This window comes from Bradyrhizobium sp. DN3 (genome assembly GCF_041357655.1).
Classification (GTDB): domain Bacteria; phylum Pseudomonadota; class Alphaproteobacteria; order Rhizobiales; family Xanthobacteraceae; genus Bradyrhizobium.
In genome coordinates this window covers 1-113117 of the sequence record NZ_JAULLN010000011.1, presented here as the reverse complement: position 1 = coordinate 113117, position 113117 = coordinate 1, and the positions used below count along the sequence as shown (strand labels likewise).

The window sequence follows — 113117 nt, the reverse complement described above, 5'->3', positions numbered from 1 at the left end:
CACGCGACGCCGCGCTCCGCGGTCGGCTTCCTGCTCCACGCCGGCACCATGGATCTCGCCACGGTCGGTCCGCGCCGCAATCTGACCATGCCGGGCCTGTCGGCCACGGTCGGCGAGCAGATTGCGGCCTTGAAGCGCGTTGCGGGCGAGAAGGTCGCCGCGCGCATCAAGCGCGAGCCGGATCCCTTCATCGTCGGCATCGTCGGCGGCTGGCCGCGCAATTTCGACGCGAAGCGGTCGCGCGAGCTCGGCTTCACCACCGCCGAGAAGAATTTCGACGACATCATCCGCATTCACATCGAAGACGAGCTCGGCGGCAATTTCGTCGCCTGATCGCGCACTGAGCGGGTCACATGATGGCGAGCGTTGCTTGCATCGGCGAATGCATGGTCGAGCTCCGGCAGGCCCAGGGCGGACATTCCAGCGGATCGTCCGCGGCGCAAGGGCAGGGCGGCGGCCTGTACTCGCGCGGCTTCGGCGGCGACACCCTCAACACCGCGGTGTACCTGGCGCGGCTCGAGGTCAAGGTCGACTATCTCACCGCACTCGGTGATGACGCCCTGAGTGATGAGATGATCGCGGCCTGGAATGCCGAGGGCGTCGGCACGAGGCGCGTCGTGCGGCTGCCGGGCAAGCTGCCCGGCCTCTACATGATCCAGCTCGATGCAAAGGGCGAGCGCCAGTTCTTCCACTGGCGCGACAGCGCGGCGGCGCGGCAGCTGATGAGCCTGCCGGAGACCGACGAGCTCCTCAACTCGCTGATGAGCTACGACATCGTCTATCTCTCCGCGATCACGCTCTCGATCTACGACGCGCCCGGGCGCGAGCGCCTGTTCGCGGCGATCAAGCGCGCGCGCCTGCTCGGCACCCGCTTCGTGTTCGACACCAATTTTCGCGCGCGCGGCTGGTCGGACCGCGATGTCGCGCGCGAGGTGTTTGCCGCCGCCTTCGCGGCTGCCGACATCGTGCTGACGTCGACCGAGGACCTGCTTGCGCTCTATCCCGGCGAGAGCCACGAGCAGCTGATGGCCCGCATCCCGTCTCCCGAGCTGGTGTTCCGGCTCGCCGAGCCGGTGAGCCTGTTGCGCGTTCCGGGGGCTACCCACGAGGTCCGCGCCGAGCCCATGACCAAGCCGGTGGTGGACACCACAGCCGCCGGCGACAGTTTTGCCGCGGCCTATATCGCCGCGCGGCTCGCCGGCTCCGAGCCGGTCGAGGCCGCCCAGGCCGGGCATCGTCTCGCCAGCCTCGTGATCTGCTATCCCGGCGCCATCATTCCGGGCTATGCCATGCCGCCGAAGAAGCGGCATCGGCCGGCGGCCTCACGCCAGGCGACCAAGTGAAGAAGCGACAACAACGATGACCACGAGTGCCCAACAGAATCACCTCGTCGCGCTGTTCAAGGCGGCGACCGTCATTCCCGTCCTCACCATCGAGCGTATCCAGGATGCGGTGCCGCTGGCACGTGCGCTGGTCGCCGGCGGCGTCCGCACCCTGGAGGTGACCCTGCGCACCCCCGTTGCGATCGAGGCGGCGAGGGCGATGATGGCCGAAGTGCCCGAGGCGGTCGTCGGCATCGGCACGATTCTCAGTCCGGCCGACTTCACCCGCGTCGAGAAGCTTGGCGTCAAGTTCGGCATCAGCCCGGGCCTGACCCCCGATCTCCTCAAGGCCGCCGCCGACAGCGCCTTGCCGTTCGCGCCGGGCATTGCGACCGCCTCCGAGCTGATGATGGCGTTGGCGCAGGGGTTCGACGTCGCCAAATTCTTCCCGGCCGAGCAGGCCGGCGGCATCAAGGGCCTGCGCGCCCTCGGCGGCCCGTTCCCGAACGTGCGGTTCTGCCCAACCGGCGGGGTCGGCGAGGCCAATGCGGCGAGCTGGCTCGCCGAGCCCAACGTGGTCGCAGTCGGCGGTTCCTGGCTCTGCCCGACAGCCGAGATCAGGGCCGGGAACTGGGCCGGCATAACTGCCATCTGCCAGCGCACCCTCAAGGCCCTGAAAGCCGCGTGAAGTCTTGCCATCCCTGGGCTAAGACTTAACTCAGGAAGAGAGACCCCAGGGAGAAATGACCATGACCGCCAGCATCGTCGGATGGGCGCATACGCCGTTCGGCAAGTTCGACACCGAAACCGTCGAAAGCCTCGTCACCCGCGTGGCCAACGAGGCGATGGCGGATGCCGGCATTTCGGCCAGTGATGTCGACGAGATCGTGCTCGGCCATTTCAACGCCGGCTTCTCGCCGCAGGATTTTACCGCCTCGCTGGTGCTCCAGGCCGACCCGAAGCTGCGCTTCAAGCCGGCGACCCGGGTCGAGAACGCCTGCGCCACCGGCTCGGCGGCCGTGCATCAGGGCCTGCGCGCGATTGCCGCAGGCGCGGCCAAGATCGTCCTGGTCGTCGGCGTCGAGCAGATGACGCGCACGCCGGGGCCGGAGATCGGCAAGAACCTGCTCAAGGCGTCTTACCTGCCCGAGGACGGTGACACCGTCGGCGGCTTCGCCGGCGTGTTCGGCAAGATCGCCAGCTCCTATTTCCAGAAATACGGCGACCAGTCCGATGCGCTGGCGCTGATCGCGGCCAAGAACCACAAGAACGGCGTCGCCAATCCCTTCGCCCAGATGCGCAAGGATTTTGGCTTCGACTTCTGCCGGGCCGAGAGCGAGAAGAACCCGTATGTCGCCGGTCCCTTGAAGCGGACCGACTGCTCGCTGGTCTCCGACGGTGCCGCCGCGCTGGTGCTGGCCGACGCCGAGACCGCCAAGGGCATGAGCAAGTCGATCGGCTTCCGCGCCACCGCCCACGCCCAGGACTTCCTGCCGATGAGCAAGCGCGACATCCTCCAGTTCGAGGGCTGCACCGTCGCCTGGCAGCGCGCGCTGGAGCAGGCCGGCGTGACGCTCTCCGATCTCTCCTTCGTCGAGACCCATGACTGCTTCACCGTCGCCGAGCTGATCGAGTATGAAGCCATGGGCCTGACGCCGAGGGGGCAGGGGGCCCGCGCCATCAAGGAGGGCTGGACGCTCAAGGACGGCAAGCTGCCGGTCAATCCGTCCGGCGGCCTCAAGGCCAAGGGCCATCCGATCGGCGCCACCGGCGTCTCCATGCATGTGATGACCGCGATGCAGCTCGCCGGACAGGCGCCCGAGGGCATGCAGCTCAAGAACGCAAAACTCGGCGGCATCTTCAACATGGGCGGTGCGGCGGTCGCCAATTACGTTTCCGTGCTGGAGCCGTTGAAGTAAGCTCGGTCCTGTAGGGTGGGCAAAGGCGCCATGCGCTGTGCCCACCTTCTTTCTTGCGCTAGATCATGGTGAGCACGCTTCGCTTTGCCCACCCTAGGGCTCCTGATTGGTTTGCGGGAAAAGCATCATGAGCAAGGACTACGAAACTTCACTGTCGATGGATGCCCTCAACGATCGCATCGCGATCCTCGAGGACAACATCCGCCAGCTCATCGAGCAGGCCGCTGCCGCCTCGGGTGAGCAGAACGAGTCGCGGATCGCCGACCGCATCAATCAGCAGAACGACGAGCTCGACCGTCTCATCAAGATCCGCGAATCCCGCCAGAAGAAATAGCGGGCGATATCGCCGCGCGATGCATGCCGCCATACGCCGGTCGCCCTTGCGCGACCGGCGGCACTGCCGTTAGCTGGACCGAAATCGCGAGGGCGCTTGAGCCCTGCGCAATCGGGAGCGAACGATGGGGCCGCTGAAGGGCATCAAGGTCATCGACATGACCACCGTGCTGATGGGGCCTTATGCGACCCAGATGCTCGGCGATTACGGCGCCGACGTCATCAAGGTGGAATCGCTCGACGGCGACGTCACCCGGCTGATTGGCCCGACGCGGCACGCCGGCATGGGCCCGGTATTCCTTAACACCAACCGTAGCAAGCGCTCGATCTGTCTCGACCTAAAGACGCCTGCCGGTCGCGATGCCGTGCTGCGGTTGCTGAAGAATGCGGACGTGCTCGTCTACAACGTCCGCCCCCAGGCGATGGCGCGGCTTCAGCTTGGCTACGATGTCGTTTCCGAGATCAATCCACGTCTGGTCTATGCCGGCGTGTTCGGTTTCGGCCAGGACGGGCCCTATGCCGCAAAGCCCGCCTATGACGATCTGATCCAAGGGGCGACCGCGCTGCCGGCGCTGATGGCGCAGACCGGCGATGGTGTGCCGCGCTATGTGCCGAACGCGCTGGTCGACCGCATCGTCGGTCTCACCGCGGTCGGCGCGATCTGCGCCAGCCTCGTGCATCGCGACCGCACGGGCCGCGGCCAGCGCGTCGACATCCCGATGTTTGAGACCATGGCCGGCTTCGTCATGGGCGATCACATGGGCGGGCTCACCTATGAGCCGCCGCTCGACAAGGGCGGCTACGCCCGCCACCTCTCGCGCGACCGCAGGCCCTACAAGACCTCAGACGGCCATCTCAGCGTCATCGTCTACAACGACAAGCAATGGGAGAATTTTTTCGAGGCCACGGGGCGCGATGATCTGCGCGCCGATCCCAAATTCGCAACCTTCGCCGGCCGCGCCGCCAATATCGACGTCGTCTATGCCGAGCTCGCGCGCATTTTTGAGACGCGCACCACCGCCGAGTGGATCGAGCTTTTGACCAAGGCCGACGTGCCGGTCATGCCGATGCACGACCTCGCCTCGATCCTGCACGATCCGCATCTGGAGGCGACGAATTTCTTCCCCGTCGTGGAGCATCCGACGGAAGGCCCGATCCGCAGCATGAAAGTGACGGCGAGCTGGTCGGAGACGGAAGCCGCGCCGGATCGGCTCGCGCCGCGGCTCAACGAGCATGGCGCGGAGATCCTGCGCGAGATCGGCTATTCCGCCGACGAGATCGCAACCATGATCCGCGACGGCGTGACGCGACCCGCGCCGGAGTAGGAGGCATTATGAGCTTCATCACCGGCGTCGGCCTCACGCCTTACGGCAAGCACGAAGGCTCATCCTCGCTCGACCTGATGAGCGAGGCCGCGCAAGCCGCGCTCGACGATGCCGGGCTGAAGCGCACTGAAATCGACGGCATCCTCTGCGGCTACTCCACCGTCTCGCCGCACATCATGCTGGCGACCGTCTTCGCCGAGCACTTTGGCATCCGCCCTGCTTACGCCCATGCCGTCCAGGTCGGCGGCGCCACGGGCCTCGCGATGACGATGCTCGCCCATCATCTCGTCGAGGCAGGCGTCTCGCGCCACGTGCTCGTCGTTGCCGGCGAGAACCGGCTGACGGGCCAGAGCCGCGATGCCTCGATCCAGGCGCTGGCGCAGGTCGGCCATCCCGACTACGAGGTTCCGCTCGGCCCGACCATTCCCGCCTATTACGGCCTTGTCGCCACCCGCTACATGCACGAATACGGCGTGACCGAAGAGGACCTTGCCGAGTTCGCGGTGCTGATGCGCAAGCACGCCTGCACTCATCCCGGCGCGCAATTCCACGATCCCATCACGGTCACCGACGTCATGGCCTCCAAGCCGGTGGCGATGCCGCTGAAGCTGCTGGATTGCTGCCCAGTGTCCGACGGCGGTGCTGCGTTCATCGTCAGCCGCGAACGGACCGGGGAGGCGGGCGTGCGCATTCGTGGCTGCGCGCAGGCCCATACCCATCAGCATGTCACGGCCGCACCCCGCCTCAGCGAACTCGGCGCCGAAATCTCGATCGCGCGCGCCAAGGAGGCCGCGGGCCTTGAAATCTCCGACGTGCGCTATGCCGCCATCTACGACAGCTTCACGATCACGCTCGCGATGCTGCTGGAGGACCTCGGTCTCGCCGGCCGCGGCGAGGCGGCAGCCCGCGTACGATCAGGCCATTTCAACCGTGACGGCGCGATGCCGCTGAACACCCATGGCGGCCTGCTCAGCTATGGCCATTGCGGCGTCGCCGGCGCCATGGCGCATCTGGTCGAGGCGCATTTGCAGATGACGGGACGGGCGGCGAATCGGCAGGTGCGCGATGCCTCGGTCGCGCTCCTGCACGGGGATGGCGGCGTGCTGTCGTCCCATGTCAGCATGTTCCTGGAGCGGGTGCGATGAGCGAGCGTCTGGCCGACTGGACCAAGGGCGAGCAGGCCATCACCTACCAGACCTGCGCCGCATGCGGCCATGTGCAGTATTTCCACCGCGCCTTCTGCGCCGCTTGCGGCGTGTCCGATCCGCACGAAGCGCGCGCCAGCGGCAAAGGCAGGGTGTATGCGACCTCGCTGGTCTGCCGCGCCGCGACGCCCGAGACGCGCGCCCACGTGCCCTACAACATCCTGCTGGTCGATTGCGCCGAGGGTTTTCGCATGATGGCACATGGCGAGAACGGGCTTGCCATCGGCGATTCGGTTACCGCGAGCTTCAAACCCTTTGCCGGCAAGCTCGTGCCGTTCTTCACCAAAGAGAAATAGCTGCCAAGCAAGGGCGAAGAGAGGGATTCGTCATTCGGGGGCGGTCCAAAGGACCGAGCCTGGAACGGGATTCTGGGCCTGGCCTGTGCGAGGGCCACCCCGGAATGACGAAAACTCTGAAACGCTTAACTCAACGCCCGTAGAACAAGATGCTGGCGATGACGAGCATCGCTGTCACCGCCAGCATATGCGCGAGCGCTCCCGAGGCCGCCCCCTTGGTGGCTTCCTTCATGCCTTGTTCTCCCTAGACTTGGGCGTGACTCATCGTTGCGTGGTGAGCGCAAAGACGGCCAATTGTTTTACTCGGAACACCCCACTAACGACTACCCACCGCAATTTGTCCCCACGCGGCGAATATCGACTGTGTCAGGGTCGATCAGCAATGCGGCGGCAATTTGACTCGATGATGTTGCTCCTGCGTCGGCGCAAGAATAGAGTTTCGGGGAACTCTCACCGGCAACGACAAAAAGCATCAAAAGCCCAAGAAAACTTTAGAGACAAACTTAAGGGAAAACTTCAGGAAAATCATGGCCCGCATTCAGTACAGCGACCCGTCCAAGGCCTCCGACCGCACCCGCGAAATCCTCGACAAGAACCGCAACGCCAATATTTTTCGCATGATGGCGCACTCGCCGAGCTATTTCGAGCAGTACTGCCGCCTTGGCGGCGCCATCCGCCACAAGGGCGAGCTCGATCCGGTGGTACGCGAGCTTGCGATCACGCGCACCGGCATCCTATGTGAGGCACCTTACGAGATCGTCGCGCACAAGCGCATCGGCAAGAATGTCGGTGTCACCGACGAGCAGAACGAGGCGATCGCAAACTGGCAGGCGGCTAGCTGCTTCAACGAGGTGCAGCGCGCCGCTCTGGCCTTCACCGACGAGATCGTGAAACTGAACAAGCCGACGGATGCGACCTTCAAAGCGATCGCATCGAAGCTGACGCCGGCCGCGCTGGTCGAGCTCCAGCTCTCGGTCGGCTTCTACGTCATGACCTCGAAATTCTTGGAGACGTTCGAGATCGACCTGCAGCCGGTGACGGAAGTAGTGGGCTGATCCGATTAGAAGCGGCGAGGGATGCCGATGACGATCGATGAATATGCGGCCTGGGCCGCGACCATTGCGAAAGTCGAAGAGCATCCGTCCAACGAGCGGCTGTCCTATCTCGGTCTCGGCCTTGCCGGCGAAGCCGGCGAGGTCGCCGATCACATCAAGAAGCTGCTCCGCGACGGCTGGCTGGATCAGGCGGGTCTCGTCAATGAGCTCGGCGACGTCGTCTACTACTGGGCGTGCCTGTGCGCGGCCACCGGCCAGCAGCCGTCCGAAGTGCTCAAGACCAGCGCAGCCAGGATCAACCGGCGGCTGAGCGAGGCCGCGAGCCGCTGACGCGGGATGCGACCCGGAGGCCCCGGTCACCTCTCCCCGTCGGGGAGAGGCGAAGAGCTCGGCCACCACTCACGTCGACGTCAGAATATCCACCTTGGCATTGGCGACGATCAGGCGGTCGGCCAATAGCTGCGCCAGATTGCGCATGATGCGCTCGCTGGCGCGGGGATGCTGCTCGCGGAAGCGCTCGAAATCCTTCAAAGGCACTTCGAAAACGGTCGCTGCCATGTCGGCGAATACGTCGGCAGAGCGCGTTGCCTCCAGCAGCGCCATCTCGCCAAAGGCCATGCCGGCAGTGAGTGTTGCCAGCCTGACGCCATCGGGCAGCGTGACGTGGACCGCGCCGCTGCGCAGGAAGAACACGGCATCGGCAAGGTCGCCGGTCGTGACGATCTTTGCGCCGGACGGATAACTCCTGACGGTGCAGATTGCGGCGAGGTCGGACAGCTCGTTCTCGCTCAGCCCTGCGAGCAGCGGCTGCTCGGCAAGCTCGGTGGTCTCGTGGAAGTCGATCGAGCCGCCATAGCGGTAGACGATCTGGTCTTCGGCCCATTCGATCGCGGTGTCGAGCAGGTAGAAGTCGCGGACGTTCTTCAGCTCCGCCGTCCATTCCCGCAAGCTGTCCCATTCCTTGGAGGCGCGCCTGACTCCCGACAGCACCACCGTGACGTTGAGTGCGGCGAGCTCTTCGAAGGCTTCGGCGACGAGGCGCGCACCGGCGCGCGTGGTGGAGGTGACGCGGTGCAGATCGAAGATCACGAATTGCGGCCGCGGCCGTCCCGCGAGCCGGCGCGAGACGTAGTCGACGGCCGACAGCGACAGCGTACCGACCAGCTCGATGACCCGCACCTCCTGCTCATGCGCGGCCAGAATCTCGCGCTCCTGTGGCCGGCGCACGCGCCGCGACGGGCTCTTGCCGATGTCGTAGTCGGCGATGACGGCATTGCGCGCGTCGTCGCTGCGGTTGAGCATGTGCAGATCGTAATGCGAGGACAGCGCCTCGCAGACCTTGATGCCGCGCACGCTGTTGCCGTGCTTGTCGAGCTTGGGCGAATAGCTGCCGAGCCCGAGCCGGGCAGGGAGTGCGGCGAGGATGCCGCCGCCGACGCCGCTCTTGGCGGGGATGCCGATCCGGTAGATCCATTCGCCGGCATAATCGTACATGCCCGACGATGTCATCACCGAGAGCGTGCGCGAGATCGCGTACGGCGTCAGCACCTGTTCGCCCGTCAGCGGATTGATGCCACGATTGGCGAGCGTCGCCGCCATCACCGCGATGTCGCGCGCCGTGACCAGCACGGCGCATTGCCGGAAATAGACGTCGAGCACGGCCGCGACGTTGTCGGAGATCACGGCGTTGGTCTTGAGGAGATAGCCGATGGCCCGGTTGCGGTCGCCGGTCTGGCTTTCCGAAGCATGAACCGCCTCATCGACTGCGAGATCGCGTCCGGCGAAACGGCTGAGCGCAAGACGGATCTGCTCGAAAGCGTCCGCGCCCTTGCTGTCGTAGATCAGCCCGGTGCAGGCGATCGCGCCGGCATTGACCATCGGGTTGAACGGATGGTTTTCGGAATTGAGCCGGATCGAGTTGAAGGGGTCGCCGGAAGGTTCGACGCCGATCGCGCTCTCGACCTTGCCTGCTCCCAAAAGGTCCAGCGCCAGCGCGAACACGAACGGCTTGGACATCGACTGGATGGTGAAGGGCACCCGGCTGTCGCCGACTTCGTAGACATGCCCGTCCAGCGTCGCGAGGCTGATGCCGAAATGGGCAGGGTCGGCCTTGCCCAGCTCGGGGATGTAGTCGGCAACGCTGCCTGAGGTCTCGGCTGAGAATTCGTTGAGGCAATTGTCCAGAAACCGCAGCAAGGGCGGTTTCGAGCGGGTCCAGGCGGAGGCGGCGGGCGATAGCGGCTTCATCGCCTCACTTGTGCAACGCAATCAGGGTGCGCGCAACCCGTCCGGCACGATGGTCTGCCGGCGGACCAGGACAAGGGCGAGCAAAGCCGTGGGCACGAGGATCGCGAGGCCAAGCAGCGTCACCTGCATCTGCGACAGCGGCATGATCCCGCCGCCGGGCGTCGCGACCACGAAGCCGCCGATCACCAGCAGCACACGGATCGGCCATTCCAGCGCGCCAGCGCCGCGCAAGTTGCCGACGAAGGGCTGGTAGCCCTGGATGCCGCCGCAGATGAACAGCGTGCCGAACGCGGCGAGCCCCATCAAGCCAAGGCCGGCAAGGTATGGGCTCGGCCCCTGCAGCACCAGCGCCGGATTGAGCACGAAGAAGAATGGGATGAAATAGATGATGCTGCCGACCCACATCGATTCCCACCCGGTCTTCATCGCCGGCGAGCCGGCGATGCCGGCGGCCGCGAAGGAGGCGATGGCGACCGGTGGCGTGATCGACGACAGCATGCCCCAGTAGAAGATGAACATGTGCACAGCCATGCGATTGAGCCCGAGCTTCTCCAGCGCGGGCGCGACCAGGATGGCGAGGAAGATGTAGCAGGCCGTCGTCGTCAGGCCGAGTCCGAGGATCAGGCTGGTGAGCGCGCACATGCCGAGCAGCAGGAAGGCATTGTCGCCGGCAATGTGCAGGAGATCGTTGGCAAGGCTCGACACCACGCCGGTCATCGAGAATGCGCCGATCAGCAGGCCGCAGCCGGCGAGGATGCCGACCAGCTCGACGAAGGTGCGGCCGTTGACCTCCAGGAACTTGCCGATGGTCGCAAACGTCCAGCGCGTGTCCTTAGAGAAGAACTGGTTGAGGACCAGCAGCAGTGCCGTGGCGTAGAACGGCGCGTGGCTCTCGCGCTTGAAGTAGAGCAGCATCACGATCAGGAGCGCGATGACGAAGACGTAGTACCAGCCGTCCTTGATCGTATCCATGATGCGGGGCAGCTCGGCGCGTGGAATGCCCTTCAGCCCGTGGCGCGCGGCGTAGGCATCGACCTGCATGAACAGGCCGACGTAATAGAGGGCCGCCGGAATGATCGCGGCGAGCGCGACATCGGCGTAACTGACATTGAGGAATTGCGCGATCACGAAAGCAGTGGCGCCCATCACCGGCGGCGCTAGCACCGCGCCGGTCGAGGCGCAGGCCTCGATCGCGCCGGCATAGGATGCGCGAAAACCGCTCTTCTTCATGACAGGAATGGTCATGGTGCCGGCGGTGAGCACGTTGGAGATGATCGAGCCCGACATCATGCCGAGCAGGCCGCTGGCAAAGATGCAGACCTTCGCCGCGCCGCCGCGGAAGGTGCCGCACAATGCGAAGGCGAGGTTGATGAAGAACTTTCCGGCTCCCGTCATCATCAGCGCGGTGCCGAACACCAGGAAGCCGATCACGGTGTCGGCAAAGGCCTGGATGGGAATGCCGAGCAGGCTCTCGCCGGAGAGCACGTGATAGGCGGTCGCCTGCTCCAGGGTCGATTGCGTGCCGCGGAACGGCCCGAGCCAGCTGGATTCGGCGAACAGCGGATAGACGGTGAAGGGCAAGACGCTCAGCAGCAGGCTCCAGCCGCCGGTGCGGCGCAGCGCTTCCATCAGCATCACCCACATTACGAGGCCCGCCGCGATCACGCTGTTGGGCGCGCCGCCGAACTCCCAGCCGGCCTCCGCCGCCTTGCGCACGTTCGACATCAGCATCAGCGCCGCCGCGAAGGTTGCGACGAACAAGACGAGGTCGTACCAGGGAATGCGGTCGAGCGGCGCGCGTTCAGTCCCTGGGAAGATCAGGAAGGTGAACGGCAGCATCAACGCGATCAGGAGGTAGAAATACTCGGTGTTGAGCTGAGTGTAGCCGATGAAGAATCGCAGCGAGAATTGCTGGTTGATGCAGAGCAGGATGGTGGCCGCCGTCGCAACCACCAGCGTCCAGCGCCAGGCGCCGCGCAGCGTGCGCACGCGCGTGACCTCCGCCTCCTGCATGTTGGCGGCGGCGCCGTGCGGATCGTCGAACACGATCCGCTTGGCCTCGTCCTGCGGGCCGGTGGAGACTGAAGTAGACATCATCGACCCCGCGCGTGGGCTGGCAATTGCTAACTAAGCCAATGGCCGTTGGTTGAATCGATAGGGCCGCGCGCTCATCAACCTCTCCCGCTTGCGGGAGAGGTCGGCGCGCAGCGCCGGGTGAGGGCTTCCGCCTCTGGGGGAATCCCACCGTGGAGACACCCTCTCCCCAACCCTCTCCCGCAAGCGGGAGAGGGAGCGCACTTCCCGCTGGGCAACGATCAAACCCAACAGCATCGCGCTCTATTCCTCAAATCCATTCGGCATGTCGGCCTTGGCGAGCGCCGCCGCGCGGGCCTTCATCCAGCCGTCGAGGAATGCCTTGTCATCCGATGGCGGATTTGACTTGCCGTACAACGCCCACGCCGCGCCAAGCACCTCTTGCCGCTTGATCAGCTTGTTGTTGTGCGCCTCCTGCGCATCGCTCCATTGTCCGGCCTCTTTCAGCGCCTTCACCGCGCCGGGGTGCACCGGCACCACCCAGTTCTTGGTCTGCCGGTCGGCGGCAAGACCGCCGGCGCCGGGTGCGGAGTCCTTGTAGGCGTCGTAGTTGACGATCATCGCCTTGGTGATCGCATAGACCTGATCGGCTGGCTGCGAGGCGTAGGCGACAAAGATCGGGTAGGGGTAGTTGCCGAGCTCAACCGGCTTCTCCGGCGAGATGCCGGCGCCGCAAGTCGCAAGCTGCGGGAAGAAGAACGAGCCGACCTTCTGCATCCGCGCCCAGCCTTCCTTGTCCTTGGCGGGGAGCGGCGGCCAGATCAGCCCGCGCGGCGAGGTCTCGGCCTCCTTGGCGGGGCCGGTGATGGTGGTGCCGAATGCGGCATCGACGTCGTTGTTGATCAGGCCCTTCCACATCGCGCCGTAGCTTGCGAACTCGACGGCCTTGACGTCCTTCTGCGTCAGCCCTGCGAAGGCGAGCACCGCGAGCGAATTCTGGTTCAGCGCGGGCGAGCCGACGACGAAGCCGACGCGCTTGCCTCTGAGGTCCTTCAGCTCCTTCACGCCGGTGTCGGCGGCGACGCCGAGCGAGCCGCAATTGCAGTCGACCGTCGAGAGCAGGATCTGGAGCGGCTGCGGCCCCCATTCCTTCGATCCGAACTCGAACACGCCCTCCTGCGCGAAATAGGTCCCCGAGCCCATCGCCGAGGAGGCCGCGCGTTTGGCGCGCAGCGGGGCGAGGCGGGCGACGTCGTTGCCTGCGGGGAGCACGCGCACGTCGGTGCCGTATTTGTCCTTCATCATCTTGCCGACGCCGACCGCGATGTTGAAGCCGGCGGTGCCGGTGTCATAGGCGGTGAACGTCAATGTCGCCGGCAGCTTGATATCCTCGGCGAACGCATAGCGTGTAGACGCAAAAGAAATGCCTGCCACCAAGGCAGGCGCAAGCATGAGCAGCCCACGAAGCATGTTTTCCCTCCATCATCTTCGCTTAAGCGCGAAGACCTTCTTGCTTGAATCGGATCATGTCACCGGGCATCCGCGATGGCAACGCCGGAGCGCGAATGCAGAAACCAGGCTGACAGAATGTCGCGGAATCCAGGGATTATGCAGTCAGTTTGCGACGATCGCGATCGCTTGTCCCTCGGCAACGACGTCGTCGAGTTTCACCAGAAGCGACGTGATCGTGCCGCTCGCGGGCGACTGCACGGGTATCTCCATCTTCATGGCTTCGACGACCACAACGTCATCGCCATCTGCGACGGTTCCTCCAACTTGCACGGGAGTTGCGCAGATGCGCCCCGCGACCTCCGTGACGATCTTAATTTCTGGCATGCCATCCCTTTTTGTTGTCGTCGCAAGATGCCTGAGGTAGCGTCGTCTGCAAGTGGAATTTAATTCCGCAGAGCGAAACAAACTGGTAGGGAACATGGGACGACGATCGGAGCGGTTGAGTAGGCAAGGTGTGCTCGCTGGCGATGCCGGTGAGGGTGATGTCATCCAGGTGGTGTCGCGCGCGTTCGACGTGTTGCGATGCTTCGAGGGCCACGAGGCGCGGCTCGGCAATCTCGAGATTTCAAATCGCTGCGGTCTGCCGCGCTCGACGGTGTCGCGGCTCACGCACACGCTGACCCGCATGGGCCAGCTCGTCTACCTGCCGCGCGATCAGAAATATCGCATCGGCCCCAGCGCGGTGGCGATGAGCGCTTCGATGATGAAGGGCGCGCAGCTGCGCAGCATGATCCGCCAGCGACTTCAGGAAGTCGCCGAGCAGCTTCCGGGCACGGTCGGCTTCGTCGTTCCCGATCGCTTCCATCTCGTCTATCTCCAGTTTGCGCGCTCGGCGAGCGCGCTCGGCCTGCACGAGGGCACCGGCAGCCGCATCTCGATGGCTTCGACCGCGGCAGGCGCGGCCTACACCGCTGCGCTGTCGCCCGAGGTCGGCGACGCCTTCATTGCGGACATGGAGCGGGAAGCGCCCGAGGCTGCAAAGATCCTCAGGCCCCGCATCGAGGCCAACCGGCAGTCGCTGCGCGAACGCGGTTATGTCGTGGCCTGCGGCCTGTGGAGTCCGCACATCAACGGCCTCGCGGTGCCGATCTGGTCGCCGCAATATCAGACCTTCGTCGTCATCACGATCGGCCTGCTGGCTGCGATGTATGACGAGCAGCGGCTGCATGACGAAGTCGCCCCGTTGATGCTCACGCTCGGCCGCTCGCTCGGCAGCCTGATGGAAGGCGCGGAGGGCGATGCCTTCAACAACCGTCTCTCGCGTAAGCCGGTCGCAATGGCCGTGCGCAACAATAACAAGCCGATCAACTCGGAGGGAGTGAATGAACTGGAAGCCGGAACTCGACGAGCTCGCCCGGCGCGAAGCCTTCGCGCGGGAGATGGGCGGCGTTGACAAGGTCAAGCGACAGCATGACCAGGGCCGGCTGACTGTTCGGGAGCGCATCGACGGACTGATCGACAAGGGCAGCTTTCACGAGATCGGTGCCGTCTCCGGCATCGGTGAGTACGATTCGAGCGGCGAGCTGCAGAAAGTGACGCCGGCGAACTGCGTGTTCGGCCGTGCGCGCATCGACGGCCGCACCGTGGTCGTGGTCGGCGATGATTTCACGGTGCGCGGCGGCTCGGCGGACGCGTCGATCTCGGCCAAGCCGCTGATGGCGGAGGAGATGGCGCGCGACTTCCGCCTGCCCATCGTCCGCATCGTCGAGGGCTCCGGCGGCGGCGGCTCGGTCAAGACCATCGAGACCAAGGGCGCGGCCAATCTGCCGGGCGGCATCGGCGGCACGCGCTGGTATCGCTTCACGACGGAGAACCTGTCGCGCGTGCCGGTGGTCGCGCTCGGCCTTGGTTCGGTGGCGGGCCTCGGTGCTGCGCGCCTTGCCGCCAGCCACTATTCCATCATGACCCGGAAGTCCGCGATGTTCGTTGCGGGCCCACCGGTGGTGAAGGCGCTGGGGCAGGACCTCTCGAAGGAGGAGCTCGGCGGCGCCGACATCCAGACCCGCGCCGGCGCGATCGATCATGCGGTCGAGACCGAGGAGGAGGCGTTTGCCTGCGCGCGGCGCTTCCTGTCGTATTTGCCGTCCTCGGTGTACGAGCTGCCGCCGACCTTGCCCTGCACCGACAATCCGGAGCGCACCGAGGAAGCGCTGCTGAGCGCGGTGCCGCGCAACCGCAAGCAGGTCTATAAGATGCGCCCGATCATCGACGCCGTCGTCGACAAGGGCTCGTTCTTCGAGGTCGCCAAGAATTTCGGCAAGCCAATCATCGTCGGCCTCGCGCGGCTCGAGGGCAGGGCGGTGCTGCTGCTCGCCAGCGACAGTTTTCACTATGGCGGCTCCTGGACCGCAGATGCGTGCCAGAAGGTGGTGCGCTGGGTCGACTTCGCCGAGACCTTCCACCTGCCGATCGTCTATCTCATGGACTGCCCCGGCTTCATGATCGGCCTTGATGCCGAGAAGGCGGCCACCATCCGTCACGGCGTCCGCGCCATGGCCGCGGTGAACCAGACCACCGTGCCCTGGTGCACGGTGATTCTGCGCAACGCCTTCGGCGTCGCCGGCGTCGTGCATCAGCCCGCCGACCGCTTCTCGATCCGCTACGCCTGGCCGTCCGCCTATTGGGGTTCGCTCCCGCTTGAGGGCGGCATCGAAGCCGCCTACCGCGCCGATATCGATGCGGCCGAGGACAAGGCCGCGAAGCTGAAGGAGATCGAAGCGCGCCTCAACAAGCTGCGCTCGCCGTTCCGCTCGGCCGAAAAGTTCTGGGTCGAGGAGATCATCGATCCCAGAAAGACGCGATCATTGCTGTGCGAGTTCGCCCGGCTGGCCGAGCCGCTGCGCAAGCCCGGGCCGCCGGAGAATTTTTCGATCAGGCCGTAGCGCTCAAGCCGTGATTGCAGCCGGCAACGCGAGGAACCTTTCCCGGCGTGCCGCATTCGTCGCGCATGAGGAGCTTGTATTTCGGCATCGGCGCTCTCGCCGGCGCGCTGGTCCTCCTCACGATTTGGCTGGGCCAGCACGAACGGCAAGCGTCAATCGATCGTCTCGAGCGATGGGAAATTCCCCATGCGCCTGCGCGCTAGCTGGGGACGCTTGACCGCGGTTTGCAGCGACATAGCCGTGGCTGATGCACATGTGTGGTCAAGTCTCAGTTTCGATGACACGCCGTTCGTTCTCTGCGAGTTAATCATTCCGGCCGCTACGTCTGGTTTACAACGATTGCGGAGGCCAGCCCGCAAATGCAACCACTTTCAGCCGCTCTTTAGGCCGATTTCAGCCAAACTGTTATTGGTTGCTCGCTGCGGGGCAGGGATCTCACAATTTGGAGCCCTGCAATGTTCAGGTCAGTTCTTTCTGCGTGCCTTTTAGTTGCCTTTAGCTCCGTTGCCTCCGAAGCCCGGCCCTATCGCATTCATCAAGTACCTGAATGCAACGTCACGATGCCCTGCGACTTCTCGTATTCGCAAACCCGCCGCGAGCGGACGTCCAGAGTCTCACTACAAGCCTATCGCTCAACGCAACTGACAGTGACCGACGCAGGCAGCGCCACGGCGACGAGTGTCTCCGGCACGCGCATCATTGGAGGGCGGCCGGCTGGTTGCCCCTCATCCTTCTGCGGCTGCGGCGCGGCTCTGCGCGTGTTCGGGCGTGTGGTGCCGGAATTGAATCTCGCCGCGAACTGGCTGCGCTTTCCGCGCACGTCACCGGCACCGGGAATGGTCGCGGCCCGGCGCGGGCATGTCTTCGTCCTGGAGCAGCACCTCGGAGGCGACATGTGGATGGCGTACGACGCCAATTCGGGCGGTCACACAACGCGAATGCATGCGCGCTCGCTGCGGGGCTACACGGTCGTCAACCCGCGCGGCTGAGAAAATGGCGGGATTGCCCGGCATCAACTAGAGCCGTCACACCTTGCCGAAATTCGTTTGCGGATTGAGCGCGCGTTCCCACGAACGCGCGCAGTGAATTCATGAGGCGTGACCTCAAAACAATAACGCGCTACGCTCCTCCGGCAAGAACAAGAGGACGCGCCAATCGTGCATGACTTCATTATCGTGGGCGGCGGCTCGGCAGGGTCCGTGCTGGCCCACCGGCTCTCCGCAAAGAGCGCCAACAAGGTCCTGCTGTGCGAAGCCGGACAGGACACGCCACCGGGCAACGAGCCGGCCGAGATCAGGGACAGCTATCCGGGCACGGCCTATTTCGATCCGCGCTTCCACTGGACCGAGCTCAAGGTCACGACGCAAGTTGTCAGCCACAACAATCCGAACGAGGGGCGTCCTCCTTTACGCAAATACGAGCAGGCGCGGGTGCTCGGCGGCGGCTCGTCGATCAACGGCCAGATGGCCAATCGCGGCGCGCCGACCGACTACGACGAATGGCAGGCGCGGGGCGCCGAGGGCTGGAGCTGGAACGACGTGCTGCCCTTCTTCAAGAAGGTCGAGCGCGACCTCGATTTCGACGGGCCGTACCACGGCAAGGACGGCAGGATCCCGGTCCGCCGCATCCCGCGGAAGCACTGGACGCGGCATTCACAGGCCTTCGCCGCGGCCTTCCAGCAGGCCGGCCATCAGTTCGTGCCCGACCAGAACGGCGAGTTCGTCGACGGCTACTTCCCGGTGACGCATTCCAACCAGGCCGAGCAGCGCGTCTCGGCCGCCATGGGCTATCTCGACCGCGACACCCGCAAGCGCGCCAACCTCACGATCTCCACCAACACGCAGGTTCGGGAGCTGCTGTTCGAGGGCACGCAATGCGTCGGCGTGAAGGCTATGGTCGACGGGCGGGAGCAGGAATTCCGCGGACGCGAGATCATTCTCTCCAGCGGCGCCATCCATTCGCCGGCGCATCTGTTGCGCGCCGGCATCGGCCCGGTCGGTCACCTCAAGGATCTGGGCATTCCCGTGCTGATGGGCTTGCCGGGCGTCGGCCAGCGCCTGATGGATCATCCCTCGATCTCGCTGTCGTCCTTCGTCCGCCGCGGCGCGCGCATGAACGAGCACACCCGGCGCCACATGCAGCTGGGCCTGCGTTATTCGTCGGGGCTGCCGGGTGTGCCGAAGGGCGACATGTTCGTCGTCGTCATCAGCAAATCGGCCTGGCACGCGGTCGGTGCGCAGATCGGCTCGCTCCTGACCTTCGTCAACAAGACCTATTCCGAGACCGGACAGGTCAAGCTTGCCTCGCGCGATCCCTCGGCAGAACCGATCGTCGAGTTCAATTTGCTGTCCGACCGGCGCGACCTCGATCGCCTGATGAGCGGCTTCCGCAAGATGGCGGCGGTGCAGATGAGCGAGGTCGTCAGGAAGGTGACGGACAAGCCGTTCCCGGCCGCTTATACCGATCGCGTCCGCAAGATCGGCGTGGTCAACACCAAAAACAAAATCCTCACCACGATCGCCGCGGCCCTGATGGACGGGCCGGCGGCGCTGCGCCACTACATGATCGACAATTTCGTGGTCGAAGGCTTCACCTTCGATCAGGTCATGAATGACGATGAGGCGCTGGAAGCCTTCGTGCGCAAGGCGACCATCGGCGTGTGGCATGCCTCGTGCTCATGCCGCATGGGCCGGCACGACGATCCGATGGCGGTGGTCGACAACCAGGGCCGCGTCAAGGGCGTGCAGGGCCTGCGGGTCGTCGACGCCTCGATCTTCCCGGTGGTGCCCTGCGCCAACACCAACTTCCCGGTCCTGATGTCGGCGGAAAAGATCGCTGCCGCGATCCAGTGAGCTGCAAGCGTTCTCCGGGGTTATCCGCGGCCGGCTTGCCGGAGCAGCCGCGGGCCCTCCGTGTCTCAGGGCGGATGCGCCAAGCCAGGCCAGGATGCCGTCATCCTGGCCTGCGGCCGCTTGCGATCCACCTCAATCGACAGGAATTGGTGCAGCCTGGCGCCGGCCTGGAAGCTGCCATCCGACCGTCCGGATGCTCCTGCCTGCGATCTCTATGATCGCGTTTATCCGGCGTTAATGATGCTTTCTCAATATGAGACATCTCAATTTGTCGCAGTCCATGTTTGTGGATTGCCCGTAAGTGTTGATTAAGAGGCCAAATCCATATTCCGGCCTGCGATGCGCAGGTGGTCGGCGGCAGGAATGCTGCGGCCTCATGCATCGTGAGATTTCAGGGAAGTATTCTTGCCGTCACGACGGCAATCAGGATGAAGGTCATGCTCCGCCGGGTAGTGCTCCGTTTCGCCAGAGATCGGAAGGCCAACGTCGCCATTATCTTCGCGCTCATGATGGTTCCGACCGTCTTTCTCCTGGGCATGACGCTCGACTACACGCTCGCCTTGCGCAAGCGCGAGCAATTGAACGCAGCCGCCGACGCCGCCGCGATCGCGGCCGTGAGGCCGGCGATGCTGACGCAGACCGACACGGCCGTCGTCAAGTCGACCGCGGAAGCCGTCTTCGCAGCGAAGGCGAATCTTCCCGGCCTGTCGGCGGTGCCGACGCCGACGGTCACGGTCACCGATTCCGGTCTCGCGCGGACCATCACGGTTTCCTACACCGCGGAGTCCATCAATAATTTCCCCGGCGTTCTCGGCAAGCAGACCTGGCAGGTCGCCGGATCCGCGACGGCGAAGGCGTCCAGCGCGCCCAACATGAACTTCTATTTGCTGCTCGACGATTCCCCGTCGATGGCGATCGCTGCGACGCAGACCGACATCAACAACATGATCACGGCCACGAGCAGTCAGCCTTCATACGCGAGAAACTGCGCGTTCGCCTGCCACGAAGCCCATCCCAATAACCAGAATCCGAGTTCGACCAACAAGGATAATCTCACCGTCGCACGCAATAACAACATCACGTTGCGAATCGATCTCGTGACCAATGCCGTCAAGCAATTGCTCGTGGGGCCCTGGTCGTGCCCGCAGTCGGGTGTGTCGGGCGGCGTCATGCAGTGCATGGCGGCGCTCAACAACACCACCTACAAGGCCGCCATCTACACCTTCGACTACAATTTCAACGCGATCCAGACGCTGACGACCCCCACGACCGCGGGCACGAAGATCGGCAACATTCAACTCATGACGGTGGATCACCAGAACTGCGTCATTTACGGCAATTGCTCCACCGACTACGGCTCGGACATCTCAGGTGGGCTGACAGGCGTCAACGGCGTCATGCCCGCGCCTGGCAGCGGCACCAACCAGTCCGGCGATACGCCGCAGGAAGTCGTGTTCCTCGTGACCGACGGCGTCGAAGACAAGCTGATCCTGAAGACTGCAAGCTGCGATCCGAATGCCACCTATCCGCTTCCAACCGTCGGCACCACGCAAGTGCGCTGCCAGCAGCCGCTCAATACCGCGGCATGCACGACGATCAAGAACCGAGGCATTCGCATCGCGGTGCTCTATACCGAGTATCTGCAATTGCCGACCGACGGCTGGTACAACACGCGCATCGCGCAATTCAACAATCCGTCCTCGTCCACGGGCACGATCGCGCAACGGCTGGAATCATGCGCCTCGCCCGGTCTGTATGCCAGTGTTCAGACCGGCGGCGACATTTCCGCGGCTCTGACGAACCTTTTCCTCAAGGTCGCGTCCAGCACAGCCAGCCTCGTGCAGTAGAGAAGAAGCGCCATGATCGGCCCCGCCGCAACAACCAAGAGACGCCGCAATCGCTTAGCTGCTTTCGCGCGGGACAGCAGGGGCGCCACGGCCGTCGAGTTCGCGCTCGTGGCCGTGCCGTTCCTTGCCCTCATCATCGCGCTCATTCAGACGTTCCTCGTTTTCTTCGCCCAGCAGATGCTCGAATCCGTCGTGCGCCAGTCGGCGCGCCTCGTCATGACCGGACAGGTTCAGTCCGCGCAGATGACGCAGGCGGTTTTCAAGCAGAAAGTCTGCGATCAGATCGTGATCCTGTTCAATTGCAGCGGTCTGATGGTTGACATGCAGGTGGCGACCTCGTGGACGTCCGCGAACACGGCGATGCCCACCCTGACCTTCGACGGCTCTGGCAAGGTCACCAATACCTGGCAGTACGATCCGGGCGACGCCGGCGACATCGTCGTTCTCCGCGTCATGTATGTGTGGCCGGTCGTGCTCGGGCCGCTCGGTTTCAATCTCTCGAACCTCAGCAACGGCAACCGGCTGATCATGTCGTCCGCCGCGTTCCAGAACGAGCCAGGAGCTTCCTGATGATCTCCGCCCTGTCGTCTCGCGCTCGGCACCTGTTGAGCGATGTCCGCGCCGTTGCAGCGACGGAGTTCGCCATGGTGGCGCCGTTCATGCTGGTGCTCTATGTCGGCGGTGTCGAGCTCGGCAACGGCCTCGCCATGAACGTCAAGGTCAGCGCGACCGCGCACAGTGTCGCCGACATGATCACGCAGAATACGGCAGTTACCTCGTCTCAAATGGACGGCATTCTCGCGGCGGCGACCGCCATCATGGCCCCATATCCGACCAAGAACGGCTCGACCTCCTTGATGACGATCACAGTCTCGGAAGTCTCGACCGACAGCGCGGGGAAGGCGACGGTGCAGTGGAGCAAGTCGACGAGCTCCTCGGGAGCGAGAGCCGTCGGTCAGCAGCTGACCTTGTCATCCTTTACCGCGCCGAGCGGTACCAGCAACGCCAATATTTCGCTCATTCTGAGCGAGGTGTCCTACGACTATGCGCCCAACCTCGGCTTCACCATCGCCGGCACCGTGAAGCTGTCCGACAGCTACTATCTGTTCCCGCGTTGTTCGACCAACAGCCCGGCCACCTCGAGCTTTCCCTATTACGACGTGAAATATCCGGCGACGTCGACCTGCACCTGCGTCCAGCATTTGCAGCAGAAGACCTGTTGATCACCGGTCACAGCCGCAGCACCTTGCCGGGATTCATGATGTTTTGCGGATCGAGCGCGCGCTTGATCGTGCGCATGATGTCGAGCTCGGTCTTCGAACGGTAATGACTGAGCTCGTCGAGCTTGTCGATGCCGATGCCGTGCTCCGCCGAGATCGAGCCGCCCATGGAGGTGATGAGATCGTTCACGGCGCGCGTGATGGCGCCCTTGTATTGGGTCAGCGTCTGCTGATCCATGCCCTTGGGCCCCATGAACGAAAAATGCAGATTGCCGTCGCCGATGTGCCCCAGCGGATAGGGGCGAATGGTCGGGAGAATGCCGAGTACGGCCTTGAGCCCCTTGTCGATGAACTCCGGAATCCTGGAGATCGCCACTGAGACGTCGTAGCTGAGCCCAGGTCCCTCGGCCCGTGAGGCCTCGGCAACACCCTCGCGGATGCGCCACATATTACGCGATTGACTGACCGTCTGCGCGATCGCCGCATCGAGCACGTGGCCGGCCTCGAGCTGATCGGCCAGAAACTGCTCCATCTTCTCGGACATGCCCTCAATCCCGTCCCGGCGTGGGCGCGCGGACGACCATTCGAGCAGGAGGTACCATGGGGTATCCGCCTTGAGCGGATCCTGGGTGCCGGGAATGTGGCGCAGCACCATGTCGATGGCGCTGCGGCTCATCAGCTCGCAAGAGCCGACATTGTCCTCGGACGCTGCGTGCGCTTCGGATAGGATCTCCAGGGCTGCGCGCGGATCGCGGATCGCCAGCCACGCGGTGCAGACGTCCTTCGGCGCTGGCCATAGCTTGAGGACGGCCTTGGTGATGATGCCCAGCGTGCCTTCGGCGCCCATGAACAGATGCTTGAGGTCGTAGCCCGTGTTGTCCTTCTTGAGCGCACGCAGTCCGTCCCAGACATCGCCATTGGGCAGGACGACTTCGAGCCCCAAGACGAGATTGCGGGCATTGCCATAGCGCAGCACCTGCACGCCGCCGGCGTTCGTCGACAGATTGCCGCCGATCATGCACGAGCCCTGGGCGCCAAGACTGAGGGGCAGGAACCTGTCGTGACTGGCCGCGGTCTCCTGCAGCGTCTGCAGCACGCAGCCGGCCTCGACCGTCATCGAATAGCCGACGGAATCGACCTCCAGAATGCGGTTCATGCGGCCGAGCGACAACACGATGCCGGTGTGCGCTGGCCAGGGCGTTGCCCCACCCATCAGGCCGGTGTTGCCGCCCTGCGGCACGATCGCGACGCCGTGCTCATGGCAAAGCCGGACCACTTTGGACACTTCCTCGGTGCTACCTGGACGAACGACGGCGCCAGCACCCCCGACCAGCAATCCGCGCCAATCCGTCACGAACGGCTGCTTGCTATGCTCGTCCTCGATAAAACCCTTCTCGCCCACGATCGCGCGCAACGCATCGCTGATCTCGGTGGTCAAAGGAGCGGTCGGGATAGCGGGTAGGGACGACGGGAAGGCAGCCGGCATTTGTTTCCTCTGGCGCATCTTGGTGTGCACTGCGCACGTGGCGTGCGTCGGGACATTGTCCACGTTTGCGCCGAGGAGTCTAGCGACGTACCCTGATGTCAGCCGGGCAGGGGGGGGCCTAGTGGATGATCTGGTTCAGGAAGCCCTTCGCCCGGTCCGTGCGCGGAGCCCGAAAGAACGTTTCCGGATTTGCCTCCTCAACGATGCTTCCACGATCCATGAAGACCACCCGATCGGCGACCTCGCGGGCGAATCCCATCTCGTGCGTCACGCACACCATCGTCATGCCCTCTCGCGCCAGCTCGACCATGGCGTCCAGCACTTCCTTGACCATCTCAGGGTCGAGAGCGGATGTCGGTTCGTCGAACAGCATGATCTTGGGCTGCATGCACAGCGCCCGCGCGATCGCGACGCGTTGCTGCTGACCACCCGACAATTGTGCGGGATACTTGTCTGCCTGATCCTGAATGCGGACTTTCCGCAGCAAGCCGAGTGCGCGATCGCGCGCTTCCGCTTGCGACAGGCCGCGAACCTTCATCGGAGCCAGCATGCAGTTCTCGGCCACTGTGAGATGCGGGAAGAGGTTGAAGCTCTGAAACACCATGCCGACTTCGCAGCGCACACTGTTGATGTCGGCGACGCGATTGCTCAACGCGACGCCGTCGACGATGATCCGGCCTTCGTCGTGCTTCTCGATATGGTTGATGCACCGGATGAGTGTCGACTTGCCGGAGCCGGAAGGTCCGCACAGAACGATTTTCTCGCCCCTGCCGACCTCGAGATTGACGTCGTTCAGCGCAGTGAACGCGCCGAACCGCTTCACGACATTCTCGACGACGACGATTGCGCCGGGCTGCGTGGCATCGCTCAAGTTCTCCCGAGGCATGTTTCTCTCCCAAATTCGAGGCGTTATCGCGATGTGGCGAGTGCGTATCGTTTGCGAAGGGCAGCGACACACTGGGAAGCTGCAGAACTGATGGCGAGGTACGCCACTGCTACGACCAGGTACATTTCGACGAGGCGGCCGTTGAGCTGCGCAAGCTTGGAAGCGGCGCCCAGAAGATCCGTCAGCGAAAGCACGTAAACCAGAGAAGTGTCCTGAAACAGGATGATGGTCTGGCTCAGGATGATCGGACTGGCCACGCGCACGACCTGCGGGAGGACGACATGGCGGTAGGTATCATAGGTGGACAATGCGAGTGCCTGGCAGGCCTCGAACTGGCCCTTGTTCACGGCCCGCAGCCCGACACGGATGATCTCGGAGTAGTAGGCCGCCTCAAACAAGCCAAAGGTGATAAAGGCCGTATAGGTGGCGCCGATCGGGATCGGGCGGCCGTTGCCGCTGAGATGCCCAAGCACGATTGGCACCAGGAAGAAAAACCAAAACAGAACGAGGATCAGCGGGATCGACCGGATGACCGCAACGTAGCCGCGGATGATCTGGGCGAACACCGGAATCTCGAAATGCTGTACGAGTGCAAGGCAGGTCCCGAGAACCATGCCGATGGCGAATGCGGCGGCCGTGAGCGCAAGCGAGAAGAGCAGGCCCGACCAGAGATAGGGCCAGGATTGCGCTAGAATCGAGAAATCGAGGGTGTTCATTTCACGACCTCCATGGCACCGGGCAGAGCGCCGCTTTGCTGCATCTCGTCGGCCAGATCCTGGCCAGCAGTGAGCTTGACGGGAGCGCTCCCCGGAATGCGGACTGCTTTGTCGATGAACGTCATGGCCTGATACGCAACGAGCGCCAGACAAAGGTAGATGATCGTCGCCGCGCCAAATGCCGAGAATGTCTGGAACGTGGCCTCGCTGATCTGGCGCGCCTGCGCGGTGAGCTCCATCAAGCCGATCGTGAGTGCGACCGAGGTGTTCTTGTATATGCCCATCACCTCGCTGGTGAGGCTCGGCACGATGAGGCGCAGAGCCTGCGGCACGACAACATATCGATAGGTGAGGTAACCACTGAGGCCGAGAGCATTGGCCGCCTCGATCTGTCCCTTTGGGAGCGCTTCGATACCCGCCCGGACCTGCTCGGCTATTCGGGAAGCCGTGTAGAGTCCAAGGCAAAGGAGTGCCGGGAAGAACGATGCCCAGGGCGGCGGAATCTGCTTGATGGCATCGCCCAGCGCGGTGGGCACGACCTCCGGGAAGACGAAGTACCAGAGGAACATCTGCACCAGGACCGGGATGTTTCTGAATATCTCGACATAAAGCCGGGCCAGGATCGAAAAGAAGCGATTCTGGACTGTGCGGCCCACGCCGACGACCACACCGATGCCGAAGGCGATCCACCAGCCGAAGAAGGCAAGAGCCAGCGTCCAAACGAGACCCGACAGAAGCCAGTCGATATAGCGCTGGCCGTCCGCCGTCTGTTCAAAAAGCACTCCGAACATCGCGAGCCCTCAGGTTTCAAGTGCGAACGAGGATTTCCTTGCGAGGCGGTCAGCTCCGTCAATCAGTCAACGGCATCGCTGGGATGCGCGATCCGCGCCATCAATTCGTCCGTGAGCGGGAATGCGAGGTTCTCACCCTTGGGCGGGATCGGCTTGGTGAACCATTTCGCGTAGGTCTTCTCGAATTGGCCGGATGCCATTTGTTTGGAGAGAACGTCGTCGACGAGGCCCTTGAAGCCGGCATCACCCTTCGCGAACATCAGTCCATAATAGATCTTTGCGTAACCCTCGGGAAGGAACAAGAGCGCATCCGGATTCGGCGCGGCAGCCTTGAGCCCGGCAAGGAGGATATCGTCCTCCATGAAGGCGGCCGCACGGCCGGTGTTCAACATCAGGAAGGATTCAGCATGGTCCTTGGCCTGGACGATGTTGAGGCCGAGGTGCTCCTTGGCGTTGACGCTCTGCGCGAAACCCACCGCGTTGGAGCCTTGCGTGACGACAATCGTCTTGCCTTTCAGGTCGCCGGCGGCCTTTACGCCACTGGCGGCCTTGACGAGCCATCGCGGCTGACTGACGAACGTCGCGACGGAAAACGAGACCTGTTCCTGCCGCTTCTTGTCGTTCGCAGTGCCGCCGCATTCAATGTCGACCGTCCCGCTCTGGATCAGCGGAATCCGGTTCGAGGAGTTCACCGGCGTGTAATTGACCTTGAGGTTGGGCAACTTCAGCTCCTCCTTGATGCGATCGGCGATCGCCGCGCAGAGATCGAGCGAGAAGCCGATGGGCTTCTGATCGGGCCCGAGGTACGAGAACGGTATCGAAGCCTCACGGTGGCCAATCGTGATTGCACCGCTGGATTTGATCTTATCAAGCGTCGGGCTGTCGGCTGCTGCGGAGGGGCTTGGGCTGACGGCCAGAAGTCCTGAAACCAGGAGTCCTGAAACCAGGAGTCCTGAAACCAGGAGTCCTGAAACCAGGAGTCCTGGGAGAAGTCCGAGCGCCTGAACAAGCTTCTTCATGGTCTTTGCCTTTCCCTCGTTTGTCGAATTCAAGCTGCGGCGGAAGGGCGTCCGAGCCCTCGCCGACGGATGACGTCGATCAGGCGATCGATGTCGTTGGCGGTGTTGAACATGCCGAGCGAGACGCGAATGCCATCTCGTTCGGGCGACACGCGCACATCGTTCTCCTCGAAATGGCCGAGCCAGTCCGATGGGGGCAGGGCGATGACGTAGATATGCGGAGCGCGATGCTTTCGCTCGCGCGGGCCAACGAGGCGGATGTCCAGCTCGTCGAGGCGCGCGATGAGGTGATCGCCGAGATCAAAGCAGTGGTTCTGGATGTTTTGCACCCCGATCTGCTCGATCATGTCGAGGGAAGCACCCAACGCATGGACCGCGGGCAGATTGAAGTTGCCTAGCTCGAATCGCCCAGCGGCGGGCGATGGCGCCATCTTGTCCGGGCGCGCGATGAGATCATCAGGAATCTCGGCGAGGCTCGCAGCAGCCAGATAGGCCGGCTCCAGCTCTTTGAGCGCCTTGTCCCAATAGAGAAGCCCGAGCCCTTGCGGAACCAGCAGTCCCTTGTGGCTTCCGGAGCCGATGAAGCTCGCGCCAATCGCCTTCGCGTCGACAGGCACGACGCCGATCGACTGCATCACGTCCACGACGAAGTAGAGTTTGTTCCTGGCGCACATCGCGCCGACGCTCTCGATGTCGAAGCGGTGACCGGCGTGGAAGGTGACATGCGACATCGAAATCGCGCGCGTGTTTTCGTCGATGAAAGGTGCAAAGCTGTCGGCATCGACGATATCGGTCATCGGGATGAAGCGGACCTCGACGCCCTTCCGTTGCAGATGCAGGAACGCGTAGGCGTTGTTCGGATGATCGCCGTGGATCATCAGGACATTGTCGCCGGCCCGGAGCGGCAGTGCGTTTGCCGCGATGTTCATGCTTTCCGACGTGTTTTTTGTGAAGGCGATTTCATCCGCGGCCACGCCGAGAAAGTGAGCGACCTTGGCGCGGGTCTGCTCCACCCGGTCGAGCCAGACGCTCTTCGGGCCGGCCGTCTCGAAACCCTCGCGAAGGAAGAGCTCGATCGCGGCCTTCACCGGGCGCGCAAGCGGCGTTTGAAACCCGGAGTCCAGATAGACCATCCGTTCGACCGCGGGGAATTCCCTCCTCACGGCGTCCACGTCGTAGTGACGAGACATACGCATCTCCTGTTGGGCGCGCCGTCGGGACTTGGCTCTCGGCCAAGCGGCGGAGCGAGATTCTGGGAACGGTGAGACTGCGTTGCACAATTTCTGGTCAATCACCGGCAACGCCAAGAATATGAGCTTTCAGGATTTCGACAAACGAAATTGTCGATTTTCAGTATGTTTTATTCCGAAAAATGATAATAATTGGCGTAGACCTTGATTTTGCTGCCGATTTGGCCGGAGGGAAAATGACGAAACGCAGCGAGAAGGACGGGCCATTGGATCGTGTCTTCGCGATCGTTCGGCACGTTGCCGACCAACGCAAAGCCGTCTCAGCGGCAGAGATCGCAAAGGCTCTCTCGCTGCCTCTTCCAACGGCGCACAGGTTGATCGGAAATCTCGAGGACCGCGGACTTCTTCAGAAGGCGTTGGGGACCAAGCGTTACGTTGTGGGAAACCAGCTCGTCACACTGTCCGCCACTGTTATCGGAGCGGCCTTCCGCATAGCGCGGCGGCATGCGGTGCTTCGGGCGGTTGCGGGAGAAATCGGCGAACAATGCGAGATCGGCGTCGTACGCGACAATGTCGTTGCCTATGTCGACAGCGTTCGCGTTTCGGAGCCGCAAGGCCTTCAGTTCAATCCGGGAGAGGCGGCGCCGTTACACTGCACGTCGACCGGAAAAATCTACATGAGCAGACTGCCCGAGCGGACCCGGGCGAAGTTGTGCCGCGCACTACCTCTGACCAAATTCACGGAAACGACGATCGTCGACGTCCACGGGCTGATGAACGTCCTGGAGGACACGCGGCAACGAGGCTGGGCCAAAACCAACGAAGAGTATGTGAAGGGAGTTGTGGGGTGTGCCGTCCCCATTCTGTCACCGGATCGAGAATTGATAGCTTGCTTGGGTGTCTCTGTGCCGGTGGCGCGCGTGAGCTTCGTCGAACTGGACCGGTTCATACCGCCGCTCCAAAAGGCTGCCGCTCTGCTGTCGGAGACCATTCTGCAAGTTGATTGATGCGCCGATCCCGGCAACGTTCAGGCAATCTTTGCAACATTTCTAAACATCTTCGTCAACATCCCGCGGCTGTTCAGGCATAGGACGCGCTCAGACTTTACGGATCAGGATTGGCAGAATGCTATTGAAGTTTCCGGCGGCGCGCATGGGCATTGGCGCGGCCTGCCTCGTGCTGATCGGCATCAGCCCATTGTGCGCAGAGCCGGTGTTCGACAGTTTGGCCGGCGCATGGTCGGGCATCGGCACCATGAAGCCGTCGGACGGTCCCCGTGAGAAGGTTCGCTGCAAAGTGGCGTACAACGTTACCAAGCCGGGACGGTCGCTGACACTTGATCTGCGCTGCGCAAGCGATGCGTACAGGATGGTCCTGTCCGCGAACATCGAGCAGAGCGGGACGGAGCTTTCCGGCAACTGGTTCGAGAGCGAATACCGACAGGGCGGCAAGGTCTATGGCACGAACAAGGACGGCCTGATCGAGGCGCGAATTGAGGGAAACACGGTGGCTGCGCTGGTGACGATCCAGACCAGGAGCAATCATCAATCCTTTCTGATGGAAGCACCGGGCTCCTGGATGTCGGAGGTCTCGATCGAATTGAACAAGGAAGCGAAGTGACTTTAATTCGGAATAATCGCATAATAGCCCTGTTTTGCCCGACGTGTCAAACGGCGTTACAGACGCACTGGGCTAAGTCATTGATCCGGCTGCTGCGGGCTACTGTGCATGGGGTTGTTTTCGCACTTTTTGTTTGAGCGCTCGCCGGGAGGCTTCTCACGCGCTCTCCGTCTCCCGGTCCACGTCGTGCACCACGAGACCCATGCCCTCGTCCGGCATCCTGATCCAGTCGCGGCGCTTCGGCGTGCGCTTGGTGTCCTCGTAACCGCTTGTCCAATGCTCGCGCATCGGGGCTGGCCGCGGAGTAGGGCGGCCATCGCTCTGCATCATCAAGCTGTAACAAAGCCGTAATTGAGTAGCCGCGCGGGGGTCCGGAAGATGCCGTCAGCCATCTTCCGGGTACGGGGCGTTGTTGACGGTTGGGATTGGCCATGGCTGAGCCGGCAAAGCTAGTCAGCGCGATAACGAATGCCGAACCCGCCATTGCCGGCTTGGTGTGGGCTTTCCGTCTGCACAGCGACGGCAGCACTGAGGCGCTGCCGATCGACCAGCCGATCGAGTTCAGCCATGACGGCCGGCTCTGGCTGCATTTCAACCTGACGGATGCGCGCGTGCGGCCGTGGATTGCGGTATCGCAATTGCCGCCGCTCGCGCGCGAGCTGCTGCTGTCGAACGACACGTTCCAGCAGCTTCACGTCATCGATCACTGCGTCTACGGTGTGTTCTCCGACCTCGTGCGCGAGATCGACAGCGCGACAGAAGAGACCGCGTTCCTGCGCTTCGCCATGACCGAGCATCTCCTGGTCAGCGGACGCCATCAGGCGCTGTGCTCGGCGGACGCAACGCGCCGCGTGCTCGAAGGCGGCTACCGGGTCGACAACGTCGCCCATCTTCTGGAAAAGATCGTCGACGAGGTCGCCGACACGCTTGACAGGATGGCCGATAAGCTCGGACAGGAGATCGACGACATCGAGGAGCGGATCCTCGCCGACGATAGCAAGCCGGAGATGCGCCGCAAGCTCGGTCGGCTGCGCCGGACCTGCGTGAGGCTGCATCGTCAGCTCACGGGTCTTCGCGTGCTGTTCCACCGCCTCGACCAGAAGAACACCGACCATCTCTCGCCGGCCTTGCGCATCCACGCCGGCAAGCTGGCGCAGCGGCTGGATGGGCTCGATCACGACATCGTCGAACTGCGCGAGCGCAGCCGCCTGCTCGAGGAGGAGTTGCGCTTCAAGAACGAGGAGGAGAGCAACCGCCACCTCCACACGCTGTCGATCGTGACCTCGCTGCTGCTGCCGCCGACGCTGATCACCGGCATCTTCGGCATGAACACCAAGGGCCTGCCGCTCACCGAGGTCGAGACCGGATTCCTCTGGGCGGCCGTTTTGATGGCTTCTTCAGTTGGTGCGGCCTATTTCTTCATGCGGCGGACGGGCATATTCAAGTAGCCTCTGTCAGCCGGAATCAGCCGTGATCGTGACTGCCCATAGCTCTCTGTTGCGAGGCGCGGCCGCCATTATGCTGGCCTGCACGGCGATAAGCACGAATGCGCTCGCCGGCGCCAAGGACGAGAGCGCGGCCGAGTGGCTGTTTCCAAAATGGTTCAACGAATGGCATGACGGCCTTGCCAACAAGGGCCTGAACTTCGGCGCCACCTATATCGCCGACAATATCGCCAACGTCTCCGGCGGCGTGAAGCGCGGCGCCATCCATTTCGGCCGTCTCGATCTGTCGGTCGATGCCGATCTCGACAAGCTCGTCGGCTGGACCGGCGGCCGCTTCTACGCCAATGCCTTCGTAATCTACGGCCGCGGGCTGTCGCGCAACTACGTGATGAATCTCGCCACCATCAGCGAGATCGAGGCGCTGCCGGACCAGCGGCTCTACAATGCGTATTTCGAGCAGAGCTTCTTCAATGATCGCCTGAACATCAGGGCCGGCCAGCAGGCCGCGGACGTCGAGTTCTTCGACAGTCAGACCGATGACCTCTTCATCAACGGCACCTTCGGCTGGCCGGCGATCAAGGCATCCAACCTTCCGGCCGGCGGCCCGGCGCCACCGATCGCGGTGCCCGGCATTCGTATCAAGGCGGCGCTGACGGACAAGATCACGGCCTACGGCGCGGTCTTCAATGGTGATCCCTCAGGGCCGGGCGATGCCGATCCGCAATTGCGCGACCACCATGGCCTCGCGTTTCGTGTCAACGATCCGCCCTGGGTGATCGGGCAGGTCCGCTTCACCTACGACATCGATGTCGGTGGCCGTCCGCTCGCGGGCAATTTCACACCGGGCGCCTGGAAGCATTATGGCTCGTTCGACAGCCAGCGTTTTACCGCCGAGGGCGTCTCGATCGCCGATCCCAGCGGCAGCGGCATTGCTGCAAAACTTCGCGGCAACTACGGAATCTTCGCGGTGATCGAGCAGGTGCTTTATCGTCCGCCCGAGGTGAGGGACAACAGCACCTCAGCCTCGCTCCCTGGCATCACGGCGTTCGGCCGTATCGCCTACAGCCCGCCGGACCGTAATCTGATCGACCTGTATATGGATGGCGGCATCGGCTTCGTCGGCTTCACGCCTGGTCGCCCGCTCGACCGATTCGGCGTGGCGATGGCCTACATGCGGATTTCGAACACCGCCCGCAATCTCGATCTCGACACGCAGGCCTTCACGGGCATCCAGAGTCCGGTGCGCAGCAACGAGACCCTGATCGAGATGATCTACGAGGCGCACGTCGAGCCGGGCTGGCTGATCGCGCCCTATTTCCAGTACGTGTTCCGCCCCTCTGGCGGCGTCCCGAACCCGAACGATCCGACCGGCGTCTCGCGGATCGGTGACGCCGCAGTGTTCGGCGTCACCACCACGATCAGGTACTAGGCCATCGCCGCTTGCGGCTTCGGCTTGGGTTGCCGCGACAGCGCCAGCACGATCAGCGAGGCGAACACGCACAGTGCGCCGGCGATGAAGAAGGCCGGCAAATAGCTCTGATAGACCGTGCGCGACAGGCCGGCGCCGAAGGCGGCGGTGCCGGCACCGAGCTGATGGCCGGCAAAGATCCAGCCGAACACCAGATTGGCGCGCTCGGGTCCGAATTTTTGCGCGGTGAGCCGCACGGTCGGCGGCACCGTGGCGATCCAGTCGAGTCCATAGAACATCGCGAACACCGACAGGCCGTAGAACGAGAAATCGCTGAAGGGCAGGAAGATCAGCGAGAGCCCGCGCAGGCCGTAGTACCAGAACAAGAGCCAGCGGTTGTCGTAGCGGTCCGACAGCCAGCCCGACATGATGGTGCCGAAGAAATCGAAGATGCCCATCGCAGCTAACAGGCTCGCCGCCTGCACCTGTGGGATGCCGAAATCGAGGCACATCGGGATCAGGTGCACCTGGACGAGACCATTGGTTGAGGCGCCGCAAACGAAGAAGGTCGCAAACAGGATCCAGAACGCAGTCGACTTCGAGGCATCGCGCAGCGTGTCGAGCGCAACGCCGGTGATCGTGCCATGGCTCACGGGCGGAGCGGGCAGGGGCTCGGTGCCTTCGTCGCCGAACGGGCGCAAGCCGACATCGCTCGGCCGGTCGCGCATCGCGAGCAGGACCGCCAGGGCCGAGACGCCGAGCATGATGCAGACGAAGCCGAGCGCGAGACGCCAGCCGAAGCGCTCGGTGAGGCTTGCGAGCAGCGGCAGGAACACGAGCTGGCCCGTGGCGACGCTCGCCGTCATGATGCCGACGACGAGGCCGCGTCTTGCGGCGAACCAGCGCGTGGCAATGGTTGCGCCCAGCACCAAGGCAGTCATGCCCGTGCCGATCCCGATCACCACGCCCCACAGCGCCACGAGTTGCCAGACCTCGGTCATGCCGAGCGAGAGCACGAGCGCCGACACGACGATCAGCTGCGCGGCCAGCGTGACGTTGCGCAGGCCGTAGCGGTTGAGCAGAGCGGCCGCGAACGGTGCCATCAGGCCGAACAGGATGAAGCGGATCGACAGCGCGGAGGAAATCTCCGCCGTGCTCCAGCCGAACTCCTTTTGCAGGGGAACGATGAACACGCCGGGCGCGCCGACCGTGCCGGCGCTGATCAGTGCGGCGAGGAAGGTCACGCCGACCATCACCCAGCCGTAGTGGATGTTGCGGCGGGAAAGTGCTGCCGCGAGCCAGTTCGAGATCATTGGGCCTCAACGTTGATGGGCAGGTCGCAACAGACCTGTGTCAGCTTGCAGGATGGCACGGGACGCCTCCGTCGCAAATGACGGAGTTCCCTCGTTTTCGGACGTTCTCGCGTCAGTGCGCCAGTCGCTCCACCGCAATCGCCGTGGCTTCGCCGCCGCCGATGCAGAGCGCGGCGACGCCGCGCCTGAGGTTCTGCGCCTCCAGCGCATGCAGCAGCGTCACGATCAGCCGCGCGCCGGTCGCGCCGATGGGATGGCCGAGCGCGCAGGCGCCGCCGTTGATGTTGAGCTTGTCGCGGGGAATGCCGAGATCGCGCTGCGCCGCCATCGCCACCACGGCGAAGGCCTCATTGATCTCAAACAGATCGACATCGCCTGCGCTCCAGCCGACCTTGTCGAGCAGCTTGCGGATCGCCGGGATCGGTGCCGTGGTGAACCATTGCGGCTCCTGGCTGTGGGTGGCGTGGCCCTTGATTTCGGCCAGAACCGGCAGGCCGCTCCGATCGGCGAGCGAGCGCTTGGTCAGCACCAGCGCGGCAGCGCCGTCGGCATTGGCGGAGGAGGCGGCCGGCGTGATGGTGCCGTTGGCGCGGAACGCCGGCTTCAAGCCGGGGATTTTTGCGGGATCGACCTTCAGCGGATGCTCGTCATTGGTGATGACGCGGGGACCCGCTTTCTCGGTGAGCGTAATCGGTGCGATCTCGGCCTTGAACGCGCCACCCTCGACGGCCTTGCGCGCGCGGCTGAGTGTCTCCATCGCGTAGGCGTCCTGGTCCTTGCGGGTGAACTGGTAGGCTTCCGCGGTGGCCTCGCCGAAATCACCCATGGAGCGGCCGGTCTCGTAAGCGTCCTCCAGTCCGTCCATCATCATATGGTCGATGATGCGGTCATGGCCGGCGCGGTAGCCGCCGCGCGCCTTGGCCAAAAGATACGGCGCGTTGCTCATGCTCTCCATGCCGCCGGAAACGACGATGTCGGCCGACCCGGCGCGGATGATGTCGTGCGCCAGCATGGTCGCTTTTATGCCGGAGCCGCAGACCTTGTTCACGGTGGTGGCGCCAGTGGCATCGGGCAGTCCGGCCGCGCGTGCGGCCTGGCGTGCCGGTGCCTGGCCCTGACCGGCCGGCAGCACGCAGCCCATGAAGACCTCGTCGACCTTTTCGGGCGCGAGTTTTGCGCGCTCCAGCGCCGCGCCGATCACGTGCGATCCGAGCTTGTGCGCGGGGAGCGGCGACAATTCGCCCATGAAGCGGCCGAGCGGGGTGCGGGCGGCGGAGACGATGACGACGGGATCGGCGGCTTCGGCCATGACAAACTCCCTGTGCTGAAAGTAGGATTATGATCATCATATGATGCGGCGCAAAAAATGCAACCCGCGCGAGGGATGAGAAAATGTCGTGGTTCGGATGAGATTTGGTCGTTCGATTGGGTGAGGCAGGATGTGGTTGTGACGGAGTTGCGGTTGTAGGCGGTGACCGCCTCACACTCCGCTGTCATTGCCCGCGAAAGCGGGCAATCCAGTATTCCAGAGGCCCGTGTTGGCGAACTCGCTCTTGCAACTGGCGCCGCGGTGTACTGGATGCCCCGGTCAAGCCGGGCATGACGCCTTTAGCTTGGCGAGAGCTTCTTCAGCACAGTGGCGGCAGACCTACCGCTTCCTGTTCACGAACGCCTGCATCAGCCGCGTCGGCTCGTCCGTCAGGAACGACTCGCCGAACACTTTCACGCTCAAATTCACCGACTCCGTCAGCGGCAACTCCTCCCATTGCCGCAGCAGTGCCTTCTGCGAGCGCAGCGCCTCGGCGCCGCATTCGAGCAACGCCTTCACGACGTGCTCGACCTCGGCATCCAGCCCGCCTTCCGGCGCGACCTTGTCGACCAAGCCCCAGGCCAGCGCCGTCAGCGCGTCGATGTTCTCCGCCGTCATCACCAGCCAGCGCGCGCGGGCCCAGCCGATCAGGCGCGGCAGCAGCGCGGCATGGATCACCGAGGGGATGCCGACGCGCACCTCCGGCATGCCGAAATGCGCATCATGCGCGGCGATGCGGAAGTCGCAGGCGGCGGCGACCTCGAGCCCGCCGCCGAGGCACCAGCCGGGCATGCGCGCGATCACCGGAGCCGGGAAGGCGCGCACGGCCTCACAAAGATCGCGCAGGCGGCTGATGAAGGCTTCGGCCGACTTCTGGTCGAGCTTCGCCATCTCCTTGATGTCGGCGCCGCCGATCATGCTCTTCTCGCTCTGGCCGCGCAGCACCACGACGCGGATGTCGCGGTCGGTGGCAAGCCGCTGCAAACCTTCGCGCACGGCGTCGGTCACGGGCGAGCCGAGAATGTTGAGCGGGCCGGCATTGCAGATCGCGACATGAGCGACGCCGCGCGCGTCACGCGTCACGCCGCAGTGGTGGTTGAGCATTTCCATCATGCATCCCGAAGGTTTCGTGGACAGGCGCAAGGCGCCGGGTCGAAGCCACTTCCGGGCCGAAACGCCCGGCTTGTCAAGCGGGCGGGGAACGGAGTTGCCAGTGGGAAGTCCGTGGCATAGCATGATATATGTCATATAACGAGGCCGTCATGACTGAACCCGATCAATTCGACCTGTTTTCGCCCGACCAGCGGCGCGAGCGCGTGATGGATTGGCAGGCGCCTGCGCCGGTTGCGAAAGTGGTGATGGGCCTGTCGGGCATGGACGCCATGCTGGGCATTCGCGACGGCCGCCTGCCGCCGCCGCCCTTCGCAAAACTGATCGGCTTCACGATGGCCGTGGTCGAGCCGGGCCGGATCGTCATGGAACTGGAGCCGCGTGAAGATCTCGAAAATACCATCGGCCTCCTGCACGGCGCGACCGCCGCGGGGTTGTTGGATACGGCCATGGGGTGCGCGATCTCGACCCGGCTGGAGGTCGGGCAGGGCTCCGTGACCCTCGATCTGAAGCTGACCTTCCTGCGTCCGCTCTCGGTCCGTTCGGGCCTGATCTCGGCCGAAGGCAAGGTGATCAAGCTGGGGCGCCAGACGAGCTATACCGAAGGCTTCGTTCGCGACGGGAAGGGCGCGCTGGCGGTGCATGCAACTGCAACCTTTTCTATGATCGGCAACAATCTAACTGCGAATTAATGCGCCGTTCGCGGCATTTGCGTGTTATGAGATGATCTCCGACATTCAATGAGATGCGCATGCGCTATTCCCGGGAACACAAGCAGGAAACCCACGATCGCATCGTGAAGAAGGCCTCCGTGCGGCTGCGCGAAAAGGGCGCCCACGGCATCGGCGTCGCCGACCTCATGAAGGAGGCGGGCCTGACCCACGGCGGCTTCTACGCGCATTTCGATTCCCGCGAGGCGCTGGTGATCGAGGCCTTCGCCTACGCCATGGATCGCTCGATGGACCATTGGCGCAAGCTCACCGGCGAGGCCGCTCCTGAAAAGCGGTTGGCGCTGATCGCCGAGAGCTATCTCTCCGCGCTGCATCGTGACAATCCAGGTCATGGCTGCTCGATCCCCTCGCTCGGCGCCGAGATCGCCCGCGAGAGCCCGAAGACGCGCAAGGCCTTCGCCGGCAAGCTCGACGAGATGATCGAGATGATGACCGACTATATCCCGAACATGCCGCGCAAGGCCGCGCGCAAGCAGGCGATTGCGACGCTCGCGACGATGGCCGGCACCATGCTGCTGGCGCGCATCGCGGGGTCAAGCGAGCTGTCGGACGAGGTGCTGAAGGCGGGCCGGGACAGCGCGCTCGACGGCGCGAAGCGCGAGCCGAAGGTGTCGGCGGTGAAGAAGACAAAGAACTAAGTGCCGTAGGGTGGGCAAAGGCGCATTTGCGCCGTGCCCACCATCTCTCCACGATTGCAGCAGAAGTGGTGGGCACGCCACGAGCCGCGCATTTGCGCGTCTCGTCACTTTGCCCACCTTACGAAATCATCAACTCACCGTCCCGCAAACAACGCCCGCTCGCGCTCAACGATCTCGCTGATGTAATCCGCCACGGCCCTGATCCGCGCGAGGTCCTTGCTGTCGGCGTGCATCAGCATCCAGAACGTGCGCGTGATCGAGATCTCCTCCGGCAGCACCGGAACGAGCTGCGGATAGTCGGTCGCCATGAAGTGCGGCAGCACCGCGATGCCGAAACCCGAGAGCGTGGCATTGAGCTGCGCGATCAGATTGGCACTGCGGAAACGTGCGGAAATCTTCGGCGACACCTGCGGCAGATAGTCGAGCTCCGGCGTGAACAGCAATTCCTCGATGTAACCGACGAAGCGGTGCTGCGGTAGGTCCTGCCGCGAGGCGATCTCCGGGAAGCGGTCGAGATAGGCAGGCGCGGCATAGAGCCCGAGGCGGTAGTCGAGCAGCTTGCGGCCGACGATGCGGCCTTCCTTGGGCATGGTCAGGCTGATGGCGATGTCGGCCTCGCGCTTGGAGAGGCTGAACAGCCGCGCCGTGGCCACAAGTTGCAGGTCGAGATCGGGGTAGCGGTCGGCAAAGGGGGCGAGCCGCGGCGCCAGGAAGGCGGTGCCGAAACCGTCGGGTGCGCCGATCCGCACCGTGCCGGTCAGCCGTGCCACGGAGCCACCGACCTGCTCCTGGTTGGCGACGATGGTGGATTCCATGGCTTCCGCGCTGTCGGCGACGCGCTGGCCGGCCTCGGTGAGGAGGTAGCCGGTCTTGCGCCGGTCAAACAGCTTGGCCGAGAGGTGCTTCTCCAGCCGATCGACGCGGCGGATCACCGTCGCATGGTCGACCCCGAGCTGTTTTGCCGCAGCCGACACCGAGCCGCCCCGCACGATGGCCAGCACGAAGCGAAAGTCGTCCCAGTCGATAGCGCCTTGATCCAGCATTTTCGCACATCTATGGTGCATTATCTCAGACTTGAATCCTATAAAATGCAGGTCGATAGGATTTGTCAAAGCGATCAGCTGAGCCTGAAGGAGATCATTCCATGCGTTCAATCGGACATTTCATCGGTGGCAAGGAGGTCAAGGGCACCTCAGGCCGCACCGCCGACGTTTTCGAGCCGATGACCGGTGACGTCCAGGCCAAGGTCGCGCTGGCGTCCAAGGCCGAGGTTCGCGCCGCCGTCGAGAACGCCCGCGCCGCACAGCCGGAGTGGGCCGCGACCAACCCGCAGCGCCGCGCCCGCGTCATGATGAAGTTTCTGGAGCTGGTGCAACGCGACTACGACCAACTCGCCGAGCTGCTGGCGCGCGAGCATGGCAAGACCGTTCCTGACGCCAAGGGCGACATCCAGCGCGGCCTTGAGGTCGCCGAGTTCGCCTGCGGCATTCCGCACCTGATGAAGGGCGAATACACCGAGGGCGCCGGCCCCGGCATCGACATCTATTCCATGCGCCAGCCGCTCGGTGTCGTCGCCGGCATCACGCCGTTCAATTTCCCGGCGATGATTCCGATGTGGAAATTTGCACCTGCGATCGCCTGCGGCAACGCCTTCATCCTCAAGCCGTCGGAGCGCGATCCCGGCGTGCCGATGAAGCTCGCCGAGCTGATGATGGAGGCGGGCCTGCCGGCCGGCATCCTCAACGTCGTCAACGGCGACAAGGAAGCGGTCGACGCGATCCTCGACGACCCCGATATCAAGGCGATCGGCTTCGTCGGCTCCACGCCGATTGCGCAGTATATCTACGAGCGCGCAGCGCAGACCGGCAAGCGCTGCCAGTGCTTCGGCGGCGCCAAGAACCACGCCATCGTGATGCCCGATGCCGACATGGACCAGACGGTCGATGCCTTGATCGGCGCCGGCTACGGCTCCGCCGGCGAGCGCTGCATGGCTATTTCCGTCGCCGTTCCCGTCGGCAAGACCGCCGCCGACCGTCTGATGGAAAAGCTGATCCCGCGCGTCGAGAGCCTCAAGATCGGCACCTCGATCGACCCGTCGGCCGACTACGGTCCGCTGGTCACGCGCGAGGCGGTCGAGAAGGTCAAGAGCTACATCGACATCGGCATCAAAGAAGGCGCGACGCTCGCCGTCGACGGCCGCGGCTTCAAGATGCAGGGCTACGAGAAGGGCTTCTATCTCGGCGGTTCGCTGTTCGACAACGTCACCAAGGACATGCGGATCTACAAGGAAGAGATCTTTGGCCCGGTGCTCTCCGTCGTGCGTGCGCACGACTACAAGGAAGCGCTGGCGTTGCCGTCAGATCATGATTACGGCAACGGCGTGGCCATCTTCACCCGCGACGGCGACGCCGCACGCGACTTCGCGGCCAAGGTGAACGTCGGCATGGTCGGCATCAACGTGCCGATCCCGGTGCCGATCGCCTATTACACCTTCGGCGGCTGGAAGAAGTCGGGCTTCGGCGATCTCAACCAACACGGTCCGGATTCGGTTCGATTCTACACCAAGACCAAGACGGTAACCTCGCGCTGGCCGTCCGGCGTCAAGGAAGGTGCGGAGTTCTCGATCCCGCTGATGAAGTAGGGCTGTAGCCCAGTCGTCATTGCGAGGAGCCCGCGACAAAATTGCGAAGCAATTTTGCGCTGGTGCGACGAAGCAATCCAGACTGTCTCTGCCGAGGGATGCTGGACTGCTTCGCTGCGCTCGCAATGACGGTGGAGTGAAAGGTTAGGCGGCAGCATGCAGTTCGCTCTGAACGAGGATCAGGTCGCAATTCGCGACATGGCTTTGGCGTTTGCAGCGGAAAAGATTGCGCCGCACGCGTTACGCTGGGACGAGGAGAAGCATTTTCCGGTCGACGTGATGCGCGAAGCCGCCACGCTCGGCATGGGCGGCATCTATATCCGCGACGATGTCGGCGGCTCCGCCATGACGCGGTTCGACGCGGCGCTGATCTTCGAGGCGCTTGCGACGGGCTGCCCGACCACCTCGGCCTTCATCTCCATCCACAACATGGCGTCCTGGATGATCGATGCCTTCGGCAGCGATACCCAGCGCCACACATGGCTGCCAAAGCTCTGCACCATGGAGCTGATCGCGAGCTACTGCCTGACGGAGCCGGGCGCCGGCTCGGACGCGGCAGCGCTGCGCACCCGCGCGGTGCGCGATGGCGACCATTATGTGCTCAACGGCCAGAAGCAGTTCATCTCGGGCGCCGGCGGCACCGACCTCCTGGTCGCGATGGTCAGGACCGGTGGCGATGGTCCCGGCGGCATTTCGACCCTCGTCGTCGACGGCAAGACGCCGGGCGTCTCGTTCGGTGCCAATGAGCGCAAGATGGGCTGGAACGCGCAGCCGACCCGCGCCGTGATGTTCGAGAACGCCCGCGTGCCGGTCGCCAACCGCCTCAGTGAAGAGGGCGCTGGCTTCAAGATCGCGATGGCCGGCCTCGATGGCGGCCGCCTCAACATCACCGCGTGCTCGCTCGGTGGTGCGCAAGTCGCGCTCGACAAGGCGCTCGCCTACATGAAGGAGCGCAAGGCCTTTGGAAAGCGCCTCGACGAATTCCAGGCGCTGCAATTCCGTCTCGCCGACATGGCGATCGAGCTCGAGGCCGCGCGCACCTTCTTGTGGCGTGCAGCGGCAGCGCTCGACCGCAAGGACCCCGATGCCACCATGCTGTGTGCCATGGCCAAGCGGTTTGGCACTGACGTCGGCTTCGAGGTCGCCAACCATGCGCTGCAGCTTCACGGCGGCTACGGCTACCTCAGCGAATACGGCATCGAGAAGATCGTGCGCGATTTGCGCGTGCACCAGATCCTCGAAGGCACCAATGAAATCATGCGGCTCATCGTGGCGCGCAAACTGATCGAGGGCGCGCGATGAGCGGCGTGGAAGAGGGCGACCTGATCGCCCGTGTCGAGGGCGCAGCCGGCGTGATCCGCCTCAACCGTCCGAAGGCGCTCAACGCCGTGACGCTGGAGATGTTTCGCGACATCGACAAGGCGCTCGACCGCTTCGAGGCCGATCCGGGCATCGCCGTGATCCTGCTGGAAGGTGCCGGCGAGCGTGGCCTATGCGCCGGCGGCGACATTCGCACGCTCTGGGAAAGCTCCAAGGTCAATGGGGATCTCGGCAAGATCCTGTGGCGCGAGGAATACATCCTCAACGCCCGGATCAAGAAATTCCCGAAGCCGTATGTGGCGTTCATGGACGGCATCGTGATGGGTGGTGGCGTCGGTTTGTCAGCCCATGCCAGCCACCGCGTCGTCACCGATCGCACCAAGCTGGCGATGCCCGAGGTTGGGCTCGGCTTCTTCCCGGATGTTGGCGGCACCTTTTTGTTGTCGCATTCGCCGGGCGAGATCGGCACCTATTTCGGGCTGACCGGCCAGACCATGAACGGGCCGGATGCGATCCATGCGAAGTTCGCCGACTGGGTCGTGCCGGCCGTGAGGCTGCCGGAGCTGCGCGAAGCCCTGACGAAGCTGCGCTCGGGCGCGACCGCCGCCGACGTTAGCAAGCTCATCAACGGTTTTGCGACCAGTGAAACCGCAGGACCAGTCGCCGCAAAAGAGCCGACTATCGACGCATTGTTTGGCTTCGACCGCATGGAAGATATCTTCGCAGCGCTCAAGCGCGACGGCTCCGAATTCGCTCTGACGACACTGAAGACGCTCAATGAAAAATCGCCGCGCGGCATGGTGGTGACGCTGAACCTGCTGCGGCTCGCACGCAAATCATCGAGCCTGGAAGAGTGCCTGGTGCGCGAATATCGCGCCGCGCTGGAGGTCTTCCGCAGCGATGATTTCCGCGAGGGGGTGCGCGCCGCGGTGATCGACAAGGACCGCAATCCGTCGTGGTCGCCGCCGCGCATCGAGGACGTGACGCCGCAGATGGTGGCGCCATATTTCGCCGAAATCGGCACCGACGAGCTGAAGTTCAACTAGTATGTGGATGCAGCCAAGGACTCGGATCACCTCTCCCGTAGGGAGAGGTCGGATCGCATCAAGAGATGCGATCCGGGTGAGGGGCTACAGTGTCACTGGGTGCGGCGGCCCCTCACCCGGATTGCTCTGGACGATGCTGCGCATCGCCAGGCGCAATCCGTCCCCGTTGGGGAGAGGTGACCCCAATGCCGCCAATTGTGCCTAATTTCTTCGATCTATAATCAGCGAGACATCTCAAGCGGAGGAAACGACAATGGCCACGATCGCATTCATCGGTCTCGGCAACATGGGCGGCCCGATGGCCGCCAACCTGGTCAAGGCCAGCCACAAGGTCGTCGCCTTCGACCTCGTCGAGGCCTCGCGCGCGCAAGCCAAGGCCGATGGCGCCAGCATTGCCGACAGCGCTGCGGGTGCTGTGAAGGGCGCGGACGTCGTCGTCACCATGCTGCCGGCCGGCAAGCATGTGCTGTCCGTCTGGAACGAGGTCGTTCCTGCCATGACCAAAGGCGCGCTGATCATCGACAGCTCGACCATCGACGTCGAGAGCGCACGGCAGGCGCATGCGCTGGCCGCCAAGCACGGCGTGCTCTCGGTCGACGCGCCGGTCTCCGGCGGCACGGGTGGCGCCAAGGGGGCGACGCTCACCTTCATGTGCGGCGGCGAGGAGAGTGCGTTCGCGGCGGCAAAGCCCGTGCTGGAGAAGATGGGCAAGAAGATCGTGCATTGCGGCGGCGCCGGCGCAGGGCAGGCCGCAAAGATCTGCAACAACATGATCCTCGGCATTTCCATGATCGCGGTCAGCGAGGCCTTTGCATTGGCTGAGAAGCTCGGGCTCTCGCATCAGGCGCTGTTCGACGTCGCCTCGACCTCGTCGGGCCAGTGCTGGTCGCTGACGACCTATTGCCCGGTGCCGGGCCCGGTGCCGACCTCGCCGGCCAACAACGATTACAAGCCGGGATTTGCCTCGGCGCTGATGGTGAAGGACCTGACGCTGGCGCAGGACGCCGCGAAGGCTGCGGGTGCGGCGACGCCGCTCGGCAAGCATGCGCAGGAGATCTATCAGTCTTTCGACGCAGCCGGGCACGGCGGGGTGGATTTTTCCGGAATTATCAAGCACGTTCGCAGCCTCGCTGGAAAATAGCGAGGCTTTGCTCGTAGCCCGGATGGAGCGAAGCGCAATCCGGGACAGCACTTTCAATTGGCGCGACCGTCCCCCGATTGCGCTTCGCTCCATCCGGGCTACAGTCGAAGGTCAATTCGACGGGCCCGGATCATGACGACATTTCAGGAAGCGCGCGCGTTTCTGCTCAAGCACCGCACGGATTACGAGACAGCGGTCAAGGGCTTCCGCTGGCCCGATCCGGTTCCATTCAACTGGGCGCTCGACTGGTTCGATGCCGACCTCGCGACGAATGCGGAGAGCAGGGACAGGCCTGCGCTCTGGATCGTCGATGCCGCGCAGGACCGGCAGATCAAGCTCTCTTTCGCGACTCTCTCGAAGCGCTCGAACCAGGTCGCCAACTTCCTCCGCGCGCAGGGCTTGAAGCGCGGCGATCATCTCTTGCTGCTGCTCGGCAATGTGGTTCCGCTGTGGGAGACGATGCTGGCGGCGATGAAGCTCGGCGTCGTCGTGATTCCCGCGACCACGCTGCTCACCGCAGAAGAACTGCGCGATCGGCTCGATCGCGGCAAGGCGAAGGCGGTGGTGGCCACCGAAGATCAGGTCGCGAAGTTCGCAAGCCTCGGTACCGAGAGTATCGTCCGCATCGTGGTCGGCACGACGTCCGATGGCTGGCTGGCCTATGACGAGGCGGCGACCGCTTCGGAGAGTTTTGCGCCTGACGGTCCGACCAAGGCCGACGACCCGATGCTGCTCTATTTCACCTCGGGCACGACCGCAAAACCAAAACTGGTGCGGCACAGTCAGCGCAGCTATCCGGTCGGCCATCTCTCCACCATGTACTGGATCGGGCTGCAGCCCGGCGACGTCCATCTCAACATCTCATCGCCCGGTTGGGCCAAGCATGCCTGGAGCTGTTTTTTCGCGCCGTGGAATGCGGGCGCGACCGTGTTCGTGGTCAACCAGCCGCGCTTCGACGCCAAGGGACTGCTCGCCACTATCGGCCGCTGTGGCGTCACCACGCTATGTGCGCCGCCGACGGTGTGGCGGCTGTTCATCCAGGAGAATCTCGCCTCGTTCAAGGTGTCGCTTCGCGAGGTCTGCGGCGCCGGCGAGCCGCTCAATCCTGAAGTGATCGACCAGGTACAGGCGGCCTGGGGGCTGACCATCCGCGACGGCTACGGCCAGACTGAAACGACTGCACTCGCCGGCAATTCGCCGGGCCAGCCTATCAAGATCGGCTCGATGGGCCGGCCGCTGCCGGGCTATCGCGTGCAGATCAGCGATGCCGACGGCAATCCGGCGAAGGAAGGCGAGGTGACCCTGGTGCTCGGCGCGAACCGTCCCGCCGGATTGATGCAGGGCTATCAGGGGGATGACGGCAAGCTCTCCGGTGCCGAAGGCGAGCTCTACCGCAGCGGCGACGTCGTGTTCGCGGATCAGGATGGCTATCTCACCTTCGTCGGCCGCTCCGACGACGTGTTCAAATCGTCCGACTACCGAATCAGCCCGTTCGAGCTGGAGAGCGTGCTGCTCGAGCATGAGCTCGTCGCCGAGGCCGCCGTGGTGCCGAGCCCGGATCCGATCCGGCTCGCGGTCCCCAAGGCCTTCGTACTGCTGGCGTCGGGCGCAGAGCGCTCGCCCGAGACCGCGCTGTCGATCTTCAAGCACCTGCACACGCGTCTCGCGCCATTCAAGCGCATCCGCCGCCTCGAAATCGTCACCGAGCTGCCGAAGACGATCTCTGGAAAAATCCGCCGCGTGCAGCTACGCAGGCTGGAGCGCGACGACGATCGCACCGATCCCCTGCGCGGCCCGGAATTCCGCGAGGAGGATTTTCCGGAGCTGTCGAAAACACGGAGTGAGACCTAAGTGAACGAAGTCTGGAAGAAGCCGCCGATTACGCTCGACGCCTATCAGTCCATGGTCGGTAAGGAGATCGGCGTGTCGTCGTGGCACCTGATCGATCAGCCCCGCATCGACACCTACGCCGACGTGATCGAGGATCACCAGTTCATCCATGTCGACCCTGAAAGGGCGAGGAAGGAAACCGCGTTCGGCACCACCATCGCGCACGGTTTTCTCACGATGTCGCTGATGTCGATCATGTCCTATGAGGTGATGCCGGTGATCGCGGGCACCACGATGGGCGTGAACTACGGCTTCGACAAGCTGCGCTTCATTTCGCCGGTCCGCTCCGGCAAGCGCGTCCGCGGCCGTTTCGTGCTGGCGGAAGCCAAGCTACGCAAGCCGAACGAATTGCAGTCCCGCACCAACGTCACGGTGGAGATCGAAGGCGAGGACAAGCCCGCGCTGGTTGCGGACTGGCTCGGGTTGATCTACTTCGAGTAAGCCCAAGCCGTCATGGCCGGGCTTGACCCGGCCATCCATCGCTGCTCAAAAAGGAAACCCAGAGAGCGGGGTTTCACCCTCTCCCCTTGTGGGAGAGGGTGCCTCGCGGAACGCGAGGCGGGTGAGGGGTCTCTCTCCGCGAGCGCATCTGTAGAGAGAGACCCCTCATCCGGCGCTTCGCGCCACCTTCTCCCACAAGGGGAGAAGGGAAGAAGAATAGAGACCCTTACTCATGGCAATCAGGTTCGACGGACGCGTCGCCATCGTCACCGGCGCGGGCAATGGTCTGGGTCGCGCGCATGCGTTGGGATTGGCGAGCCGCGGCGCCAAGGTCGTGGTCAACGATTTCGGCGGCGCGCGTGATGGCACCGGCGGCTCGCTGTCGCCGGCCGAGGCCGTGGTCGAGGAGATCCGCAAAGCCGGCGGCACCGCGGTGGCCGACGGCGCCGACGTCTCCAACTTCGAGCAGGTCACCGCCATGGTCGAGCGCGCCACCAAGGAGTGGGGCAGCGTCGATCTCTTGTGCGCCAATGCCGGCATCCTGCGCGACAAGTCGTTTGGCAAGATGGAAGCGGCCGATTTCCAGAAGGTGCTCGACGTGCATCTCGTCGGCACCTTCTATTGCTGCAAGGCGGCCTGGGCCGGCATGCGCGACCGCAATTACGGCCGCATCGTGCTGACGACGTCATCCTCCGGCCTCTACGGCAATTTCGGCCAGGCCAATTACGGCGCGGCGAAATCAGGCATGGTCGGCCTGATGAACGTGCTCGCCGAGGAGGGCCGCAAGAACGACATTCGCGTCAACATCATCTCGCCGACGGCGGCGACCCGCATGACCGAAGAGCTGCTGCCGCCGCAGGCGCTGCAACTGATGAAGCCGAACGCGATCACGCCCGCAGTCGAATACATGCTGAGCGAGGATGCGCCCACCCGTACCATCATGGGTGCCGGCGCCGGCTCCTTCGCCGTGATCAAGATCTTGGAGAGCGAAGGCATCAACCTGCCGGAGCCCGAATGGACGCCGGACGCGGTCGCCGCGCATTTTGCCGAGATCAGCGACATGTCGAAGGCCAAGGCGCTGACGGGGGCGTTCGAGCAGACGCAGAAGTACGTGGCGCAGGCCGCGGCGCGGGCGGGGGTAAAGCTCTGACAGCCGTCGCCGTCATCGGCGCCGGCCCCGCCGGGCTGATGGCGGCGGAGGTGCTGGCGCAGGGCGGCGCCCGCGTCACCGTGTACGACGCGATGCCGTCAGCCGGCCGCAAGTTTCTGATGGCGGGCCGAGGCGGGCTCAATCTCACCCACAGCGAGCCGCTGCCGCAGTTCATGGCGCGCTACCGCGCGGCGGCGCCGAAGTTGAAGGCTGCCATCGACGCGTTTCCGCCCGACGCGCTGCGCGCCTGGAGCGAGGCACTGGGCGAGCCGACTTTCGTCGGCAGCAGCGGCCGAGTGTTTCCGAAGGCGTTCAAGGCCTCGCCCTTGCTGCGCGCTTGGCTTCGGCGGCTCGATGCTACCGGGGTGCGGTTCGCCTTTCGTCATCGCTGGACCGGTTGGGATGACGAGGGGCGGCTCCGGTTTCAAACGCGCCATGGAACGGCTGTCATCGCTGCCAAAGCGACAGTGCTGGCGCTCGGCGGCGCAAGCTGGCCGCGGCTTGGCTCCGATGGCGGCTGGACGACCATTCTGGCGGACAAAGGCATCGCGATATCGCCGCTACGGCCTGCCAATTGCGGCTTCATCGTCGCCTGGTCCGACGTCTTTCGGTCCCGCTTCGAAGGGCAGCCGCTCAAAGGGATTGCGCTAAACTTCGGCCCGCACAGCCTGCGCGGCGAGGCAATCATCACGCGGGCCGGCATCGAAGGCGGGGCGATCTATGCGCTGTCGGCCGAATTGCGCGAGGCGATCGCGGCGAACGGCGAGGCGGTGCTGCGCGTCGCCTTGCGCCCGGATGTCGATGAGGCCGAACTCGTCAAGCGCCTGGCTGCCTCGCGCGGCAAACAGTCGTTCTCCAACTTCCTGCGCAAGGCGGCGCAGCTCTCGCCCATCGCCGTTGGGTTGTTGCAGGAGGCCGCAGTTGGCGCCGGCCAATCGCTGTCGGCCATGCCGCCCCAACGATTGGCCGAGCTCATCAACGCCGTGCCGATCGGGCTCACCGGCGTATCGCCAATCGCGCGTGCGATCTCGAGTGCTGGCGGCATCTCGTTCGATGAACTCGATGCCGATTTCATGATCCGCAAGCTGCCTGGCGTATTTGCCGCCGGCGAGATGCTGGACTGGGAAGCGCCGACCGGCGGCTATCTCCTGCAGGCCTCGTTTGCGACCGGCGGGGCAGGGGGCAGGGGCGTGCTGAAATGGCTCGCTAGCTCACCATCGTCATTGCGAGCGTAGCGAAGCAATCCAGAATCCGTCCGCGGAGGTCGTCTGGATTGCTTCGTCGCAAGAGCTCCTCGCAATGACGGCTGTGGGAGCAGCGCGCCCCTACCGCAGCTTCCCCCGTGCCGCGACCGGCAGCGTGCCGATGATCTCCTCGCCGCGCACCATCACGACCTCGTCCATCATGTTGACGACGACGCAGACATGGTTCGGCACGATGCGGACGACGTCGCCGACATTGGGGCGCGTGTTGCTGCGGGAGAGGTCGAGGAAGCCGTGCTCCTCGGCAAAGCGCGCGATCTTCGCCTCGGGATGCTCCAGGATCAGGCCGTGGCCGTCGAGCCCGCCGGTGTCCGAGGTCAGCGTCTTCGAGCCGGCATCGAGGATGCCGCGCTCGGGCGCGGCGCGGCTCACCACCGTCGAATAGATGTGCAGAGCGCAATCGTCCCAGCTGGCGACGCCGGCGGCGACCTGCATGCGGTCGTTGTAGATATAGGTGCCGAAGCGGTGTTCGGTGCCGCCCTTGAGCTTGCCGAGGTTCTTCAGGTTCGGCGTGCCGCCGGTCGAGACGATTTTCGCTTCGAGCCCATGCGCGCGCACGCCGGCCAGCGCCTCGTCGTAAAACTTCTGTGCGTCAGCCCAGCCCGTTTCGGTCGGGTAGAGCATGAAGCCGGCGAATTGCAGCCCCTTGGATGCCGCGATCTCGCGCGCCAGCGCAACCGCTTCGGCGGGCGTCTCGACGCCGGCGCGCTTGCGGCCGGTGTCGCATTCGACCACGACCGAGAGCGGACGGCCTGACGCCGCAGCCGCTTTCGGCAGACCGGCGACGACGGTCGAATTGTCGGCGGCGACCGTCATGTTCGCCTTCGCCTGGAGCGCGCCGAGCCGCGCCATCTTCTCTTCGCCCAGCAGATTGTAGCTGATCAGGATGTCGTCGATGCCGGCATTGGCCATGATCTCGGCCTCGCCGAGCTTCTGGCAGGTGATGCCTTTCGCCCCCGCCGCGACCTGCATTTTCGCGATGGTCGGATTCTTGTGCGTCTTGATGTGGGGACGGTTGGCGACGCCGGCCTCATCGCAGGCCTTCTGGATGCGCGCGATGTTGCGCTCGACCCTGTCCATGTCGATGACGGCGCAGGGCGTGCCGTATTCACGGGCGATTTTTGCGGCGAGGGGAGTGGTCATGGGTCAAGCCTGCTCTATTTCTTCACGCAGCATTTCAAGTTCAAGCCAGCGCTCTTCGGCGACGGACAATTCGTCATGCGCCTTGGCGATGGCGGCGGAGGTGTCGTCGAATTTTTTGCGATCTTTCGCATAGAGATTGGGATCGTCGAGGACCCGTTGCAGCCTTGCGATATCGGCCTGCAACGTCTCCATCTTCTTCGGCAGCGTCTCCAGGGCGTGCTTCTCGTTGAAGCTCAGGCGCCGCTTTGGTGCAGGAGCGGGAGCAGCTGCGCGCTCCTCTTTCTTCTCTGCCGGTGCTTGCGCCTTCGCCGCGTCGCGCTTCAGGTCCGCGCCGCGTTGCACCAGCATGTCGCTGTAACCGCCGGCATATTCGATCCATTTGCCGTTGCCCTCAGGCGCGATCACGGAGGTGACGACGCGGTCGAGGAAGTCGCGGTCATGGCTGATCAGGATCACCGTGCCCTCGTAATCGCCCAGCATCTCCTCGAGCACGTCGAGCGTATCGAGGTCGAGATCGTTGGTCGGTTCGTCCAGCACAAGGAGGTTCGAGGGCTTTGCCAGCGCGCGGGCCAGCATCAGCCGGCCGCGCTCACCGCCAGAGAGCACCTCCAGCGGCGTGCCGCGCTGCTCCTGCGCGAACAGGAAGTCCTTCATGTAGCCAACGACATGCTTCGGCTTGCCGCCGACCATGATTTGGTCGCCGCGACCGCCGGTGAGCGCTTCGGCTAGCGTCGATTTGGGATCGAGGCTCTCGCGGTGCTGGTCGAGCGTGGCCATTTCCAGATTGGCCCCAAGCCGCACGGTGCCGGTATCAGGCTGCGCGCCGCCGGTCAGCAGATTGACCAGCGTGGTCTTGCCGGCGCCGTTGGGGCCGATGATGCCGAGCCGGTCGCCGCGCTGGATGCGAGTCGAAAAATTCTCGACGATCTTTCGCTCGCCATAAGCCTTGGTGATGCCCTTGGCCTCGATCACCAGCTTGCCGGATTGCTCCGCTTCCGCGGCCGCGAGATTGGCGCTGCCGGCGGTGCCGCGATAATTGCGGCGTTGGTCGCGCAGCGCATGCAGATTGGCGAGCCGCTTGACGTTGCGCTTGCGCCGGCCGGAGACGCCGTGGCGCAGCCAGTGCTCCTCGTCGACGATCTTGCGGTCGAGCTTGTGCTGGTCGCGCTCTTCTTCGGCCAGCACCTCGTCGCGCCAGCTCTCGAACGAGGCAAAGCCGCGGTCGATCTGCTTGATCTTGCCGCGGTCGAGCCAGGCGGTGGAGCGCGACAGATTGGTGAGGAAGCGGCGGTCGTGGCTGATCAGCACCAGCGCGCTGCGCCGGCTGTCCAGCTCCTTTTCAAGCCACTCGATGGTGGAGAGATCGAGATGGTTGGTCGGCTCGTCCAGCAGCAGGATGTCGGGCGAGGGCGCCAGCACGCGGGCGAGCGCCGCGCGGCGGGCCTCGCCGCCGGAGAGATTATGCGGGTTCTCCTCGCCGGTGAGGCCAAGCTGCTCCAAGAGATAACGCGCCTGGTGCTGGTCGTCGCCGGGCGCAAGCCCCGCCTCGACATAGGCGAGCGTGGTCTTGAGTTCGCCGAAATCCGGCTCCTGCGGCAGATAGCGAACTGTGGCGCCGGGCTGCACGAAACGCGTGCCGCCATCGGGCTCGATGAGGCCGGCGGCGATCTTGAGTAACGTCGATTTGCCGGACCCGTTGCGGCCGATCAGACAGACGCGCTCGCTTGGTGCGACATTGAGTTCGACGCCGCTCAGCAGCGGCGTACCGCCAAAGGTCAGCCTGATGTCTTTCAGTTGGATCAGCGGCGGCGCCATGATCAGCCCTGACTGGTGACGGTCTGGTCAGCGCGGCGGCGCTGGATCCGGCGCAGCGTCTGGTCGAGCGCCGAGAGGAATGCGGAACGGTCGCGCGGCGCGAACGAGCGCGGGCCGCCGGTGACTTCGCCGGCCGAACGCAGATCCGTCATCAGGTTGCGCACCGCCAGCGTCATCCCGATCGACTCTTCCGTGAACGGCTTTCCGTTCGGCGCGATCACGTCGGCGCCCGCTTTCACGCAGCGGCTCGCCAGCGGAATGTCTGATGTCACGACGACATCGCCGGGCCTGGCGCGTTCCGCGATCCAGTCGTCGGCCGCGTCCATGCCGGCGCCGGCAGCAATGCGCTCGATCAGGGGATCGTGGGGCACTCGAATAAAGTTGCCGGCGACGACGCTCACGGGCACGCCGTGGCGGAGCGCGACGCGGTAGATTTCGTCCTTCACCGGACAGGCGTCGGCGTCGACATAGATGCGGGTGGGGGTGTCAGTCATTGGCCGCGTGGTACCCCATTCGGGCCGCAAAGGCGAGGGGATTGACCGCTGTTCCCTGGGGCCTACGATCGCTCCGAAACAATGAGAACACAGGGAAGGCGACCCATGCCGAACCGGCTCGAAACCTATCGCGTCGAGGCCTACAACACCGCAAAACAGTCCGAGAATAAGATGCATGACGACACGGTGGCGCGCCGTTTCGGCTTCGAGGGCGGGCTGGTGCCGGGCGTCGATGTGTTCGCCTACATGATGCACGTGCCGTTGGCGCGCTGGGGTCGCGATTTCTTGTCGCGCGGGCTGGTCGAGGCGCGGTTCATCAAACCGGTCTATGACGGCGAGAGCGCCGATGTCGACGCCACCGAGCACAATGGCCTGCTCACGATCGAAGTATTCAGCCGCACCGAGCTGTGCGCGACCGGAACGGCCTCGCTGCCGGCGGCCCCGCCTGCGGTGTCGTTGAGCGACTATGTCGCGGTCCCCGCGGTTGCCGAGCGCAAGCCGGTCAGCCCGGCGACGTTCGAGACCGGCAAGTGGTTCGGCACGACGCCGCGCCGCTGGGCGGGACAGGATGCGGCCGACTATCTCGCCGACATCAGGGAGACCGATCCGATCTTTGCGCGCGAGGGCCTCGGCCATCCCGGCCTGATCCAGCGGGTGATGAACCGCGTGCTGGTTGACAACACCATCCTCGGCCCGTGGATCCACGTCGGCAGCCGCATGCAGCTCTTGTCAGCCGCACGCATCGGTGACGAGATCACCGCGCGGGCAAAAGTCGCCGCGAACTACGAGAAGAAAGGCCACCGCTTCGTCGAGCTCGACGCGCTCGTCGTTGCCAACGGCACCACGCCGCTGGCGCATTGCCAGCACACCGCGATCTACCAGCCACGTGAGCAGGCGGCGGCGTAATGGAGAAGGCAAGCCTGTCACCACAAAACGCGGTGTCATGCCCCGGCTTGACCGGGGCATCCAGTACGCCGCGGCCCATCCGTGAATAACCGCCGCCTCGGAGTACTGGATCGCCCGATCAAGTCGGGCGACGACAGTTGTGCGTGTGGCGGCGGCGAGTGATCGTCTGCGAAAGAGGCCCTTACGCCGCCTTGGCCTTCGCCTCCTGGATCGCGCGCCATACCCGCTCCGGGGTCAGCGGCATGTCGATGTGCTTGATGCCGTAGTCGGAGAGCGCGTCCAGCACCGCATTCACCACCGTCGACAGGCTGCCGGCGCAGCCGGCTTCGCCGCAGCCCTTGCTGCCGAGCGGATTGGTCGTCGCCGGCACCGGGTGATCGCCGACCGTCATGTTGGGCACGTCCTCGGCGCGGGGCAGGGCATAGTCCATCAGCGAGCCCGTGATCGGCTGGCCGCTCTCGTCGTAGCGGACGTGCTCCATCAGCGCTTGGCCGATGCCCTGGACGACGCCGCCATGGAGCTGGCCCGCGACCAGCATCGGATTGATCACCGTGCCGAAATCGTTGACCGCGCTGTAGCGCACGATCTGCACCACGCCGGTCTCCGGATCGATCTCGACCTCGGCGACATGGCAGCCGTTCGGGAAGGCCGAGGGCACCGGCTCGCTGGTGTGGTCGACGTCGAGGCTGTCGGGCACGCCCTCCGGCGTCTTGCCGTCATGCAGCTTCTTGGCGAGCTCCATGATGTCGATGCTGCGGTCGGTGCCGGCGATGGTGAAGCGGCCGTCGGCGAACTCGATGTCGGCTTCGGATGCTTCCAGCATGTGCGCGGCGGCGTGCTTGCCCTTTTCGATCACGAGCTTGGCGGCGCCCACGATCGCCATGCCGCTCGCGGTGATCGAACGCGAGCCGCCGGTGCCGCTGCCGGTGTGGACGATGTCGCTGTCGCCCTGAACCAGCTTGACGCGCTCGAAGGGAACGCCGAGCTGCTCGCACAAAACCTGCGCGAACGGGGTGGCATGGCCCTGGCCGTAATCGAGCGTCCCGGTGATGAGCTGCACGCTGCCGTCAGCATCGAACACGATCTTGCCGAGCTCCGGGCTCGGCGGCGCGGTGACCTCGAGATAGGAGCCGACTGCGATGCCGCGCAGCTTGCCGGCCTTTTTGCTCTCCTTTTTGCGCTTGGAGAAATTCTCGTGGTCGGAGATCTCGAGCGCCTTGTTGAACACGGCCTGGAAGTCGCCGCTGTCATAGGTCACGCCGGAGGAGGCTGGGAACGGCATCTGGGTCGGCTTGATGAAGTTGCGCTTGCGCAAGGTCAGCCGGTTGATGCCCATCTCGTCGGCGGCGCGGTCGATCAGCCGCTCCATGTAGTAGTTCGCCTCGGGACGACCGGCGCCGCGATAGGCGCCCATCAGCGTGGTGTTGGTCAGCACCGTCTTGATGTCGACCGCCATCAGCGGCGTGCGGTAGACGCTGGAAAAGTTCTTGCCGGTGTTCAGCGAGAGCGGCCCCGGCGCAACGCCGGTGATGTAAGCGCCGAGATTGCCGTAGCCGGACAGCTTCGCCGCGAGGAAATGCCCCTCGGCGTCGAGCGCGAGCTCGGCGTGGATCTTTTGTGCACGGCCGTGGCTGTCGGAGAGGAAGCTGGTGGAGCGCTCGTCCAGCCATTTCACCGGCCGACCCAGAGCCTTCGCCCCGTACAGGATGCACATGTATTCGGGATAGTTGATGTTCTTCATGCCGAAGGAGCCGCCGACATTGGCGGTGAGGATGCGCACCTTCTCGTTCGGCACTTTGAGGTTCTTGGCGAGGTTGGCGCGGTTGCCGGCGACGCCCTGCGTCGGCACCTGAAGCGTGTAGCGCTCGGTCTTCTTGTCATAGGAGGCAAGGCCCACGCGCGGCTCCATCGAGACCACGGCGACGCGGGTGTTCTCGATGTCGATCTTGGTGACATGGGCGGCGCTGGCAAAGACTGCGTTCACCTTCTCCATGTCGCCATAGTGGTAGTCGAGCGCCACGTTATCAGGGATATGGTCATAGAGCTGCGGCGCGCCGGGCTTGGCCGCTTCCTCGGGGTCGGTCACCGCCGGCAGTGGCTCGACGTCGACCTCGACCGTTTCGGCCGCATCGCGCGCCTGGGCCAGCGTCTCTGCCACCACGAAGGCGACGGGATCGCCGACGAAGCGGACCTTGTCGGTCGCCAGCGGCTGGCGGTTGGTCTGGAGCAGGGGCGAGCCGTCGCGGCTCTTCAGCGGCAGGCCGCAGGTGAAAGGGCCGTAGCCGGCGGCATCGAGATCCCTACCGGTCCACACCCCCAGCACGCCCGGCATCGCCTTGGCGGCGTCAATGCCGATGCCGCGGATGATGCCGTGGGCGTGAGTGGAACGGACGATCACGGCATAGGCCTGGCCGGGCAGGTTGAAATCGTCGGTGTAGCGGCCCTTGCCGCGCACCAGCGTGTCGTCCTCCTTGCGGCGGACGGGCTGCCCGACGCCATATTTTTGCAGTGCAATAGCGTTTTCGAGCGTGGACGATTTGGTGTGTTCTTGCATGGGAAAGACCTGAAAAGCCGGTATTTGCGCATTTTCGCGGCAGCGGGGGACCGGACCCCCTCAGATAACCCACGACCCCGTTCACGACAACGCACGAATGGACATGGTCCCATGTGATGCGATGTTGCGCAGACCTGCCGCGCTGCTAATGTTTCAGGCGAAAAAAGCAATTCCAGATCGGCCCATCGGGCCGCGGAAAGACAGTTTGTATGAATGACCACACGCGGCTCCGCGATGGCCACGGGCTGCCCGGTGAGCTGGAGGGGGCGATGGCGGCGGTGGCATTGGCCACTGGACCGGTCGTCGCCGCTCAGTCGGGAACCGGCGTCTACGCGGCGCTGGACCTCGGCACCAACAATTGCCGGCTCCTGATCGCCTGTCCGACCCACGACGGCTTTCGCGTGGTTGATTCCTTCTCGCGCATCATCCGGCTCGGCGAGGGCGTCTCGGCGACGGGCTGCATCAGCGATGCCGCGATCGAGCGCGCCATCGCCGCGCTCAGCATCTGCCGTGACAAGATCAATCTGCGCAAGGCGCGGCGGCTGCGGCTGATCGCGACCGAAGCCTGCCGCGCGGCCTCGAATGCGGAAGGTTTCCGCAGCCGCGTCGCGGCCGAGACCGGGATCGAGCTCGAGGTGATCGACCGCGAGACCGAGGCGGCGCTCGCCGTGCTCGGCTGTTCGCCGCTGGTCGATCCCAGGGGGCGCGGCGCGATCCTGTTCGACATCGGCGGCGGCTCGACCGAGCTGGTGCGGATCGAGCGCAACCCCACAAATCCGGAGCAGCGGATCCGGGCCTGGATGTCGATCCCGTTCGGCGTGGTCACGCTTGCCGAGCAGTTCGGCGGCCGCGACGTCACGCCGGAAATCTATGCCGCGATGGAGCGCGAGGTCGCCAATCACGTCGCGCCGTTCGCGGCAGAGCACGGCCGCGATCTCACCGACATGCATCTGCTCGGCACCTCCGGCACGGTGACGACGCTTGCCGGCATCCATCTCAACCTCGCGCGCTATGATCGCCGCCGCATCGACAGCATCTGGATGAACGATGCTGACATCACCGCGACCACCAACAAGCTGCTCGGCATGAGCTACGAGGAGCGCGCCGGCAACAATTGCATCAGCGTCGAGCGCGCCGACCTCGTGCTGGCCGGCTGCGCCATCCTCGATGCGATCAGGCACGCCTTCCCGCTGCCGCGCCTGCGCGTCGCCGATCGCGGCCTGCGCGAGGGCATGCTGGTCGAGATGATGCGCGAGGACGGCGCGCTCAGGAGCTGGTGAGATGGCGAAAGACACCACCGGCCGCTTGCACGTCCAGGTCAAGACCGGCGGCAAGCGCAAGCTCTCGTCCAAGCTGTGGCTGGAGCGGCAGCTCAACGATCCCTATGTCGCCAAGGCCAAGGCGGCGGGCTATCGCTCGCGCGCGGCGTTCAAGCTCCTGGAGATGGACGACAAGTTTCGTCTTCTGAAGCCCGGCATGGCCGTGGTCGATCTCGGCGCGGCGCCCGGCGGCTGGAGCCAGATCGCGGCCAAGCGCGTCGGCTCTACCGAAGGCAAGGGCAAGGTCGTCGCGATCGACCTGCTGGAGATGCCCGAAATTCCCGGCGTCGATTTCGCGCAGCTCGACTTCATGGACAATGACGCCCCCGAGAAGCTCACCGCGATGCTGGGCGGCGGCGCCGATGTCGTGATGTCCGACATGGCCGCCAACACCACCGGCCACCGCAAGACCGATCAGCTCCGCATCGTCGGCCTGGTCGAGACCGCGGCCGCGTTCGCCTGCGACGTGCTCAAGCCCGGCGGCACGTTTCTCGCCAAGACGTTCCAGAGCGGCGCCGACGCCGAGCTGCTGGCCCAGCTCAAGCGCGATTTTGCCACCGTGCGCCACGTCAAGCCCGCGGCGAGCCGGCAGGATTCCTCGGAACGCTACGTGCTCGCGACGGGATTTCGGGGCGGGGCGAAGGCGTAGCAACCAACTCCGTCATTGCGAGGAGCCCTTGCGACGAAGCAATCCAGAGTATTTCCGCGGAGAGACTCTGGATTGCTTCGCTTCGCTCGCAATGACGAGAAGAGAGACTACCCAACCTCTGATCCCGCACGTCCTGCGTATCCTCCGTCGCCACCTTGACCGCCGCCTTGGCTGCGCCTTTGCCCGCACCCTTGCGGCTCGCGATCTCCACCGCCTTGCGGAGATCTCGTAGCCGGCATCAACGGGCATCTGCCAGAAGAACCCAGCTCGATACGCCGAAGTCAGCGCCACTACGACGAAGGCCGCCGCGAACACGGTGGCCGCAAAAAAGAGCCCCGCCAGAGGCGGGGCTTTGGGGGCATCTTACCGGTTGGGTTGATTCTGAGCCGGCTGACCCGACGCCGAAGGCGGCGGGGCATTATTCTGGTTGGTTTGCCCAGACGGCGTGTTGCTGGGCTGGTTGGTGGACTGACTGTTGCTTTGGACCGGCGCTTGTCCGGTGGTCTGACCAGCAGGCGGTTGTGTGCCTGCCTGGCCCGACGGCGCCGGTTGGTTCTGCTGAGCCTGGCCGGTTGTGGACGGTTGGTTCTGCTGAGCCTGGCCCGTTGTGGATGGCTGGTTCTGCCCAGCCTGGCCGGTGGTCTGGTTCTGCTGTGCCGGCGCATTGGTCTGGTTTTGCTGCGCCGGCGCGTTGGTCTGACCGGTGCTTTGCCCGGTCGTGTTCTGCTGCGTCGACTGGCCAGTCGCCCCCTGACCAGTGGTCGTCGATTGGCCCTGCGTGGCGCGGATCTGGTTGGAGACGCCTAGTGCAGCGACCGTCCGGGTATCGATCGAGCCGGTGGTCTGGAAACCTTCCCGTCTCTGGAAGGTGATCAGCGCTTCGCGCGTAGCGGGCCCGAGGATGCCGTCTGCTTGGCCAGACATCAGGCCGCGTTCAATCAGCACCCGTTGAACAATGCGGATCTCGTCGGGGCTGAGATCCAGCGCGGCGATGTTGCCACCGCCACCGCTCACGCTGCCGCGCCGGGCAAAGTGCGTTCTTGGGCCGGCGGGAATGGCGTCGACGATCCTGTGGCTTCGGTCGACGACGATGATCTCGTCATCCACGACGAAGAAGCTGTCGTCCCGATAGGCCGGATAGATGTCGATCAGCACCGGGAATGTCGAGATGGCGACCACGGAGATGTTCCGCGGCACCACCACGCCAGTATTGATCCGGAAGTTGATGGAATTGAAGTTGACCCGCACGCGATCCACATTGCGTGAGCTCAACACCGATTGCTGCAGCGTTGTCTGCTGCTGTGCGCTCACTTGCACGCGGCCGGACAAGCTCTGGGTAGTCCCACCCTGGGCCTGCGCCTGGGTGTTGACCTGTCCTTGAGTGTTGGCGCCGGTCGTCGTGCCCTGCTGGGCACTCGGGGCTTGCGCGTTGTTGGTGTTCGCGCCAGTCGTTGGCGCGCTCTGGCCCTGCGCGTTCTGGCCCTGGGCGTTGCCCTTGGCGCCAGTCGTCGTGCTCTGACCCTGCACATTCTTGCCTTGGGCATTGTCCTTGGTGTTCGCGCCGGTCGTTGTCTTGCTCTGACCCTGCGCGTTCTTGCCTTGGACATTGTCCTTGGTGTTAGCGCCTGTGGTCGCGCTCTTACCCTGTCCTGCGCCTTGCGACTGACGCGTAGCGTCGCGGTCGCTGCGGCTCTGACCGGTGGTTTGGTCCTTCATTCCGCTCTTGTCGCGCTCGGACCTGGACTGACGCGCTTGGTCGGGGCCGCCTCGGCTCTGACCAACGGTTTGGTCCTTGCCACGCTTCTCGCCTTCAGATTGGGACTGACGCGCGTTGTCGCGGGCGCCGCGGCCCTGATCGACGGCCTGACGTTCGCCCCTATCGGCCTTGCCACTAGCACGCATTCCCTCGCTACGCTCAGAACGCGACGGCGCCGCAGCGGGACCCTCGGCCCGACCACCTGCGCGGCCCTGGGTCATTCCTTCGCGGTGAGAGGCGCCGCCTGCACCTTGCGACATTCCGCCGCCCGATCGGCCGGATTCCGCGCCGGCGGCCGCGCCTCCGCTCATCCCGCCGCCGGCGCCTTCACGCATGCCTTGAGCCGATGCCAGGCTGACGCCGGCGAGCAGCACTGCTGTGGTCAATAGGAACCTGTTCTTTCTCGTGTTCACCTGAACCTCCTCCATTTGCTTTGCAGCATCCGTTGATGGGGAACCTTCGAAGCTCAGGGCTCGAGACAAGCCGAGCCCTCATTCGAGTTTTCCGATGCCTGTGAACGATGCGCCGATGCCATCGTTCCTATCAGGCGGGAGAGTCGCGCGGTTCCGTCGCGGTGCTATCGCGCGCGCGGGACTCTCTCGATCGAAGCGATAAAGACATCGATCAAAAATCCACTTTGCAGGCTCAGCGCCTCGCGCCGGCCCTTCTCTTGCCGCGTCGCTTCACCAGTAAGGGTGCCAGCGATGGTGATAGAAGTGCCGCCGCGGGAACGGTCCGCCGTAATAGGCGAAGGCCGGGCGCACGACACGGTGATAGCGGTAGCCGTAGTAGGCGGGGGCGTAACTGGTGCTGTAGTAAGTCCTGGTGTAGCCACCCCACGGATAGTAACCGCCGTAATACGCCGGTGCGTAGTAGTCGTCATAATAGCCCGGATACCCGTAGTAGCCGTAGCCCGGACCGTAGGCGTAAGCGGACGAGGCGAGGCCGCCGATCAGGGCACCTGCGAGCAATCCGCCTGCCAGCGCCGGCCCAAAACCACCGTGCCAGCGAGCCTCCGCCGGCGTCGGTGCCGCCACCGCGCTCACGCCGAGCGCGCCGACGGTTGCCAGGACAAGTGCGGTCTTTTTCATGCGCGTCCCTCCTTACGTTGGTGTTTCGACATCGTGCCAACATTGCCGAAGGGCAAAAGTTGCAAGCGCGCGCCAGCGAGGAACAGGAGTCACGAAAATAAACGAGCGTTCATCTCGGTGAACGCGCGCCCGCTGATGGGCCGCCTCGGAGCGATCTCGTTGGCTGGAGAGATCCACACGCCCGCTGTCCGCGGGCGTTCGTTCGACCTCGCGCCACAGGGGGTAAGCGCGGGAGTAGGAAAGCCGCTCGGCGACATCGCCTCGGACTATCCCTTTCGCGCGGTCCACGGGGGTCAGGTCAAAGCTAATTTCGGAAAGATGTAAATGATCGGCTGCTGTGCATGTGGACTTTTGTCCGGGGGAGAGCCGGCATCCTGCTTTCCGTTACCCCAGCCGCTGATCCCGCACGTCCTGCGTATCCTCCGTCGCCACCTTGACGGCAGCCTTGGCTGCGCCTTTGCCCGCCCCCTTGCGGCTCGCGATCTCCACTGCCTTGCGGCCGGAGATCTCGTAGCCGGCATCAACGGGCATCTGCCAGAAGAACCAGCTCGATGCCGCCGAGGTCAGTGCGACCACGACGAAGGCGGGCGCGAACACGGTGGCGTTGAGCTCGCTGACATGGCTGAACCACATCGTCGTCTCGACGCAGGCTGCGCCGACGGCGACGCCGGCTGAGACCGCGAGCTGCTGGTTGACGCTGACCAGCGTGGTGGCGCGGCTCATCTGCGCGGTCTCGACGTCGGCATAGGCGACCGTGTTGATCGCGGTGAACTCCAGCGAACGGAAGAAGCCACCCACCACCAGGATCACCATGATGATGAGCAGCGGTGTCGTCACCGTGAACAGCGCGCAGACGCCGAGGAAGAACGCGCTGACGACCGCGTTCACCGTCATCAGATTGCGGAAGCCGAAGGTGCGGATGAGGCGCGCCGCCAGCGTCTTCATACCCATGGCGCCGAGCGAGGAGGCAAACGTGACGAGGCCGGAATGAAACGGCGACAGGCCGAAACCGATCTGCATCAACAGCGGCAGCAAGAAAGGCAGTGCGCCGATGCCGAGGCGGAACAGGAAGCCGCCGAAAATGGCCGCGCGCAGCGTCGGCAGCTTCAGAAGCGAAAAGTCCAGCACCGGCGATCCCGTCCGCCGCGCGTGCAGGACATACAGTGTCATCGAGATCGCGCCGCCCACGACCAAGGCCGCTGCCGTGCTCCAGGGCAGCAGGTTGAGCCCGGCGACGGAGAGGCCAAACGCGATGCCGGCAAGCCCGATGCCCGCCAGCACCATGCCGTAGAGATCGAACGGCTCCTGCGTCTCGCTCTTGATGGGGTCGATGAAGCGCAGCGCCATGAAGATGCCGAGCAGCCCGATCGGGATGTTGATCAGGAAGATCCAGTGCCAGGAGGCGTAGGTGGTGATGAAGCCGCCGAGCGGCGGCCCGATCACGGGGCCGATCAGGGCAGGGACCGTCACCCAGGCCATCGCATTGACCAGCGCGCTCTTGTCGACCGAGCGCAGCAGCACGAGACGCCCGACCGGGGTCATCATCGCCCCGCCCATGCCTTGCAGGATGCGCGCGAACACGAAGTCGGTGACCGAGGTCGAAAGCGCGCAACCGACCGAGCCGACCATGAACACGCCGACCGCGATCGCGAACACCATGCGCGCGCCGAAGCGGTCGGCGGTCCAGCCGCTCGCCGGGATGAACACCGCCAGCGACAGCAGGTAGGAGGTGATCGCGAGCTTCAGCGTCAGGGGGCTGGTGCCGATGTCGGCCGCGATCGCCGGCAGCGAGGTCGCGATCACCGTCGAGTCCATGTTCTCCATGAAGAGCGCGGTGGCCACGATCAGCGGAATGACGCGTTGCTTGTCGACCATGACGGATTGGTAATGAAAATCGGAAGGAGGGGCGGACTTGCGGCTTATCACCGCCTCCTGCCGGGGACCATTGCGGATCAACGCATAGCACCTAAGTCCCGCGTAACAACGGTGTGACCCTCTCCCTCGTCATTCCGGGGTGCGCCGCTTGGCGCGGGCTATGGTGCGCAATTGCGCACCTGAGAATCCATTGGGCCGTAGGAATCGCTGGGGAATGGCTTCCGGGCTCGCGACTTCGTCGCGCCCCGGAATGACGATGGGTGGGGGCGCCGCGGGGCTGTCCCAGCCGAATTTGCCTAAAAAGCCTGTGCATGGCTGGCCGGCGGTCCGAATTGCTTTGATTCGTCACGCAGCCGTGCTATCGACCCGCGTCAACCCCACCGATGGGCTCCGATTCTCCGGCGTTGCCGCAAGGTACGCCGAGGGCGGCGCTCATCCATAAGCATTTGCGGCAGGGCCGCAGGAAGGAGTTGGCAGATGGCCACGGTGCAACTTCAAGGCATTCGCGAAGCCTTCACGTTCGACGACGTGCTGCTGAAGCCGGGCCTGTCCGAGGTCATGCCGGGCGAGGTCGACATCCGGTCCCGCGTCACCCGCGCCATTCCGCTCAACATCCCGATCATGGCCTCCGCCATGGACACTGTCACCGAGGCGCGCATGGCGATCGCCATGGCGCAGGCCGGCGGCCTCGGCGTCATCCACCGCAATTTCGATCCCGAAGGGCAGGCCGCCCAGGTGCGGCAGGTCAAGCGCTACGAATCGGGCATGGTGGTGAACCCGCTCACGATCAGCCCCGAGGCGACGCTCGATGACGCGCTGAAGCTGATGAGCGATCACGGCATCTCCGGCATTCCCGTCGTCACCGGCGCCGGCAAGTCCACGCCCGGCAAGCTGGTCGGCATTCTCACCAACCGTGACGTGCGGTTTGCGACGAACCGGCAGCAGAAAATCTCCGAGCTGATGACGCACGAAAATCTCGTCACGGTGCGCGAGAACGTCAGCCAGGACGAGGCGCGGCGGATGCTGCACCAGCATCGCATCGAGAAGCTGCTCGTGGTCGACGAGCAATATCGCTGCGTCGGCCTCATCACCGTGAAGGACATGGAGAAGGCGGTCGCCCATCCGCTCGCCTGCAAGGATGCGCAGGGCCGCCTGCGCGTCGCTGCCGCCACCACCGTCGGCGACACCGGCTTCGAGCGCACCGAGCGGCTGATCGATGCCGGTGTCGACCTCGTCGTCGTCGATACCGCACACGGCCATTCCCGCCACGTGCTGCACGCCGTGAACCGCATCAAGCGTCTCTCCAATTCCGTGCAAGTCGTTGCCGGCAACGTTGCCACCACCGAAGGCGCGCAGGCACTGATCGACGCGGGTGCGGATTGCATCAAGGTCGGCATCGGCCCGGGCTCGATCTGCACCACCCGCATCGTCGCCGGCGTCGGCGTGCCGCAGCTCACCGCGATCATGGATGCGGTGGAAGCTGCGAAGAAGTCCGACATTCCCGTCATCGCCGACGGCGGCATCAAGTTCTCCGGCGATCTCGCCAAGGCGCTAGCCGCCGGCGCCGACATCGCCATGGTCGGCTCGCTGCTGGCCGGCACCGACGAGACGCCGGGCGAAGTGTTTTTGTGGCAGGGCCGCTCCTACAAGGCCTATCGCGGCATGGGCTCGGTCGGCGCGATGGCCCGCGGCTCGGCCGATCGCTACTTCCAGCAGGACATCAAGGACGCGCTCAAGCTCGTGCCTGAGGGCATCGAGGGCCAGGTGCCGTACAAGGGCCCGGTCGGCAACGTCATGCACCAGCTCGCCGGCGGCTTGCGCGCCGCGATGGGCTATGTCGGTGCGCGTGACATGAAGGATCTGCACCAGAAGGCCCAGTTCGTCCGCATCACCGGAGCAGGCCTGCGCGAAAGTCACGTCCACGACGTCACCATCACGCGCGAGAGCCCGAACTATCCGGGCGGGGGTTAGTCGCTCGCTCGTACCAAAATGACGGCGTCATGCCCCGCGAAGGCGGGGCATCCAGTACGCCGCGGCCCTTCCACTCAGTCACAACCGTCTCGGAGTACTGGATCGCCCGCCCCAGTGCGCAACTGCGCACAGGGCGGGCGATGACAGCGTGTTTGTGGTTCGCACCTGCCGCAAGCTCGTCATTGCAAGCGAAGCAATCCAGAGCTTTTGTGTTGACGCAACTGGATTGCTTCGCTTCGCTCGCAATGACAGAAAAGTGGAGGAAGCCATGTCCCAAGGCAAACGCATCGTTCTCGCCGCGCGTCCCGTCGGCGAGCCCAAGCCGTCCGATTTTCGCCTGGAGGAATTCGCCGTTCCGACGCCTGCGGCAGGCGAGGTCCTGCTGCGCACGATCTGGCTGTCGCTCGATCCCTATATGCGCGGGCGCATGAGCGAGGGGCCATCCTATGCCGCACCGGTGCCGATCGGCGGCGTGATGGAAGGCGAGGCGGTCAGCGAGGTCGCGGCCTCCAACAATCCTGATTTCGCGGTAGGCGACATCGTGCGCATCCGCTCCGGTTGGCAGACCCACGCGATCTCCAGCGGCAAGGGCCTGATCAAGGTCGATCCCAAGCTCGGTCCGATCTCGACTTCGATCGGCGTGCTCGGCATGCCCGGCATGACGGCGTACACGGGCCTGCTCGACATCGGCAAGCCGCAAGCCGGCGAGACCGTCGTCGTCGCCGGTGCCTCCGGTGCGGTCGGCTCGGCCGTCGGCCAGATCGCCAAGATCAAGGGCGCCCGCGCGGTCGGGATCGCCGGCGGCAAGGACAAGTGCGATTACGTGGTCAAGGACCTCGGCTTCGATGCCTGCATCGATCACCGCAACCCCGATTTCGCGGCCAAGCTGAAGGACGCCTGCCCGAAGGGCATCGACGTCTATTTCGAGAATGTCGGCGGCGCGGTGTTCGAGGCGGTGTTCCCACTGCTCAATCCGTTCGCGCGCGTGCCGGTGTGCGGCCTGATCGCGCACTACAACGACACCGAGGCCAAGCCGCCGAAATGGGCGGCCAGCATGATGCGTGCGACCCTGACCAAACGGCTGACCTTCCGCGGCTTCATCGTCTCCGACTTCGCCGCCCGCCACGGCGACTTCCTGCGCGACATGTCGGCCTGGGTCCGCGAGGGCAAGGTGAAATACAAGGAGTTCGTCACCGAGGGCCTGGAGAGCGCGCCCGGCGCCTTCATGGGGCTCCTGAAGGGCGCCAATTTCGGCAAGCAGCTGGTGCGGGTGGGGCCGGATAAGGCCTGAGCCGCCGCTTCCGGCCCCGAGGGGGCGGAAGGAAATGGTTAAGAAAGAGTCACCGATCGGCCACACCTGTTCGTAAAACCCGCAGGTGTGACCGCCGGTTCATTGACCCCAAGGCGAAGGCATTGAATCATCGCGCATATTTTAGGTGTTGCGATGTTAGAGATCAGTGTTTTCTGCGTCATCGTGCTGGCGGCCGGCTATTGGGTGGCGATGTTCGTCATGGGCCGGCGCGACGACGTCATCCATGGCAAGTTCGTGCATGTTGACGAGGAGAACGATGTCGTTCGTCCCGCGATGCCGCCGCCACCGCCGCCATTCCCGAAGCGTCCGGTCAAGGCTGCGCAGCCAACCATGGTCCAGCCCGCGATCGCCGAGACCAAGCCGGTAAACAGTGCGGCGCTGCAATCCCTGCTGGCCGCGATCCAGCAGGACCTCAAGAGCGTCGCCTGAACCGCCAAGTTCGCGCTAGTGCTCGCCGCCCATCTGGGCGAGGATCTCCTCGATATCGACATCGATCTGGCCCGCGGCCCTGACGTGGTGAACCTCGAGGCTGTCAGGCTGGAAACGGTACTCGACGAGCCCGACTTCCTTGATCGCAATCCGGTCCTGGCGCGCGTCGTTGATGACGAAGCCGGTGGACGGCGCCCAGACATGGCGGGTGTGGCGATAGGTGAAGTCGCGCCGCTGATGCACATGGCCGCTGGCGATGAGGCGCAGATCAACATGCGCAAACATCTCGATCAATCGCGCCCGGGCCGGCTGCGGCACGTAGCGGATCGCGGTCTCCGGTGTCTCGGCATCGTCGGGCAGGTTGAGAAACACTGGCTTGTGCAGGAACAGCGCGACCGGCTTCCCGGCGGTACGCGCGAGCTGCCGTGCCAGCCAGTCGAATTGCTCGGCCTCGAAGGCGAGCCCTGAATTCATGACAAGGGAATTGAGGCCGATGAAGCGCCAGCCCGCGGCTTCGAACGCCCAATGGTCCTCGCCAATGATGTCGCAAAATTGCCGGCGGTGTGGCTCGCTGACCGGCGGCTTCGGCGCCGGTCCGATCATGGTCGGATTATCGCCGATGTCGTGATTGCCGGGGAGGTAGCGGCAGACGACGGGCAGGGCGTCGTGCAGGCTTTTGGCGAATGCGACATCGTCGCGGCGGGTCGGGCCGTCGAACGAGACATCGCCGGTATTGACGACGAGATCGGGCCGGTTGGCGTCGATGTGCTCGCTGACGCGCTGGAAGTTGGCGATCAGGCCGGGAAAACGCCGGCCGAGATGGGTGTCGGAAATCTGCGTGAGGCGAAATTCGGACATGCGACCATGATACCCGTCGTCGCGCGTCGGAACGATGACGGCGCGGGCATGCGTCGCAACGAACAAAGTTTAAAGCACACGATAGCGGATCGTGTAGCCGTCCTGCGGGGCGACGGGGCCGGCCAGCGGCGAGGCGATGCGGTCGGCGAGGTGCCAGGGGCCGAACTGCTCGGAGCGATGCGGCTCGGCGGGCAGGCGGAGGCGGAATTCGAACGTGCCTTTTCCAGGCAGGCTCACCACCAGCACGCGGTCGGCGGTACGGTGGTTGAGCGCCACCGCGCCACGCAGCAGTGCGCGCCCGTCCAAGAGGTCGCGCACGCCATCGACCAGCGCCAGCGTCTGGTTGCGGTCGGTGTGCAGCTCGATCTGGCCGTCGGTGACCGCCGCCAGCATCTCCCTGGGCATGCGGATCTCGAACTCGACCGCCGGCTTGGACGGGTTGAGGCCGAGATAGGCGAGGGCGGCGTGGCGCATGTCGTAGGCGGCAAAGGCGAACAGGACGATCGCGGCGAGCGCCGCAAGGCCGTGCCTGACGACGTCGCGCCAGGTCCGGTAGCTCAGGCGGAAATAGACCGTCATCGCCAGCGCACCGCAAGCGCAGCAGCAATGCCGGCCAACGCCGACATCAGAATTCCGTGCCGGCCGTCGGCGGACTCAGTGAAGAGACTGGACAGGATATTCATGGCGGTCTCTCGCCTCAGCCCCTGGGGGCCGAAATCGCTTTAACTATCGGCATTTGGTCGCGAGAGCGGGAACGCCGGTTCAAGTCGTTCATTGTCAGCGCCAACAGACGCGGCTAATGACGATCGGCGGCAATTCGCCTCCCGGGAAAGTTCCGATGTCCGTTCAAATGGTCCTGCTGCCGGTCTTCGTGCAGGTCGCTCTCACCTTCGCGCTCTTGATCGGCATGGTGGTGGCGCGCCGCAAGACGCTGGTCTCGGGCGAGACCCAGATCCGCGACATCGCCCTGGGCGAGCCGAACTGGCCCAAGGGCGCCACACAAATCGCCAATTGCTACCGCAACCAGTTCGAACTGCCGGTGCTGTTCTACGTCCTGATCGCGCTGGCATTGCCGCTGCGCCGGGCCGATCTCTTCATCGTGCTGATGTCCTGGGTGTTCGTGGTGACGCGCTTTGCCCATGCCGGCGTGTTCGTCTCCTCGAACGATCTCGGCCGGCGCTCGACGGTCTGGCTCGCCAGTGCGCTGGTGCTGCTGGCGATGTGGGCCTACTTCGCGCTGAAGCTGCTCCTGCTGATCTGACGCTTGCGTTGGCGCATCATGCGCAAAACAGAAGATTCTCATCTGAAAGATTTGAAATGACGCCCGCTGCCCGGCTGTCCGCAGCCATTGAACTGATCGACACCATCGAGAGAGACCGCGTGCCCGCGGCCAAGGCGCTGAAAGAGTGGGGCACCGCGCACCGCTTCGCCGGTTCCGGCGACCGCGCCGCCATCGCCGGCCTCGTCTGGGACGTGCTGCGCCGCTATGCCTCGAGCGCGTTCCTGATGGATGCCGATACCGCGCGGGCGCGGCTGATCGGCATGCTGCGCCTCGAGCGCAACATGGACACGGCCACCATGGAGGCGCTGTTCGATGGCAGCCGGTTTGCACCCGCGCCGCTGACGGAGGCCGAGCAGGCCGCGCTCGCCTCGCGGTCGCTGAGTGGTGCGCCGGCCGCAGTCGCCGGCGACTATCCGGACTGGCTCGATCCGCACTTTGCAAAAGTGTTCGGCGAGGACCGCGCGGCCGAGGCCGCGGCGATGGCGAGCCGGGCCCCGCTCGACCTGCGCGTCAACACGCTAAAATCCAATCGGGACAAGGTGCTGCGTGCGCTCGCTCATCTTCATGCGAAACCGACGCCTTGGTCTGCAACGGGCTTGCGCATCGAGCTTTCGGCCGATGCGCGCAATCCCGGCATCCAGGCCGAGGAGGATTTCATCAAGGGCGCCATTGAAGTGCAGGATGAGGGATCGCAGCTTGCAGCCCAATTCGCCGCGGCAAAACCTGGCGAGCAGGTGATCGACCTCTGCGCCGGCGCCGGCGGCAAGACGCTGGCGCTCGCCGCCCTGATGCAGGGCAAGGGCCGGCTGATCGCCACCGACCGCGACAAGCGCCAGCTCGCCCCGATCCACGAGCGGCTGTCGCGCGCCGGCGTCCACAATGCCGATGTCCGCACGCCCAAGGGCGAGGCCGATCCGCTTGCCGACATCCGTGCGTCGGCTGATTTGGTCGTGATCGACGCGCCATGCACGGGAACCGGCACCTGGCGCCGCAACCCCGACGCCAAATGGCGCATGCGGCCGGGCGCACTGGAGATCCGCCTGCGCGACCAGGCCGAGGTGCTGGAGCGCGCGGTTCCGCTGGTGAAGCCGGGCGGCCGCATCGCCTACATCACCTGTTCGGTGCTGTCGGAGGAGAACGGCGAGCAGGTGAGGGCGTTCGTCGCCCGCCATCCCGAGTTTGCGGTGGTGCCGCCGGGGCAGACCGCGAGCGTGCTCTGGGACAAGGCGGAGGCTTTTGGCGAGGCCGCGCTGCAGTCAGATGAAGGCTGGCTGATGACACCGCGGCGGACCGGAACGGACGGTTTCTTCGTGTCGGTGCTGCGGAAGGCGTAGCTCTCGTAGGGTGGGCAAAGGCGCGCCCTTCGCGCGCCGTGCCCACCATTTTCCCGCAATTGTCGCTGCCAACGGTGGGCACGCTTCGCTTTGTCCACCCTACCGCACCGCGGCTGACGCGGCACAGTTCCACCCCAAAACGAAAGCCCCGCGAACCGAATCCGGTCGCGGGGCCTGTATTCGTAGCGCTTCTGCCGGTACGTCCGTGGTCAGAAGCGCTGGTGCGCTGGCGTTTAGCCGACGCGGAGATTGTCAGCCGAGGACTTGCCGCTGCGACGATCGGCGACGATGTCGAACGAGACCTTCTGGCCCTCGTTGAGGGAGGAGAGGCCAGCGCGCTCGACGGCGCTGATGTGCACGAACACGTCCTTCTGGCCGTCATCCGGCTGGATGAAACCATAACCCTTTTGGGTGTTGAACCACTTCACGGTGCCCATAGCCATGGGAATTTCCTTTAGTTAGAGAGGATACGCACGCAGACCGGTACGCAGCATTGCGCCCATAGTCCTGATGAGTCGATGTTTGGAGAATTCATCTGAAGCGTGCGCGCCCGTCAGCAACGAAGCGAAGCGGCCCAGTCGTTCGGCCAAGTATCGATGATCACAATATAGCGAGGATTTGGGGCTTCTTCAAGGCACCACCCGCGCTTCGGGATACCGCGCGGGTTTGCTATTTTGCGGTGCAAGTTCACCGCACTCGCGCGTCTCAGTCGACGATGAAGAGTGTCGCGCCCACCGCCGTCGAGGACCGATGCGCGGCGTCGCCGAAATCCGAGACCTGGTAGCTCATCCCGGCCGTTAGCTTGAATTTGCGCCCGTCGTGCAGCTCGGTGTCGAGCTCGCCCTTCAGCACGTAGAGCACGTGACCGCGATCGCACCAATGATCGGCGAGATAGCCCGGCGAGTACTCCACCATCCGCACCCGAAGATCGCCGATGTTGAGCGTGCGCCAGAGCGCTTGGCCGGTCTCGCCGGGATGCGTGGTGGGCTCGACCTGGCTCCAGTCGGTGACGGTAAAGGGGGAGGTCGGGAGTTTCATGGTTTCGGATCCTCTCTCTGGGCCGGCGAGGGTCTGTTAGCGCACGCTGTCGCCCCAGTCTCCGTCATTGCGAGCGCAGCGAAGCAATCCAGAAATGCATCCGCGGCAGCAGTCTGGATTGCTTCGTCGCATCAGCGCAAAATTGCTTTGCAATTTTGTCGCGAGCTCCTCGCAATGACGAGTTTGGGGAACGCTCGCGCCTCAATCTCGCTGTCATCGCCCGCGAAGGCGGGCGATCCAGTATCCAGAGGCCGTGCGGTGGTGCGGAGAAGCCGCGGCGTACTGGATTCCCCGCTTGCCGCCTTCGCTAAAGCTTCGGCGCCCCTGGACCTCAACCCCGGCGAAGCCTTGGCGTAGCCGGGTCGCGGGGAATGACGGCGCTGGGTGGGGCGTCACTGCACCAGATGATTGGCCGACCCCTGCACGATCAGCCCCGCCGCATTCACCCGCAGATACTCGCAGATCTTCTTCCCACGTTCGTTCGCGTAGAACACCACGACACTATCGGGGCTGACGAACACATCGATCAGCGAGAAATGCAGCTCCGGCAGCAGCCCGAGCGCCTTGCCCCAATAGGCGCGAAGCGCGTCCTTGCCGCGCACGGTGCCGCTGGCATCGAACCCCATCACGGGGATGCGGTCCGAGGTCATCACGGCGTCCTCGTCATAGAGTCTGAGCACGCGTTCGAGGTCGCGCGCGTTCCAGGCCTCGACCCAGGTGCGGCCGAGCGCGGCAAGCGATGATGGCTGGTGATGCTGTGACATGGCGTTCTCCCTGATCAGCCCTTGATTGAGGACAATAGGTCAATATTACTTACCTATATCGCTTTGTCCATGTCCAAAGAAGAATGTGGGGGCGCGCGGCCGCGCGGTTGCGGGCCGGCGCGCGGTCGCGTATCTGCTGGCCATGACAGCAGCACAAAACGACCGCTCCGCGTCGACGCCCTCGGTGGCCTCGGCGCACGACAAGATTCTCATCGTCGACTTCGGCAGCCAGGTGACGCAGCTGATCGCGCGTCGCGTGCGCGAGGACGGCGTCTATTGCGAGATCGTCCCGTTCAACAAGGCCGAAGCTGCCTTCGACGAGATGAAACCGAAGGCGGTGATCCTCTCCGGCGGCCCGGAATCGGTGCATGAGGCCGGCTCGCCCCGCGCCCCGCAAGCGATCTTCGATTCCGGCGTGCCGGTGATGGGCATCTGCTATGGTCAGATGACCATGGCGGCGCAGCTCGGCGGCGAGGTCGAGGGCGGCCATCACCGCGAATTCGGCCGCGCCGATGTCGAGGTCAAGGCCAAGAGCCAGCTGTTCGAGGGCGTCTGGTCATCAGGCGGCAAGCACCAGGTTTGGATGAGCCATGGCGACCGCATCACCAAGATGCCGCCGGGCTTCTCCGTCGCCGGCACCTCGCCGAACGCGCCCTTCGCGGTCATCCAGGACGAGACGCGCAAATATTACGGCCTGATGTTCCACCCCGAAGTGGTGCACACGCCCGACGGCGCCAAGCTGATCCGCAATTTCGTGCGCAAGATCGCCGGCCTCACCGGCGACTGGACCATGCGCGCCTTCCGCGAGGAGGAGATCCAAAAAATCCGCCAGCAGGTCGGCAGTCGCAAGGTGATCTGCGGCCTTTCCGGCGGCGTCGATTCCGCCGTCGCGGCCGTGCTGATTCACGAGGCGATCGGCGACCAGCTCACCTGCGTCTTCGTCGATCATGGCCTGCTGCGCCTCGACGAAGCCAAGACCGTAGTCGACCTGTTCCGCCACCACTACAACATCCCGCTCGTGCACGTGGATGCCTCCAAGCAATTCCTGGGCGAGCTCGAAGGCGTCACCGATCCGGAAGTGAAGCGCAAGACCATCGGCCGCCTCTTCATCGAGGTGTTCGAAGCTGAAGCGAAGAAGATCGGCGGCGCCGACTTCCTGGCGCAAGGCACGCTCTATCCCGACGTGATCGAGAGCGTCTCCTTCACCGGCGGCCCCTCGGTGACGATCAAGTCGCACCACAATGTCGGCGGGCTCCCTGAGCGCATGAACATGAAGCTCGTCGAGCCCCTGCGCGAGCTGTTCAAGGACGAGGTGCGCAAGCTCGGCCGCGAGCTGGGCCTCCCCGAAATTTTCGTCGGCCGCCACCCGTTCCCTGGCCCGGGCCTCGCCATCCGCTGCCCCGGCGAGATCACCCGCGACAAGCTCGACATCCTGCGGAAAGCGGACGCCGTCTACATCGACCAGATCCGGAAAGCAGGCCTCTACGATGAGATCTGGCAGGCCTTCGCGGTGCTGCTCCCCGTGAAAACCGTCGGCGTCATGGGCGACGGCCGCACCTACGACTACGTCGTGGGCCTGCGCGCCGTGACCTCCACCGACGGCATGACCGCGGACTTCTACCAGTTCGACATGAAGTTCCTGGGCGAGACCGCCACGCGCATCATCAACGAGGTGAAGGGCGTGAACCGGGTGGTGTATGATGTGACCAGCAAGCCGCCTGGGACGATTGAGTGGGAGTAGGGGGCTACCCCAAAGGTTTCGTCCGTCCAAAGCCGCAATCCTGATCCATTGTCCTATCAACCGGGGAGGTTGGCGGCTGACGGAGATTTGCCATGGGCCGGTACGTCGACAGTCTTCCATTAAGAAGCGAGATATTTGAGTTCTGGAAAGATCGCATCGTAGGCTTGGTGCGATGGATTGACTGGGGTGAACCCGGCTGTTGGGCGTGCGGATTCTATTACGGCCCAAAATACGACATCAAACGATCTGACGCGGGTTGGGACGAAATTCTCCGGTGCTGGGACCGTATCCCTCTCCAGCGCTGTCACATTGTCGGGCGCGCACTTGGAGGCAGCGACGACGCCTCAAACCTGTTCTTACTGTGCCGCGAATGTCACGATCGGATGCCGAATACAAACATCCCTGAAATATTCTACGAGTGGGCAAGGGCCCAGAATTGGTCCAGAAGAGAAGATGCCAAAATACTGGATGCGATGAAGGCATTCAGAGTTGAAGGCGTGATGGTGCCCGATCTGGAGCGGGTGCTGGAGTCCGAAGACTACAAGCTTTGGTCGGAAGGTCGGCGTGGCCTGCATTGGCCCCAGTCGAACTATGCGTCGATCTCGTCGCGTTTGACGCCTGCGACGACAGTAGGGCTTGCTGTTTATTATCTTCGCTTTGTCAGTGATCGTCCACTCAGGCAACGGAGCAGGCGCCGGACTGGAAAGCGCTCTAAGGCGGATACGGTCAAGCCGTCTTGAAATTTGGTTGGTTTACCTTTATGACTACTGTAGTCATAAGGGTGAGCCCATGCGCGAAATTCAGCTTCGTGATGCGAAGGCCAATCTTTCCGCAGTCGTCGATGAAGCTATCGACGGCAAGCCTGCCGTGATCACGCGCCATGGGAAGAAACAGGCAGTGGTCCTGAGCTACGAGGAGTGGAGGCGGCTGTCGCAGGTGCCGAGCTTCGGGCGTCTGCTGATGGCGATTCCTGTGAGAGCGGGCGATTTGCCGGCGCGCAATCGGTCCAAGCTCCGTAAGACCGATTTTTGAGACGTGTACCTCATTGATACGAACGTCATATCCGCGGTCTCGCCGAACCGGCCGACGCCCCAGGCGCTTGTTGAATGGATGGACGCGCAATCCGCCTCCATATTCTTGTCCGTCGTGACAATTGCAGAGATCGAGGACGGAATTGCCAAGCTGCGACGCGAGAAAGCCGCGCGCAGGAGCAAGGACTTGGCCCAGTGGCTTGATACCGTGCTGCATCTCTACGGCGACCGAATACTGGCGTTCGACACGGCGGCCGCGCGGCTTGCGGGAGCACTATCGGACCGGGCTCGCGGGCAAGGTCATGCGCCCGGATTTGCCGATATCATCATTGCTGCGACGGCGCGCCAGCACGCGCTGACGATCCTGTCCCGCAACGTCAGGCATTTCGAGCCGCTCGGCGTGCCCGTGCTCGATCCCTTCAGTGATTTGCCGCCGTCCTGATCGTTGCGCAGGTGCCCAGCGCTTGCGTCGGATGTGCCTCATGCTCGCCCATGCTACCACATCCGCATCGCCTCTTTGGAGCCAGTGTTGATGTCTGTCCCGCCCAACGCCGTCCAACCACCCGCATCCTCCACCTCCACCGACCCCGAAGCCCTCGGCTGGATGCGCGGTTTCCCGCCGGCGCCCGAGCGCACCATCACCTTCCAGGATGGCTCGTTCCGCAGCTTCCCCGAGCTGCGCTGGGCCTGGAGCAACATTCGCCAGCTGGTGCCCACCGTGAACGTCTGGCGCGGGGCGGGGCCGGCGTCGGCGCTGCCGCGGGAGGATCATGACATCGGCGCGGTCGGCTCGACCACGATGGACGGCCGGCCCATGACGTTCGCAAAAATGCTGGAGGAGACCTACACCGACGGCATCGCGGTGCTGCATCGGGGCAAGCTGATCTATGAGCGCTACTTTGGCGCGTTGAAGCCGCACAAGCCGCATATCGCGATGTCGGTGACGAAGTCGTTCACCGGCGTGCTCGCGGGCATGCTGGTCAGCGAGGGCAGGATCGATCCGCAGGCGCCCGTCACGGAATATGTGCCAGAGCTGAAGGCAAGCGCGTTTGGCGACGCGCGCGTGCACGAGGTCATGGATATGACCACGGGGCTCGCCTACACCGAGGTCTATACCGACAAGAATTCGGATGTGTGGGGGCTGCGGCGCGCCAACGGCATGGCGCCGATCCCGCCCGGTTATGAAGGCCCGACCACGATCTTCGATTTCCTCATTGCGCAGAAGAAGCACGGCGAGCACGGCAAGGCGTTTGCGTACAAGACCGTCAACACCGACGTGCTGGCCTGGATCATCAGGCGCGCCAGCGGCATGACGCTGTCCGATCTCCTCTCCGAGCGCATCTGGCAGCCGATGGGTGCGGAGGAGGACGCGCATTATCACGTCGACCGCATCGGCACCGAGAGCGGCGGTGGCGGTCTCTCCACCAGCTTGCGCGATCTCGCCCGCTTCGGCGAGACCATGCGCAATCACGGCCGCTTCAACGGCCGCCAGATCGTGCCCTCGTCCGTCATCGAGGACATCGTGCGCGGCGGCGATCCTGATAAATTCAAGCCGGCCGGCTACGCCACGCTGCCGGGCGCTTCTTACCGCAACCAATGGTGGGTCACGCACAATGTCCACGGCGCCTACATGGCGCGCGGCGTCTATGGTCAGGGCATCTACATCGATCCCAGGGCCGAGATGGTGATCGCGCGCTACGCCTCGCATCCGATGGCGGGCAACGCCGCCAACGACCCCGTGACGCTGCCGGCCTACATGGCGCTGGCGAAGGCGCTGATGGCGGGCGGGTAGGTACGTCGGGACGCCGGTCCTCGTAGCCCGGATGGAGCGAAGGCGCAATCCGGGACTGGCCAGCCGCATCGCGCAGCTGCCTCTGTGGCAAGAATCCCGGATTGCGCTGCGCTCCATTCGGGCTGCGGATCTTTGCCAAACCGCAAGATCGGTCGAGCACGCCACGGCGGTACGCGACTAGATGGAGCCGCCACGGAGGAGGGACGATGAAGGCGGCGCTGCAAAACTATCAGGACCGGATGCGACGGGTGCTGGACCATATCGACCGGCATCTCGACGACGATCTGGACCTGGTAACCCTAAGCGGTGTTGCGGCCTTCTCGAAATTTCATTTCCACCGGCAGTTCACGGCGACCTTCGGGTTATCCGTGCATCGCTATGTCCAGCTGGCCCGCATGAAGCGCGCTTCGCATCAGCTGGCCTACATGGACGCCCTTGATGTCACTGACATCGCGATGGATGCCGGTTACGACGCACCGGATGCCTTCGCCCGCGCCTTTCGGCAACGGTTCGGGCAATCGCCGTCGTCATTCCGGAAATCTCCCGACTGGGAGCCGTGGCTTGCGGCCTTCGGGCCTCTCGACAATGCGAGGAGCAAGCTCATGCAGACGACTTTTACCAATGACGACGTGACGATCCGCGATGTGCCCGCCACCAAGGTGGCGATCATGGAGCACCGGGGCGACCCGGCGACGCTTCCTGCCACCATCCAGCGCTTCATCGCCTGGCGCAAGGCAGCGGGCCTGCACCCCAAGACGAATCCGACCTTCAATGTCTGGCGTTCCGAGCGCCGGCCTGCCTCGCCTTCCGACTACAGCATCGACCTTTGTGTCGGCACCGATCAGCCGATCGAGGCCAATGGCGAGGAGATCAAAACCGGCGAGATCCCCGGCGGACGCTGCGCCGTGCTGCGCGTCGTCGGCTACTCCGACAATCTCGAGCCCGCCGCGCTCTATCTCTATCGCGACTGGCTCCCGGCCAGCGGCGAGGAAGCGCGCGACTTCCCGATCTATTGCCAACGGCTGAGCTTCTTCCCGGAGGTGCCGGAGCATGAGACGGTCGCGGAACTATTCCTGCCGCTGAAATAGGGTCTGCTGGCGGCGGCCTGTCCGGTCGCAAGAAGCGGGCAGGCCGCAATCTACGCGATAATATAAGGCTTGACTTATATTAGTGCGGATCGATATTCCTTGTCGCGCAAAGCAACAGGGAGGAACGCAATGGAGATCGACGTCGCCAGGGTCTTGGGGCTTGTCACGCGTTCAGTGCGCAATTTTGAGAAAGACGGAAAACCGGCGAGCGCGGTGACTCTCACGCGTCTTTACGACACCAGCGTCGACGATCTCTGGGACGCCGTGACCAGCAGCGAACGCATTCCGCGCTGGTTCCTGCCGGTCGAGGGCGATCTCCAGCTCGGGGGAAGGTACCAACTTAGGGGCAATGCGGGCGGCACCATCACGGCGTGCACGCCGCCGACCCATTTCGCAGCGACGTGGGAATTTGCAGGCACGGTAAGCTGGATCGATGTCAAGCTGGCAGCGGAACGAAGTCAGGCGCGTTTGACGCTCGAGCACACTGCGATCATCGAGGATCATTGGAATCAGTTCGGCCCGGGTGCGGTGGGTATCGGTTGGGATCTCGCTCTTGCGGGACTTGAGCGCTATGTTGCGACCGGGGCATCGGTCGACCATGAGACGGCCGAGGCATGGATGGGCTCGCCTGAGGGCAAGGAATTCATGACGACAAGCGGCGAGCATTGGCGCGCGGCGCATGTCGCAAGCGGGGTCGATCCGGCTGCGGCAAAGGAGCGCTCGGACCGCACCATCGCGTTCTATCGCGGCGAGATGCCGCCCGACATCGCGCATCCGGGCACGGGAAGCTGATGCACGTCTTTGAGGTCCTCGCCGATCCCGTGCGCCGTCGCATTCTCGAGCTGCTGGCGCTTCAGGAAATGGCGTCCGGCGAGGTCGTCGACGTGATCGGGGCCGAATTCGGAATCACGCAGGCGGCGGTCTCGCAGCACCTCAAAGTGCTGCGAGAGAGCGGCTTTGCAAGCGTTCGGGCGGAGGCGCAAAGACGCCTCTATTCGGTCGATGTGGCAGGGCTTCGCGCGGTGGATGCGTGGATCGGCCAGTTCAGGAATTTCTGGGAGCCGAAGCTGGACGCGCTGGCAACCGAGATCGCGCGCGGCAAACGCGAGCGTCGTAACGCGCCAATGACCAAGCGGAGCGGGAAGAGGGCTTGAGGACGTGGCGATGGGCGGAAGCCGCCATCACATCACGGTCACTCTCGCGATATCTTCTCGAACCGCTTCACCAGCCGCTCCCGCTTCAGCCGCGACAGCCGCTGGATCCAGAACATCCCGTCGAGTTGGTCGATCTCGTGCTGGTGACACACCGCGCGCAAGCCATCCGACTCTTCGGTCTGCATGTTGCCCGCGAGATCCTGATAGCTGATCCGCACGCGTGCATGGCGCTGCACCTCGTCGTTGACTCCAGGCATCGAGACGCTGCCCTCCCGGTGCAGGATCATCTCGGGCGAGGCCCATGTGATCTCCGGATTGACATAGGTCTGCGGGCCGTCTTTCGAGTCGAGCTCGAGCACCACCACCCGCAGGGGCACGCCGATATGCGGCGCCGTGATGCCGATGCCGGGCGCGGCGCGCATCGTGTCGAGCAAGTCCTGCGCGAGTTCGCGCAAGCCGTCGTCGAAGACGGTCACGGGGCGGGCAGGGCTCGCGAGCCGGCGGTCGGGATAGCGGATGATCGAGCGGATGGTCATGCAGGCTCCTACCACTCACGGATCATTGAAGCACCCCCTTCTTGATTGTCTACCAACTGGAAGGTAGATAGCCGACATGAGCAATACTTCATCCACGGCCGACGACATTCTCGCCTGCGCACATACGCTGATCATTGCAGGCGGCTACAACGGCTTCAGTTACGCCGACGTCGCCGAAATCGTCGGCATCCGCAAGCCGAGCATCCACCACCATTTCGCCAGCAAGGTCGATCTGGTCCGCACCCTCGTATCGCGCTATCGCGAGGAGGCCCAGGCGGGGCTGTCGGCGCTCGAACGCAACATTCCAGACCCCGGCGAGCAGCTCAAAAGCTATGTCGCGTATTGGGAAGCGTGCATCAAGGATGCGACGGCGCCCTTCTGCGTGTGTGCGCTCCTTGCCAGCGAGCTTCCGATCCTGCCCGAGGACGTGGCAGTCGAGGTCCGGGCTCATTTCCGCGCGCTGGCCTCATGGCTGACAGCGGTGTTGGAGCGCGGCAAACGGCAGGGGCGGCTTCAGCTCTCCAGCACCGCGCGGGTCGAGGCGGAAGGATTCATGGCGACCGTTCACGGCGCGATGCTGTCGGCGCGCGCCTATGGCGATCCCAAGATGTTTGGGACCATTACCCGGCCACTGCTGGACCGGCTTTCCACCAGGCACTGACGACGAGGTCGATACAGGCTGCAAAGCATCGCGGCGGCGCGGCGATTCGGCTTCACGAGCTAATCTACCAACTAGTAGGTAAGGAGCAGACAATGAGTGATCGTGAGATGGTTTTGGATACGGCCGACGATGCGCAATGGCTGAAGCACTATTATTTCCTGCGCGCGGCGTTTTCCGTTGCCTGGGTCATTGCAGCCTTTGCGATCGCGCCATCGTCTGCGGTGATCACCGCGACGTTGCTCGTCGCTTATCCGGCATGGGACGCCGCGGCCAATTATCTCGACGCGCTCTGCAGCGGCGGGTTGGCCCAAAACCGCACGCAGGTCCTGAACGTGCTGGTCAGCCTGGCCACCACCATCGCGGTCATCCTGGCCTTGCGGGTGAGCATGAATTGGGTGCTCGGAGTCTTCGGGGCCTGGGCGATCCTGTCGGGATTGCTTCAGCTCGGCACGGCCGTGCGGCGCTGGAAGCGTTTCGGCGCGCAGTGGGCCATGGTGCTCAGCGGTGGCCAGTCGGCTCTTGCGGGCGGCTTCTTCATCTTCCAGGCCTCGATGCCTGCAGTGCCGTCGATCGCGAACGTCGCGGGCTATGCTGCGGTCGGCGCGTTCTACTTCCTGGTCTCCGCGGTCTGGCTCACCGTCAGCACGTGGCGCCGCAGCGCTGCCATGTGAAGCTACGCAGGAAGCGACCGTCGGATGCCGGGCTCATCATGTTGATGTCGGAGCAGGTGATGAGGTCGTCTTGCGAGCGCGAGCCGACTTCGAGGTAGATCCTTGAGAACGCAGGAGCGGCTACTGCGCATGGGGATTTTCGAGTTTTGTTGGCACGGTCGAATTTGCCCTGCATCGGCGCTTCGCATAACAATGCTGCCAACAAGAAACATCGAGAACGGAGGAAGCACCTCATGCGCAGGACCCTGATCGCCCTGGCAACAGCCATCGCATCAGCAACGCCGGCCGCGGCCGACTATCTCGTCAAGGAGGTCGGCAGCTTCCACATCGGTGGGCGCACCGAGACGCTGAACGGGCTTGCCTCGAAGGAGATCGTGTTCTCGCCCGGCGCGCCGCCGATCAAGGTCGATCCGAACGGCGAGTTCGAGGTCGAGCAGATGTACGTCCAGTTCGTCAAGCTCGCGCAGCCGAAGTCGAAACTCCCGCTGCTGCTCTGGCACGGCGGCGGCCTCTCCGGCGTGACCTGGGAGACCAAGCCCGACGGCAAGCCGGGCTGGCAGCAGTTCTTCCTCAATGCCGGTTATGACGTCTACGTCTCGGATGCGGTCGAGCGCGGCCGCGCTTCCTGGGCGCGCTATCCTGAAATCTTCAAGAGCGAGCCGTTCTTCCGGCCCAAGAAGGAAGCGTGGGAGCTGTTCCGGATCGGACCGAGCTACGAGGTCGGCGGCAAGCGCGAGGCGTTCGAGGGCGAGCAGTTCCCGATCGAGGCGTTCGACCAGTTCGCCAAGCAGGGCATTCCACGCTGGGCCACGAACGACGCTGCCACGCAGAAAGCCTATGACGCGCTGGTGCAGAAAGTGTGCCCGTGCATCATCCTGGTGCACAGCCAGGGCGGCAATTTCGGCTTTACTGCCGCGCTCAATGCGCCCGACAAAGTCAAGGCGCTGATCGCCGTCGAACCGTCAGGCGCGCCTGATCCCGCCAAGGCCGATGCCGCAAAACTCAAGGGCGTGCCGCATCTGATCGTGTGGGGCGATTTCCTGGACAAGATCCCGGTGTGGTCGAAGCTCGTAGTCAATCCGACGAAATGGGGGCAGGCGATCGCGGCGGCCGGCGGCAAGGTCGATACGTTCGAGCTGCCCAAGATGGGGATCAAGGGCAATACCCACATGATGATGATGGACCGCAACTCCGACGACATCGCCAGGCTGGTCAACGATTGGATCGGAAAGCAGGGCCTCGCCAACTAGGGCATGTACTCACAAGCGTTGGGCTTCCGAGCCCAAACCGGAAGTCGTCCCGCCTGGACGTTAACGGCGGCCGATGACCCGAAGCCGATGCGGGCCGCTGAACAACGGCACGTTGCGAAGGGTCGAGTTGTTGTCGGCAGCATCCTATGACATCATCTAGCTACCGGGTTGTTAGGACTTCCAGATCCGCTATGCCACGCCGGAAATATCGTTGGGAACGGCTGTCGGATGATCAGTTGCTCAAGCAACGGCTCAGCAGCCTGAAGGTTGCGGTCGAAGGCACTTGGCTCGAGGATTGTGTCAGCACTCTCCACGAAGAGCTCGAAGAGCGGGGCATCCGGCTGCGGCCACATACATGGATCTCGAGCGAATGGTTTAGTCCGGCAGGTGTTCCCGGCATTGCCATCCCATTTTATCTCGCCCATCCCCGCTTGATGAAGCTCGAGAAGAAGATGATGTTCGATGTCGAGGGTGGAACTTGGGGCGAGTGCATGGCCATCCTCCGTCACGAGGCGGGCCATGCCATGCAGCACGGCTACCAATTGCAGCGCCGCCGGCGCTGGCAGCAGCTGTTCGGCCCGTCATCGAAACACTACCCGCGCTACTACCGGCCCAATCCGGCCAGCCGGCGCTATGTCCAGCATCTGCGCCTCTGGTACGCGCAGAGCCATCCCGACGAAGACTTCGCCGAAACTTTTGCAGTGTGGCTGCGGCCGCGTTCGAACTGGCGGACGCGATATGCCGGTTGGCCAGCGCTGAAGAAACTCGAATATGTCGACGAGCTGATGGGCGAGATTGCGGGAAAGCGACCGCTGATCACCACGCGAGAGCGTGTCGACCCGCTGCGCCGGCTCAGCCAAACACTCGAAGACCATTACAGGAAGAAGCAGGCGTTCTACGCCTTCACGCCGCCGAAGACCTACGACCGCGACCTCTCCAGGCTCTTTTCCGCCGACTCACGGCATAAACGTGGAAAACCGGCTTCGGTCTTGATCAGGCGACACCGCGCCCAAATCAGGCAATTGGTCGCGCGGTGGACGGGCGAGAACCAGCTCACGCTTGATGCCGTGCTTGACGACATGATCTCCCGCTGCCGCGAGCTCGATCTGCGTGCCGTCGGACCGGAGCAGAAGCTCGTCCTCGACTTCACCGTCCTCGTGACCGCCAAGACCATGCACGCGCTGTTCGGCCCATCGCGCCGCAAATGGATCGCACTATGAGACGACTTCGCATTCTGGTGCTCATGCATCCGGACTTCATGCCACCGGACTCGACCGACGGATACACCGCGCAACAGATCAACGAATGGAAAACAGAATATGATGTGGTGAGCACCTTACGGGCGGCCGGCCATGAGGTTCGCCCCCTCGGCGCGCAGGAGGAAATCAGGCCGGTGCGCGACGAGATCGAGAGCTTCAAGCCGCACGTGGCCTTCACGTTGCTGGAGGAGTTCCACTATAACGTTGCCTATGACCAGCACATCGCGAGCTATCTCGAGCTGATGAAGGTCCCGTATACGGGCTGCAACCCGCGTGGTCTGATCCTGGCGCGCGGCAAGGACCTGTCTAAGACGCTGGTGCATCATCGCCGGATCGCGGTTCCGGCCTTCGCCGTCTTCCCGATGCGCCGCAAGGTCAAGCGACCTGCACATCTCGCGCTGCCGCTGATCGTCAAGAGCCTGAACCTGGATGGATCCTTCGGCATCTCGCAGGCATCCATCGTCGATACGGACGAGAAGCTCGCAGAGCGGGTCGCGTTCATCCACGACCGGAGCGAAACCGCCGCCATCGCCGAGCAGTTTATCGAGGGGCGGGAGCTTTATGTCGGCGTGCTCGGCAATAATCGGCTGCGAGTTCTGCCCATTTGGGAGCTAAAGTTCGGCAGCATGGGCGGGCGCAGGTCACGGCATATCGCCACCGAAAAAGCCAAGCACGATACCGATTATCAGGAGCGTGTCGGGATAGTCGACGGACCGGCGACGGACCTCGCACCCGAAGTCACCGCTCGCATTCAGCGAGCCGCAAAGCGCATCTACCGGGCGCTTGGGCTCGATGGATACGCGCGCATCGATTTTCGCCTCACGGCCGATGGCACGCCGTATTTCATCGAGGCGAACCCCAATCCCGAGATCGCAAAGAGCCAAGAGTTCGCTACAGCGGCTCGGCATGACGGACTTGACTACCCGGACCTGCTGCATCGCATTCTGGCTCTCGGAATTAGCCGGGCAAAGGCGGGCGTATCCGTAGGCTGAGAGGCAACGCGAGACGGGCAGCATGTCGTTGCATCTCCCGACCCGGATGGCACGCTGCGCGGGCTCACGAGCCCACCTAGTCCGGATACGGCGTGCCGTCCTTGTGCACGAACCGGCCGTCGGATGCCGGGCTCATCATGTCGATGTCGGAGCAGGTGATGAGGTCGGCTTGTGAGCGCGAGCCGACTTCGAGATAGACGGCCGTCGTGCTCGACCTGTTGATCATGTGATGGCCGTTGCCGCTTGCCTTTGGGAAAGCCGCGCAGTCGCCTGCGCGCAACACAGTTTCGCTGTCGTCCTCAATCAGCGTCACTTCGCCTTCAAGGATGTAGACGAACTCGTCCTCGTGCGAATGCCAGTGCCGCTGGCTCGACCAGCTGCCCGGCGGCGGGCGCATCAAGTTGACGCCGAAATCCTCGAGGCCTCCGGCATTGCCGAGCCGCTGCCGGATGCGGTCGGCGCATGGGGCGCTGAAGGGCGCGGGATAGCCGGAGCCCTTGCGAGCCGGCACTGTGGCGAGGTCGATCTTTGGCATGGATGGATTTCCTGCAATTCGCGGCGCAGATGGCTGGGCGCATCGTCGGACACAGCCGCATGCCGCGGCCGCGCGTCTGGAGAGCGGACGGACCGATGGTCACGATCAGAGTGGACGAGATCAGGATCTGCGGGATGATGCCATTGGGCCGGTGTTTTTGCCCGACGCGTCAAATCGCGGTCGCAAGGCCGTAAGTCATTGATCCGGCAGGGGGCGGCTACTGTGCATGGGGTTGTTTTCGCACATTTTATCGGCAGGTCACAAAAGCGTGCGGCAAAAATGACGTTGCGCTGTCGGCCGGCGCTGTTCCCGTTCGTCTTCCACCCAGACAGATCTGACGGGAGACCAAAATGACTCAATCCCCCTACCGCTGGGTGATCGTCGCCGCCGGCGGCCTGCTTGGCTGCGTCGCGATCGGCGGCATGTTTTCGCTGCCGGTATTCTTGCAGCCGATCGCGAAGGACACCGGCTGGTCGGTGACCGGCATCTCCAGCGCGATGACGATCGGCTTTCTGGCCATGGCCTTCACCAGCATGGCTTGGGGCACGCTCACGGACAGATTCGGGCCGCGGCCGGTGGTGCTGACGGGATCGACCGTGCTGGCGCTGAGCCTGTTCGCCGCGAGCCATGCGGCCTCGCTGATCGTGTTCCAGTTCGTGTTCGGCCTCCTGGTCGGGGCGGCCTGCGCGGCGATCTTCGCGCCGATGATGGCGACCGTGACCGGCTGGTTCGAGACCCAACGCAGCCTCGCCGTGTCGCTGGTCTCGGCCGGCATGGGCATGGCGCCGATGACGATGGCACCGTTCGCGGCCTGGCTCGTCTCCGGCCACGATTGGCGTACCTCCATGCAGATCGTCGCGCTGGTGGTCGGCGCCATCATGATCCCGGTCTCGTTCCTGGTGCGCCGTCCGCCGGCGCTCGCGCATGCTGCCGCTGCACCAAAGGGCGAGGGCGCAGCGCAGGGCGAGTTGTCGATGGGCGAGGCGCTGCGCTCGCCGCAATTCTTGATCCTGCTCGCCACCAACTTCTTCTGCTGCGCCACTCATTCCGGTCCCATCATCCACACCGTCAGCTATGCGGTGAGCTGCGGCATTCCGCTGGTCGCGGCGGTGACGATCTACAGCATCGAGGGTTTTGCCGGCCTCGGCGGGCGCATCGCCTTCGGCGTGCTCGGCGACCGCTTCGGTGCCAAGCGCGTACTGGTCACGGGTCTCCTGCTCCAGGCATTCGGCGCACTCGCCTATGTCTTCGCGCATCAGCTCGCCACGTTCTACGCGGTCGGCGCCGTCTTCGGCTTCATCTATGCCGGCACCATGCCGCTCTATGCCGTTCTCATTCGCGAGAACTTTCCGCTCAAGATGATGGGCACGGTGATCGGCGGCTCCGCGATGGCCGGCAGCCTCGGCATGGCGACCGGCCCGCTCGCAGGCGGCCTGATCTACGACGCGTTCTCGAGTTATGCCTGGCTCTATATCGCCTCCTGGGCGATGGGCCTCGGCGCCTTCCTGATGGCAATGACGTTCCGCCCCTTCGCAAAGCCGCAAGGCGAGGCGGCACCGGTGCCGGCATGAGTTCCAGATCGAGGCGCAGCGTCAGAGCTGCGCCTCGATCGCCGTCTTGTCGATCAGCGACCAGACCTGCCGGATCCGTCCATCGTGGAACGCATAGAAGACGTGCTCGCAAAAGGACACGCGCTTGCCGTTCACGTCGAAGCCCAGGAATTTTCCGGCCGGCGTGCAGTCGAATGTCAGCCGGCAGGCGATGGTGGGCGGATCTGAGGTGAGCAGCGCGATCTTGAAGCGCAGATCCGGAATCTCGCGGAAATCCTGCTCCAGCATCGCGCGATAGCCGGACAGCCCGAGCGGCCGGCCGTTGTGGACGACTTCGTCATGCACGAACCGGCCGAGGGCCGGCCAGTCCTGCCGGTTCAGGCAGGCGATGTAGCTGCGATAGGTCTCGGCGAGATCGGCGCTGTTCATCGGGAAGCTCCCATGCTGCAAGCACAACGCAGCAGAGGCGAATTCGCCTCGCGGCGTCACAGTTGCTTTTCGAAGAACAGGTCGGGGTAGGGATCGTCGTTGAAGCGCGGGATCTCACGCCAGCCGGTGCTGCGGTAGAGCTGGCCGGCCTCGGGCAGCGCGCTGTTGGTGTCGAGCCGCAGCAGCGTGATGCCGAGTTCGCGCGCAGCGTCCTCGGTCGCATCCATCAGGCGGCGGCCGAGCCGCAACCCGCGCGCGGCGGGCGCCACCCACAGACGCTTGATCTCGGCATAGCCGTGATCGGTGCCCTTCAATCCGACGCAGCCGATCGGCAGCGTGTCCGAGATCGCAACGATGAAGGTGCCGCGCGGCCGGCGCATGTCCTTGGCATCGGGATCGCGCGAGCGCGAGACATCAAACCCCTGCTTGAAGCGGCGCCCGAGCTCGGCATAGTACTCGCCGAGGCAATGGCGGGCCTCCGCGCTTTGCGGGTCCATCTCGTCCAGCGTGACTCGCTCGCGCGTCAGCGCGGAGGCGATCAGGTCCATCGCCGCCAGCAGCGCCTCGGCTTGCGAGTGTTGCGCCAGGATGCCGTCGGCCTGCGCGTTCGACAGCGCCTCATAGGCCGCGAACTCGCGCCGGCCCGCGCGCGTGAGCTTTGCCATCCGCCGGCGCGCATCGTCCTCACGCGCGTTGGTCTCGATCAGCCCTTCGTCCTCGAGGCTGCGGAGCAGCCGGCTCATCAGCCCGGAGTCGAGGCCGAGATAGTCGCGGATCTCCGCCACGTCCGAGCGTCCGTGCCCGATCGCGTTGAGCACCCGCGCCGCGCCGAGCGGCCGGCCACGGCCCAGAAACGAGGTATCGAGCGCACCGACGGCAGAGGTGACGGCGCGGTTGAAGCGGCGGACGCGGGAGACGGGGTCGAGCATAATGTCTGACTTTAGTCAGATATACCTAGCTGTCAACGCGAACTGCCCTCGGCGTCGATTTGGAATGCCCTAGAAATGATGTACGCCGAGCGCAGAGAACGCGCCGTCGTGGATATCGTGGCTGTCGCTCGGCTGGCCAAGAAAGCCGAGATGCATCGTCAGCGGTGGCAGCGCCGCCATCGGCACCGCGCCGGCGGTATCGAGTCCGCTGATATCGGCATGGTGCGTCGTGGCGCTGTCATGGTGCGAGGCCGGCGGCGTGCTCACGATATCCGTGACCAGCGCGTTGACCAGGTCGGGGGTGGACGCGTCATGTGTGTCGCCACCGACGGAATGCAGCAAGCCGCCGACGAGGCCGGTGACACTGTCGGTGAGCTGGCCAATCGTTCCGGTTACGGCCGACGTCAACTGGGTCACTGTCGTGCTCAGACTGTCCAGCGTGTGCGACACCGCCGCCAGCGAGGTGTCGACAAGGTTCGTGATCGTGCTGCCGAGCTCGTGCAGGGACGACGCCGGATCGATGGAGACGGAGGTCGCGACATCGGCGTGAGTGGAGCTGGTGCTGATACCTTCAGGATGATCGGACGCGACGGGAGCAATGGGAGTCGCGGCGTGACTGTCAGCGGGAGCCGTCGCGCTGACCGGGACGTCCCGGGTGGCGGCGACATCGACGCCCCCATCGGCATGCGACACGGCGGCAGCCGCGACGTCGGCATGAAGCGCTGTTGACGTTTCGTCCGTCGGAGGTGCGCTCGCGTCGGCATGCTGATCGCCAGAGATCGGTTGGCGGTCGCCCGGCGTCGTCTCAGCCGGCGTCGGATCGCCAAGGTGCGCGGGGGCGGACGGCAGATCCACCGGTTGAGCATCGCTGCTGCCATGATGTCCGGCGGCCTCGGCCTCCTTCAGGAAGGCGACCAGAGCGGTCATGAATGCGACCGTCTCTTCCGTCGTGATGTTGCGGGCAATCTCGGCCTTTTCGGCGCGGCGGTTGTTCTGCTCGGATGCAGCCATTGTTCCTCGTCAGCGTTCGCGGAAGGCGCGGGTCAGCTCGTCGCGCAGCGGCCCGAACAGATATTCGAACAGCGTGCGCGGCCGCGTCGGCACGATCACCTCGGCCGGCATGCCCGATTGCAATTCGATGCGCGACTTCTTGACGTCCTCCGGCTCCAGCGAGACTTCGACGGCGTAATAGCCGGGGCCGCCGGCCTTGTCGTTGGTGACGCGGTCGGCAGAGACCGTTCGCACGGTGCCGTAGAGGCGGGGCCGCTCGACATAGTTGACGCCGGTCAACCGGATTTCGGCGCGGCGGCCGACCGTGACGTCGTTGATGTCGGACAGCTTGAGTTGCGCATCCGCGATCAGCGGATTGTCCGATGGCACGATGTCCATGAGCTTTGCGCCGGGCTGGATCACGCCGCCTTCGGTGAACACGTCAAGCCCGACCACGGATCCGGTCGCCGGTGCGCGGATTTGCGTACGGGTGACGACGTCGGTCGCGGCGTCGATCTTCGGGGCGAGCTCGGCCAGCTTGTTTTCGGTCGAGCGGAGCTGATCGGTGATCTCGCTCATCCGGGCACGCTCGGCCTTGGCGATCTCGGCCTCGTTCTGCGCGATCTGCTGCTGCATGCCGGCGATACTGGCGCGCTGCGCGCCGATGTCGGCCTGGAGCTTGGCGTCCTCGCGCTGCAAGGCCAGGATTCGCGTCTTCGGCGTGTAGCCCTGCTCATACAGATGCTGCGCGCCGGTCATCTCGTCGGAGAGCAATTCGCGTTGCTTCTCGGTGCCGGTGAGCTGCGCCTGGGTGCCGTCGATCTGCGCGTTCAGCTCGGCGATCTTGCGCCGGAGCACGGCGGTCTCCGCTTCGAACTGGTGCTTTCGCGCGGCCATCATCGCAATCTCGTTCGCCATCGCTTGTCGCAGCGCGGGCCTCGCATCCCTCGGATCGACGCCGAACTCCGGCGCGGCCTGGCCGTCGCGCTCGGCCATCAGCCGCGCTTGCGCCGCGCGCGAGGCGTCGCGGTCGGCGACCAGCACGTCCAGCTTGGCGCGGGGATCACTGTCGTCGAGAACGAGCAGTGGCTGCCCCTTTTCGACGTGAGCGCCGTCGCGGACCAGAAGCTGGCGGATCACGCCGCCATAGGGATGCTGCACGCTCTGGCGTCGTCCCTCCACCTGGAGATTGCCGCTGGCGATCGCCGCGCCCGAGATCGGGGCGAGTGTGCCCCACAACATCATGGCGGAAGCGAATGCGCCGACCACGATCGCGCCGACCAAGGCGGGCCGTCCCGGCCGCGCGTAATAGGCGCGCTCGCGGTCGGCAATATAGGTTGCACCGAGCGTGCTCATGATGCGGCCGTCCGTGCGGCAGCCTCCTGCTGCAAGGCCTGATAGACCTCGCCGGGCGGGCCGAGCATGTCGAGCATGCCGCTTCGCAGCACCATCATGACGTCGACGATGTCGAGGATCGTGGTGCGGTGAGTGATGACGATGACGGCTGCGCCGTCCGCCTTGGCGCTGAGCAGCGCGGCCTTCAGCGCCTCTTCGCCGGGCCCATCGAGATTGGCGTTGGGCTCGTCCAGCACCAGCAGCGGCGGGCGGCCGAGCAGGGCGCGCGCGAGGCCGAGCCGCTGCCGCTGGCCGCCGGAGAGACCGACGCCGCCGACACCGAGCCGCGTGTCGTACTGCCGGGGCAGGTCGAGCACCATGTCGTGGATGCCGGCGCGAACGGCAGCGTCGATGATCTCGTCGGTCGAGGCATCGCCGAAGCGCGCGATGTTCTCGCGTACGGTGCCGGCGAACAGGCCGACATCCTGCGGCAAATAGCCGACATGGCGGCCGAACTCGACGGGATCCCAGTGATTGTAGTCGAGCCCGCCGAAGCGCAGCCGCCCGGCAGCGGGTGCCATCGCGCCGACCAGGAGGCGCGCCAATGTGCTCTTTCCCGAGCCGCTCGGCCCGACGATGCCGAGCGCCTTCCCGCCGGCGAGCTCGAAGGACAGGCCTTTCAGCACCGGTTCGGGCCGTGACGGCAATTCGCAGACCAGCTCGCGCACATCGACCGTGTTGCGCTGCCTCGGCACGATGGTCTGGGGGGTGGAGAGGTCGATGGTGGCGAGCAGGTCGCGCACCTGCGTGTAGGCGTCGCGCGCGCCGATGAACTGCTTCCAGGTGCCGACCGCCTGCTCGACCGGGACCAGCGCACGGCCCATGACGATGCTGGCGGCGAAAATCGTCGCGGGCGTGATGGCATGATCGATGGCGAGCCAGGCGCCGGCACCGAGCATGAGGGATTGCAGCAGCAGGCGGAAGAACCGGATCGACGAGGTCATCACCGCATTCTTGTCGCTGGCGACCGCCTGCTGCACCAGCATCGCGGAGCGCTGGCTCTGCCAGTTGCGTTCGACCGCCGGCTGCATGCCCATGGCGCGGATCACGTCGGCGTGGCGCAGCACGTTCTCGGTGAAGACGTAGGACTGGTTGCCGGACGCCTCGGCCTGCTTCATCGGATTGCGGGTCAGGACCTCGTTCACGCCTGCGAGCCCCAGCAGCAACAGCGCGCCGATGGTGGCGACGAGGCCGAGCAGAGGATGGATGAAGAACAGCAGCAGCAGATAGATCGGAATCCAGGGCAGGTCGAACGCAAAATAAATGCCGGAGCCCGTCACGAAGGTGCGGAACTGGTCGAGATCGCGCAGCTGCTGGGCGCCACGCGAGGCGCCGCGCTCGGCCGATCGTACCACCAGCGCCTCGAACACGCGCGTCGACAGCTCCATGTCGAGCCGTATGCCGCAGCGGATCAGGATCCAGGCGCGGACGGCGTCGAGGCCTGCCATGGTCAGAAGCGCGATGGCGAGGATGAGGGTGAGCAGAACGAGCGTGGAGATGTTTTCGTTGAGCAGGACGCGGTTATACACCTGCATCAGATAGAGCGGTGAAGAGAGGTAGAGCAGGTTGATCGCGCTCGAGAACAATCCGGCCCAGAGAAAGTGCGGCCAGAGCTTCTTCAGCGCCTCGCGCACGTCGTCGCCGCGACGATAGGGCTGCTCCGCCGCCTCGTCTGCGACCTTCAAGAGCGCTGCCGCCATCTGAATGTCCTTAAGGTGTCAAAAGAGCCTGCGCCGGGACGCTGGCGGCTATGCATGGCGTGACGTGGGGCCGAGGCCCCACGTCACTATCGGTCATTGGGGAATTGCTACTCAGACCAGACCGTGGAGGAGGCCACCGACATCGAGATGGCCGACGTCCGCACTAAGGCCGACCGCGGTCGGCGCGGAGATCGATGCGTCGATGCCGCCGGTTCCCGCAAGCCCCGGCGCGGAGACGTCGATGCTGGGGTTGGTCTCGATCAGCGCTCCCACATCGAGCGTGTGGGACAGATCGACCGAGCCGCTGGCGCCGGCCGTTGCACTTCCACCTGCATCGGCGACGCCTGACAGCGCACCCGTTGCTGTTCCAAGCAGGCCATCGACCGTGCCGAGCAGGTTTCCGAGAAGAGCCATGTGAACTCCTTTGAGGTTGGCAGTTGAGATCGCGACAGAAGAGTCGCTGACCATGAATCCTCCACGCCGCCAAAGGTTGCGGACTCATATGCGGCCATTTGGTGCTGATTTGTTGGGCGAGGAACTTCGGCCCGGGAAGGGCAGCGCGCCTGAGCTCGCAGAAGAGATTCGCGACGCGGATGGAGCGAAGGGAAATCGGAAAACCTCGGACTGCGCTGCGCGCCGTAACGGTCTCGTGCCCCCGACGCTGCGCAGCACGAAGTGATGCGCTGCAGAGCCGGGGCCCATGCATCAGCGAGTGCGCGGCCTGCTGGGTCCCGGCTCTGCGCTGCAACGCCAAGAGCGTTGCAGCGCGTCCGGGACACGAGAGGGAGGTATGCCGCCACTCGACACTCCGTCATTGCGAGCGCAGCGAAGCAATCCAGAAATCTATCCGCCGAAAAAGTCTGGAATGCTTCGCTCCGTTCGCAATGACGATGTTGAAGCGGTCGCGCGCCGCTTTGTGAGTTGTGTCCGCGCCGCGAGCCGCTACCATAGGCCCTTCCTGTGACACGCAGGAGTCAGCACAGCAAGCGGGGACAACATGAGCGGGCAGGAACGCAAGGTGAAGGGATCGGACCTGTTTGTCGCGGCGCTGGAGAACGAGGGCGTCGACCGCATCTTCGGTGTACCCGGTGAGGAGAATCTCGATCTGGTCGAATCGCTCCGCACCTCCAGGATCGAGCTGGTCCTGACCCGCCACGAGCAGGCCGCCGCCTTCATGGCCGCCACGCATGGGCGCTTGACCGGCAAGCCCGGCGTATGTCTGTCGACGCTTGGACCTGGCGCACTCAATCTGTCCACCGGCGCGGCCTATGCGCATCTCGGCGCGATGCCGATGATCCTGATCACGGGCCAGAAGCCGATCATGAGCAGCCGGCAGGCGCGTTTTCAGATCGTCGACGTGGTCGCGACCATGAAGCCGCTGACGAAATTGTCGCGGCAGATCGTCAGCGCCTCCAGCATCCCGACCGTGGTGCGCGACGCCTTTCGCGTCGCGATGGAAGAGCGGCCGGGGCCGGTGCATCTCGAATTGCCCGAAGATATCGCCGGCGATGAAGTGCCCGCCGCCCCGGTCATTCCGGTCCATCCGATCGAAATTCCGGTCGCCCATCGCGCCGCGCTTGACCGCGCCGCCGAGATGATCCTGGCCGCAAAACGCCCATTGGTGATGATGGGCGCTGCGACCAGCCGGCCGCGGTCGACGCATGGAATCGCAAGCTTCGTGCGGCGGACCGGCATTCCCTTCTTCACCACGCAGATGGGCAAGGGCACCGTGCCCGGCGGCACCAATCTCTATATGGGGACTGCCGCGCTGTCCGAACGCGACTACGTCCATGACGCGATCGATGCCGCCGACCTGATCGTCGCGATCGGCCACGACCCCGTCGAGAAGCCGCCTTTCATCATGGGGCCGGCGGGGCCGAAGGTGATTCACGTGAGCTACACGCCGGCGAGCGTCGAGCTGGTCTATTTTCCCGACGCCGAGGTCGTCGGCGACGTCGGCCCGAGCCTGGAGCTGCTCGCCGACCGGCTCGAAGGCAAGCTGCCGCAGGCGGCGGCGCTCTTGCCGTTGCGCGAAGAGATCCTCAGTCACATCGGCGATCGCGCCACCGAGGCGCGCTGGCCGCCGACGCCGCAGCGGATCGTGCACGAGATCCGCCAAGTGATCCCGGAGAACGGCATCGTCGCGCTCGACAACGGCATGTACAAGATCTGGTTCGCGCGGAATTACCGCACCCGTGTCGCCAACACGCTGCTGCTCGACAACGCGCTGGCGACGATGGGTGCCGGCCTGCCGTCGGCGATGATGGCCGCGATGCTCCATCCGGACCGCCGCGTGCTCGCGGTCGCCGGCGACGGCGGCTTCATGATGAACAGCCAGGAGATGGAGACCGCCGTTCGCCTCAAGCTCAATCTCGTCGTGCTGGTGCTCGAGGACAACGCCTATGGCATGATCCGCTGGAAGCAGGCGGTCGATCATTTTGCCGATTACGGCATGACCTTTGGAAATCCGGACTTTGTCGTCTATGCGAAGGCCTACGGCGCCAAGGGGCATCGTATCGCGAGCATCGACAGCTTCGGCCCGACGCTGGAGGCGGCCTTCAAGGAGGGCGGCGTGCACCTGGTCTCGATCCCAATCGATTATTCGGAGAACGTGCGCGTGCTGGTCGACGAGCTGCGGGCGCATGAGAAATCGAAGGCGTGAGTCGATGCTCTCACCACACTCGTCATTGCGAGCGCAGCGAAGCAATCCAGAATCTTTCCGCGGCCACAGTCTGGATTGCCTCGCTGCGCTCGCAATGACGGAGCTTTCGGCTGAGACCTCCTACCAACGTGAGGATCTCACTTGTGTCGCGATCTCCGATCGCCGACACTCTCAATCACCAAACCAATGACAGGAATCAGGAAATGACTCGCGTTCGTTGTGTCACCGAGATGGGCATGGGCGTCGACGTCCACGGCAGGGACGCCACCAAGGCGGCGAAGCGGGCGGTGTCGGACGCGATCAGGCATTCGAGCCTCGGATTTTTCCGGATGATCGGCAAGACCGCGAACGACATGTACGTCGACGTCACGATCGGCGTGCCGAATCCGGAAGCCGTCGACAAGGAAGCGGTCGCCAAGGAGCTGCCTTACGGCACGGTGACCGTCAACGCAGTCAAGGGCGGGCTGGAGATTCCCTCGGCCACGGAAGTGGCCAACGACCCCATTCTCATCGCCAATGCGGCGGTGATCGTCAGCTTCGACAAGGACTAGGCCGGTGTCCGACAGCGATGTGGCGCTGCTGGATCGTCCGATTTGGAGCGCGCTGACAACCAGCCAGAAACATCTGGCCGAAGGCGGCCCGCGCGCGCTGCGCTATCCTGTGGACATGACGCCCTTTGCCGACATGGTCGACATGTCGGCGGCGAGCTTCGCCGCGCTCGGTGATCTCATGTCGGGCTCGCAGGTCGCTGCATTGTTCACGCCGGAGCCCGTCGATGTCCCCGCCGGCTTCAAGGTCGTGCTCGCCGAGAGCGGCGAGCAGATGATCGGATCGCCGGCCGACAGTCCGCTCCGCGATGCCGAGATCGTCACGCTGGGGCCCGCCGACGTGCCTGCCATGATGGCGCTGACCGAGCTGACCAAGCCCGGTCCATTCGCGCTGCGCACGCACGAACTCGGCACGTTCTTCGGTATCCGTGCCGGCGGCGAACTGATCGCGATGGCCGGCGAGCGGATGAAGCCAGGCAATTTCACGGAGATGACGGCCGTCTGCGTCCACCCTGATCATCGCGGGCGCGGCTATGCGCAGGCGCTGCTCGCGACGGTCGCGCGGCAGATCGAGGCCCGCGGCGAATTTCCGTTCCTGCACGTGTTTACCAAGAATACGTCTGCGATTGCGCTGTACGAGCGGCAGGGCATGCGGATTCGGCGTCGCCTGCATGTCACTGCGTTCATGAAGGGAGGATAGCGCTCGCGGGGGATCTTCATTTCCCGCGAATTCCCGCTATATCCGACCCGACGATCATTGGGGAAAACACATGGACGCCAGGACACCAGATTTTTCCGCCGCACGGACGGCGATGCAGCGTTATGTCGATCAGGAGATCATCCCGGGTGCATCCTGGGCGGTGCTGCGGGGCCGCGATGTCGTCGACCAGCAATGCGTCGGGTTCGCCGACCGCGAGAGCAGCACTGCGCTGCGGCCCGACCACATCTTCCGCGCCTTCTCCAACACCAAGATCTTCATCACCTGCGCCATCATGCTGCTGGTCGAGGAAGGCCGCGTCGGGCTCGATGATGCCGTCGAGAAATTTCTGCCGCAGCTCGGCCATCGCAAGGTGTTGAAGCCGGGCGCTGCGAGCCTTGCCGATGTAGAGCCGGTGAGGGGCCCGATCACGATCCGCCAGCTGCTGACCCACACGTCCGGGCTCAGCTACGGCATCTTCGATCCCGGCACGGTGCTGTTCAAAGGCTACAACGAGGCGCGCGTGCTCAATCCGCTGACGCCGCTCTCCGACATGATCGACCGGCTTGCCGATCTGCCGTTGTCCTATCATCCCGGCACCGGCTGGGAATATTCGGTGGCGACCGACGTGCTCGGTCGTGTCGTCGAGGTCGTCTCCGGCCAGCCGCTCGACGCCTTCCTCAAGGCGCGCATCTTCGATCCGCTCGGCATGATCGATACCGGCTTCCACGTGCCGGAAGCGCAGCAAGGCAGGCTGGTCGCACTCTATAACGGCGCTGATGTGCTCGATCCGATGAAGCCCGGCCTCACGCGGGCCGATCATCTGCCTTATCCTCAGGCCTATCGGCGGCCGTTGCCGCGGTTGTCCGGCGGCGGCGGTCTGGTCTCGACCTTGGCCGACATGCTGGCGCTGGTGCGCGCACTGCTGCCCGGTTCTGATGCGCTGCTGAAGCCGGAGACGCTGCGGCAGATGATGACGAACCAACTGCCCGCCGGCCAGACCATCCGCTTCGCCAATCTCGGGCCGATCCCCGGCAAGGGCTTTGGCCTCGGCGGTGCCGTCACCTTCGCACCGACGCCGTTCGATCCCCCGAATTCGATTGGCGAATTCCAGTGGGGCGGGCTTGCTGGCACCCATTGGTGGATCTGCCCTGAGGCAAACACCGCCGGCGTGCTGATGACCCAGCGCTACATGGGCTTCTGGAATCCGTTCTTCTTCGAGTTCAAGCGCCTGGCCTATCAGGCGGCCGGAGGCTGATGCGCGTACGGCGTGTGCGGCGTCAACGCCAAACGGGCGGAAAGGCATCGCCTCCCGCCCGTCATTTGCGTCAGTCCTTCCACGGATCGAACTCGCCTTCGCCGGCCATGGCGACGGCGAACGGCCGCAGCGTGTGCAGCACCCGCACGGTGCCGGCGTGCTGCGCCAGCACGTCCGGCAGGCGGCGATAGGCCATCGGGCTCTCGTCGAGGTCGGCACCAACGAGGGTGACGCCGCGCTCGCTCAGCCAGCGGTCCATTTCCGCGCGCGAGAAGCGCCGCTTCGCTTCCCGTCGTCCGAACAGGCGGCCGGCGCCGTGCACGGTCGAGTACAGCGAAGCCTTGGCCTCCGGACTGTCGACGCCTTCGAGGATGACGGCATCGTCGCCCATCGAGCCGCCGACGAATCCCTTCTGGCCGGGAAACGCCGGCGTCGCGCCCTTGCGCACCACCCACAGATCCTTGCCGTCGTGGGTCTCACGCCAGGCATAGTTGTGGTGGTTGTGCACGCTCTCGGTCACGCTGCCGCCGATGATCTGGCGGACCCGCTCGACGACCCACTCGCGACCCGCATAGGCGTAACGCCCGGCGAGCTGCATCGCCGCGATGTAGCGGCGGCCGAGCTCGGACTCCTCGTCGACCACGGCGGGCGGGACGTTCATGCCATCCTTGCCGCCGGCGGCCTTGAGGTAGCGCGTCGCGGAGGTGTGTCCGAGGCCGCGGCTTCCGAAATGGACGCCGATCCAGACAAAGCCTTCCTCGTCACGCATGAGGTCGACATAGTGGTTGCCCGATCCGACCGTGCCGAGCTGGCTCATCGCTTTCTGACGGTAGGCCTCCATGTCGCTCTCGCGCCAGGCGTCGCCATCGTCGAACAGCGCGTGCTCGGCCCGCTCGGCATTGGCGCGGCCGACACCGAACGAGACCGTCTTGGCGACGTCGCGGATGATCGTGGGCACGATGTCGGCGATGTCGTCGAAGCGGGTGTCGAGCTTTGCAGCCATGTTGCCGCAGCCGATGTCGAAGCCGACGCCGGAGATGCTGATCTGCTTCTCGTAGGCGATGACCCCGCCGACCGGCTGGGCGTAGCCGAGATGGCCGTCGGCGCAGATCACGCCGGATACGACATTGCCGACCGCCATGCAGTTGCGCATCTGCGCCACGGTCGCCTCCTCATGCGGGCCGAAGATCTTCAGCGGCGCGTTCTGGAAGCGCGCCTCCTGCGGACGCAGGTTCGCGATCTCGCTCGCGGCGGTGTTGGCCTCGCGCGCGAGTTGCTCCTTGCGCGCGGCGTCCCGGTACGAGCACCAGGCTGGCTGGCCGCGTCCTTCGCCGACGCGCGAGTCGGGATCGATGCCGGCGGCGAGGCAGAGCTCGCGGGCGCGTTCCATGTAGGGATCGGGTCGTCGCATGGTCGTGAGTCCTGTTTCACATCCCGCGCGCACTGCAGAGTAAACGTACGGTTCATGTCAGAGGTTTCACTGGCTCCGGGCGCGCGTCCGGGGTCGTTGTCGTTGCGCATCAATTAAACGCCGTCTCCGACGCAGCGATCCACGCAACGGGGCGCCTCAGAGAAGCTGTTGACGCGAGTCCAGGCGGTTTGGCACGCGCATCGTTTGCGCGAGCCCCGGGATCCGGGTCTCCGGTTCCGGCCATTGCCGGGATGTCTGAATGGACCGCGCGGCGGGCAACAAAAAACCCTCCGGAGCGGCAGGCTCGGGAGGGTCCGTGAGAAGCGGACTGTCGATCTTGCGGTCAGGCAAGATCGCTCCCATGAGCCGAGCATGCGCAATCGATTGGCCGCAGGCCATTCGACAGACGCGCAAATCTTTCGTAGCTGTGCTTCATCACTGGGTTCACTGTTTGCGCGAACGGAAGTGATCGCGAGGGCGCGGCACATACGCCCGCAACTTGCGGGCGTCAAGCGGCGCGCGTGAGAAATTGGAAATGACGGACGCACGACGTGCCAACCTATCTCGGTCTCGATGGATTTCGCTTCGGTTGGGTCGCGGCCTGGATCGATGAGCGCGGCGATCACGGCTTCGATTATTCACCGGGCCTGACGCGCCTGCTCGCGATGCCGCATGCGCGTGCGATGATCGACATGCCGATCGGGTTGAATCCGAGCGGCTATCGCGCTTGCGATCTGCGTGCACGCGAATTGATCGGGCCTGCCGTATTTCTCGGCGCGCGCCGCGACCTCTGGACGTTTCCGGATATGGCGGCGGCCAATCGCCATTATTGGGCGCATGAGGGCGAGGGCAGGGGCGTGTCCGCGCAGCTCTGGAATATCAGAGACAAGATTAGGGACGTCGACGCGATCATGACGCCGGCGCGTCAAGCCAGCATCGGCGAAGCCCATCCGGAATTGATTTTCTGGAATCTGGCAGGACGAGTCCATCTTGCGAAGAAGACGTCGGCGCAAGGCCGCGAACAGCGCATCGCGCTCCTGGAGCGGCGCGGATTCACGCGCCTGCCGAAATGGCTGACGCTTCGCTACCGCACCGGTATCGGCCGCGATGATCTCATCGATGCCTGCGCCTGCGCGGTCGCGGCGCGCGATAGCACGCAACGTGTCGGCGACGACGAGATCGATCCGCGGGGGCTGAGAATGGAGATCAACTATTGAGGCCTCCGTGGCCCTCGCGATCGCTTCCGTCTCCCGCGTGGCAGCGACGGGCATGGCTCTGCTTCACATCAACGCCATCGTCGTCCAGTCTTGCTGCTCTCTCCTCGTACTCCTCGGCCATTGACTGCAACCGCCGCGCGGCGGCGTTATGCGCGAGTTCGCCGGCGACACGGCGACACCGCTTAGCATGGTCGAGCAGGGCGCGCTTCTCGATGCTCATCCGGCGATAACGCTTGGAAGGCTCAATGGTCCCTGCGCGGGCGGCTGGAACACTGCGATGGCCTTGTCTCGGGGAGTGGGAAAATGCGGCAATATTTTCAAGCGGGCAAGGAACATGGTCCTTGAACGGTCGTTGGCCAATGACTGTTGAGGGACAAAACACCATGTACGACGTCTGCCAATTGGCGACCGCGATGCTGGCGATTGCCTTTACGGCCCTGCTGTTGATCACGGGTCAACGGTTCATCGAGTACCGACTGCAACACGACGCAATGACTCCGGTCGTGGCGATGGCAACGCTGCCGCCATAAGCGAGGGCTCGCAGGGACGAATAGTGACTTGCGCCGCACGGCGTCCTGCCTAGATTGAGCACGCCTCAGTCCATGCATCAAAGGTCCCGATGTCCGCTCTATCTGCTTTTCCCATCACCAAACGTTGGCCGGCGAAACATCCCGAACTGCTTCAGCTCTATTCGCTGCCGACGCCGAACGGCGTCAAGGTCTCGATCATGCTGGAGGAGATCGGATTGCCTTACGAAGTCCATCTTGTCGATTTCGGCAAGGACGACCAGAACACGACCGAATTCCTCTCGCTCAATCCGAACGGCAAGATCCCGGCGATTCTCGATCCCAACGGCCCCGGCGGCAGGCCGCTGCCGCTGTTCGAATCCGGGGCGATCCTGCAATACCTCGCCGAGAAAACCGGCAAGCTTCTGCCGGAGGACGCCGCACGCCGCTACCAGGCCATCCAGTGGGTGCATTTCCAGATGGGCGGCATCGGGCCGATGTTCGGCCAGGTCGGCTTCTTCCACAAATTCGCCGGCAGGGAGTTTGAGGACAAGCGGCCGCTCGAACGCTACGTGGACGAGTCCAAGCGCCTGCTCGGCGTGATGGAGGCGCATCTCGCCGGTCGGCAATGGTTCATGGATGACGATTACACCATCGCCGACATCTCCATGCTCGGCTGGGTCCGCAATCTCATCGGCTTCTACGGCGCCGGCGATCTCGTCGCATTCAGCCAGTTCAAGTCGGTCGGTGCCTGGCTCGAAAGGGGCCTTGCACGTCCGGCCGTGCAGCGCGGGCTGAACATTCCGAAGCGGCCGTGAGGCTAGAACAACGCCTTGTAGCTCATGTAGAGCGCCATCAATGCAACGAAGCCGATCATCAGCCGGCGCAGCACTGATTTGCTGACGCCATTGGCCGCGCGTGCGCCGAGATCGGTGCCGATCCAGAGTCCGGCCAAAATACCGATGATGGCGGGCCAGCCGACCATCAAGCCCTTGCTCCAGTAGATCCAGGCCGGAGGGACGGTGGTCGGGATGACCGAGAAGATGAGGCTGATGAGTTGCGCCTGATGCTGCGGGACGCGAAGGCCCGCAGCGAGGCCGACGGTGATCGCGAGGCCACCGCCGATGCCCATGAAGCCGGACGAAAATCCGGCGAGCATGCCGATCAGAAGCAGGGGTAGCCAGGGCAGATCATTGCGGTCGCCGGCCTCGTTGCTCGCGTCCTTCCGCTCGCGGCGCAGGATCAGCAGAGCGATCAGCGCGACGAGGTACACGACATAAGTCCATTGCAGGACCGAGTCGGAGACCGCGGCCGCGGCGTAACTGCCGCCGGCGCCACCGATCAGGAATCCGAGGCCGATCCAGCCGATCCATGGCAACCGGCTGCGCTTGCCGCTCTGCCAGTAGCGGCGCACGCCCGCAAGGCCCGTCGGAGGCACCTGCGCGATCAGCGATGTGCCCTGCGCGACGTGCTGCTCGGCGCCGAGCAGCAGGACGGAGAAGATCACGAGGCCGCCACCCGGGCTTACGCCCATGAAGCCCGATGTCAGCCCGCCCACGAGGCCGACACCGGCGCCAGCGAGGAGGTCGTGAATCCAGGACATCGCTCACGCCCTGGTTCGTCGCTTCATGTCAGACTTGGTGGCGCGAAAGCCCTCGATCACACCGGCCACGGCTGCCATGCAGGCCTCGACGTCAACATCCTCGCCCCAGCACTTTTGCAGCACAAATCCCTGGAAGATCGCGATCAGCACGCGCGCGATCGCGTCCGCACTGAGGTCGCGCTTGATGAGGCCGGCATGCTGGCCACGCTCGATGAGCGCGATGATCAGCGCGCGAGGCATGTCGATGCCCTCGACGACGCTGGTACGGACGCGGCGGTTGCGCAGGGCCTCGGCCCAGCCATGGATGCCGACGCGACGCCGCGCTTCGCCGGTGGGATCGGTGAGCCATTGCGCATAGACGCGGACCAGCGCGTGAAGTCCTTCGATCGGATCGCCCGATCCTTGCGCGACCGAGTTGAGCACGGCTTCGCGGCGGTGCCGGTCATCGGCGAGCGCTTCGATCAGATCGTCCTTGCTCTGGAAGTAGAGATAGACCGCGCCATGGCTCAGTCCGGATCGCTTGACGATGTCGGCCATGCCGGTCTGGTGAAAACCGTCTTCAGCGAAGCAGGCGAGGGCAGCTTCGAGGATCTGCTGGCGCCGGCCTTCGCGTTGCTTGTCGCTGATCTTGGGCATTTGGTGGTCCCTTAAATAGCTGACCGATCGATCGTTTTAGTAATCGGCCAATGAAAGCCAAGACTAAGCCGATCCAAATAAAAAATGACTAGTCAGTCATTTTTATTGCCAAAAGATGTTTCGGTCAAGTCCGGACCTCCCGACGCCGTGAAAAAGCGGATTAAGTCGTTGCGGGACGCCGACAGAGGCGGCGGCCCGGTCCTTGATCGTGTGCCGCTAGAACAGCCGTCCGCCGTTCGGCACGGGCTTGCTTGGCTGCACCAGTACGACCTTGCCGGCAGCATCGGGGAAACCGAGCGTCAGCACCTCGGATACGACCGGGCCGATCTGGCGCGGCGGGAAATTGACGACGGCCGCGACCTGCAGCCCGACCAGCGACTCGAGCGGATGATTTTCGGTGATCTGTGCCGAGCTCTTGCGGACGCCGATCGCAGGACCGAAGTCGATCCATAGCCGCCAGGCCGGTTTGCGCGCCTCCGGGAACGGCTTGGCGTCGACGATGGTGCCGACGCGGATATCGACCGCGAGGAAGCTGTTGAAGTCGATGGTCGGCGAGGCGGCGGCCGCGGGATCATGGGTGACGTGCATGGTGTATCCGTTCGGGAGTGGCGTCGTTCGGAATATTGTCGCGCGAACCGGAGTTTCGTACAACGCGGCGGTCACGATACGACGCATGCGCGAGGAACGACTTGCCCAACATCATCTACGGTATCAAGAACTGCGACACCATGAAAAAGGCGCGCACCTGGCTCGACAGCCATGGCGTGCCTTACGCGTTTCACGACTACAAGACGGCGGGAGTCGAGAAGGACAAGCTCAAGCAGTGGAGTGACCGGGTCGGCTGGGAGACGTTGCTCAATCGCGCCGGCACGACCTTCAAGAAGCTCTCCGATTCCGACAAGGAAGGCCTCGGTGAGAAGAAGGCGCTGGCGTTGATGCTAGCGCAACCATCGATGATCAAGCGGCCGGTGCTGGAAATCGGCGGCAAGCTGCTGGTCGGCTTCAAGCCGGAGATCTATGCAAAGGAAGTCGGGGCCAAGAACGTTGGAGCCAAGGCGCGTTAGTTCAGCTCGATGATCTCGGCGGTGACGCTTGGGCTGGATTGGTCGGCGAGCTCGACCACATCGGCCGCTGCGATGCGGCCGGGCGCACGATGAAAGAGGTCGCGGTCAATTACGGCGCGCAGCCTCGGACGCGGCGGCGCGTCATTTCCGCGCATCAGATTCTTGATCTCGAAGCCGCCGTCTTCGCAGAAGGTCTTCACCGACGCGATGACGTGGCTGACCTTGTCCTCGGTCAGGAACGGCAGCAGCAGCCGTTCATAGGCGACGATGCGACCGTAGATGTCATCGATGTCGGCAACGCTATAGATCGGAAGCGCGCGCGCGACGCATTCGCGATAGATCGGCATCACGAAGGGCGCGAGCCGCGGTCCGACATAGTCGTGCAGCAGGGTGCCCTTGCCGGTATTTCCATAAGCGCGCGAGATGCGCGTGCCTTCGCTCTGGATGGTCAGGTGCGGCGTCGGCGTCGAATTGTCCACCGTGTAATAGATGAGATCGGACAGCTCTTCCTCGAGTCGCGCAGGCTGGTACTCCCAGATCGCCGGTGCGACCTGTTGGCGCGCATAAAGTCGCAGCCACGTGTTCAGGAGATCACGCTGCCTGATCGACTTGACGACGGAGGGCGCGGCGCTTGCGAAATCCAAAACAATATTCCCGGCATGTCAAAACCCGCACATGATCCTCGCCGCGGGAAAATTTTCTATGAAGGCTGGCGCGGGAGACGAAAGACCGTTAACGACGGCTTGATGACCGGTGCTTCGCGAACCGGGAGGCCGGGCAGGCACGACATCAAAACATCTCCGACTAAGGGAGCATTTGTATCCCAGCCGGAGGCCTGATCTGCTCAGCTTTCCGCCTTGCCTAACCCCCGTCACCTCCGGCATATTCCGCGCCGGGAGGCGGCGTTCCGGATGGGCTCCAAGGCCTCCGGAAAGCCGAAGTCAACAAGGACAGCCACGCGCGGCACGCGCGGGCAGGGGGAAATCTGTTTGGCCGATGAGTTCATTCTCGAAACGGAAGGCTTGACCAAGGAGTTCGCGGGCTTCTTCGCCGTCCGCGACGTTGCGCTCAAGGTTCGCCGTGGGAGCATTCATGCGTTGATCGGGCCGAACGGCGCCGGCAAGACGACGTGCTTCAATCTTTTGACCAAGTTCCTTAAACCGTCTGCCGGAAAGATCCTGTACAAGGGGCAGGACATCACTGCGATGGCGCCGGCGGATGTGGCCCGCATGGGCCTGGTTCGCTCCTTCCAGATTTCGGCCGTGTTTCCGCATCTCACGGCGCTGGAAAACGTCCGCGTCGCACTTCAGCGCCAGCACGGCTCTTCGTTCGACTTCTGGCGTTCCAAGTCCGTGCTCAACCGCTTCAACGATCGCGCGCGCGAGCTGTTGAACGATGTCGGGCTCAGCGAGTTTGCCAATACGCCCGCGGTCGAGATGCCCTACGGGCGCAAGCGCGCACTGGAGATCGCAACCACGCTCGCGCTCGACCCCGAGATGATGCTGCTGGACGAGCCGATGGCCGGCATGGGTCACGAGGACATCGACAAGATCGCGGCGCTGATCAAGCGCATCTCCGCGAAATATACCATTCTGATGGTCGAGCATAATTTGAGCGTCGTGGCCAATCTCTCCGACATCATCACCGTGCTGACGCGCGGGCAGGTGCTCGCGCAAGGCCATTACTCCGAGCTCACCAAGGACGAACGCGTCAAGGAAGCTTATCTGGGAGCCGGTCATGCCTGACACTGCGATCGCCCAGGCTCCGGCAAAGGCTGCGACCGGCGGAAACATCCTTCAAGTCCGCAACCTCGAAGCCTGGTACGGCGAGTCTCACATCCTGCACGGGATCAACTTCGACGTGAATGCGGGCGAGGTCGTCACCCTGCTCGGGCGCAACGGCGCCGGCAAGACGACCACGTTGAAGTCGATCATGGGCATCATCGGCAAGCGCTCGGGCTCGGTGAAGTTCAACAACCAGGACATCATCCGCGCGACCTCCGACAAGATCGCGCGCATGGGCATCGCGTTCTGCCCCGAGGAGCGGGGGATATTCTCCAGCCTCGACGTGCGGGAGAATCTGATGCTGCCGCCGGTGGTCCGCGAAGGCGGGCTGCCGCTCGATCAGATCTTCGACCTGTTCCCGAACCTGAAGGAGCGGCTCAACAGCCAGGGCACCAAGCTGTCGGGCGGCGAGCAGCAGATGCTCGCGATCGCGCGCATCCTGCGCACCGGCGCGAGCTTCCTGATGCTGGACGAGCCGACCGAGGGCCTTGCGCCCGTCATCATCCAGCAGATCGGCCATACCATTGCGCGACTCAAGAAGGAGGGCTTCACCATCCTCCTGGTCGAGCAGAACTTCCGCTTCGCATCGACCGTCGCCGACCGCTATTACGTGGTCGAGCACGGCAAGATCATTGACGGTTTTTCCAACGCCGAGCTTGCCGCCAACATGGACAAGCTCCACACCTATCTCGGCGTCTAGAACTGCCAAAGAAGTTAGAACCAACGAGAATATTTAGAGAGGGAAGCCGCATGAACACCCGGTCGATCGCTTCATTTCTGCTCGGCACCGCGCTGGCGCTTGCCGCGACAAGCGGCGCGATGGCGCAGGACAAGACCATCAAGATCGGCGTGCTCACCGACAACTCCGGGCTCTACGCCGACCTTGGAGGTCCCGGCTCGACGCTGGCCGCGCAGATGGCGATCGAGGATTCCGGGCTTGCAGCCAAGGGTTGGAAGGTCGATCTCATCTCCGCCGACCATCAGAACAAGCCCGACATCGGCACTGCGATCGCGCGGCAGTGGATCGATGTCGAGAAGGTCGACGTCTTCATGGACGTGCTGAACTCCGGCGTCGCGCTGGCGGTGAACAATGTCGTCAGGGAAAAGAATTCGATTCTGATCGACACAGGTGCGGCGACGTCCGATCTGACAAACGCGCAATGTTCGCCGAACACGATCCACTGGGTCTACGACACCTACATGCTGGCCAACAGCACGGGACAGGCGCTGGTGAAGGCCGGCGGCGACACCTGGTACTTTCTGACCGCCGACTACGCCTTTGGTCACGCGCTCGAGCGCGACACCGCTGCGGTGGTGGTCAAATCAGGCGGCAAGGTGATCGGGAGTGTCAAGCATCCGCTCAATACCGCGGACTTCTCCTCGTTCCTCCTGCAGGCGCAGGCGTCGAAAGCGAAGATTATCGGTATGGCGAACGCCGGTGGCGACACCACCAACACGATCAAGCAGGCGGCGGAATTCGGCATCGTTGCAGGCGGCCAGAAGCTCGCCGGGCTTCTGCTGTTCATCACCGACGTCCATGCGCTCGGATTGAAAGTGGCGCAGGGGCTGAACTTCACCGAAACCTTCTATTGGGATTTGAACGACGGCACCCGGGCCTTCTCCAAGCGTTTCTCCGAAAAGATGAAGAACAAGGCGATGCCTTCGATGGTGCAGGCCGGCGTCTATTCGGGCCTGATCCATTATTTCAAGACGCTGGAAGCGTTGGGTGGCAATCCGCACGATGGCGCCAAGGTCGTCGCCAAGATGAAGGAAATTCCGACGGACGATCCACTGTTCGGCAAGGGCACGATCCGCGCGGACGGCCGCAAGCTCCATCCCGCCTATCTGTTCGAGGTCAAGAAGCCCGAGGAATCCAAGGGGCCGTGGGACTACTACAAGCTGATCGGCACGACGGCGGCAGACCAGGCTTTCAGGCCGCTTTCGGAAAGCGCCTGTCCGCTGGTGAAGAAGTAGTACCGACAGCGTCCGCTGGCGGGCACCGTCGTCAACAAAACGGGACTGGGTACGAGATCGATCGATGCAGGCTCTATACGCTCAGCTACTGGTGGGACTGATCAACGGCTCGTTCTACGCGCTGCTCAGTCTCGGGCTTGCCGTGATCTTCGGCATGCTCAACATCATCAATTTCGCCCATGGCGCGCTCTACATGATGGGCGCGTTCGTCGCCTATTTCCTGTTGAGCCTCGGCGGCATCAACTATTGGTGGGCGTTGCTGCTCGCGCCCATCATCGTCGGCATCTTCGGCATGATCCTGGAGCGGACCATGCTGCAATGGCTGACCGGGCTCGATCATCTCTACGGCCTGCTCCTGACCTTCGGCATTGCGCTGATCGTGCAGGGCGTGTTCCAGAACTACTTCGGCTCCTCTGGTCTGCCTTATGCCATTCCGGACCAGCTCAGGGGCGGCATGAATCTCGGCTTCATGTTCTTACCCGTCTATCGCGGCTGGGTCGTCGTGTTCTCGCTGGCGGTGTGCCTTGCGACCTGGTTCCTGATCGAGAAGACCCAGCTCGGCGCTTACCTGCGCGCCGCCACTGAAAACCCGACGCTGGTGCGCGCCTTCGGCATCAACGTACCGCGCATGATCACGCTGACTTACGGTCTCGGTGTCGGCCTTGCCGCGCTCGCCGGCGTGCTCTCGGCGCCGATCAATCAGGTGCGGCCGCTGATGGGCGCCGACCTCATCATCGTCGTGTTCGCGGTAGTCGTGATCGGCGGCATGGGATCGATCATGGGCTCCATCATCACCGGCTTTGCGCTCGGCGTGATCGAGGGCCTGACCAAGTATTTCTACCCCGAGGCCTCCAACACCGTCGTGTTCGTGCTGATGGTGCTGGTGCTCTTGGTGAAGCCAACGGGATTGACGGGAAGGGCAGCCTGATATGACGACCCTGACGGACGACACGCTGCCGACAACCCCTCGCGCCATGCGCGACGAGATGATCGTGTTCGTGGTGATGGCGCTGCTGTTGGCGGCGGTGCCGTTCACGGGAGTCTATCCGTTCTTCGTGATGCAGGCGCTGTGCTTTGCGCTGCTCGCCTGCGCTTTCAATCTGCTGGTCGGCTATGGCGGGCTGCTGTCGTTCGGCCACGCCATGTTCCTGGGAACCGCGGGCTATTGCAGTGCGCATGCGCTGAAGGTGTGGGCGCTGCCGCCCGAGCTCGGCATCCTCGTCGGCATCGCTGCGGCGTTCGTGCTGTCGATCATCACCGGCTACATCTCGATCCGCCGCCAGGGCATCTATTTCTCGATGATCACCCTGGCGCTGTCGCAGCTCCTGTACTTCATCTACCTCCAGGCGCCGTTCACCCACGGCGAGGACGGCATCCAGGGCATCCCGCAAGGGCACATGTTCGGCGTGTTCGATCTGTCCAAGCCGACGGTGCTTTATTACGTCGTGCTGGTCGGCTTCCTCGCCGGCTTCCTCTTGATCTTCCGCATCATCAACTCGCCATTCGGCGAGGTGCTGAAGTCGATCCGCGAGAACGAGCAGCGGGCGATCTCGCTCGGCTACCGCACCGACCAGTACAAGTTCCTGGCCTTCATCCTGTCGGGCACGCTGGCCGGCTTTGCCGGGGCGCTGAAAGTATTCGTGGCGCAGAACGCCTCGCTCACCGACGTGCACTGGTCGATGTCGGGCGAAGTCGTGCTGATGACGCTGGTCGGTGGCCTCGGAACCATTTTCGGTCCCGTGATCGGCGCCTTCGTGATCATCGCCATGCAGCAATATCTGGCGGGCTTCGGCCAGTGGGTGACGGTGATCCAGGGTGGGATCTTCGTGATCTGCGTGCTCACCTTCCGCCGCGGCGTCATTGGTGAAATCGCGCATTACTTCCGGAGATCGCTCTAAGTAGCTGATTTTAAATCGATTTACCGGTCGCTTGAAAGCGGTGGATGACCCGGCTCCGCGGGCGCGAGATGACACGCGCGTGGATCGAAAATGGTCTATGACAGTTTCATGACGGCCCTTCCGGGCCGGGCCATTTCCAACCGGTAGCCTGTCCCCATGATGCGATGGTTTCGTGCTTTCCTGCCCAAGGAAGAACGGTTCTTCGACCTGTTCGACCGTCATGCCCAGACCGTGATCCAGGGCTCGATCGCGCTCCAGGGCATGCTCAACGGGGGCGAGGAGACGCCGGTCTATTGCCAGCGCGTCAATCAGTTCGAGAACGACGCCGATAACATCACCCGCGAGGTGCTGACGGCAGTGCGCCGTACCTTCATCACCCCGTTCGACCGCGGCGACATCAAGAACCTGATCACCTCGATGGACGACGCCATCGACCAGATGCAGCAGACGGCGAAGGCCGTGATGCTGTTCGAGGTCCGCGCCTTCGAGCCGCCGATGCGCGAGATCGGCGGGCTTCTGATCGAATGCGCCAATCTGGTGGGACGCGCGCTGCCGCTGATGCAGTCGATCGGCCCGAACGTCGCCATGCTGAGCGCGATCACGGAAGAGCTGGGCAAGCTGGAGGGCCGTGTCGACGACCTCCACGACATCGGGCTGAAGGAGCTGTTCCTCAAGCATCGCAACGGCAACGCGATGGACTTCATCGTCGGTGTCGAGATCTACGACCATCTCGAAAAGGTTGCCGACCGCTTTGATGACGTCGCCAACGAGATCAACAGCATCGTCATCGAGCAAGTGTAGCGCATGATGCGGAAAAGTGTGCCGCGGTTTTCCGATCAAATCATGCGTAAGCTTTAAGGCAGGGCCGCGCCGTGGATGCTGCGTTGGGTTTTCCCGTCCTGGTCGGCTTGATCGCCGTCGCGCTGCTGTTCGATTTCCTGAACGGCCTGCATGACGCCGCCAATTCGATCGCGACCATCGTCTCGACCCGCGTGTTGCGGCCCCAATTCGCGGTGTTCTGGGCCGCGTTCTTCAATTTCGTCGCCTTCATGGTGTTCGGGCTGCACGTCGCCCAGACCATCGGCACCGGCATCATCGATCCCTCGATCGTCGACGCCCAGGTGATCTTCGCGGCCTTGGTCGGTGCCATCGTCTGGAACATCGTGACCTGGGCGCTCGGCATCCCGTCCTCCTCATCGCATGCGCTGATCGGCGGCCTCGTCGGCGGCGGCATGGCCAAGGCGGGCATTTCGGCGGCGGTGTGGAGCGGATTGTCCAAGACGGTGCTGGCGATCGTGCTGTCGCCGCTGGTCGGCTTCCTGCTCGCGATGATGCTGGTGGCGATCGTGTCCTGGGCCTCGGTGCGCTCGACACCGTTCGCAGTCGACCGCGCCTTCCGCATCCTGCAATTCGCCTCCGCCTCGCTCTATTCGCTCGGCCACGGCGGCAATGATGCGCAGAAGACCATGGGTATCATCGCGGTGCTGCTCTATTCGCAGGGCCATCTCGGCAGCGAATTCTCCGTACCGTTCTGGGTGGTGCTGTCCTGCCAGGCCGCGATGGCGCTGGGCACGCTGATGGGTGGCTGGCGCATCGTCCGCACCATGGGCCTGCGCATCACCAAATTGACCCCGATGCAGGGCTTTTGCGCCGAGACCGGCGGCGCTGCGACCCTGTTCATGGCGACCTTCCTCGGCGTTCCCGTCTCGACCACCCACACCATCACCGGCGCCATCGTCGGCGTCGGCGCCGCCCGCCGTGTCTCGGCGGTGCGCTGGAATGTCGCGAGCTCGATCGTCTATGCCTGGGTGATCACGATCCCGGCCGCGGCAATCGTGGCCGCGCTGAGCTGGTGGGCGGTCCAGATCGTCAAGTAACGAGCTTCAATCCGATAATTCCGAAGATGATCAAGGCGATGCTGGCGAGCCGGAAAGCGGTCGCGGGCTCATCGAACAGGATGATGCCCAGCGTCGCGGTGCCGACCGCGCCGATTCCGGTCCAGACTGCGTAGGCGGTTCCGACGGGCAGTGATTTGAGAGCAACCCCGAGCAGGATGATGCTGCCGGCCATGGCCGCGAGCGTGACGACCGACGGAACAAACTTGCTAAAGCCCTCGGTATATTTCAGGCCGATCGCCCAGGTGATCTCGAGAAGACCGGCGACGAACAAGATGCTCCAGGCCATGACGACCCTCCGTGCAAGGCAGGGCCGTCCCCGCAGGCAATGACCTATGAAAGGGAGGGCCGTCCCTCCCAAAGGCCGATATGGGGCTGGCCGGAGGGCTCCGCAATCACCAAATGAGGCTTGATCAGGCCCATTTTCCCTGCCAAACGCTCCCGCCATGTCCGACATCGCCACCACCGTAGCCGAATCGCCGGCCCGTTCCCCGCTTGCCGCTGAAGTGTCGCGGCGGCGGACCTTTGCGATCATCTCCCACCCCGACGCCGGCAAGACCACGCTGACCGAGAAGCTGCTGCTGTTCGGCGGCGCCATTAACCTCGCCGGCCAGGTCAAGGCCAAGGGCGAGCGGCGCAACACGCGCTCGGACTGGATGAAGATCGAGCGCGAGCGCGGCATCTCGGTCGTGACCTCGGTGATGACCTTCGAGTTCGAAGGCCTCGTCTTCAACCTGCTGGACACGCCGGGCCACGAGGACTTTTCGGAAGACACCTATCGCACGCTGACGGCGGTCGATTCCGCCGTGATGGTGATCGACGCCGCCAAGGGCATCGAGGCGCGCACCCGGAAGCTGTTCGAGGTGTGTCGTCTTCGGGATATCCCGATCATCACTTTCATCAACAAGATGGACCGCGAGAGCCGCGACGTCTTCGAGCTGCTCGACGAGATCGAGAAGACGCTGGCGCTCGACACCACGCCGATGACCTGGCCGGTCGGCCGCGGCCGCGACTTCCTCGGCACCTATGACGTCGTCAATGGCGGCGTGCGCCTGCTCGAAGGCGGCGGCGCCAAGACCGGCGCAGCGCAGCAGATCGAGATCGAAGAACTCGCCAAGCTCAATGCGAATCTCGACGTGTCAGCGGTGAAGGACGAGCTCGAGCTCGTCACCGAAGCGTCAAAACCGTTCGAGCTCGAAGCATTCCGCGAGGGTCATCTGACCCCAGTGTATTTCGGCAGCGCGCTGCGCAATTTCGGCGTCGGCGACCTCTTGGAAGGCCTCGGCAAGTTCGCGCCCGAGCCGCGCGCGCAGGACAGCGACCAGCGCAAGGTCGAGGCCACCGATCCGCGCATGAGCGCCTTCGTGTTCAAGATCCAGGCCAACATGGATCCCAACCATCGCGACCGCATTGCGTTTGCGCGGCTCTGTTCGGGCAAGCTCAGCCGCGGCATGAAGGCGAAGCTGGTGCGCACCGGCAAGAGCATGCCGCTGTCGAGCCCGCAATTCTTCTTCGCGCAGGATCGTTCGGTCGCGGATGAGGCCTTTGCTGGCGACGTGGTCGGCATTCCCAATCACGGCACGCTGCGCATCGGCGACACGCTGACCGAGGGCGAGGATTTCAACTTCGTCGGCGTGCCGAGCTTTGCGCCGGAAATCGTCCGCCGCGTTCGTCTCACCGACGCGATGAAGGCGAAGAAGCTGAAGGAAGCGCTCCAGCAGATGTCGGAGGAGGGCGTGGTCCAGGTGTTCCGTCCGCGCGACGGTGCGCCCGCGCTGGTCGGCGTCGTCGGCGCGCTCCAACTCGACGTGCTGAAGGCCCGGCTCGAGGCCGAATATTCACTGCCCGTCGAGTTCGAGGTGAGCGAGTTCCAGCTCGCGCGCTGGGTCTCCTCGGAGGATCGCAAGAAGCTCGACACCTTCATCGCCGCCAACACGTCGAGCATCGCCGACGATGTCGACGGCGATCCCGTGTATCTGGCGCGAAACGAGTTCTATCTCGGCTACACCAGGGAACGCGCCGAGGGCATCGAGTTCACCAACGTCAAGGACGTCAAGAAGAAGGGGTAGGGTGGCCGCGCGCCCGGCTGCCGCAGCCACACCCTCCGCTGCGCAGCCACACCCACACCCTCCGCTGCGCAAGCACACCGCTGTCATGCCCGGCTTGACCGGGGCATCCAGTACGCCGCGGCCTCTCGATTTAATCACATCCGTCTCGGCGTACTGGATCGCCCGGTCCCGGCTCCGCCAAGGCTTCGCCGGGCTTTCGGTGTTGGGCCGGCGTAGCTTTAGCGAAGACGGCAAGCCGGGCGACGACACCGCGCTTGAACGCGCGCATGTGAACACAAGGTAGGCTTGAAGCGGCTCCAAGATCTCCCAACATGATTGCGGTCGCTCATCGCGGTGCTTCTCAATGCTGCGCGCAATCTTGGTTCTGTTGCTGACCTTCTTGGCCGTGGGCGCCGCCGACGCGCGGCCCCGCCAGATCAACCCCATTCCGTTCTCGCACGAGCCGTGCAGCGTGCTCGACGGCCCGCCCTGTACGCCGTCCTATTGCAGCCCGCTCGAGCCCGGCCCCTGCATTCCCGAGATCGATTACCCCTACGGCCAGAACCTCCAGCTCACGATCGAGAGCGTGCCGTCCGAGCCGGACCGCGCCAAATACCGGAAACCCGATCACGATCTCGATACGATCGGCGATCTCTTTGCCGAGCTGCGCAGCTGCTGGTCGCCGCCATCGGACAATGCGCGCGCCGGCATGCAGATGTCGGTGCGCTTCAGCTTCAACAAGGCGGGTGGCCTGATCGGCCCGCCGCGCCTGACCTTTGCGACCGCGGGCGTCCCCGCCGATACCCGCACGACCTATCTGAACGCCATCAATGCATCGCTGAAGGCCTGCCTGCCGCTGAAATTCACTGGCGGACTCGGCGGCGCGTTGGCCGGACGGCCAATCGCGATCCGGTACGTCGACAATCGGCAGATCGGTAAGTAGCGCAGCTCTATCCCCTCATCCTGAGAGCCTGACTCAAAAAGGGCGGCGAGCTTTTTAGGGTGCAGCGAGGCGTCTTGT

General features: G+C 64.2%; 110 protein-coding genes and 2 pseudogenes (1 of these 112 running past the window's edge). 70 read left to right on the top strand and 42 right to left on the bottom strand.

Going from position 1 to position 113117, the window contains the following annotated elements:
• From denD to AAE027_RS18090, 10 genes are all read left to right on the top strand, one after another.
• A protein-coding gene (gene denD / locus AAE027_RS18135; protein ID WP_091888511.1) for a D-erythronate dehydrogenase crosses the window boundary here: on the top strand, positions 1-333 show its 3' end. 654 nt of this gene lie to the left of the window's left edge; the window shows 333 of its 987 coding nt (coding positions 655-987); its start codon lies beyond the left edge, outside the window; the stop codon is at positions 331-333.
• A 23-nt stretch (positions 334-356) separates the two neighbouring features.
• Positions 357-1343, top strand: a complete 987-nt coding sequence (locus AAE027_RS18130; RefSeq protein ID WP_370986898.1) for a sugar kinase — start codon at positions 357-359, stop codon at positions 1341-1343.
• Between the two features lie 16 nt (positions 1344-1359).
• Positions 1360-2010, top strand: a complete 651-nt coding sequence (gene eda / locus AAE027_RS18125; RefSeq protein ID WP_370986803.1) for a bifunctional 4-hydroxy-2-oxoglutarate aldolase/2-dehydro-3-deoxy-phosphogluconate aldolase — start codon at positions 1360-1362, stop codon at positions 2008-2010.
• A 61-nt stretch (positions 2011-2071) separates the two neighbouring features.
• Positions 2072-3241 (top strand): acetyl-CoA acetyltransferase, encoded by a 1170-nt coding sequence (locus tag AAE027_RS18120; RefSeq protein ID WP_091888507.1) that lies wholly within the window; start codon positions 2072-2074, stop codon positions 3239-3241.
• A gap of 127 nt (positions 3242-3368) precedes the next feature.
• Positions 3369-3575 (top strand): hypothetical protein, encoded by a 207-nt coding sequence (locus tag AAE027_RS18115; RefSeq protein WP_091888505.1) that lies wholly within the window; start codon positions 3369-3371, stop codon positions 3573-3575.
• Between the two features lie 124 nt (positions 3576-3699).
• Positions 3700-4899 carry a CaiB/BaiF CoA transferase family protein gene (locus AAE027_RS18110; RefSeq protein ID WP_370986804.1) on the top strand — a complete coding sequence of 400 codons (1200 nt, stop codon included), beginning with the start codon at positions 3700-3702 and terminating at the stop codon, positions 4897-4899.
• Between the two features lie 8 nt (positions 4900-4907).
• Entirely contained in the window at positions 4908-6044 is a 1137-nt protein-coding gene (locus tag AAE027_RS18105; protein ID WP_370986805.1) for a thiolase family protein, read from the top strand.
• Positions 6041-6400: a Zn-ribbon domain-containing OB-fold protein gene (locus AAE027_RS18100; RefSeq protein WP_370986806.1), complete on the top strand. Its 360-nt coding sequence runs from the start codon at positions 6041-6043 to the stop codon at positions 6398-6400. The genes AAE027_RS18105 and AAE027_RS18100 overlap by 4 nt, the downstream gene beginning before the upstream one ends.
• Before the next feature lie 527 nt (positions 6401-6927).
• A complete protein-coding gene (locus AAE027_RS18095; RefSeq protein WP_091888497.1) occupies positions 6928-7455 on the top strand; it encodes a carboxymuconolactone decarboxylase family protein in 528 nt (175 codons plus the stop codon).
• A 27-nt stretch (positions 7456-7482) separates the two neighbouring features.
• Positions 7483-7785, top strand: coding sequence for a nucleoside triphosphate pyrophosphohydrolase family protein (locus AAE027_RS18090; protein WP_176945636.1), 303 nt, complete (start codon positions 7483-7485; stop codon positions 7783-7785).
• A 69-nt stretch (positions 7786-7854) separates the two neighbouring features.
• On the opposite strand, the gene glsA is transcribed toward AAE027_RS18090, so the two are convergent.
• From glsA to AAE027_RS18070, 4 genes are all read right to left on the bottom strand, one after another.
• Complete coding sequence (gene glsA / locus AAE027_RS18085; protein ID WP_370986807.1) at positions 7855-9702, bottom strand: glutaminase A; 1848 nt, start codon at positions 9700-9702, stop codon at positions 7855-7857.
• A gap of 21 nt (positions 9703-9723) precedes the next feature.
• Positions 9724-11799 carry a TRAP transporter permease gene (locus AAE027_RS18080; protein ID WP_370986808.1) on the bottom strand — a complete coding sequence of 692 codons (2076 nt, stop codon included), beginning with the start codon at positions 11797-11799 and terminating at the stop codon, positions 9724-9726.
• A gap of 240 nt (positions 11800-12039) precedes the next feature.
• Positions 12040-13206, bottom strand: coding sequence for a TAXI family TRAP transporter solute-binding subunit (locus tag AAE027_RS18075; protein WP_370986809.1), 1167 nt, complete (start codon positions 13204-13206; stop codon positions 12040-12042).
• Positions 13207-13350: 144 nt separating this feature from the next.
• The gene (locus AAE027_RS18070; protein WP_128934384.1) at positions 13351-13572 is read right to left on the bottom strand and encodes a biotin/lipoyl-containing protein; all 222 of its coding nucleotides are present in this window, start codon (positions 13570-13572) and stop codon (positions 13351-13353) included.
• Positions 13573-13666: 94 nt separating this feature from the next.
• On the opposite strand from AAE027_RS18070, the gene AAE027_RS18065 reads away from it, so the two are divergent.
• The 7 genes from AAE027_RS18065 to AAE027_RS18035 all read left to right on the top strand — a co-directional run bounded on the left by AAE027_RS18065 (position 13667) and on the right by AAE027_RS18035 (position 22052).
• The gene (locus tag AAE027_RS18065; protein WP_165405812.1) at positions 13667-14641 is read left to right on the top strand and encodes an IclR family transcriptional regulator; all 975 of its coding nucleotides are present in this window, start codon (positions 13667-13669) and stop codon (positions 14639-14641) included.
• The gene (locus AAE027_RS18060) at positions 14571-16130 is read left to right on the top strand and encodes an acyl-CoA carboxylase subunit beta (protein ID WP_370986810.1); all 1560 of its coding nucleotides are present in this window, start codon (positions 14571-14573) and stop codon (positions 16128-16130) included. Before AAE027_RS18065 ends, AAE027_RS18060 begins: the two co-directional genes overlap by 71 nt.
• Before the next feature lie 455 nt (positions 16131-16585).
• The gene (locus AAE027_RS18055) at positions 16586-17119 is read left to right on the top strand and encodes a hypothetical protein (protein ID WP_176946011.1); all 534 of its coding nucleotides are present in this window, start codon (positions 16586-16588) and stop codon (positions 17117-17119) included.
• A 168-nt stretch (positions 17120-17287) separates the two neighbouring features.
• On the top strand, positions 17288-18982 hold the full coding sequence (locus AAE027_RS18050; protein WP_370986811.1) for a GMC family oxidoreductase: 1695 nt from the start codon (positions 17288-17290) through the stop codon (positions 18980-18982).
• 437 nt (positions 18983-19419) lie between these two features.
• Positions 19420-20829 (top strand): TadE/TadG family type IV pilus assembly protein, encoded by a 1410-nt coding sequence (locus AAE027_RS18045; protein ID WP_370986812.1) that lies wholly within the window; start codon positions 19420-19422, stop codon positions 20827-20829.
• A gap of 12 nt (positions 20830-20841) precedes the next feature.
• A complete protein-coding gene (locus AAE027_RS18040) occupies positions 20842-21399 on the top strand; it encodes a TadE/TadG family type IV pilus assembly protein (protein ID WP_370986813.1) in 558 nt (185 codons plus the stop codon).
• On the top strand, positions 21399-22052 hold the full coding sequence (locus tag AAE027_RS18035; protein WP_370986814.1) for a TadE/TadG family type IV pilus assembly protein: 654 nt from the start codon (positions 21399-21401) through the stop codon (positions 22050-22052). The genes AAE027_RS18040 and AAE027_RS18035 overlap by 1 nt, the downstream gene beginning before the upstream one ends.
• 7 nt (positions 22053-22059) lie before the next feature.
• Here the strand turns inward: AAE027_RS18035 and AAE027_RS18030 are convergent, their stop codons facing one another.
• The 6 genes from AAE027_RS18030 to AAE027_RS18005 form a co-directional block, all read right to left on the bottom strand.
• Positions 22060-23535, bottom strand: a complete 1476-nt coding sequence (locus AAE027_RS18030; protein WP_370986815.1) for an FAD-binding oxidoreductase — start codon at positions 23533-23535, stop codon at positions 22060-22062.
• 118 nt (positions 23536-23653) lie between these two features.
• The gene (locus AAE027_RS18025) at positions 23654-24421 is read right to left on the bottom strand and encodes an amino acid ABC transporter ATP-binding protein (protein WP_370986816.1); all 768 of its coding nucleotides are present in this window, start codon (positions 24419-24421) and stop codon (positions 23654-23656) included.
• Positions 24422-24444: 23 nt separating this feature from the next.
• Positions 24445-25137, bottom strand: coding sequence for an amino acid ABC transporter permease (locus AAE027_RS18020; protein ID WP_370986817.1), 693 nt, complete (start codon positions 25135-25137; stop codon positions 24445-24447).
• Positions 25134-25928, bottom strand: a complete 795-nt coding sequence (locus tag AAE027_RS18015; protein WP_370986818.1) for an amino acid ABC transporter permease — start codon at positions 25926-25928, stop codon at positions 25134-25136. Before AAE027_RS18015 ends, AAE027_RS18020 begins: the two co-directional genes overlap by 4 nt.
• 62 nt (positions 25929-25990) lie before the next feature.
• Positions 25991-26947: an amino acid ABC transporter substrate-binding protein gene (locus tag AAE027_RS18010; protein WP_370986819.1), complete on the bottom strand. Its 957-nt coding sequence runs from the start codon at positions 26945-26947 to the stop codon at positions 25991-25993.
• A gap of 29 nt (positions 26948-26976) precedes the next feature.
• Positions 26977-28137 carry an aminotransferase class V-fold PLP-dependent enzyme gene (locus tag AAE027_RS18005; protein ID WP_370986820.1) on the bottom strand — a complete coding sequence of 387 codons (1161 nt, stop codon included), beginning with the start codon at positions 28135-28137 and terminating at the stop codon, positions 26977-26979.
• Positions 28138-28373: 236 nt separating this feature from the next.
• Between AAE027_RS18005 and AAE027_RS18000 the strand changes: the two genes are divergently transcribed.
• Positions 28374-29144, top strand: coding sequence for an IclR family transcriptional regulator (locus AAE027_RS18000; protein ID WP_370986821.1), 771 nt, complete (start codon positions 28374-28376; stop codon positions 29142-29144).
• Between the two features lie 118 nt (positions 29145-29262).
• Complete coding sequence (locus tag AAE027_RS17995) at positions 29263-29757, top strand: hypothetical protein (RefSeq protein ID WP_370986823.1); 495 nt, start codon at positions 29263-29265, stop codon at positions 29755-29757.
• A 156-nt stretch (positions 29758-29913) separates the two neighbouring features.
• On the opposite strand, the gene AAE027_RS17990 is transcribed toward AAE027_RS17995, so the two are convergent.
• On the bottom strand, positions 29914-30045 hold the full coding sequence (locus tag AAE027_RS17990; RefSeq protein ID WP_370986824.1) for a DUF3734 domain-containing protein: 132 nt from the start codon (positions 30043-30045) through the stop codon (positions 29914-29916).
• A gap of 143 nt (positions 30046-30188) precedes the next feature.
• Between AAE027_RS17990 and AAE027_RS17985 the strand changes: the two genes are divergently transcribed.
• Positions 30189-31205 (top strand): transporter, encoded by a 1017-nt coding sequence (locus AAE027_RS17985; RefSeq protein ID WP_370986825.1) that lies wholly within the window; start codon positions 30189-30191, stop codon positions 31203-31205.
• 70 nt (positions 31206-31275) lie between these two features.
• Positions 31276-32631 carry a carbohydrate porin gene (locus AAE027_RS17980; RefSeq protein WP_370986899.1) on the top strand — a complete coding sequence of 452 codons (1356 nt, stop codon included), beginning with the start codon at positions 31276-31278 and terminating at the stop codon, positions 32629-32631.
• Here AAE027_RS17980 and AAE027_RS17975 read toward each other — a convergent pair.
• The 3 genes from AAE027_RS17975 to AAE027_RS17965 all read right to left on the bottom strand — a co-directional run bounded on the left by AAE027_RS17975 (position 32628) and on the right by AAE027_RS17965 (position 36342).
• Positions 32628-33923 carry an MFS transporter gene (locus AAE027_RS17975; RefSeq protein ID WP_370986826.1) on the bottom strand — a complete coding sequence of 432 codons (1296 nt, stop codon included), beginning with the start codon at positions 33921-33923 and terminating at the stop codon, positions 32628-32630. The two genes, AAE027_RS17980 and AAE027_RS17975, sit on opposite strands and share 4 nt — an antisense overlap.
• Positions 33924-34035: 112 nt before the next feature.
• Positions 34036-35232: an acetyl-CoA C-acyltransferase gene (locus AAE027_RS17970; protein ID WP_370986827.1), complete on the bottom strand. Its 1197-nt coding sequence runs from the start codon at positions 35230-35232 to the stop codon at positions 34036-34038.
• 339 nt (positions 35233-35571) lie between these two features.
• Positions 35572-36342 carry an enoyl-CoA hydratase gene (locus AAE027_RS17965; protein WP_370986900.1) on the bottom strand — a complete coding sequence of 257 codons (771 nt, stop codon included), beginning with the start codon at positions 36340-36342 and terminating at the stop codon, positions 35572-35574.
• Positions 36343-36494: 152 nt separating this feature from the next.
• Here AAE027_RS17965 and AAE027_RS17960 point away from each other — a divergent pair, with 152 nt between their 5' ends.
• Both AAE027_RS17960 and AAE027_RS17955 read left to right on the top strand, forming a co-directional pair.
• Positions 36495-37034, top strand: coding sequence for a PaaI family thioesterase (locus tag AAE027_RS17960; RefSeq protein WP_370986828.1), 540 nt, complete (start codon positions 36495-36497; stop codon positions 37032-37034).
• A 59-nt stretch (positions 37035-37093) separates the two neighbouring features.
• On the top strand, positions 37094-37711 hold the full coding sequence (locus AAE027_RS17955; RefSeq protein ID WP_091895914.1) for a TetR/AcrR family transcriptional regulator: 618 nt from the start codon (positions 37094-37096) through the stop codon (positions 37709-37711).
• A 134-nt stretch (positions 37712-37845) separates the two neighbouring features.
• Here the strand turns inward: AAE027_RS17955 and AAE027_RS17950 are convergent, their stop codons facing one another.
• Entirely contained in the window at positions 37846-38754 is a 909-nt protein-coding gene (locus tag AAE027_RS17950) for a LysR family transcriptional regulator (RefSeq protein ID WP_091895838.1), read from the bottom strand.
• A gap of 101 nt (positions 38755-38855) precedes the next feature.
• Here AAE027_RS17950 and AAE027_RS17945 point away from each other — a divergent pair, with 101 nt between their 5' ends.
• The 8 genes from AAE027_RS17945 (at position 38856) to AAE027_RS17910 (ending at position 48575) form a co-directional block, all read left to right on the top strand.
• Entirely contained in the window at positions 38856-40352 is a 1497-nt protein-coding gene (locus AAE027_RS17945; protein WP_091895835.1) for a CoA-acylating methylmalonate-semialdehyde dehydrogenase, read from the top strand.
• 156 nt (positions 40353-40508) lie between these two features.
• A complete protein-coding gene (locus tag AAE027_RS17940) occupies positions 40509-41654 on the top strand; it encodes an isobutyryl-CoA dehydrogenase (protein ID WP_370986829.1) in 1146 nt (381 codons plus the stop codon).
• Positions 41651-42718, top strand: a complete 1068-nt coding sequence (locus tag AAE027_RS17935) for an enoyl-CoA hydratase/isomerase family protein (protein WP_370986830.1) — start codon at positions 41651-41653, stop codon at positions 42716-42718. Before AAE027_RS17940 ends, AAE027_RS17935 begins: the two co-directional genes overlap by 4 nt.
• A gap of 253 nt (positions 42719-42971) precedes the next feature.
• Entirely contained in the window at positions 42972-43859 is an 888-nt protein-coding gene (gene mmsB / locus AAE027_RS17930; protein WP_370986831.1) for a 3-hydroxyisobutyrate dehydrogenase, read from the top strand.
• 132 nt (positions 43860-43991) lie between these two features.
• On the top strand, positions 43992-45710 hold the full coding sequence (locus tag AAE027_RS17925) for an AMP-binding protein (protein WP_370986832.1): 1719 nt from the start codon (positions 43992-43994) through the stop codon (positions 45708-45710).
• Positions 45711-46190 carry a MaoC family dehydratase gene (locus tag AAE027_RS17920; RefSeq protein ID WP_370986833.1) on the top strand — a complete coding sequence of 160 codons (480 nt, stop codon included), beginning with the start codon at positions 45711-45713 and terminating at the stop codon, positions 46188-46190.
• A 232-nt stretch (positions 46191-46422) separates the two neighbouring features.
• On the top strand, positions 46423-47340 hold the full coding sequence (locus tag AAE027_RS17915) for an SDR family NAD(P)-dependent oxidoreductase (RefSeq protein ID WP_370986834.1): 918 nt from the start codon (positions 46423-46425) through the stop codon (positions 47338-47340).
• On the top strand, positions 47337-48575 hold the full coding sequence (locus AAE027_RS17910; protein ID WP_370986902.1) for a BaiN/RdsA family NAD(P)/FAD-dependent oxidoreductase: 1239 nt from the start codon (positions 47337-47339) through the stop codon (positions 48573-48575). The genes AAE027_RS17915 and AAE027_RS17910 overlap by 4 nt, the downstream gene beginning before the upstream one ends.
• Positions 48576-48665: 90 nt before the next feature.
• Here the strand turns inward: AAE027_RS17910 and AAE027_RS17905 are convergent, their stop codons facing one another.
• The 3 genes from AAE027_RS17905 to AAE027_RS17895 are packed head-to-tail and all read right to left on the bottom strand — an operon-like array spanning position 48666 to position 52054.
• Positions 48666-49745: a D-TA family PLP-dependent enzyme gene (locus AAE027_RS17905; protein ID WP_370986835.1), complete on the bottom strand. Its 1080-nt coding sequence runs from the start codon at positions 49743-49745 to the stop codon at positions 48666-48668.
• Positions 49746-49748: 3 nt separating this feature from the next.
• Entirely contained in the window at positions 49749-51560 is a 1812-nt protein-coding gene (locus AAE027_RS17900; protein ID WP_370986836.1) for an ABC-F family ATP-binding cassette domain-containing protein, read from the bottom strand.
• 2 nt (positions 51561-51562) lie between these two features.
• Positions 51563-52054, bottom strand: coding sequence for a YaiI/YqxD family protein (locus tag AAE027_RS17895; protein WP_370986837.1), 492 nt, complete (start codon positions 52052-52054; stop codon positions 51563-51565).
• A gap of 105 nt (positions 52055-52159) precedes the next feature.
• Here AAE027_RS17895 and AAE027_RS17890 point away from each other — a divergent pair, with 105 nt between their 5' ends.
• Positions 52160-52960: a hypothetical protein gene (locus AAE027_RS17890; RefSeq protein ID WP_370986838.1), complete on the top strand. Its 801-nt coding sequence runs from the start codon at positions 52160-52162 to the stop codon at positions 52958-52960.
• A 181-nt stretch (positions 52961-53141) separates the two neighbouring features.
• On the opposite strand, the gene AAE027_RS17885 is transcribed toward AAE027_RS17890, so the two are convergent.
• Positions 53142-55514 carry a xanthine dehydrogenase family protein molybdopterin-binding subunit gene (locus tag AAE027_RS17885; RefSeq protein WP_370986839.1) on the bottom strand — a complete coding sequence of 791 codons (2373 nt, stop codon included), beginning with the start codon at positions 55512-55514 and terminating at the stop codon, positions 53142-53144.
• A gap of 209 nt (positions 55515-55723) precedes the next feature.
• Here AAE027_RS17885 and AAE027_RS17880 point away from each other — a divergent pair, with 209 nt between their 5' ends.
• Both AAE027_RS17880 and AAE027_RS17875 read left to right on the top strand, forming a co-directional pair.
• A complete protein-coding gene (locus tag AAE027_RS17880; protein ID WP_370986840.1) occupies positions 55724-56794 on the top strand; it encodes a Ppx/GppA phosphatase family protein in 1071 nt (356 codons plus the stop codon).
• 1 nt (position 56795) lies between these two features.
• Positions 56796-57482: an RlmE family RNA methyltransferase gene (locus AAE027_RS17875; protein ID WP_249761124.1), complete on the top strand. Its 687-nt coding sequence runs from the start codon at positions 56796-56798 to the stop codon at positions 57480-57482.
• A 109-nt stretch (positions 57483-57591) separates the two neighbouring features.
• Here the strand turns inward: AAE027_RS17875 and AAE027_RS17870 are convergent.
• From AAE027_RS17870 to AAE027_RS17855, 4 genes and pseudogenes are all read right to left on the bottom strand, one after another.
• Positions 57592-57803, bottom strand: a pseudogene (locus AAE027_RS17870) (MFS transporter); the annotation flags it as partial.
• 42 nt (positions 57804-57845) lie between these two features.
• A complete protein-coding gene (locus AAE027_RS17865; RefSeq protein WP_370986841.1) occupies positions 57846-59651 on the bottom strand; it encodes a peptidoglycan-binding protein in 1806 nt (601 codons plus the stop codon).
• Between the two features lie 270 nt (positions 59652-59921).
• Positions 59922-60329 (bottom strand): hypothetical protein, encoded by a 408-nt coding sequence (locus tag AAE027_RS17860; protein ID WP_370986842.1) that lies wholly within the window; start codon positions 60327-60329, stop codon positions 59922-59924.
• Positions 60330-60713: 384 nt separating this feature from the next.
• Entirely contained in the window at positions 60714-62204 is a 1491-nt protein-coding gene (locus tag AAE027_RS17855; protein WP_370986843.1) for an MFS transporter, read from the bottom strand.
• A 477-nt stretch (positions 62205-62681) separates the two neighbouring features.
• On the opposite strand from AAE027_RS17855, the gene guaB reads away from it, so the two are divergent.
• The 3 genes from guaB to AAE027_RS17840 all read left to right on the top strand — a co-directional run bounded on the left by guaB (position 62682) and on the right by AAE027_RS17840 (position 65916).
• Positions 62682-64175 carry an IMP dehydrogenase gene (guaB, locus tag AAE027_RS17850; RefSeq protein ID WP_128934348.1) on the top strand — a complete coding sequence of 498 codons (1494 nt, stop codon included), beginning with the start codon at positions 62682-62684 and terminating at the stop codon, positions 64173-64175.
• Between the two features lie 268 nt (positions 64176-64443).
• Positions 64444-65466, top strand: coding sequence for an NADP-dependent oxidoreductase (locus AAE027_RS17845; RefSeq protein WP_370986844.1), 1023 nt, complete (start codon positions 64444-64446; stop codon positions 65464-65466).
• A gap of 153 nt (positions 65467-65619) precedes the next feature.
• A complete protein-coding gene (locus AAE027_RS17840; protein ID WP_370986845.1) occupies positions 65620-65916 on the top strand; it encodes a hypothetical protein in 297 nt (98 codons plus the stop codon).
• 15 nt (positions 65917-65931) lie between these two features.
• Here AAE027_RS17840 and AAE027_RS17835 read toward each other — a convergent pair whose 3' ends face one another.
• Both AAE027_RS17835 and AAE027_RS17830 read right to left on the bottom strand, forming a co-directional pair.
• Complete coding sequence (locus AAE027_RS17835; RefSeq protein WP_370986846.1) at positions 65932-66774, bottom strand: metallophosphoesterase family protein; 843 nt, start codon at positions 66772-66774, stop codon at positions 65932-65934.
• Positions 66775-66843: 69 nt separating this feature from the next.
• A pseudogene (locus tag AAE027_RS17830) lies at positions 66844-67457 on the bottom strand (acriflavin resistance protein).
• 155 nt (positions 67458-67612) lie between these two features.
• Here AAE027_RS17830 and AAE027_RS17825 point away from each other — a divergent pair.
• Together AAE027_RS17825 and AAE027_RS17820 are read left to right on the top strand one after the other, a co-directional pair.
• Positions 67613-68035 (top strand): MAPEG family protein, encoded by a 423-nt coding sequence (locus tag AAE027_RS17825; protein ID WP_370986847.1) that lies wholly within the window; start codon positions 67613-67615, stop codon positions 68033-68035.
• 56 nt (positions 68036-68091) lie between these two features.
• Positions 68092-69390 (top strand): RsmB/NOP family class I SAM-dependent RNA methyltransferase, encoded by a 1299-nt coding sequence (locus AAE027_RS17820; RefSeq protein WP_370986848.1) that lies wholly within the window; start codon positions 68092-68094, stop codon positions 69388-69390.
• Between the two features lie 233 nt (positions 69391-69623).
• On the opposite strand, the gene AAE027_RS17815 is transcribed toward AAE027_RS17820, so the two are convergent.
• From AAE027_RS17815 to AAE027_RS17805, 3 genes are all read right to left on the bottom strand, one after another.
• Positions 69624-69833 carry a cold-shock protein gene (locus AAE027_RS17815; RefSeq protein WP_008141931.1) on the bottom strand — a complete coding sequence of 70 codons (210 nt, stop codon included), beginning with the start codon at positions 69831-69833 and terminating at the stop codon, positions 69624-69626.
• 262 nt (positions 69834-70095) lie between these two features.
• Positions 70096-70428 carry a DHCW motif cupin fold protein gene (locus AAE027_RS17810; RefSeq protein ID WP_370986849.1) on the bottom strand — a complete coding sequence of 111 codons (333 nt, stop codon included), beginning with the start codon at positions 70426-70428 and terminating at the stop codon, positions 70096-70098.
• A gap of 392 nt (positions 70429-70820) precedes the next feature.
• Positions 70821-71192, bottom strand: a complete 372-nt coding sequence (locus AAE027_RS17805; RefSeq protein WP_370986850.1) for a nuclear transport factor 2 family protein — start codon at positions 71190-71192, stop codon at positions 70821-70823.
• Between the two features lie 142 nt (positions 71193-71334).
• Here AAE027_RS17805 and guaA point away from each other — a divergent pair, with 142 nt between their 5' ends.
• From guaA to AAE027_RS17765, 8 genes are all read left to right on the top strand, one after another.
• The gene (gene guaA, locus AAE027_RS17800; protein ID WP_370986851.1) at positions 71335-72933 is read left to right on the top strand and encodes a glutamine-hydrolyzing GMP synthase; all 1599 of its coding nucleotides are present in this window, start codon (positions 71335-71337) and stop codon (positions 72931-72933) included.
• Positions 72934-73025: 92 nt separating this feature from the next.
• Positions 73026-73673 carry an HNH endonuclease gene (locus AAE027_RS17795; protein ID WP_370986852.1) on the top strand — a complete coding sequence of 216 codons (648 nt, stop codon included), beginning with the start codon at positions 73026-73028 and terminating at the stop codon, positions 73671-73673.
• Between the two features lie 49 nt (positions 73674-73722).
• Positions 73723-73965, top strand: a complete 243-nt coding sequence (locus AAE027_RS17790; protein WP_370986853.1) for a type II toxin-antitoxin system Phd/YefM family antitoxin — start codon at positions 73723-73725, stop codon at positions 73963-73965.
• A 3-nt stretch (positions 73966-73968) separates the two neighbouring features.
• A complete protein-coding gene (locus AAE027_RS17785) occupies positions 73969-74406 on the top strand; it encodes a type II toxin-antitoxin system VapC family toxin (RefSeq protein ID WP_091895762.1) in 438 nt (145 codons plus the stop codon).
• A gap of 90 nt (positions 74407-74496) precedes the next feature.
• Positions 74497-75756, top strand: a complete 1260-nt coding sequence (locus AAE027_RS17780; RefSeq protein WP_370986854.1) for a serine hydrolase domain-containing protein — start codon at positions 74497-74499, stop codon at positions 75754-75756.
• 206 nt (positions 75757-75962) lie between these two features.
• Complete coding sequence (locus AAE027_RS17775; RefSeq protein ID WP_370986855.1) at positions 75963-76844, top strand: AraC family transcriptional regulator; 882 nt, start codon at positions 75963-75965, stop codon at positions 76842-76844.
• A 129-nt stretch (positions 76845-76973) separates the two neighbouring features.
• A complete protein-coding gene (locus AAE027_RS17770) occupies positions 76974-77636 on the top strand; it encodes an SRPBCC family protein (protein ID WP_370986856.1) in 663 nt (220 codons plus the stop codon).
• Positions 77636-77998, top strand: coding sequence for an ArsR/SmtB family transcription factor (locus AAE027_RS17765; RefSeq protein WP_091894923.1), 363 nt, complete (start codon positions 77636-77638; stop codon positions 77996-77998). The genes AAE027_RS17770 and AAE027_RS17765 overlap by 1 nt, the downstream gene beginning before the upstream one ends.
• Before the next feature lie 38 nt (positions 77999-78036).
• Here AAE027_RS17765 and AAE027_RS17760 read toward each other — a convergent pair whose 3' ends face one another.
• The gene (locus AAE027_RS17760; protein ID WP_370986857.1) at positions 78037-78534 is read right to left on the bottom strand and encodes a peptide deformylase; all 498 of its coding nucleotides are present in this window, start codon (positions 78532-78534) and stop codon (positions 78037-78039) included.
• A gap of 76 nt (positions 78535-78610) precedes the next feature.
• Here AAE027_RS17760 and AAE027_RS17755 point away from each other — a divergent pair, with 76 nt between their 5' ends.
• The 5 genes from AAE027_RS17755 to AAE027_RS17735 all read left to right on the top strand — a co-directional run bounded on the left by AAE027_RS17755 (position 78611) and on the right by AAE027_RS17735 (position 83367).
• Complete coding sequence (locus AAE027_RS17755; RefSeq protein WP_370986858.1) at positions 78611-79195, top strand: TetR/AcrR family transcriptional regulator; 585 nt, start codon at positions 78611-78613, stop codon at positions 79193-79195.
• A 92-nt stretch (positions 79196-79287) separates the two neighbouring features.
• On the top strand, positions 79288-79866 hold the full coding sequence (locus tag AAE027_RS17750) for a DUF308 domain-containing protein (RefSeq protein ID WP_370986859.1): 579 nt from the start codon (positions 79288-79290) through the stop codon (positions 79864-79866).
• Positions 79867-80099: 233 nt separating this feature from the next.
• Positions 80100-81116, top strand: coding sequence for an alpha/beta hydrolase (locus AAE027_RS17745; RefSeq protein ID WP_370986860.1), 1017 nt, complete (start codon positions 80100-80102; stop codon positions 81114-81116).
• A gap of 191 nt (positions 81117-81307) precedes the next feature.
• Positions 81308-82336 carry a putative zinc-binding metallopeptidase gene (locus tag AAE027_RS17740; protein WP_370986861.1) on the top strand — a complete coding sequence of 343 codons (1029 nt, stop codon included), beginning with the start codon at positions 81308-81310 and terminating at the stop codon, positions 82334-82336.
• Positions 82333-83367, top strand: coding sequence for a D-alanine--D-alanine ligase family protein (locus AAE027_RS17735; protein WP_176945956.1), 1035 nt, complete (start codon positions 82333-82335; stop codon positions 83365-83367). Before AAE027_RS17740 ends, AAE027_RS17735 begins: the two co-directional genes overlap by 4 nt.
• A 76-nt stretch (positions 83368-83443) precedes the next feature.
• Here the strand turns inward: AAE027_RS17735 and AAE027_RS17730 are convergent, their stop codons facing one another.
• The gene (locus AAE027_RS17730; protein ID WP_370986862.1) at positions 83444-83902 is read right to left on the bottom strand and encodes a cupin domain-containing protein; all 459 of its coding nucleotides are present in this window, start codon (positions 83900-83902) and stop codon (positions 83444-83446) included.
• A gap of 350 nt (positions 83903-84252) precedes the next feature.
• Between AAE027_RS17730 and AAE027_RS17725 the strand changes: the two genes are divergently transcribed.
• Complete coding sequence (locus AAE027_RS17725; protein WP_370986863.1) at positions 84253-85473, top strand: MFS transporter; 1221 nt, start codon at positions 84253-84255, stop codon at positions 85471-85473.
• Between the two features lie 21 nt (positions 85474-85494).
• On the opposite strand, the gene AAE027_RS17720 is transcribed toward AAE027_RS17725, so the two are convergent.
• The 6 genes from AAE027_RS17720 to AAE027_RS17695 all read right to left on the bottom strand — a co-directional run bounded on the left by AAE027_RS17720 (position 85495) and on the right by AAE027_RS17695 (position 91309).
• Positions 85495-85881, bottom strand: a complete 387-nt coding sequence (locus tag AAE027_RS17720; RefSeq protein ID WP_370986864.1) for an ester cyclase — start codon at positions 85879-85881, stop codon at positions 85495-85497.
• A 56-nt stretch (positions 85882-85937) separates the two neighbouring features.
• On the bottom strand, positions 85938-86810 hold the full coding sequence (locus AAE027_RS17715) for a bifunctional helix-turn-helix transcriptional regulator/GNAT family N-acetyltransferase (protein WP_091894945.1): 873 nt from the start codon (positions 86808-86810) through the stop codon (positions 85938-85940).
• A 69-nt stretch (positions 86811-86879) separates the two neighbouring features.
• A complete protein-coding gene (locus AAE027_RS17710) occupies positions 86880-87821 on the bottom strand; it encodes a hypothetical protein (protein ID WP_370986865.1) in 942 nt (313 codons plus the stop codon).
• A gap of 9 nt (positions 87822-87830) precedes the next feature.
• Positions 87831-89156: an HlyD family type I secretion periplasmic adaptor subunit gene (locus tag AAE027_RS17705; RefSeq protein ID WP_370986866.1), complete on the bottom strand. Its 1326-nt coding sequence runs from the start codon at positions 89154-89156 to the stop codon at positions 87831-87833.
• Entirely contained in the window at positions 89153-90895 is a 1743-nt protein-coding gene (locus AAE027_RS17700; protein WP_370986867.1) for a type I secretion system permease/ATPase, read from the bottom strand. Before AAE027_RS17700 ends, AAE027_RS17705 begins: the two co-directional genes overlap by 4 nt.
• Positions 90896-91006: 111 nt before the next feature.
• A complete protein-coding gene (locus AAE027_RS17695) occupies positions 91007-91309 on the bottom strand; it encodes a hypothetical protein (RefSeq protein WP_091894953.1) in 303 nt (100 codons plus the stop codon).
• A 583-nt stretch (positions 91310-91892) separates the two neighbouring features.
• Here AAE027_RS17695 and AAE027_RS17690 point away from each other — a divergent pair.
• From AAE027_RS17690 to AAE027_RS17675, 4 genes are all read left to right on the top strand, one after another.
• A complete protein-coding gene (locus tag AAE027_RS17690; protein WP_370986868.1) occupies positions 91893-93557 on the top strand; it encodes an acetolactate synthase large subunit in 1665 nt (554 codons plus the stop codon).
• Positions 93558-93760: 203 nt separating this feature from the next.
• Positions 93761-94108, top strand: coding sequence for a Lin0512 family protein (locus tag AAE027_RS17685; protein WP_370986869.1), 348 nt, complete (start codon positions 93761-93763; stop codon positions 94106-94108).
• A 4-nt stretch (positions 94109-94112) separates the two neighbouring features.
• Positions 94113-94805 (top strand): GNAT family N-acetyltransferase, encoded by a 693-nt coding sequence (locus tag AAE027_RS17680; protein WP_370986870.1) that lies wholly within the window; start codon positions 94113-94115, stop codon positions 94803-94805.
• A 70-nt stretch (positions 94806-94875) separates the two neighbouring features.
• Positions 94876-96060 (top strand): serine hydrolase domain-containing protein, encoded by a 1185-nt coding sequence (locus AAE027_RS17675; protein WP_370986871.1) that lies wholly within the window; start codon positions 94876-94878, stop codon positions 96058-96060.
• 70 nt (positions 96061-96130) lie between these two features.
• Here the strand turns inward: AAE027_RS17675 and AAE027_RS17670 are convergent, their stop codons facing one another.
• A complete protein-coding gene (locus AAE027_RS17670) occupies positions 96131-97471 on the bottom strand; it encodes an RtcB family protein (RefSeq protein ID WP_370986872.1) in 1341 nt (446 codons plus the stop codon).
• Between the two features lie 551 nt (positions 97472-98022).
• Between AAE027_RS17670 and AAE027_RS17665 the strand changes: the two genes are divergently transcribed.
• The 3 genes from AAE027_RS17665 to AAE027_RS17655 all read left to right on the top strand — a co-directional run bounded on the left by AAE027_RS17665 (position 98023) and on the right by AAE027_RS17655 (position 100012).
• Positions 98023-98688, top strand: coding sequence for a DUF429 domain-containing protein (locus AAE027_RS17665; RefSeq protein ID WP_370986873.1), 666 nt, complete (start codon positions 98023-98025; stop codon positions 98686-98688).
• Between the two features lie 383 nt (positions 98689-99071).
• Complete coding sequence (locus tag AAE027_RS17660) at positions 99072-99218, top strand: hypothetical protein (RefSeq protein WP_176945957.1); 147 nt, start codon at positions 99072-99074, stop codon at positions 99216-99218.
• Between the two features lie 89 nt (positions 99219-99307).
• Positions 99308-100012 (top strand): glutathione S-transferase family protein, encoded by a 705-nt coding sequence (locus AAE027_RS17655; protein ID WP_370986874.1) that lies wholly within the window; start codon positions 99308-99310, stop codon positions 100010-100012.
• A 2-nt stretch (positions 100013-100014) separates the two neighbouring features.
• Here AAE027_RS17655 and AAE027_RS17650 read toward each other — a convergent pair whose 3' ends face one another.
• From AAE027_RS17650 to AAE027_RS17640, 3 genes are all read right to left on the bottom strand, one after another.
• The gene (locus AAE027_RS17650) at positions 100015-100797 is read right to left on the bottom strand and encodes a sulfite exporter TauE/SafE family protein (RefSeq protein WP_370986875.1); all 783 of its coding nucleotides are present in this window, start codon (positions 100795-100797) and stop codon (positions 100015-100017) included.
• A 3-nt stretch (positions 100798-100800) separates the two neighbouring features.
• The gene (locus tag AAE027_RS17645) at positions 100801-101433 is read right to left on the bottom strand and encodes a TetR/AcrR family transcriptional regulator (protein WP_370986876.1); all 633 of its coding nucleotides are present in this window, start codon (positions 101431-101433) and stop codon (positions 100801-100803) included.
• Between the two features lie 216 nt (positions 101434-101649).
• Positions 101650-102021 carry a tRNA-binding protein gene (locus AAE027_RS17640; RefSeq protein ID WP_091894975.1) on the bottom strand — a complete coding sequence of 124 codons (372 nt, stop codon included), beginning with the start codon at positions 102019-102021 and terminating at the stop codon, positions 101650-101652.
• 101 nt (positions 102022-102122) lie between these two features.
• Between AAE027_RS17640 and AAE027_RS17635 the strand changes: the two genes are divergently transcribed.
• Complete coding sequence (locus tag AAE027_RS17635) at positions 102123-102497, top strand: ArsC family reductase (RefSeq protein WP_370986877.1); 375 nt, start codon at positions 102123-102125, stop codon at positions 102495-102497.
• Here AAE027_RS17635 and AAE027_RS17630 read toward each other — a convergent pair.
• The gene (locus tag AAE027_RS17630) at positions 102494-103141 is read right to left on the bottom strand and encodes a hypothetical protein (RefSeq protein ID WP_370986878.1); all 648 of its coding nucleotides are present in this window, start codon (positions 103139-103141) and stop codon (positions 102494-102496) included. The two genes, AAE027_RS17635 and AAE027_RS17630, sit on opposite strands and share 4 nt — an antisense overlap.
• A gap of 345 nt (positions 103142-103486) precedes the next feature.
• On the opposite strand from AAE027_RS17630, the gene AAE027_RS17625 reads away from it, so the two are divergent.
• The 7 genes from AAE027_RS17625 to AAE027_RS17595 all read left to right on the top strand — a co-directional run bounded on the left by AAE027_RS17625 (position 103487) and on the right by AAE027_RS17595 (position 110030).
• On the top strand, positions 103487-104242 hold the full coding sequence (locus AAE027_RS17625; RefSeq protein WP_008551999.1) for an ABC transporter ATP-binding protein: 756 nt from the start codon (positions 103487-103489) through the stop codon (positions 104240-104242).
• Positions 104235-104981, top strand: coding sequence for an ABC transporter ATP-binding protein (locus AAE027_RS17620; protein WP_091894981.1), 747 nt, complete (start codon positions 104235-104237; stop codon positions 104979-104981). The genes AAE027_RS17625 and AAE027_RS17620 overlap by 8 nt, the downstream gene beginning before the upstream one ends.
• Before the next feature lie 50 nt (positions 104982-105031).
• Positions 105032-106255, top strand: coding sequence for an ABC transporter substrate-binding protein (locus tag AAE027_RS17615; protein WP_370986879.1), 1224 nt, complete (start codon positions 105032-105034; stop codon positions 106253-106255).
• A 64-nt stretch (positions 106256-106319) separates the two neighbouring features.
• Positions 106320-107183, top strand: a complete 864-nt coding sequence (locus AAE027_RS17610) for a branched-chain amino acid ABC transporter permease (protein WP_370986880.1) — start codon at positions 106320-106322, stop codon at positions 107181-107183.
• 1 nt (position 107184) lies between these two features.
• Positions 107185-108153: a branched-chain amino acid ABC transporter permease gene (locus tag AAE027_RS17605; protein WP_370986881.1), complete on the top strand. Its 969-nt coding sequence runs from the start codon at positions 107185-107187 to the stop codon at positions 108151-108153.
• Positions 108154-108309: 156 nt separating this feature from the next.
• The gene (locus tag AAE027_RS17600; RefSeq protein WP_091894987.1) at positions 108310-108954 is read left to right on the top strand and encodes a DUF47 domain-containing protein; all 645 of its coding nucleotides are present in this window, start codon (positions 108310-108312) and stop codon (positions 108952-108954) included.
• Between the two features lie 71 nt (positions 108955-109025).
• Positions 109026-110030, top strand: coding sequence for an inorganic phosphate transporter (locus AAE027_RS17595; RefSeq protein WP_370986882.1), 1005 nt, complete (start codon positions 109026-109028; stop codon positions 110028-110030).
• Here the strand turns inward: AAE027_RS17595 and sugE are convergent.
• Entirely contained in the window at positions 110023-110337 is a 315-nt protein-coding gene (gene sugE / locus AAE027_RS17590; protein ID WP_370986883.1) for a quaternary ammonium compound efflux SMR transporter SugE, read from the bottom strand. The two genes, AAE027_RS17595 and sugE, sit on opposite strands and share 8 nt — an antisense overlap.
• 157 nt (positions 110338-110494) lie before the next feature.
• On the opposite strand from sugE, the gene AAE027_RS17585 reads away from it, so the two are divergent.
• Both AAE027_RS17585 and AAE027_RS17580 read left to right on the top strand, forming a co-directional pair.
• On the top strand, positions 110495-112117 hold the full coding sequence (locus tag AAE027_RS17585) for a peptide chain release factor 3 (RefSeq protein WP_370986884.1): 1623 nt from the start codon (positions 110495-110497) through the stop codon (positions 112115-112117).
• A 343-nt stretch (positions 112118-112460) separates the two neighbouring features.
• Positions 112461-113039, top strand: coding sequence for a hypothetical protein (locus AAE027_RS17580; RefSeq protein ID WP_370986885.1), 579 nt, complete (start codon positions 112461-112463; stop codon positions 113037-113039).
• The last annotated feature ends 78 nt before the right edge of the window (positions 113040-113117 follow it).

Bases quoted from the DNA above. Each gene is read 5' to 3' on its own strand.
- AAE027_RS17985 (WP_370986825.1), top strand. From the start codon at position 30,189: ATGGCTGAGCCGGCAAAGCTAGTCAGCGCGATAACGAATGCCGAACCC.
- AAE027_RS17880 (WP_370986840.1), top strand. From the start codon at position 55,724: ATGAATGACCACACGCGGCTCCGCGATGGCCACGGGCTGCCCGGTGAG.
- AAE027_RS17735 (WP_176945956.1), top strand. From the start codon at position 82,333: ATGAGACGACTTCGCATTCTGGTGCTCATGCATCCGGACTTCATGCCA.
- AAE027_RS17890 (WP_370986838.1), top strand. From the start codon at position 52,160: ATGCCGAACCGGCTCGAAACCTATCGCGTCGAGGCCTACAACACCGCA.
- AAE027_RS17915 (WP_370986834.1), top strand. From the start codon at position 46,423: ATGGCAATCAGGTTCGACGGACGCGTCGCCATCGTCACCGGCGCGGGC.
- AAE027_RS17965 (WP_370986900.1), bottom strand. From the start codon at position 36,342: ATGGAAATGCTCAACCACCACTGCGGCGTGACGCGTGACGCGCGCGGC.
- AAE027_RS17745 (WP_370986860.1), top strand. From the start codon at position 80,100: ATGCGCAGGACCCTGATCGCCCTGGCAACAGCCATCGCATCAGCAACG.
- AAE027_RS17690 (WP_370986868.1), top strand. From the start codon at position 91,893: ATGAGCGGGCAGGAACGCAAGGTGAAGGGATCGGACCTGTTTGTCGCG.
- AAE027_RS18045 (WP_370986812.1), top strand. From the start codon at position 19,420: ATGCTCCGCCGGGTAGTGCTCCGTTTCGCCAGAGATCGGAAGGCCAAC.
- AAE027_RS17805 (WP_370986850.1), bottom strand. From the start codon at position 71,192: ATGTCACAGCATCACCAGCCATCATCGCTTGCCGCGCTCGGCCGCACC.
- AAE027_RS18080 (WP_370986808.1), bottom strand. From the start codon at position 11,799: ATGATGTCTACTTCAGTCTCCACCGGCCCGCAGGACGAGGCCAAGCGG.
- AAE027_RS17765 (WP_091894923.1), top strand. From the start codon at position 77,636: ATGCACGTCTTTGAGGTCCTCGCCGATCCCGTGCGCCGTCGCATTCTC.
- guaB (WP_128934348.1), top strand. From the start codon at position 62,682: ATGGCCACGGTGCAACTTCAAGGCATTCGCGAAGCCTTCACGTTCGAC.
- AAE027_RS18095 (WP_091888497.1), top strand. From the start codon at position 6,928: ATGGCCCGCATTCAGTACAGCGACCCGTCCAAGGCCTCCGACCGCACC.
- AAE027_RS17585 (WP_370986884.1), top strand. From the start codon at position 110,495: ATGTCCGACATCGCCACCACCGTAGCCGAATCGCCGGCCCGTTCCCCG.
- AAE027_RS17650 (WP_370986875.1), bottom strand. From the start codon at position 100,797: ATGTCCTGGATTCACGACCTCCTCGCTGGCGCCGGTGTCGGCCTCGTG.
- AAE027_RS18025 (WP_370986816.1), bottom strand. From the start codon at position 24,421: ATGCCTCGGGAGAACTTGAGCGATGCCACGCAGCCCGGCGCAATCGTC.
- AAE027_RS17945 (WP_091895835.1), top strand. From the start codon at position 38,856: ATGCGTTCAATCGGACATTTCATCGGTGGCAAGGAGGTCAAGGGCACC.
- AAE027_RS18060 (WP_370986810.1), top strand. From the start codon at position 14,571: ATGAACTGGAAGCCGGAACTCGACGAGCTCGCCCGGCGCGAAGCCTTC.
- AAE027_RS17810 (WP_370986849.1), bottom strand. From the start codon at position 70,428: ATGAAACTCCCGACCTCCCCCTTTACCGTCACCGACTGGAGCCAGGTC.
- AAE027_RS18100 (WP_370986806.1), top strand. From the start codon at position 6,041: ATGAGCGAGCGTCTGGCCGACTGGACCAAGGGCGAGCAGGCCATCACC.
- AAE027_RS17820 (WP_370986848.1), top strand. From the start codon at position 68,092: ATGACGCCCGCTGCCCGGCTGTCCGCAGCCATTGAACTGATCGACACC.
- AAE027_RS17925 (WP_370986832.1), top strand. From the start codon at position 43,992: ATGACGACATTTCAGGAAGCGCGCGCGTTTCTGCTCAAGCACCGCACG.
- AAE027_RS17710 (WP_370986865.1), bottom strand. From the start codon at position 87,821: ATGGCTGCATCCGAGCAGAACAACCGCCGCGCCGAAAAGGCCGAGATT.
- AAE027_RS17855 (WP_370986843.1), bottom strand. From the start codon at position 62,204: ATGGTCGACAAGCAACGCGTCATTCCGCTGATCGTGGCCACCGCGCTC.
- AAE027_RS17725 (WP_370986863.1), top strand. From the start codon at position 84,253: ATGACTCAATCCCCCTACCGCTGGGTGATCGTCGCCGCCGGCGGCCTG.
- AAE027_RS17995 (WP_370986823.1), top strand. From the start codon at position 29,263: ATGCTATTGAAGTTTCCGGCGGCGCGCATGGGCATTGGCGCGGCCTGC.
- AAE027_RS18035 (WP_370986814.1), top strand. From the start codon at position 21,399: ATGATCTCCGCCCTGTCGTCTCGCGCTCGGCACCTGTTGAGCGATGTC.
- AAE027_RS17860 (WP_370986842.1), bottom strand. From the start codon at position 60,329: ATGAAAAAGACCGCACTTGTCCTGGCAACCGTCGGCGCGCTCGGCGTG.
- AAE027_RS17580 (WP_370986885.1), top strand. From the start codon at position 112,461: ATGCTGCGCGCAATCTTGGTTCTGTTGCTGACCTTCTTGGCCGTGGGC.
- AAE027_RS17790 (WP_370986853.1), top strand. From the start codon at position 73,723: ATGCGCGAAATTCAGCTTCGTGATGCGAAGGCCAATCTTTCCGCAGTC.
- AAE027_RS17900 (WP_370986836.1), bottom strand. From the start codon at position 51,560: ATGGCGCCGCCGCTGATCCAACTGAAAGACATCAGGCTGACCTTTGGC.
- AAE027_RS18030 (WP_370986815.1), bottom strand. From the start codon at position 23,535: ATGCCGGCTGCCTTCCCGTCGTCCCTACCCGCTATCCCGACCGCTCCT.
- AAE027_RS18070 (WP_128934384.1), bottom strand. From the start codon at position 13,572: ATGCCAGAAATTAAGATCGTCACGGAGGTCGCGGGGCGCATCTGCGCA.
- AAE027_RS17620 (WP_091894981.1), top strand. From the start codon at position 104,235: ATGCCTGACACTGCGATCGCCCAGGCTCCGGCAAAGGCTGCGACCGGC.
- glsA (WP_370986807.1), bottom strand. From the start codon at position 9,702: ATGAAGCCGCTATCGCCCGCCGCCTCCGCCTGGACCCGCTCGAAACCG.
- AAE027_RS17975 (WP_370986826.1), bottom strand. From the start codon at position 33,923: ATGATCTCGAACTGGCTCGCGGCAGCACTTTCCCGCCGCAACATCCAC.
- AAE027_RS17970 (WP_370986827.1), bottom strand. From the start codon at position 35,232: ATGGCCGAAGCCGCCGATCCCGTCGTCATCGTCTCCGCCGCCCGCACC.
- AAE027_RS17705 (WP_370986866.1), bottom strand. From the start codon at position 89,156: ATGAGCACGCTCGGTGCAACCTATATTGCCGACCGCGAGCGCGCCTAT.
- AAE027_RS17780 (WP_370986854.1), top strand. From the start codon at position 74,497: ATGTCTGTCCCGCCCAACGCCGTCCAACCACCCGCATCCTCCACCTCC.
- AAE027_RS17795 (WP_370986852.1), top strand. From the start codon at position 73,026: ATGGGCCGGTACGTCGACAGTCTTCCATTAAGAAGCGAGATATTTGAG.
- AAE027_RS17990 (WP_370986824.1), bottom strand. From the start codon at position 30,045: ATGCGCGAGCATTGGACAAGCGGTTACGAGGACACCAAGCGCACGCCG.
- AAE027_RS17845 (WP_370986844.1), top strand. From the start codon at position 64,444: ATGTCCCAAGGCAAACGCATCGTTCTCGCCGCGCGTCCCGTCGGCGAG.
- AAE027_RS18005 (WP_370986820.1), bottom strand. From the start codon at position 28,137: ATGTCTCGTCACTACGACGTGGACGCCGTGAGGAGGGAATTCCCCGCG.
- AAE027_RS17960 (WP_370986828.1), top strand. From the start codon at position 36,495: ATGACTGAACCCGATCAATTCGACCTGTTTTCGCCCGACCAGCGGCGC.
- AAE027_RS18020 (WP_370986817.1), bottom strand. From the start codon at position 25,137: ATGAACACCCTCGATTTCTCGATTCTAGCGCAATCCTGGCCCTATCTC.
- AAE027_RS18000 (WP_370986821.1), top strand. From the start codon at position 28,374: ATGACGAAACGCAGCGAGAAGGACGGGCCATTGGATCGTGTCTTCGCG.
- eda (WP_370986803.1), top strand. From the start codon at position 1,360: ATGACCACGAGTGCCCAACAGAATCACCTCGTCGCGCTGTTCAAGGCG.
- AAE027_RS18055 (WP_176946011.1), top strand. From the start codon at position 16,586: ATGTTCAGGTCAGTTCTTTCTGCGTGCCTTTTAGTTGCCTTTAGCTCC.
- AAE027_RS17760 (WP_370986857.1), bottom strand. From the start codon at position 78,534: ATGACCATCCGCTCGATCATCCGCTATCCCGACCGCCGGCTCGCGAGC.
- AAE027_RS17685 (WP_370986869.1), top strand. From the start codon at position 93,761: ATGACTCGCGTTCGTTGTGTCACCGAGATGGGCATGGGCGTCGACGTC.
- AAE027_RS17980 (WP_370986899.1), top strand. From the start codon at position 31,276: ATGCTGGCCTGCACGGCGATAAGCACGAATGCGCTCGCCGGCGCCAAG.
- AAE027_RS18075 (WP_370986809.1), bottom strand. From the start codon at position 13,206: ATGCTTCGTGGGCTGCTCATGCTTGCGCCTGCCTTGGTGGCAGGCATT.
- AAE027_RS17950 (WP_091895838.1), bottom strand. From the start codon at position 38,754: ATGCTGGATCAAGGCGCTATCGACTGGGACGACTTTCGCTTCGTGCTG.
- AAE027_RS17610 (WP_370986880.1), top strand. From the start codon at position 106,320: ATGCAGGCTCTATACGCTCAGCTACTGGTGGGACTGATCAACGGCTCG.
- AAE027_RS18110 (WP_370986804.1), top strand. From the start codon at position 3,700: ATGGGGCCGCTGAAGGGCATCAAGGTCATCGACATGACCACCGTGCTG.
- AAE027_RS17775 (WP_370986855.1), top strand. From the start codon at position 75,963: ATGAAGGCGGCGCTGCAAAACTATCAGGACCGGATGCGACGGGTGCTG.
- AAE027_RS18065 (WP_165405812.1), top strand. From the start codon at position 13,667: ATGGGACGACGATCGGAGCGGTTGAGTAGGCAAGGTGTGCTCGCTGGC.
- AAE027_RS17615 (WP_370986879.1), top strand. From the start codon at position 105,032: ATGAACACCCGGTCGATCGCTTCATTTCTGCTCGGCACCGCGCTGGCG.
- AAE027_RS18115 (WP_091888505.1), top strand. From the start codon at position 3,369: ATGAGCAAGGACTACGAAACTTCACTGTCGATGGATGCCCTCAACGAT.
- AAE027_RS18120 (WP_091888507.1), top strand. From the start codon at position 2,072: ATGACCGCCAGCATCGTCGGATGGGCGCATACGCCGTTCGGCAAGTTC.
- mmsB (WP_370986831.1), top strand. From the start codon at position 42,972: ATGGCCACGATCGCATTCATCGGTCTCGGCAACATGGGCGGCCCGATG.
- AAE027_RS18010 (WP_370986819.1), bottom strand. From the start codon at position 26,947: ATGAAGAAGCTTGTTCAGGCGCTCGGACTTCTCCCAGGACTCCTGGTT.
- AAE027_RS17640 (WP_091894975.1), bottom strand. From the start codon at position 102,021: ATGCACGTCACCCATGATCCCGCGGCCGCCGCCTCGCCGACCATCGAC.
- AAE027_RS17955 (WP_091895914.1), top strand. From the start codon at position 37,094: ATGCGCTATTCCCGGGAACACAAGCAGGAAACCCACGATCGCATCGTG.
- AAE027_RS17750 (WP_370986859.1), top strand. From the start codon at position 79,288: ATGAGTGATCGTGAGATGGTTTTGGATACGGCCGACGATGCGCAATGG.
- AAE027_RS17840 (WP_370986845.1), top strand. From the start codon at position 65,620: ATGTTAGAGATCAGTGTTTTCTGCGTCATCGTGCTGGCGGCCGGCTAT.
- AAE027_RS17815 (WP_008141931.1), bottom strand. From the start codon at position 69,833: ATGGCTATGGGCACCGTGAAGTGGTTCAACACCCAAAAGGGTTATGGT.
- AAE027_RS17600 (WP_091894987.1), top strand. From the start codon at position 108,310: ATGATGCGATGGTTTCGTGCTTTCCTGCCCAAGGAAGAACGGTTCTTC.
- AAE027_RS18105 (WP_370986805.1), top strand. From the start codon at position 4,908: ATGAGCTTCATCACCGGCGTCGGCCTCACGCCTTACGGCAAGCACGAA.
- AAE027_RS17935 (WP_370986830.1), top strand. From the start codon at position 41,651: ATGAGCGGCGTGGAAGAGGGCGACCTGATCGCCCGTGTCGAGGGCGCA.
- AAE027_RS18015 (WP_370986818.1), bottom strand. From the start codon at position 25,928: ATGTTCGGAGTGCTTTTTGAACAGACGGCGGACGGCCAGCGCTATATC.
- AAE027_RS17835 (WP_370986846.1), bottom strand. From the start codon at position 66,774: ATGTCCGAATTTCGCCTCACGCAGATTTCCGACACCCATCTCGGCCGG.
- AAE027_RS17715 (WP_091894945.1), bottom strand. From the start codon at position 86,810: ATGCTCGACCCCGTCTCCCGCGTCCGCCGCTTCAACCGCGCCGTCACC.
- AAE027_RS17770 (WP_370986856.1), top strand. From the start codon at position 76,974: ATGGAGATCGACGTCGCCAGGGTCTTGGGGCTTGTCACGCGTTCAGTG.
- AAE027_RS17895 (WP_370986837.1), bottom strand. From the start codon at position 52,054: ATGACTGACACCCCCACCCGCATCTATGTCGACGCCGACGCCTGTCCG.
- AAE027_RS18090 (WP_176945636.1), top strand. From the start codon at position 7,483: ATGACGATCGATGAATATGCGGCCTGGGCCGCGACCATTGCGAAAGTC.
- AAE027_RS17605 (WP_370986881.1), top strand. From the start codon at position 107,185: ATGACGACCCTGACGGACGACACGCTGCCGACAACCCCTCGCGCCATG.
- AAE027_RS17755 (WP_370986858.1), top strand. From the start codon at position 78,611: ATGAGCAATACTTCATCCACGGCCGACGACATTCTCGCCTGCGCACAT.
- AAE027_RS17730 (WP_370986862.1), bottom strand. From the start codon at position 83,902: ATGCCAAAGATCGACCTCGCCACAGTGCCGGCTCGCAAGGGCTCCGGC.
- AAE027_RS17825 (WP_370986847.1), top strand. From the start codon at position 67,613: ATGTCCGTTCAAATGGTCCTGCTGCCGGTCTTCGTGCAGGTCGCTCTC.
- AAE027_RS17695 (WP_091894953.1), bottom strand. From the start codon at position 91,309: ATGGCTCTTCTCGGAAACCTGCTCGGCACGGTCGATGGCCTGCTTGGA.
- AAE027_RS17670 (WP_370986872.1), bottom strand. From the start codon at position 97,471: ATGCGACGACCCGATCCCTACATGGAACGCGCCCGCGAGCTCTGCCTC.
- AAE027_RS17875 (WP_249761124.1), top strand. From the start codon at position 56,796: ATGGCGAAAGACACCACCGGCCGCTTGCACGTCCAGGTCAAGACCGGC.
- AAE027_RS17645 (WP_370986876.1), bottom strand. From the start codon at position 101,433: ATGCCCAAGATCAGCGACAAGCAACGCGAAGGCCGGCGCCAGCAGATC.
- AAE027_RS17660 (WP_176945957.1), top strand. From the start codon at position 99,072: ATGTACGACGTCTGCCAATTGGCGACCGCGATGCTGGCGATTGCCTTT.
- AAE027_RS17720 (WP_370986864.1), bottom strand. From the start codon at position 85,881: ATGAACAGCGCCGATCTCGCCGAGACCTATCGCAGCTACATCGCCTGC.
- sugE (WP_370986883.1), bottom strand. From the start codon at position 110,337: ATGGCCTGGAGCATCTTGTTCGTCGCCGGTCTTCTCGAGATCACCTGG.
- AAE027_RS17940 (WP_370986829.1), top strand. From the start codon at position 40,509: ATGCAGTTCGCTCTGAACGAGGATCAGGTCGCAATTCGCGACATGGCT.
- AAE027_RS17700 (WP_370986867.1), bottom strand. From the start codon at position 90,895: ATGGCGGCAGCGCTCTTGAAGGTCGCAGACGAGGCGGCGGAGCAGCCC.
- AAE027_RS17655 (WP_370986874.1), top strand. From the start codon at position 99,308: ATGTCCGCTCTATCTGCTTTTCCCATCACCAAACGTTGGCCGGCGAAA.
- AAE027_RS17675 (WP_370986871.1), top strand. From the start codon at position 94,876: ATGGACGCCAGGACACCAGATTTTTCCGCCGCACGGACGGCGATGCAG.
- AAE027_RS18040 (WP_370986813.1), top strand. From the start codon at position 20,842: ATGATCGGCCCCGCCGCAACAACCAAGAGACGCCGCAATCGCTTAGCT.
- AAE027_RS17905 (WP_370986835.1), bottom strand. From the start codon at position 49,745: ATGACCACTCCCCTCGCCGCAAAAATCGCCCGTGAATACGGCACGCCC.
- AAE027_RS17885 (WP_370986839.1), bottom strand. From the start codon at position 55,514: ATGCAAGAACACACCAAATCGTCCACGCTCGAAAACGCTATTGCACTG.
- guaA (WP_370986851.1), top strand. From the start codon at position 71,335: ATGACAGCAGCACAAAACGACCGCTCCGCGTCGACGCCCTCGGTGGCC.
- AAE027_RS17740 (WP_370986861.1), top strand. From the start codon at position 81,308: ATGCCACGCCGGAAATATCGTTGGGAACGGCTGTCGGATGATCAGTTG.
- AAE027_RS18130 (WP_370986898.1), top strand. From the start codon at position 357: ATGGCGAGCGTTGCTTGCATCGGCGAATGCATGGTCGAGCTCCGGCAG.